Raw genomic sequence first — 114,171 nt, 5'->3', positions numbered from 1 at the left:
GCCACGCGCAGGCCGTCCTCGCGCTGGCCAGACGCCGTCTCAACGTACTCTGGGCCCTCATACGCGACCACCGCACCTTCGAGGCATCCATGCCCAGCGCCAGTGCCGCTGCGGCATGACGCCCTCACGGGGCGTCATGCCGCCGGGCTTGACATTGTCATTGGGAATCCTCCACCTCACGGAAACCGAGCGGGAACCGGAAGCACCACCACACGCAGTAGGAGATGACCTCGGCCGGGTACCGGTGCCCCTGGTACGACGGCGGCGCCCTGTCCACGGACGATCCCTCCCAGCATGACCGATCCGAAGATCATCCCACCCCATCAGCCAACGTGACAGTGCCCGGCGACGACATGCGGTGTGGAAGACGATGGGATCAGGCTGCGGCGGCCGCCGACAGGATGAGCCGGGCGATCTGCTTGGGATGGGTGACGAGGGACAGGTGGCCGGAATCGAGTTCGACGGTGGTGGCCTGCATACGCCGGGCCATGAACCGCTGCAGGTCGGGGTCGATGGTGCGGTCGTCGCGGGAGACGGCGTACCAGCAGGGCTTCTCCCGCCATGCGGCGTTGGTCGTCGTCGGCGCGGCGGTCGACAGCAGGCCCTGTGCGGCGTAGAGGGCGAGGGCCTCCTTCCTGGGCACGCCGTTGGCGAAGTCCCGCAGGAACGCGTCCTGGTCGATCCACTTGAAGCCGCCCGAGCTGACGATGCCGGGCGTGACGGGCGCGGCGGGGAACCTGGCGGAGAGCGCGGCGTAGTCCTCACCGGCCTCGGGGGCGCGGGCGGCGACGAACACAAGCCCGGTGACGTGGTCCGCCAGCCCCACTTCCGAGATCACCGTTCCGGCGTAGGAGTGCGCGACAAGGACCGTCGGTCCGTCCTGCCGGTCCAGCGCGAACGAGACCGTCCTGGCGTCGTCGGCCAGGGACGTGAGCGGGTTCTGCACGGAGGTGACGCACATCCCGGCTTCCTGGAGCAGTGGGATCACCTTCGACCAGGACGAGCCATCGGCATAAGCCCCGTGCACCAGAACAACGTTGCGCGCGCCTTTGCGCGCCGGCATCGGCTTCGCCTCCGCGGCCCGGGCGTCGGGCATCGAGGTGAGGGCGGTACCGGCAACGGCGGCGCCCACGGCGGAGAATTGACGACGACTGATCAAGGTGTTGCCTTCCGCACCCGGGATTCGAGACGGTGACCACGCTAGTGCGGCCGGTGTAAGCACCCGGTGAGGACGGACCAGCGTCCGTTGAGTGGGCCGTTTTCCTCCTTGCACCTGTCCCACGTGGTCAGTTCGACAAAGCGTTTGTAGCAGCAGAGGGCTGCAGCGAGGCCGAGAGGGGCCAGGTAGTTGCAGGGTGACGCTCGTAGCGGGGTGACAGACGTCGGTAGCCGGTCAGCCAGGAGAGTGTGCGCTCGATGACCCACCGCCGGCGGACCAGTCGTTCGCCTGAGTCGATTCCTTCGCGGGCGATACGGACGCCGATGTGCTGACTGTGAAGCCATTGTCGCAGGTCAGGAAGGTCGTAGGCGTTGTCGGCGTGCAGCCGCTGGGGCTTGAAATGGTCGCTGCGGGATTCGTGTCCTACGTGGAAGTGGGCCATCATCGGCTTCACCGAGGCTGTCGTGGGTGTTGGCTGCGGAGAGCCCGACGCGCAGGGGCAATCCGTTCGCGTCGGACACGACGTGCATCCTGGAACCCGGCTTGCCCCGGTCCACGGGCGACAGACCTGTAAGTTCGCCCCTCCTTTTTTGGCGCGGACGTGAGCCAGGGCTGATGCGTTCTCAGGTGGCGAGATAAGGGCCACCGGGTTCGGTGGGGCGGGGTCAGTCTGAGCCCCTGGTTCGAGACGAGCCGGGCTCGTTGTGCCCCCCGGGGTCGCGCCCACCCGGGAGCGGACGGAGAAGTAACCGTGCGCGGCTCGGCATTGAAGAATGGCTGGTACCCCCCGACCCTATCTCCAGCAGTTGCTCGGCGCGCAGCTGCTGGTCCTCCGCCGCCGTATCGAAGCGCTGGTACTGCCGCCGGCCTCTTCCTTCATTCGCTGGTCACGGCTGCGCTCCCGTCGGGCGGTTCGCTGCTGTCGGTATAGATGACCAGTGTCTGTTCCGGCTGTTCGGCCAGGTGAAAAGCGGTGTATGCATAATCGATCGCTCCCCGTTGCGGGTGTCGTAGCCGTTTGCGACCGCTGTGCCGGGCCTGCACCTCGTACTGCGGCCACCAGTCCCGCACCTCTGGGCTGCCCTCGTTCAGGTCCTCGATCAGTCGGGTGTACCGCGGGTCGCCGGAGTGGCGTGCCGCTAGCGTCCGAAGTCGGCCGAGCAGGCCGCGTGCTTCGGGTTCCCAGTCGACCAGGATGTCCCGGGCCATCGGTTCGAGGAACACCCAGCGGGCGAAGTTGGCGGGCCGGTCCGCCTCAGTGATGAGCCCCGGGAACAACTCGTGGGCTGCCTGGCTGTGGCTGAGGACGTCATAGTTGCCGCCGATGATGTACGCCGGGTTCGGCTGGAGCAACAGGGGGACGGCACCCGCCTCGGCCGGGAGCGGCTCGCGTTCCTCGGCTTCGGCCGCAGGTGCGTGACCGGCAAGCTGGAGAAGATGATCGCGCTCGTGGCGGTCCAGCCACAGCGCCGCGGCGAGGGCGTTGAGCACCTGTTCGGAGACGCGGATCTTTCGCCCCTGCTCCAGGTACGTGTACCAGGTGGCGCTCATCCCGGCCAGCAGCGCCAGTTCCTCTCGGCGAAGTCCCGGAGTCCGGCGGCGGCCGGTCTGGGGCAGGCCCACCTCGTCAGGAGTCAGGCACTCTCTTCGGCTGCGCAGGAATTCACTTAGATCTGGTTGAGGTGGGCCCGGCGCTGCTGTTCGCGGGCCGCGATGGGGTAGGGGTCGAGGCCGGCCTCGGCGGCGGCGTCGATCCGCGTGACCTCGGCCTGCAGAGCCGTGATCTGGCTGTCGGTGCGGCTGATGTTCACGCACGCCGACTGGCAGCGGGAGTGATCCGGGGTGCTGCGGCCGCCGCCGTCGCGCGCCCGGTCGCGGTCCGGGTCGCACAGCGCGGTGAACGCATCGTGATTGCAGGTCAGGAAGAACTTCGGGTCTTCGTAAACCTGAAGGCGCGGGTTGTCGACGAGCGCGCGCAGCTCGCGTTTGCCCAGGTAGGTCCCGGCGTAGCGGTCAGTGAACTCCGCGGCCGCGGCGCGGTAGCGGTCGGCGGCCGGGCCGCTGACCTTCTCGCCGGCGGCGAGGCGTTCACCGGCCTCGGTGAGGGTCTCGGCCAGGGCCAGGCCCTTCTCCTGGTCCAGGACCTCGAGCATGTCGGCCTTCGAGCGGCCCGATGGTGGAGTCGGGTATTGGAACTCTCCGAATGCCTCAGTCGAGACGGTGCGAAGCGGGTTGCCGGTACCTGGAGGGCACCCGGACTGGTCGACTGACGCGGTCAAGTAGTGGCACGCCTTCATACCCCGCCGCGACGCCTGGTGCACCACGTACGCCGAGGTGGACCAGGTCCGGCTGACGGGAGCCATGCGCCGCTTAAACTCGACCAACCTGTCGATCACATCGTTGATCAACAGGTGGAACACCCAGTGACCTGCGAGATTCATGTCTATCGGTGCGCAGAAGGAGCCGTACGTGGAGTCGCTGGAGTGCTCGCGGTTCGTGCTCCTCGACGAGTGCCCGGCGAACGCGGAGAGCTGGTTCCTCGCCCGGTGCTTCGACGCGCTCCTCGCCCGGGGCGTGCGCGGGGTCGTCTCGTTCGCCGATCCCGTGCCGCGTACGGACGCCTCGGGGGCGGTCGTCGCCGTGGGGCACGTCGGGACGATCTACCTGGCTTATGCGGGTGCGGACATGTCTGGGGCGCCTGACGAGGCTGTCCACGCTGCTGCGACGAGACGGCGTGCGTCGGTTGGCGGAGGGAGTGCGTTCATCGAGAAGGATCACTCCGGGTAACAGATCCCCCTGCCTCAAAGGGGTAGTGGCTGGCAGTCATGTGCGCGACTGGTAGACCGAGAGCCGGCCCTTCCTGCCTTCCGAGGTCTCGGGAAGGGGGGATGGGCCCCCTGAGTGGAGCTCGACCACCGCACGCGCCCGACGGTCCCATCTATACTGCTTCGACCGATTGCAGTAGCGAGGCGGGGTAGGGCGGTATGGCGCGAGCGAGCGGCAGCGGGGCGTTGGCGGCCCGCCATATCAGTGCAATGCTTGCCCGTAAATTCGGCGATCTCATCAATATGGACGATGTGGAGGCCGTCGGTCATCCGCAGCGCGATCGTGCATTTCAGGCGCGGGCGTTGGCTGCTATGGCGGCCCGGATGCTGACGGGGTGCACCTTCCAGCAAGCCGCCGCATCCGTGATTGACGGGTTCGACGACCTCGGCATCGACGCAGTGGCGACTTCCAGTGCCACGGGTGAGCTGTGGCTGATCCAGGCCAAGTGGAGCGACAGCGCTGCGGCACGAGCTGACAGCGAGTCGGCTACCAAACTCCTGCGCGGGTTTCGGATCCTCGAAGGGCGCGGCTTCGAGCGTTTCAACCAGCAACTCCAGCCACATGTAGCGGCGATTGAAGAGGTCCTCGCCTCGCCGAATGCCGGGGTCCATCTGGTCCTGGCCGTCATGGGGACAGCGGAATCCAGCCACCGGCTCCTCGCCGCGATCAATTCGGAGCTGGCTGAGATCAACCGCTTCGGTCCGATAGCGGACCTGCGGGTGCTCTCCGCAGCGGACTTCCACGCCGCAGCTCTGAGTGATCTGGAGGACCCCGCTGTCGAACTCACGGCCACGTTCTCGCGAGGTTGGTTCCACCAATCTCTCCCGCACTCGGCGTACCACGGGGTGGTCTCTGCTCAGGAGGTCGCGCGCTGGTACCAGGAACAGGGCGCCGCTCTCTTTGCTCGGAACATGCGCCACCCGCTGGGCGACACCGCTGTGAATCTTGGCCTGGACTCTACTCTCCGGAAACAGCCGGAATACTTCTCGTACTTCAACAATGGAATCACCGTCTTGTGTGACTCTGTGCGCACTGAGTTCTTCGATCAACGGCAACACGGCGCCCCGGCCCGTCTGGTTCTAAGCGGTGCTTCCATCGTCAACGGCGCGCAGACGACAGCCGCCGTGTACAGGGCCTTTCGCGAAGATCCTGCGACCGTGAAGGATGCCACGGTCATGGTGCGGATCATTTGCCTTGATGATGCGCCTGAGGGCCTGGCCCGTGAGCTGACACGGGCGGTGAACACGCAGAACGAGGCGCTACGCCGCGACTTCATTGCCCTCGACCCGGTTCAGACGCAGATCCGCGATGACTTCAGACTGTCGCTCGGCAAGGAATATGTCGTGAAGCGCGGGGCGTTGCTTCCCGGGCCGGAGGAGGGCTGTTCGGTCGAGGAGGCTGCTACGGCCCTGGCCTGCTCCTACGCCGATTCGGCATTGGCGGTGCTCGCCGGTCGCGGGGATGCCCTTTGGGAGGATGGCCCGCACGCTCCCTACACGAGGCTGTTTGGCACCCAGCCCTCGGCGCTGCAGATTTGGCGCTCTGTCCAACTGCTACGCACCGTGCAGGAATCCCTCGGCGCACTGCATTCCCGTCTCGTCGGCCGTGGCGCGAGAATCGCTGATGCCGGGCGGCTGCTTATCGCGCACATTGTGTTTCAGCACGCAGACCTCAGCGACATCGACGTCCCTGATGCGGACTGGGCTACGGCACTGTCGCAGGCCCGAGCCGTCGTGCCTGATGTCGTCTCGAGCCTCGTTGCCCACATTGAATGCGAATTCGGTGACCGGACCCTGGTGGCCCCGCTCTTTCACGACGCAGCCGCGGCTGCCCGCTTGGTCACAGATGTTCTGGCTGACCTGGCCGACCCGGCCTGGAGGCCGCCGGCACTGGAACCGCGAGATGTCCTCGTGGGGCGAAGCGAACGGAAACCCAATTCGGTCCGCCTTCTGGTCAGCCATGACCGGCTGCCGGACGGAACTCTCTTGATGTACTCCCCTACCTCACGGGAAGAGCAGAGCATTGGTGATTGGCTGAACGCCGACCCAGACCGGTTCATGGCTGTTTGGTCTAATGATGTCAAGAGGCCGTTGCAGTGGCGTGCTGATGGGCGGCAGTACTCCCCGTCCGGATTGATCATGCACATGTGGCGCGAGAGTGGGTGGAACGAGGCACCCGTGGCCGTGAACGGAGCAGCCCGCTGGACGCTGCCTAGCGGCCAGACGCTGGCGGAGCTGGCTGAGGAAATCTGGCAGCGGGAGTCCAACGGCACGGCTGCGGGTGGTACTCAGGAGGCGGCGCGGCAGGACGGCGCCTCTGGTGTATGAGCGACGGACTATCGGCAAACGGTACGAGCTGCGCTCTACGCTCGGCCGCGGGGGGATGGGGCTGGTCCTCCTCGCACGAGACAGCACGTTGGAACGCGATGTCGCCGTCAAGCTGATCCGTCAGGACCTGTTAGAAGACCGGTCCGATGCCGAGCAGATGGTGGCGCGTTTCCAGCGTGAAGCGCAGATTGGCGCACGGTTCTCGTGCTCCGGACTTGCCCGGGTGTACGACGCTGGCTTTGACGAGACCACCGGGGACGCGTACATCGTCATGGAACTGGTGCAAGGGACGAGCTTGACCAAGGTCATGAAGTTTTCACGTCGGCCGTCAGACCAGTGGATCGCCTGCCTGATGACGCATCTGTGTGTGACGGTCGAGCACCTTCACCAGTTCTCGATCATCCACCGCGATATCAAACCCGACAACATCACGCTGGGCGTCGACGGCAAGGTCATACTTCTCGACCTTGGGCTGGCCCGCGACCTAGGCCCCAACGCTCCCCGCATCACCAGGGGGAATCAGCCTCTAGGAACTCCGGCATACATGTCTCCCGAGCAGGCCCTGGGGACGCCTGGCAGCGTTCGCACCGACGTGTACGGACTCGGTGTGCTGCTTCATGAATTGATCGCTGGCATAACGCCCTTCGTCGGTGAGCCGGTGTATCTGCTGTATGCGCACGTACACGAGGACCCACCCTCGCTTCGCGAGCTCCGGCCGGACGTCGATCCGAGGCTGTGCAGCCTGGCGTCGGCGATGCTGACGAAACACGCTGATGGGCGGCCGAGTGTGGAGGAGGTGCTCAAGCAACTGGCCGAGGTCCTGCCACCCGCCGGCTTCGCCCACCTAGAGGACCCGGGCTTTCCGCCCTTGATTGAGCCGGTACGGTCCTTGCCTCCCGGCCTGCGTGTCGACGCGTTTTCGGCCTCTCCACCACGCGGGGGACACGAGACCGGCGGAGCCAACGGGGGAGTTGGCGAACGAGTCCGCAGAGCTGACGCCCTGTATGATGCAGGGCGGGTTCTTGAGGCCTTCGCGCAGTACGAGAGCGTGGCCCAGGAACTCGGCCGCACGATTGACCAGCCTGCGCTCCACTGCCGCATTCGCGCAGCCCAATGTCTGGCAGCGCGAGGAGAGCAGGAGGCGGCGCTGGAGCGGTTCCAGGACGTTCGGGACGACCTGCAGCCGACACGTGGCGACACCGATCACGTGGTGCTTGAGATACGCCAGCATGTGGCATTGCTGCTTCTGGCGGTTGAGCGCCTGGATGAGGCCGCACGTGCGTTGGCGCAGTTGTACGACGACATGGTGAGGGTCTACGGGCGCGATGCCGAGGCAACAGCTCCAGTCCACAAGGCCCTCGTTGCGCTTCGGCAGCGACTGCGCAATCACCGCTCCAGCTGACTAGGTAATCGCCCGAAACACGTAATCACGCTAGTGAGATGGGGCACTGCTATCTGCGAGTCGGCGAGATCCTCTCCTGAGCGATTGAGAACTGTCAGGCCTGGTTGTATCTCCGGGCCAAGTCTTCCGTGAGAGGGTGCGGCGACGTCAGCGCAGCGAGCTGTGCGGGTTGCCGCTTGGCTGTCGGGGCAGACTCAGAACGGCGGAGTGGATGACGACGGGGCGCGGCGCCTGCTGCGCAACTCCGGTACGGCCTGCCCGTTGACGACATACAAGTTCAAGATGTCGTCCCTATCCATGAAGATCACAGACCTTCGCTGAGAAGCATCAAGCGCGTTGCCGAGCCAGTTTCGCGCGGCCTTAGTAATCTCTCCACCAGCGATGATGTAGGCGTGATCTACTAGTACGCGCTTGCCGATTTCGGGGTCGAAGATCTCGTGACCGATCATCATGGTGACCTGGTTCAAGATCTCGGCCACATTGGCATTTCCACTCCTGCTGACGCCTGACGCGTCGAGCTTTCCCTTCTTCACCTGAATCCCGAAGTATAGGACGTGAGTGGTGGGAAGGATGTATTTCATCCACACGCCCTTGCCGTACTCCAAGGCCTTGTCGCGGTGCCCTGCTGCGGTGATGCGCTGGAACCCTAGTTGTCGAAAGAGCGGCAACAACAGATCCTCGGTGATCTCATCCTCTGATGCAGAGTTCGGCCTCGGGGAACATCGGTACAGCGGTTAACGCTAAGCCGGTGATCTTGGTCAGGCCGGAGTTCCGAGAGTGGTGACGCGGTTCTCGTACTCGCGGCGGGCCTTGCGCTGTGCCGGGACCGCCGGGGTGCCCTGAGCGGCGTCGAGGGGCTGGCAGCGGGCAAGGCCCTCGGGGAGTATCCGAACGGAAATTAGCGGTAGCAGGGCGATCTTGATTCCGGTTCGGTGACAGGCCCGTTTCGCCTGGTCAGCGGGCTCTACGGTCCTCGGCATGCCTGTTGAGTACCTGTCTGCCGAGCAAGAAGCCCGCTATGGGCGGTTCGCCATGGAGCTGTCGCCCGGCGAGCTGGAACAGTTCTTCCGCCTGGACACCAGGGCCCTGGGTCTGGCGCGGGTGAAGCGCCGTCCGGCGACGCGGTTGGGATGGGCGGTGCAGTGGGGCACGGTGCGGATGCTCGGTACCTTCCTGACTGAGGATCCCACAGCGGTCCCGGCCTCTGTGGTGCGGTTCGTCGCCGAGCAGCTCGGTATCGATGACGCGCACTTCGCCGAGTACGGGACGCGCTCGCAGACGGCGTACGAGCACGCGTGGGAGATCCGCGACGAGTACGGGTATCGGGACTTCGCTGCGGGCGAGGAGGAGCTGCGGGAGTTCCTGGCGGCGCGGGTGTGGTCGTCGCTGGAGGGGCCGCGCGCGTTGTTCGACCGGGCGGTGGTGTGGTTGGTCAACAACCGGGTGCTGCTGCCCGGGGTTACGACGCTGGCCCGGATGGTGGCTGCGGTCCGCCAGGAGGAGAACGACCGGCTGCACGCCGCGCTGTACGAGGCGGTGCCGTACGACCTGCGCACCGAGATGGCCAGGTTGCTCGAAGTGCCCGAGAAGAAGCGGGTGTCGGAGCTGGAGCGGTTGCGGCTGGGGCCGATGAAGGTGTCGGGCAAGGCCATGCAGCTGGCCCTGGACCGAGCCCGTGAGGTGCGGGGCTTGGGGGCCGGCGCAGTCGACGCCGGGCGGGTACCGGCCGCTCGGATGACCGGGCTGGCCCGCTACGGGCTGACCTCGAAGGAGCCGACGCTCAAACGCTTGGAGGTCACCCGGCAGACCGCCACTCTGCTGGCGACCGTGCGGCACTTGGAGACCGCGACGGTCGACGACGCGCTCGACCTGCTGCACGCGCTGATGGCCACCAGACTGCTCGCGAAGGCCGAGCGCATGGGAAACGACGCCAAGCTCAGGGCCCTTCCTCAGTTGCGCAAGGCCGCGAAGAAGGTCGCCGCGGCTGTCGACGTGCTGATGACGACACCGCCCGCGACCGACACCGGCGAACTCGTCTCCGTCGTCGATGCGTGGTCGGCGATCGAGCAGGTCGTGCCACGCGAGCAGCTGGCCGACGCGCTCGCCACGATCGCCGCGGTGGTCCCGGACACCGACGGGGACGACGACGCGGAGTGGCGGGCTGAGCTGATTGTCCGCTACGGCACCGTGCGCGGCTTCATCCGCCTCCTGGTCGAGGTCATTGATTTCGGCGCGGTTGAGGCCGGCGCCCCGGTCGTGAAGGCCCTCAAGCAGCTGCCGGGCCTGATCGGCCGCAAGAAGGTGGGCGCTGAGGAGGTCTCCACGGAGCTGGTGACGGGCTCGTGGCGGCGGCTGGTGTTCGCCAATCCCAATCTGCCGCAAGGCGTGGTCGACAAGGCCGCGTACTCGTTCTGTGTCCTGGAGCACCTGCACCGCTCCCTGCGCCGGCGGGACGTGTTCGCCAAGGACGGCGACCGCTGGGGCAACCCCCGCGCCAAGCTGCTGGCCGGGGAGAAGTGGGCGGCCGCCGAGCCCAAGGTGCTTACCGCGCTCGGACTGGAGAGCGAACCGGCCGGACACCTCGCGGAACTCGCCTCCGCCCTGCATGCCGCGTACGTCCAGATCGCCACCGGGCTGCCGGGCAACACCGCGCTGGAAGTCGTTGGCGGGAAGCTGAAGCTGGCCAAGCTCGGCAAGGCCGAGGAGCCCAAGCTCATGCCGCCGTTCCGGCAGCTGGTCAACGGCATGCTGCCGAAGGTCGACTTCCCCGAGCTGCTGCTGGAGGTTGCCGAGCTGACTGGGATGGCGGACGCGTTCACGCACATCTCCGGTGCCGACTCCAGCATGGAAGGCTTCACCACCAGCCTGTGCGCGGTGCTGCTGAGCGAGGCGTGCAACGTCGGGATGACACCGGTCATGAAGCCGGACGTCCCGGCGCTCACACGAGGCCGCCTGGTCCAGGTCGACCAGGGCTACTTCCGGGCGGAGAACATCTCGGCGGCCAACGGCTTGTTCATCGAGGCACAGGTAAAAATTGACGTCGTGAGGGCGTGGGGCGGCGGCCTGGTCGCCTCCGCCGACGGCGTCCGGTTCACCGTCCCCGTGCAGACGCTCTACGCGGGCTCGAATCCCCGCTACTTCGGCCTGCGGCACAAGGGCGCCACCTGGCTGAACGTAGTCAACGACCAGGTGATGGGGCTGGGCGGAGTGGTCGTGCCGGGCACGCTGCGCGACTCGCTGTTCATCCTGGACGCCATCCACGCCCGCGACGGCGGACCGAAGCCGGAGACCGTCATCACCGACACCGCGTCGTACTCCGACATCGTCTTCGGCCTGTTCGCGATCTGCGGCTACCAGTTCTCGCCGAGAATCGCCGACATCTCCGACGCCCGGCTATGGCGGACCAACACCGCCGCCGACTACGGGCCGCTCCAGCCAGCCTCGAACCACATCATCCGCCTGGACCGGATCCGCGCCCACTGGGGCGATATGCTTCGTGTGGCGGGCTCTCTGACCCTGGGCGAGGTCCGGGGCCACGACCTGATCCGCATGCTCTCCCGGGACGGCAAGCCGACTGGCCTGGGCGACGCGTTCGCCCATTACGGACGGATCTTCAAGACCCTGCACCTGCTCCAGTTCGTCTCCGACGAGGGATACCGGCGGATGATCGGCGCCCAGCTCAACGTCACCGAGGCCCGCCACCGCCTCGTCCGCAAGATTTTCTTCGGACAGCGCGGCGAACTGCGCCAGCACTACCGCGAAGGCATGGAGGACCAGCTCGGCGCACTCGGCCTGGCCCTGAACGCGGTGGTGCTGTTCAACAGCCTCTACATCGACGCCGCCGTCAAGCAGCTGGCCGCCGACGGCTTCCCCGTCACCGATGACCTGCTCGCCCGGCTCTCCCCGCTCCAGTTCGACCACATCAACTTCCTGGGCCGTTACGCCTTCACCCGACCGTCAGCACCAGGCCTGCGGCCGCTACGCGACCCGCACAGCGGCGACGAGACCGGAGACAGCGAGGACGAGTAGCGCAAGGCCCGTACAGTCGAAGGGCGGTCCGGAGCCAGTTGCGATGGCTCCGGACCGCCCCTTCGGGAAGCGCATCGAGGGCTTCGCCAATCCGGACCAGCAGTCCGACCTCGTCGACGTGGGGGATCCAGTCTGGTGTGGAACCCGCCCCTGACGAGGGCGGAGCCCTCCGACAAGAGCTGTCCCGGCCCCGGACCGAAGGACAGAACCTAACGACGTGACATGTAGAGATCCAGGGCCTTGTGCAGGACCTTGTTGAGCGGGTAGTCCCACTCGCCGAGGTACTCGATCGCCTCGCCTCCGCTGCCCACCTTGAAGCGGAGCAGTCCCAGCAGGTGGTTGCTCTCCTCCAGGGTGTCCGTGATACCGCGGAAGTCGTAGACGCCGGCACCGAGTTCATGCGCGTCGCACATCATCTGCCACTGGATGGCGTTGTTCGGCTGAACCTCGCGCTTACGGCTGGTGGAGGCGCCGTAGGAGTACCAGACGTGCTCGCCAACAGTGATCATCGTGGCGGCCGCGAGCACCTCGCCCTCGTGGGAGGCGAGGTAGAGACGCATGCGGTCGGGGTGCTCGGCCCTCAGCGCGTTCCACATCCGCTGGAAGTAGCCCAGCGGACGAGGGATGAATCGGTCGCGCTCGGCAGTCTCGGTGTAGATCGCGTGGAAGACGGTCAGGTCCTCGTATCTACCCTGGACAACCTTGACACCGGCCTTCTCCGCCTTCTTGATGTTGCGACGCCACTGCTGGTTGAGGCCCCGCCTGATCTCCTCTAGGGACCGGCCTGCAAAGGGGACCTGAAACGCATACTGGGGCTGGCCCGCGGCGAAGCCGTCCTCGCCGCCGGGCTCGGTCTGCTGCCAGCCCATCCGGCGCAGCCGGTCGGCAAGGTCGAAAGCACGCGGCTCATGCGCGGTGGCCTCCGCGTCCCGCAGCCGCCGGGCTTGCGGGTCCGCGATCGCGGCCTTGACCGCCTCAGCACTCCACCGGCGAGCCACGACAGGCGGCCCCATCTTCACCGAGAAGGCGCCCTGCTCCTTCAAGTGGGCGAGCATAGGCTTCAGCCACTGCTCGATGTCCGGCGCTGCCCACTCGATCACCGGTCCCTCAGGCAAGTAGGCGAGGTACCGCTTCGTCTTCGGCAGCGGCCGCAACAGCACCAGCCCGGCCCCCACGAGGCGGTCCTCCTCGTCGAACCAGCCCAGACTCTCGGCCCGCCAGTCCGGCTTCACCTCCCCCCAAGAGGGCACCTGCGTGTGACTTACCGAAGGCTGGGCCATGACGAAGGCCAGATGCTCTTCACGGGTGATCACCTTGAGGTCATACGTCATTCGCCGCGCTCCTTTGTTCGGCGGCCAAGTCTACGGAGACGACCCACACTGATGATCACGAACTCGACTTCGCACAAACGGTCCTTTGCGCGAGCAAGATCGACAATCGCTCGCCGGGCCCCCGCCGATGCCGGATTCGCTCACAGAACCCGTTCTCACTCAAAAGCGGGACGGGCCCCCTTCTGAGACTTGCATTGTGCGAAAATCCGGGCCCATGACGGACCCTCAGCAGCCCTCCTCGAATGACCGCTCGGACGCGGACGATGTCGAACAGCACGCCTGTCCGAAGTGCGACGCTCAGCCCGGCTCACCGTGCCGCTCGCGCGGCGGCGCGGTCGCCTCCGCTTATCACACCCGCCGCTTCACGAAGGTGCTCCGGCTCAAGAAGGCGCTGCGGGTGCCGACCCCGGCGGACCGCGGGCCGGGTCGGCCGTGGCGGCCGTCTAGCCCGCCGCCAGCGCCGGTCGACCCGGACCTACCGAGCGCGGACATCCGCATCGGGTACGCGCGGTGTTCGACCCTCGGGCAGGAACTCAACTCGCAGTTGGACGCGCTCAGCAAGCACGGCATCCCCCGCGACAAGATCTTCGCCGAGAAGATCAGCGCCCGGGTGCGGGTCCGCCCGAAGTTCGAGGAGGCGCTTCGGACCGCGCGGGAGGTCAAGGCGCACGCCCCGCACTGCCGGGTCATCTTCACCGTGTACGAGATGAAGCGGCTCGGCCGCGACGCCGCCGAGCTCACCGTACTCGCCGACCACCTCACCGCCCACGGCCTGGTGCTGGAGATGCTCGCCGGGCCCCTGCCCGGCATCTACGACCCCACCGGGCCGGGCAAGCTGCTGTTCGCGTTCTTCGCGGCGATGGCGGAGACCGAGCGGGAGAACATCCGGGAGTCGACGCTGGAAGGGCTCGACACCGCGGCCCGCAAGGGCAAGCACGGCGGCCGGCCGCCGGTCATCACCGAGGACATGCTGCACACCGTGCTGCGGCGCCGGGCGGGCGGCGAGTCCGTCGAGCAGATCCAGCTCGACCTGATCATCCCCACCGGCAAGCGCAAGGGACAGAACCCCTCGGTCGCGAGCATCTACCGGGCGCTCGCCGAGCACGCCAAGCGCGAGACATACCCCGAAGCCGTCGAACAAGCCCATGCCGACTTCGCCGCCCTCCAGGCCTGGGAACTCCCCGGCCCGCGCACGGCGGCAGCGGAACCCGCTCAGTGACGCGGCACGGCGTCAGCCGCTACCGCTAATTTCCGTTCGGATACTCCCCGAGGGCCGGACATCGCCGAGCGGAAGTCCGGGGCGATCCGGCTGACCCCGGCCGAGGCCCAGCCCGAGCCGAAGAACCTGCGCAGGATCAAGGGCGAGGTACAGCGCCGGTGGGGCATCGTGCCGCTCATCGGCATGCTCAAGGAGGCCGTCCTGCGCACGGGCTGCCTGGACGCGGTCACCTCGGTCTCCGGCGGCGGCTCTCTCTCGGCGGAGGTGCTGGCCGAGCGCCTGCTGTTGGTGATCTACGCCTACGGAACCAACACCGGGATCAAGGCCGTCGCCTCCGGCGGCCACGGCCATACCGAGGACGAACTGCGCTACGTGCGCCGCCGGTACCTGACCCCGGAGACGGCCCGGCAGATTGCCATCGAGATCGCGAACGCCACCTTCGCCGCCCGCAGCACCGAGTTGTGGGGGCAGGGCTCGACCGCGGTGGCCTCCGACTCCACGCACGTGCGGGCCTACGACCAGAACCTGTTCACCGAGTGGCACTCGCGCTACGGCGGTCGTGGGGTGCTCATCTACTGGCACGTGGAGAAGAAGTCCCTGGCCATCCACTCCCAGCTGATCAACTGCACCGCCTCCGAGGCCGCCGCGATGGTCGAGGGCGCGATGCGGCACGGCACCACCATGGACGTCGAGGCCAACTACACGGATTCGCATGGCCAGTCGGAAATCGGGTTCGGCATCACGAGGCTGCTGAACTTCGATCTGCTGCCGCGCATCAAGCGGATCAACAAGGTGAAGCTGTATCGGCCACTGGCCGGTGAGCCGGACGCCTACCCGGAGCTCACGCCGGCGCTGACCCGCCCGATCCGCTGGGAGCTGATCGGCCAGCAGTACGACCAGATGATCAAGTACGCCACCGCGATCCGCACGCGGACCGCGTCCACCGAGGCGATCCTGCGCCGCTTCACCCGCAACGCCTCCCACCCCACCTACTACTCCAGCAGCGGTTCGTGTCCTGAGCTGGTGGTTGTCGTTGTCCTGGTATGGAGGGGATGAGTGAAGCCGCTTGCTGGGCCGGCGAGTTGGAGTTGGTGTTCGCTCGGGTGGCGGGCAGGTTCACTCGGGCGGATCTGCGGTGGCGGATGCGGGACTACGTCCGTGGTCTGCTGGGGCGGGCGACACGCAAGAACGGCTGGCAGCTTGCGGAATGGGCAGGTCACCGCACTCCGGACGGCTTTCAGCGGCTGCTGAACAGCAGTGTCTGGGACGCGGACGCCCTGCGTGACGACGTCCGTGCCTACGTCGCCGAACGGCTCGGACCGGGCGGTGTGCTGATCATCGACGACACGGGATTCATCAAGAAGGGCACCACCTCAGCCGGGGTCAGTCGGCAGTACACCGGCACCTCAGGAAAGATCGACAACTGTCAGATCGGCGTGTTCGGCGCCTACGCCACCAGCTCAGGCCGGGCCTTGGTGGACCGGGAGCTCTACCTGCCCAAAGCCTGGACGTCCGACCGTGACCGCTGCCGGGCGGCCAAGATCCCCGACGGGCGAGGCTTTGCGACCAAGGGGGAACTGGCCCGGGACATCGTCCGCCGCTGCCTGGCCGCCGGCCTGCCGGCGTCGTGGGTGACCGCGGATGAGGCCTACGGGCAGGACTGGCACTTCCGCCGCCTGCTCGAGCAGACGGGCGTCGGCTACGTGGTGGCGGTGCCCAAGTCCCAGCAGATCAAGTCCCTGGCCGGCATCTGGCGCATCGACCATCTCATCGATGAAGCACCCGATGATGCCTGGCAGCGGCTGTCCTGCGGCGATGGGGCGAAGGGCCCGCGGATCTACGACTGGGCCGGGGCCAAGTTGCCCGCCAACATCATCTTCGATCCGGATCCGCCGACCCATCACCGGTGGGTGATGGCCCGCCGCAGCCTGTCCGACCCCGAAGATGTGGCCTACTACCTGGCCTACGCACCCGTGGGTGTCGAGATCGCCGAGCTGGTCCGCATCGCCGGCTCCCGCTGGGCGATCGAGGAGTGCTTCCAGGCCGCGAAGAACGAGTGCGGCCTGGACGAGTACGAAGTCCGCCGCTATGTCGGCTGGTATCGGCACATCACCCTGGCCATGCTCGCCCACGCCGTCTTGGCCGCACTCGCAGCACAAGCCCAGGCCGGCGGGGAGGCAAAGGGGGCTGCAGAAACGGATCAGCCACCGTCCCGCTCACCGTGGCAGAGATCCGGCGGCTCCTGGACACTCTCCTGCCCCACCCACGAGCCGACCGCGATCCCATCACCCACGCACTGAACTGGTCCGCCTGGAGAAGACACCGCCAGGCCATCGCCCGCCGCTGCCACTACCGAAAACGCACCTCAGGCCACGAACCGCTGCTGGAGTACTAAGGCCCTTGTCCCTGAGGTGCTCGATCACCTGGTCGGCCTCGTCCGGGGACGGTCGAGTTCGGCCGCAAAAAACGCGCTCGCGGCCTTCAAAATCTCGTTCGCCCGCCTCAGCTCCGCTACTTCTCTACGAAGTTGCTTCAGTTCCTCGTGCTCGGCGGTGGTCAGCCGGCCGTCGCGTTCGCCGGCGTCCGCCTCGGCCTGACGGACCCAGCCGCGCAGGGCTTCCTTGTGAATGCCCAGGTCCTTGGCGACGTGCGCGATCGGCCGGCCCGTCGTGCGGACCTCGCGGACGGCCCGCTCACGAAGCTCGTCGGGGTACCTGCGTGGTGCTGGCACAGCTCGTGGTTCTCCTTCGGGCCAGGATCATAAGCCTGGCTTCAGGGACTCCACGAAACCGGGGTCAGCTCAGTACCTGCCCAAGCGCACGAACCTGTCCCTGCACACCGCTGACGACCTCCGTGTCATTGAGCAGAGGCTCAACAACCGACCCCGCAAGACATTGAGTTGGCAGACCCCGGCTCAGGCATTCACCGCCGCTCTGGCACTCCGATCCTGCAACGTTGCGACGATCATGCGAATCCACCGATGCTGGAGCGCGGCATAATCATCTCGTACGAGACCGTCCGGCGCTGGTGCCTGAAGTTCGCTCGGCAGTACGCCAGCGGCCTGCGCCGCCGACAGCCTCAGCCCGGTGACAAGTGGCATCCGGACGAGGTCTTCATCAAGATCGACGGTGAGCGGAAGTACCTGTGGCGGGCTGTAGACCAGGACGGGATGGTGCTGGACATCCTGGTGCACAGCTGCCGGGACACGGCTGCGGCCAGGCGCTTCTTGCGCATGCTGCTGACGAAGACGGGCGGGGTGGCGCGGGTGATCGTCACGGACAGGCTCCGCTCCGACCGAGCGGCCCACCGCGAGGTCATGCCCTGCGTCGAGCACCGTTCATACAAGGGCCTGAACAGCCGGGCCGAGAACAGCCACCAGCCCACCCGGCAACGCGAACGGGCGATGAAAGGCTTGTGCAGCATGGGCGCAGCCCAGCGGTTCCTGGCCGCGTTCAGCGGCATCCCACCCCGCTTCCGGCCCCGCCGCCACCTGATGACCGGCACCCAACACCGCGCCGAGACGACCGTCCGCTTCGCTGTCCGGGAGCAGGTCACCGGCGTCACCAGCCGGCCTGCCGCGGCCCGAGCCCAGGGCCGGCACCCGGCCCCACCACACCTCCACACCCCGTCAGACACCCGCACACCCAACAACGTGACAACGCCCCGCCGACGTCTTACAGGCCCGGCACGGTTGATCATGGTTGGTGAGACAGCCTGGGGTCATCCCCCGGCTAGCATGCACGAGTACGAAGAGGGATCATGAACACAGTCACTGTCGGCACGAACTACACCGTCTCGGTCTTGCAACGGCTCTCGGAGAGAGGCGGTCGTGACGCGATCGTCGCGGGGGCGCGGCGGATCAGCGGCGCCGAGGCCGTCAGCACAGTCCTGCGCTTCGCTGCGGTGCTACGGGGCAGTGGCCTGGCCAAGGGGGATGGAGTGGCACTGTTCGTGGAGAATTCTCCCGAGGCGCTGCTGCTCCAGCTGGCCGTGCATTTCGGGGGCTATCGCATGGTCTTCGTGCCACCGGAGCCTGGCAACAGCGAACTCGAGGCGTTCATCCAGCACGCTGACGTCAAGATGCTCTTGTTCGACCCGGTCTTCGAGGAGCGGGCCGGACAGATTGCTGGAGGAATCGAGCTTCCGCATGTCTTCAGCATCGGCGCATCCTCGATTGCTGCCGACTTCTTGGCGGTAGCCTCCGACAGTGCTGGTCTCTCGCTCCGCGAAGCCGCCGATGGCTGTCACATCGCGACGCTTCTCTACACAGGTGGTACGACGGGAATGCCCAAGCTGGTCGTCCACCGCAGTGGCTACTATGACAACTACGTCGAGGTTTCGAGTGCGTTCGCCGACGGCTCGTCGGCCGCCCCCGCGATACTCATCTGCACGCTCGTGACGCACACCAGCGGACACGCTGCTTTCCTGGTAGGCGTCCTGAGCGGCCACACCATCGTGCTGCTGAGGACGTTCGATGCCGGCACCGCCCTGTCCGTGATGGAGAGCGAGCGCGTCACGAGGATGATGGTGGTGACGCCCATGCTGTACGAACTGCTTGACCATCCGGACTGCCTGCCTGGTCGCTTTCCTGCGTTGACGACCCTCCACTACGGCGCCGCAGCAGCATCCCCGGCACGTCTTAGGCAAGCAATCGAACGTTTCGGTCCGGTACTGGACCAAGCATACGGAGCATCCGAGACCGGACTCGTCACCGAGCTCACGCCACAAGAACACGATCTGCACCGCCCTGAGTCCTTGACCAGCTGCGGGCGCCCGTTGCCCGGAGTCGAAATAGAGCTGCGCGACGACGACGGCAAGCCGGTGCCGGTGGGGCACGTCGGCGAATTGTACGTGCGCAGCCGTATGGTCATGGAGGGCTACTGGAACGACCCGGAACGTACCGCCGAGGTACTCGACGACGAGGGTTGGTTTCGCAGCGGAGACATTGCGCGTGAGGATGAGAACGGCTATCTGTACCTGGTCGACCGGGCACGGGACATCATCGTGACGGGCAACACAGCCGACAACGTCTATTCCCGCCTTCTCGATGACTTCCTCGTCGCACAGCCCTCTATCAAGGAAGCCGCCACCATCGGCCTGCCCGGCGACGACGACAAGGAGACCGTGCACGTCGTCCTGGTCCCCAGAGACCCGGCCGAGGTTCCAAACCTTGCCCGGCTGACGCGTGAGATCGTCGACGCCTTCGGAGACCTCTACACGCCCGCTTCTTACTCGATCACCGAATCCCTCCCCAGGACCACTGTCGGTAAGACCGACAAAAAGGCCCTCCGCGCGGCCGCGCTGGCGTCCCGCGCGTAGGATCCCAGCAGTCCCGCTGTGACCTGCCGGGGGTGCTTCCATGTTCTTCGTCAAGTGTGTGGGCGGCTTCGGTCCGAGGTTCAATCTTCTTTGTGGGGCATGAGAAGCCGTATCTCAACCGATCTTGGAACGTGTGGGTCGAACGGAGTTCCTGGTCGGGTGATCTTCCGGCCGTATGCGCATGAAGGCAGGGCCTCCTGGTAGCTCGGGGGTGCGGTCCCATTCCGAGCGGTTCCCGGAGGCCCTGTTGTCGTTGTTGTACGCGCCCGAGCCCGTTGACTTCAACTCGTCCGCCGTGTCGTGCGATTGCCTCGCGCACGTGTACGGCAACGCGGCCGATCATCCGGACCGGGTTCGCCGGTATCCGTCGGACATGACGGACGCGGAGTGGGCGGCCATCGGGCCGTTGCTGCCGGTGCCGGCCTGGCTCCAGGGGCGGGGTGGACGGCCCGAGGGCTACTGTCACCGGCAGCTGCTGGACGCGATCCGTTACCTGGTCGCGGGCGGGATCTCCTGGCGGGCGATGCCCGCGGACTTCCCCGGCTGGGGCCGGGTTTACGCCTTCTTCCGCCGCTGGCGCGAGCACGGGCTGATCACAGAGTTCCACGACCGGCTGCGTGGGAAGGTCCGTGAGCGCGAAGGCCGTGAGGCCGAGCCCACGGCGGGAATCATCGACGCGCAGTCGGTGCGTGCCGCCGCGACGGTGCCGGCCGCCTCACGCGGCTACGACGGCGGGAAGAAGGTGCCGGGCCGCAAACGGCACATCGTGACCGGCACCCTCGGTCTGCTCTTGGTCGTCTGCGTCACCGCCGCGAACATCGGCGACCGGGACGCCGCCACGGGCCTGCTGGGGCGGCTGCGCCGCCTGCACCGCGACATCACCCTCGTCTGGGCCGACGGTGGCTACACCGGCTCCCTCGTCGACTGGTGCCGGGACAAGCTCGCTCTGACCTTGGAGATCGTCAAGCGCACCGGCGACATGACCGGGTTCGTGGTGCTGCCCAGGCGTTGGGTGGCAGAGCGCACGTTCGCGTGGCTGATGCATTCGCGTCGTCTGGCCCGGGACTACGAGACCCTGCCCGCCAGCAGCGAGGCGATGATCCGGTGGTCGATGGTCACGCGGATGAGCCGGCGCCTGGCACGGCCACGGGTCGCCGGCCGGCACTGAAGGCCCCCGACGCCTCCAGCAGAAGCCAGCCGCGCTCCGCCAGGCGCCGGGCCTTCGACCGCACCGCCTCGACCTTCGCCGGCGTCGCGTCAAGGCCCAGCTCCACCGCGATCTCCTTGGCTCGAAGCGGCCCGTGACCCGTGGATCGCTGCTGCTCCAGGATGCCCAGAATCCGCTGACAGTCCGGCGCCGGAACCGTCACCGGCGGCCCTTCCCGCCAGGGCGGCACCGCCGAGCCCGGCACCCGTGCGAGCGACGGCGCCGCCTCCTCCCCCGCCTCGGCCGTGGTCACGGCGGTGGACTCAGCCGCGGAGACCGCCAGGGCCTCGAGCAGTTCCTCCCGCGCGATCACCCGCCGGTCCAGCTCGATCTCCGCAGCCTCCAGCACCTCAGCCAGCCGCGCGGCTTCCTCCCGCAAACCCTCCACCCGCACCCGGGCAGCCGCCTCCCGCTCCTCCAGCATCCCCAGCACCGACGCCACCGCGCACCCCTCGACCATGAAGCGGACACAAGACGCCGCGATGCCCCCCTCAACCCGAGCAAAACCATGCCTGACCAGCAGAAATCAAGGAAGCATGTTCGGTTGAGATACGGCTTCTCAGTCGACGGCGTCGCCTGGGACCCGTCAGGCTGGGGTGTGCCGCGGTCGGGTGATCCGGGAGGCCGGGGTCACCGTGCCTCGCCGGGGGTCGAGTGGTGGTCGAGGTCCTCCGGGTGGTGCCGGGCGGCGGGGTGGCGGCGGTCAGGATCGGCCAGCCAGTGGTGGACTGCGAGGGCGGTGGTGCGGACGTGTTCCTCCAGTACGGTGAAGTGGTCCCCGGGCACGGTGACTTCGGTGTGCGGCAGGCTCCAGACCGGGGCGGGCTCGGTGCCGGGCAGCGGGTCCCGAGCCCGTACGAAGAGGGTCGGAGAGTCGAGCGGCGAGGGGTGCCAGCTGGCGAACAGCTCGAAGTACCCGGCCATGGCGGTGAGCCGGTCCGGGTCGGCCGAGGGGAACTCCGCGGCCCGGTGCAGCATGTCCGAGGTCATCACGGAGAGCGCCTGTCGACGGTCGTCGCTGCTCGGATAGGTGTCCAGCAGGACGACGGCGAGCGGGGCGGTGCCTTCGGCCTCCAGTCGCTCGGCCACGGCGTGGGCCACCCAGCCGCCGGCCGAGCGGCCCAGCAGGACCACGTCACCCGCGATCGCGCGGACGGTGGCGGCCTGAGCGGTGACGAGGGCGTCCAAAGTGGCCGGCAGCGGCTCCCCGGCCGCGAACCCGGGGTGCCGCACCGCCGATACCGGCCGCAGGCCCTGCAGCCCGGCGCCGAAGCGCGCGTACTCCCGGGGCCCCGAGAGCACGCTGAGGGCGGGGAAGCAGACTAGCCGGGGCCCCGTGCCGCCCGGTGCCAGTGTGATGGGGTCGAGTGCCGCGCCGGGAGCCCCGGCGCTGTCGAAGAGCGGGCGTAGGCGTGCGGCGATGGTGAGCAGCGCCATGCCGTCCCACGTCCGCCCTCGGTCGCAGGCGGTACGGAAGAGTGCACCCAAGGAGGCGTCCGAAGCAGCTGCGGTGTTCGGGCGGCCCGCCACCCGTACCGGAGCTTCCGTCCGGCCGGCCGCCCCGGGACCGCCGGAAACACCGTCGTGCGCCGGAGGGCCGGAGCCGTCCGGTTGGCCGGCGGCAGCCGGCCCTTCGGGGGCGGCGGGAGGGGTCGTCTCCCGGGCGTACCGCTGCGCCAGCTCGGCGGCGACCGCTCGCGGGGTCGGGAAGTCCAGCAGCAGCGTGGCCGGCAGCGCCAGCCCCGTCGACGTCACGAGCAGGTTGCGCAGTTCGACCGCGGCCAGGGAGTCGAGTCCCAGGTCTGCCAGCAGATCGTCGCCGTCGATTGCGCCGGCCTCCTGCGGGTGTCCCAGTACCGAGGCCGCCAGGGCCCGTACCTCTGTGAGCAGCAACCCGTCCCGCTCGTCCGGGGAAGCGGACGCCAGCCGTCGGCCGAGCGGCCGCCCGACCCCGCCGCAGCGGGCGGTGGGGGCGGGCGGCCGGGACCGGTCCCCCGCCGGATCGCCACCGCCGGGGGCGCCCGGATCGAGGCGGGCCGCCACCACCACCGGGTCGTCACCCGCCACGGCGGAGTCGAAGAGGGCCAGGCCCTCGGCCTCTTCCAGCGGGCCGAACCCCGAGCGGGCCATCCGCCGCAGGTCCGCGTCGGTGAGGTGCGCCATCATGCCCGCCTTCTGCCGCCAGGGGCCCCAGACGATCGACGTACCGGGCAGACCGAGCCGCCTGCGGTGCTGTGCCAGCGCGTCCAGCACGCAGTTGGCCGCCGCGTAGTTTGCCTGGCCGGCGGAGCCGAAGGTACCCGCCACCGAGGAGAACAGCGCGAACACGGCCAGGTCGCACCCCCGGGTCAGCTCGTGCAGGGCGAGGGCGGCGTCCGCCTTGGGCCGCAGCACCCGCTCCAGACGGCCGGCAGTGAGCGCCGGGACGATGCCGTCGTCCAGCACCCCCGCGGCGTGCACCACGCCGGTCAGCGGATGGGCCGCCGGCACCGAGTCGAGCAGGGCGGCGAGCGCCGACCGGTCCGCGACGTCGCACGCCCGGACGGTCACCTCGGCGCCCGACTCGCCCAGTTCCTGGACGAGTTCCTTCATCCCCGGTGCGTCCCGTCCGCGTCGGCCGGCGAGCAGCAGATGCCGGACGCCATGGGCGGCGACCAAGTGCCGTGCCAGGAGCATGCCCAGGGAACCGGTGCCGCCGGTGACCAGGACGGTGCCCTGCGGACCGAGCCGCCTGGCGGGCCGTTGTTTCTCCGTCGTCCCGATCACCGGTACCGGTTTGGGTACGTACGCCGTTCCCCGTCGTACGGCGATCTCCGGCGCCGCGGCGGCCAGCAGGGCAGGCAGGGAGCGCCAGGAGTCGGGGTGACCATCCGTGTCGATCAGGGCGAAACGGCCCGGGTTCTCCCGCAGGGCCGAGCGGATCAGCCCCCACACCGGCACGTGGGCCGGTACGGAAGCGCGTCCGTCGGAGGCGGCCCGGTCCGCGGCACTGGTGCCGCCGTCGACCGGGGTGACGGCGCCGGAGGTGACGAGGACGAGACGGGAGCCCGCCGGACGCGGTTCGGCGAGCCACTCCTGTACCAGCTGCAGTGCCCAGCCCGCCGCCCATCGAGCCTGCGCCGCCAAGTCCCCTGTGTCACCGGTCGTCCGCGGTGGTGTCGGGCACGGTGCGACGAGGACGGCCGGGGCCGCGCCGTCCGCCTTGGGGCCGGCGTACACCGGAACGCCGGAGCCGCGGGGCGCGAGCACGTCCACCAGTGGTGTGCCGACCGCTGACAGAACGCCCCACGGGGGCACCGCCGCGGGTGCGGGCGGCTCGGGCAGCGGTACCCAGTCCATCCGGTGGAGCACCCCGGTGACCGCGGCGGCCGTTCCCGGTCCGGTACGCGGAAGGGACCGGAGCGTCAGCGAACGTACCGTCGCCACCGGCGTGCCGGACGCGTCGGTCAGCTCCACCTTGGCCCGCCCGTCCGGCCCGGGCGTGATCCTCACCCGCAGCTGGCGCGCGCCGGCGGTGTGCAGCCGCGCCCCGCTGAAGGCGAACGGCAGGGACACCCCAGCGCCGTCCGTCCCGCCGGGCTCGAAGGCGCGGCCGTCGAACGCCAGGGCGTGCAGCGCCGCGTCCAGCAGGGCGGGATGGAGCGCGAACTTTGGGCCGCCGGCTTGCGGGAGCGTGGCCGCTGCGGCTTCGGGCAGCGCAACCTCGGCGTACAGATCGGCCCCGAGTCTCCAGGCCGCGCGCAGACCGCGGAAGGCGGGGCCGTAGCTCAGCCCGCTCCCGGCCAGCCGCTCGTACGGATTGGCGTCCGGTCGGCCGGCGTGCAGCGGTATCGCGCCCTGCGGTGGCCAGGGTCCGCCGCAGGCCCAGGCAGCCGCTCCGCGGTCCGCCGGTTGGGGCTCCGGCTCCGGCTCCGGCTTGAGCGTCCCGGAGGCGTGCCGCTGCCAAGGCCGGTCACCGGCCGGCGTGTGCGGCCGGGCGTGGAAGACCACGGTCCGCCGTCCCGCGCCGTCCGGCCCGGACACCTTCACCTGCAGTTCGACCGTGTCGTCCGCGGGCAGCGACAGTGGCGCGGTCAGGGCGAGTTCGTCCAGGGCGGGTGTGCCGGCCGACTCACCGGCGTGCAGGGCCATCTCCACGAACGCGGCCGCCGGCAGCAGTACCGTCCCCGCCACCACGTGGTCGGCCAGCCAGGGCTGGTCGTGCACCGAGAGCAGCCCGCTCAGCAGCAGCCCGTCGTCGTCGGCCGTCACGGTGCGGGACGACAGCAGCGGATGGGCCGGGGTGCGGGTGTCCGGCCGGGGGACGGCCGGGTGCCGGGGGGTGGCGTCGAGCCAGTACCGGCGGCGCTGGAAGGCGTAGGTGGGCAGGGTGACGCGCCGCCCGCCGCGTCCGGCGAAGACGGCCCGCCAGTCGATGGGCACGCCATGGGTGTGCAGCGCGGCCACGGTGTCGAGCAGGGCGTCCGCCTCCGGCCGCGCCCCGCGCAGGGTCGGCAGGACCAACGGCGTCGGGGTCCGCTCGCCGGCGGGTGCTCCGTCCGTGCCCGTGCCCGCCGGAGCCGCTCCGGTCGCGTCGAGGCAGCTTTGGACCAGGCCGGTGAGCACGCCGTCCGGCCCCAGCTCGACGTAGTGCGCCGCGCCCCGGTCCTGGAGGTACGCCACCGAATCGGCGAAGCGGACCGGGCGGCGGACGTGGTCCACCCAGAACGTGGGCGAGCTCAGCTCCTCCTCGGTGGCCGCCCGGCCGGATACGGCGCTGATCAGGGGAATCCGCGGCGCGGCGAAGGAAAGGCGCCGCACCACGTCCGCGAAGCCGGCCAGCATGGGTTCCATCCGCGCGGAGTGGAAGGCGTGGCTCACCCGCAGTGGCGTGGTGGACCGGCCCCGCTCCCGGAAGTACGCGACAGTCTCCCTGACCGCGGCCTCGTCCCCGGAGATGACCACTGAGGCGGGCCCGTTGACGGCGGCGATCTCCACCGCACGCCCTGTCCCGGCGAGCCGGGCGGCCGCTTCGGCCGCCTCGTCCGGGTCGGCGGCCACGGCGGCCATCGCACCGCCCGCGGGCAGCGCGTCCATCAGGTGGCCCCGGGCCGTCACCAGGATGCAGGCGTCCGCGAGGGACAGCACCCCGGCGACATGCGCCGCGGTCACCTCGCCCATCGAGTGCCCGGCCACCAGATCCGGGCGCACCCCCCAGGTTTCGAGCAACCGGAACAGGGCCGTCTCCAGGGCGAAGAGCGCCGGCTGCGCGAACCGGGTTGTGTGCAGGAGCTCGCCCGTCTGCGTGCCGGAGCCGGCGAACACGACGTCCCGCAGAGGCACCGGCAGCAGCGGGTCGAGCAGGGAACAACTCTCGTCGAACGACCGGGCGAAGCCCGGATGCAGTTCCCAGGACTCGTACAGCTCACGACCCATGCCCGCGCGCTGGCTGCCCTGGCCGGTGAAGAGCAGGGCCAGCGGGCCCTGGCGGCGGGTCGTGCCCGTCCGCACCCCGGGCCGGCTTCCGCCCTCCGCCACCGCCCGCAGGGAGGTGAGCAGCTCCGCACGGTCCCGGGCTACCACCACGGCCCGGTGTTCGAAGGCCGCGCGGGTGGTGGCGAGCGAGTACCCGATGTCCACCGGGGCCGCGTCCGGGTCGGCGGCCACCCGGTCGTACAGCCGCCGCGCCTGGGCCCGCAGTCCCGGCCCGCTCCTCGCGGACACCGGAACGGCCACGGGTGCCGGCACCGCCCCGCCCTCGGTGCGGCCGCTCCCGGCCCCGTCGCCCGCCGCGGAACCCGGCGGCGGGGTGTCCCGGTCCACCGGGGCTTCCTCCAGCACCACATGGGCGTTGGTGCCGCTGATGCCGAAGGAGGACACCCCCGCCCGGCGCGGGCGGTCCGTCCTCGGCCACTCCGCCTCCCGGGTCAGCAGCGCCAGCCGCCCCGACGACCAGTCGATCCGGGGGTTGGGTTCGTCGGCGTGCAGCGTACGCGGCAGCACGCCGTGGGCCATCGCCTGCACCGTCTTGATCACGCCCGCCATTCCGGCGGCGGCCTGGGTGTGACCGATGTTCGATTTTACCGAGCCCAGCCGGAGCGGACGTTCCCGCGGCTCCCGCCCGTACGTCGCCAGAAACGCCTCCGCCTCGATGACGTCGCCCAGCCGGGTGCCGGTGCCGTGTGCCTCCACCGCGTCGATGTCCCCGGGGGCCAGCCCCGCGTCCGCGAGGGCCTGCCGGATCACCCGTTGCTGCGCCGGGCCGTGCGGTGCTGTCAGCCCGTTGCTCGCCCCGTCCTGGTTCACCGCCGAGCCACGCACCACGGCCAGCGCCGGGAGCCCGGCGCGGCGCGCTTCGGACAACCGGCTCAGCAGCAACATGCCGGCGCCCTCGGCCCATCCCGTGCCGTCGGCGGACGCGCCGAACGCCTTGCAGCGGCCGTCCGGGGCCAGCGCCCGCTGCCGGCTGAATTCCACGAACGACGAGGGCCCCGACATCACCGTTACCCCGCCGGCCAACGCAAAGGAACACTCGCCCCGGCGCAGCGCCTGGGCCGCCAGGTGCAGGGCCACCAGGGACGACGAGCACGCCGTGTCCACCGTGAGGGCCGGGCCCTCAAGGCCGAAGGTGTAGGCGATACGGCCCGAGGCGACGCTTCCGGCGCTGCCGAGGCCGAGGTAGCCCTCGACGTGCTCGGGCACTTCCGTGATGCGGCCGGCATAGTCGCTGTACATCAGCCCGACGTACACCCCGGCTGACGAGCCGCGCAGGGTGCGGGGGACGAGACCGGCGCGCTCGAAAGTCTCCCAGGCCACTTCGAGCAGCAGCCGGTGCTGCGGGTCCATGGCCAGGGCCTCGCGGGGGGAGATGCCGAAGAAGCCGGGGTCGAAGCGGTCCACACCGGTCAGGAAGCCACCCTCACGCACATACGTCCGGCCGGGCCGGGCGGGGTCCGGGTCGTACAGCGTCTCCGTGTCCCAGCCCCGGTCGGTGGGGAACGGGCCGATGGCGTCCGTCCCGTCGACCACCAGCCGCCACAGTTCCTCGGGGGAGGTCACGCCCCCTGGATAGCGGCAGGCCATCCCCACGATCACCACAGGATCGTCGTCCGGTCGGGCCACGCCCCGGTGCGCGGTCCCGGCGCCCGGCGGTGCGGCGGCGCTGCGTGAACGGAGGTAGGCGGCGAGCGCGGCGGCCGTGGGGAAATCGAAGGCGACGGCCTCGGAGAGCGACAGGCCTGTCACCGCCGCCAGCCGCTCCCGCAGCACCGTCGCCGTCAGCGAGTCCATGCCCAGGTCCCGGAGCGCCGTTTCGGGCTCCACCGCCTCCGCCGTACGACCGAGCACGGCCGCCGCCTCGCTGCGCACCAGGGCCAGCAGGTCCGCCGCCGGCTCCCCGGCCGCCCCCGTGCCCAGCGTCCGCGCGGGCCGGTCGGCGAGGGCGTGGCGCCGGACCTTCCCGGAGGCGGTACGGGGGATGTCCTCCACCTCGTACAGTTCGGCGGGCACCTTGAAAGCGGACAGTTCCGCGCGGCAGGCGGCGAGAACCGCTCCCCTGTCCAGTGCAGCGCTGCCCAGCGCGGGGACCAGATAGCCGACCGGTACCTCCCCGAAGACGGGGTGCGGGCGTCCGGCCACGGCGGCGTCCGCCACCCCGGGCAGCCGCCGCAGCACCGCCTCTACCTCCGGGGGGTGGATGTTCGCCCCGCCCCGGATGATCAGCTCACTCGCCCGGCCGGTGATCGCGAGTTCGCCGGATGCCTCGATCCTGGCCAGGTCGCCGGTGCGGAACCAGCCGTCGCGCAGCACCTCGGCGGTGGCCTCCGGCCTACCGTGGTAGCCGACCATGACTCCGGGCCCGCTCACCCACAATTCACCCTCGCCGGTGTCCTGTCCGTCCGCGCCACCGCCGACCCGGACCCGGGTGCCGGGCAGCACCCGGCCGCACGAACCGGCCGCCGATGTGCTGCCCGGTGCCGCCATGGTGACCGGGCCCGCCTCGGTACTGCCGTAGTGCTCCAGGTAGGGGACCCGGCAGATCGCCTCGAAGGAGCTGCGGAACCCGGGCCCCGCCCAAGCGCCCCCGCTTACGCAGCCCCGCAGCGCGGGCGTCCCGAGCCCGCCGCCGTCCCCGTCGTCCTCCTCGCTCCGGACCGCGTCGAGCAGGGCCGAGTACGTCGTCGGCACCCCGCCGAGGAGGGTGTAGGGGGCGTCCGTACGGCGCAGTTCGCCGAGCACCTCCGCCACCGAGAACCGGGGCTGGAGCACGGCGCTCGCCCCGGTCGCGGTCACCCCGAGGACGCAGACCACCTGGCTCATGGCGTGGTGGAGGGGCAGCGGCCACAGCACCCGGTCCCGGTCCGACAGACCGAGGGCGCCCACGAGGCCCGCCGCGACCGGCGCGAGGCGGTTGCGCTGGGTGGACAGCACTCCCTTAGGTGTGCCGGAAGATCCGGAAGTGTAGAGCAGCCACGCCGTCTCGTCCAGTGCGAGATCGTCCCGGGCAGGCGTCCCCGGCTCCGTGGACATCAGTTCCTCGTACCGCAGAACGCCGCCCACCGCGCCGACCCGGTCCGCCGGCGTTCCGAAGCCCCCGGACGGCGGAGCGTCTCCGTTCTCCTCACCGCGCTCGACCACCACCACGATCAGCCCGGGGCGGGACAGCAGTCCTGGCCAGCGCGCCGGCCGCGCCTCGTCGGTGATGAGCACGCGCGCACCGCAGTCGTCCAGCAGGCGGGCCAGCTCCGCCTCCGAGCTCCCGGGATCCAGCGGCACGCCCACTCCGCTCGCCCGGGTAACGGCGAGCAGGCTCTCGACCGCCTCGACGCGGTTGCCGAGCAGAATGGCCACCCGTTCACCCCGCGCCAGACCGGTCCCCGCCAAGTGGCCGGCCAGCCGCTCGGTCCTGAGCCCCAGGTCCCGGTAACTCACCCGCGTACGGCGGTCCTCGAAGGCGACCTTCTCCCCGAGCGACCGGGCATACACCCGAAGCGTCCTGGGCAGCGGCCTGATGACGTCCGCGTCTGCACTCACTCGCTCGAAACCCTCCCGTGGACTCGTAGATGAGGATGGCGGCGTGTTCCGCCCGGTTCCATCGGGTGCGACCTGTCGGTTTCGTGCCAGTCCGCCACCTGTACAGATATCGGCCCGTGACAGCGGTTCGGCGGCGTTCTCTCACACCCATGACAGCGACTCTCCGCTGAAAACAGGTATTGATCAGCATCAATACGGCGAGTCCCACCGTCTCTCACGCCACTGTCACCAAACCGAGAAATCGCAGCCCGCTCGGCACCCGAGATAACCGTCCCGGCCGACCACCGACCGCTGAAGGTGCCCGCCAAGGACTCTGGGGGCGCGTCTGCGGGCTTTGAGCGGGGCTGCGCGACAACTGCCCAGTACCGGCAACGCACGGGCTCTGTGGAACCCGTCAGTCGCACGTACGTTAAGCGGCTTCCTGACGGGAGTGAGATCCGCTCCCGGGCTGGAGTGGGCGGCACGCGTGCAGGCGTAGCGGGCGCGGATGGAGACGGAAGGGCTGATGTGTTATCAGCTGGCGAGATAAGCGTTGTCCCGTAACTCGGGGCAACGGCTGGTGGGTCACCACGGCCGGATCGACTTGTCCGGTTCCACCCCGACTCGCGATCCCAAAGGGATTCCGGCCAAGCGGGTTGAACCGGACACCGGCAAGCCGTCTCCAGAGTTACGGGACAGCCTTTGAGGACTCTATTGAGTCTCTCCAAGCAAGGCAGTAAGGCGGAAGGCGCATTTTCGATCAGAAGCCGGTGGAACAATGACAGAGCCCGGCGGGCCGTACGGTCAGGATGCTTCTTGTAACCGCTGTACCCGCCGGGTTTTCCCGTCCCACTCGCGTGGTCTTTTGAGGGGCGCTCGCTGATGGAGATCAGTTGGGAATGGAATTCCTGTAAGTGGCCGTGAAATACCACAGTTGTTCAGTGGTCGAAAAGTTCCTGACCAGGGCGGCCTCAGTCCACTCCAGTCCGAAGTCGTCCCTGAGCCCCAGCCCGGCCGAACGGTTCAGATACGGGGCGATGTTCACTAAATGGGTGCCTTCTCCTGACCAGTCGGAGCGAAAGCACCACTTCTGTCGGTCCGAGTCGTTGGGCTCTTTGAGCATGGGCTGGCTGGCGGGAGAAATTTTGGGCTCGTCGCTGCCGGCGTCCAGGCGGAAGGTTTTTCCGTCCTGGGAAATTTCAACGTGACAAATCGTCCACTCGTCCACCTCTCCGATTTTTCGCGTCGTCCACCGCTGCGGGTAGTGGTCATAATTTGCGTAGCGGACGCTACAGATGAGTGCTCCGTCGAAGCACTTACCTCCTTGCACGGTGAGACGGCTTCCGTTGAGGCGGTTCACAATCAGCTGCTTCTCGCCCTCGTACGACATAACTACTCCCTGCGTCTCGTCGTTCGCTTACCCTGGGTACGTCTGCGCGGAGCACGGTAGGGGAAAACTTCCACCGACACGGTTTAACCCATACGGGTGAATCTGGCGAGACACGGTTGCATGATGTCCGCTCCCGCTGACCTGCCTGGTCATCGGCGCCCGTGTCGTGCCAAAGCGCTGCAGCCAAGACCCAGAAGCGATCGGCTGGCACTCGCGGCCCCAAAAGCCACATGACAACCTCCAGCCCGGCCGCCACGCAGTGATGTCCGGCAGGGGGGAGGAATCAGTCGTCGCGTCATCCTCCGGCTGCGATGTAACGCCGTCATGACAGTGAGCCACCGGTGGATGTACCGCCCCACGTCAGCCGCCACGGCACAAAGCACCACCTCGTGTCAGCGGCCAGCCACCGCCACAGGCCAGAGACCTACAAGAACACGACCCACCTGACCTACCGTCACTGCCACCAGCTCACCGACATGAAGCCGACGGCGCTGTCACATTATTGGGTGCGTGGGTCTCTGACCGCGTATCGGGGTGTGGGGAGGGCCGGGTTTCGGGCCGGTGCTCAAGTCTTGGCGGGCTGGCCGGCGGCGCCGGTGATCTGATCCCAGATCGCGTAGCGGATGGCCGTCTCGGCTCGGTGGCCGGGGGCGCTCATCAGGTGGCGGCGGGGTCGGAAGTGGGGTGGGATGCCGCTGAACGCGGACAGGAACCGCTGGGCTCCGCCGACGCTGCGGAAGCCTTTCATGGCGCGTTCACGCTGCCGGGTGGGCTGATGACTGTTCTCGGCCCGGTTGTTCAGGCCCTTGTGCGAGCGGTGCTCGACCAAGGGCATGACCTCGTGGTGGGCCGCGTCGTAGGAACGGAGCTTGCCGGTGACCACCACCTGCGGCACCGAGCAGGTCTTCTTTGAGTAGTTTACGGAAGAAGCGCCTGGCCGCAGCGGTGTCCCGCAGGCTCTGGACCAAGATGTCGAGCACGTTGCCGCCGGCGTCGACGGCCCGCCACAGGTACCGCTGCTCGCCGTTGACCCTGACGAAGACCTCGTCCAGGTGCCACTTGTCCCCGGACCGGGGCTGGCGGCGGCGCGGGCCGTTGGCGTAGGACTGCCCGAACGTCGCGCACCAGCGGCGGACCGTCTCGGAGGTCACCATCACGCCGCGCTCCAGCACCAGCTCCTCGACCTCGCGGAAGCCGAGCGGGAAGCGGAAGTACCGCCACACGCAGTGCGCGATCACCTCGACCGGGTACCGGTGCCCCTTGTGCGACGGCGGTGCGCTGCCCACGGACGACCCCTCCCAGCACGACCAACCAGAAAATCATCCCACCCGGTCAGCCAACGTGACAGCGCCGCAGATCGCAGCCGCGGGCCAGCGCGATGAGGTCGTCGCTGCGGCTGGTGTCGCCGGAGAAAACCACGGAGCCGTCCGCGGTGTCGAACCGGTACGCGTACGAGGGGGACATGTTGCCGTGCGGGACCCTGGTCGCCGTCACCTTCATGGTGGCCGTCTCCAGGAGGGTGATCACCGTGCCGGGCCGCGCCGACAGCTCGGCCACGTTGAGCACGGACACCGGGTCGATGCCGAAGCCCTCGGTGACGAAGGCGTTGGTGGAGGCGGCGAACGTGGCGTTCGCGCGCCGGGTGGTCTCGATGATGCCGGGCGCGGGCTCACCAGGGGTGACGGGGCCCTCGGTGACCGTGTCGCTCGGACCCGGCCCCCACACGCGCACGGTACCGCTGAACCCGGGCTGGAGCGGCATCACGCCTGCGCACAACAGTGGGAAGTTGAAGTAGTCCACGATGTGATCGGCGTGCAGGTGGGTGAGGAAGATCCCCTTCAGCGACGGCATGGACAGGCCCGCCCGCAGGTACTGGGTCACCGCGCCCCGCCCGCAGTCCACCAGGTAGGTGTCGCCGCCGACGGTCACGGCGGAGGCGATGCCCATGCGCTCGCCGTACGGCGGGGGGCCGCCCGCCGTGCCCAGCAGGTGCACCACCGTGCCCTTGTCCGTCCGGGACGTGCCCGGCCCGGTGCCGCCGGGTGCCGCGGCGGCCTGCGGGGTGACGGTGAGAGCGGTGGCGGCCGCGCCGCCGACCAGCAGGCCGCGACGGGACAGCCGGGTCGTACGAGGAGGCATGGCAGCGGTTCCTTCGATCATCGTTGATGCGGGAGCCGTGGGGGGGCGAGGGCGGAGCGGGACCGGGGGCGCGGCGGCGGGCGTTAGGGCGGGGCCGTACCGCCGCGCCCCCGGAGCCTGTGGACCGGTCTAGACCGGCGGGGCGATGAAGACGCCGCGGTCGGGGTCGTTGAAGGACTCCTTGGCGACGAGTTCGTTCATCGGGTTGGCGGTGCCCCACTGGTCGGTGACCTCGGGCTGCGAGAAGTCGTAGACGTGCGGGTGCCAGGTGTCCTCGTCCAGGCACTCCAGCTCGGTGGTGTACTCGACGGTGTTGCCGTGCGGGTCGAGGAAGTACGTGAACGTGTTGTCCCCGGCCATGTGCCGGCCCGGTCCCCAGAGCTTCTTGAAGCCCGCCCGGATGACACGCCCCGAGCCGCGCATGTATTCGTCGATGCCGCGCATCTCGAAGGAGACGTGGTGCAGGGAGGTGTGCGGGCCCTTCGCCAGCGCCATGGAGTGGTGCTGGCTGCTGATCCGCATGAAGTGCATGACCTCGCCCATGTGCGGCGAGGACAGAGTGTCGGAGAGCCGGAATCCGAGGTGCCGCTCGTACCACTCCCGCGTGCGGTTCAAGTCGGGGGAGTTGAGGACGACGTGGCTCAGTTTGACCGGGATCGCCTCCTTCTCCTCGATCTTCCGGTGCTGCCTGACCTCCACGTCGGCGGAGACCTCGATGGTGCGGCCGTCGACGTCGAAGAACCGGAAGCCGTAGCCGCCGCCGGGGGTGTCGACCTTGCCGGGTTGGGTGATCAGCTGCACGCCTCCGGCGAGGAACCGCTCGGCGAGGGTGTCGGCGTCGGCGGCGGACGCGGCGCCGTAGGAGACGAGGTCGAGGCGCTTCTCCTCGGCCTTGCGCAGCCGGATCACGTACTGCTCGGGGGAGCCCTCAGCGGCGAGAAAGGAGATGCCGGAGTCCTCGGCAACCCTGGTCAGGCCCCAGACGCCGGCGTAAAAGTCGAGCTGCTTGTCGTAGTCGGGTACGGCGAGGTCGACGTGCCTCAGGTGGGTCAGCAGGCGCATGTTGGTCAGTCCTTCCGGAGGAGGGCGGCGGCGTTGCCGCCTCGTACGGCCTGGAAGTCGGAGTCGGTGAGGCGGGCGGCGCGCAGCGCGCCGACCGGGTCGTCGCTGCCCATGTCGAAGGGGAAGTCGGAGCCGAGCAGGACCCGGTCGGCGCCGGCCGCCCGGACCAGCTCCCGCAGGACGTGCGGGTCGTGCACGAGCGAGTCGAACCACAGCCGCCGCAGATAGCTGCTGGGCAGGTGCGCGCAGCCGCTCCCGGCGTCGGCGCGGGCCGACCAGGCGTGGTCGGAGCGGCCGATGTGGGTGGGTAGGTAGCCACCACCGTGCGCCGCGAGCACTTTCAGGCCGGGGTGCCGGTCCAGGACCCCGGAGAAGATCAGGTGGGAGAGAGCGACGGCGTTCTCGGTGGGCTGCCCGACGGTGTTGGACAGGTACCACCGGTCCAGCCGCTCGTCGAGGGTGCATCCGAAGGGGTGCAAGAAAAGGATTGCCCCGGTCTCCTCGGCCCGCGCCCACAGGGGGGCGTAGTCCGGGTCGGACAGTTCCCGGCCTGGGGCGTGGCTGGAGATCTCCACGCCGAGCAGCCCCTGTGCCAGGGCGTGGTCGAGGGCCCGCGCCGCCAATTCGGGGTGCTGGAGCGGCACGAGGCCCAGGCCGCGCAGCCGGTCCGGGGCGGTCGAACAGTGCGCCGCGGTCGCTTCGTTGGCGAGCCGGTACACCTTCTCGGCGGTCTGCTCGTCCGCCCAGTAGTGGTAGTGCGACGGCGAGGGGCTGACCAGTTGCACGTCCACGCCCTGTGCGTCCATCGCCGCCAGCCGGGCGGTGACGTCGGTGAGCAGCGGGATCCGGTCGCGGACCATCGGCCCGCTCACGGCGAGGGCCTCGGGGCCGTTGCGGCGGGCGTCCAGGGCCCGTGCCTCGACGTGCCCGGGTAGGCCGTCGACGAGTGCGTCGACCTCGGGCAGCAGGACATGGGCGTGGACGTCGACGGTGGGGGTGGTCACGGCAGCTCCCGGAGCATCGTCATGGTGCGGCCCATCAGGCCGGGCACGTCGGCGTCGCGAACGCCGTCCAACTGCCACCGCCCGATCTGCACCGACGCTTCGACCACCGGCCGGACGCGGGCTATCCGCCGCTCGTAGTACGTCTGGAACAGTGCGTCGTCCCAGGCGTCACTACCGGTCAGGAGCTGTGCCAGCACCCAGGCGTCCTCCAGGGACATGGCGGCGCCCTGCGCGAGGGTGGGCGGGCAGCAGTGCGCGGCGTCACCGACGAGCACGACCCGGCCGCGGTGCCATGAGTCCTCGACCAGCATCCGGTCGAACCAGGTGTAGTTGACCTTCGCCGGGTCGGTGATGTGCTCGGTGATCTCCGGCCAGAACCCGCCGTAGTGCCGGGTGAGGCGGCGCATCTCGTCGGCGTACGACTCCGCAGGGATCGACGCCCGGTCACGGTTGGCCTCGACGACGTACGCGTAGATTGTGTCTTCGCTGGTCGGGCAGTAGCCGGCGATGTACGCCGGGCCGCCGTAGGCCAGGTCGGTGCGGGTGACGCCGGCCGGGCGGCGGGCGCTGATCCGCCAGATGGCCATGCCGGTCGGCTCCGGCTTGTCCGTGATGCCGATCACGGCGCGGGTGGCGGAGCCGAGGCCGTCGGCGGCGACCACCAGGTCGTAGCGGCCCTCGGTGCCGTCGCTCAACCGGACGGAGACGCCGTCGGCGTCCTGACTCAGGATATCGGCGGTGGTGCCCAGCCGGACCGAGGCGTCGCCGGCTCGCACCGCCTCAATGAGGATCTGCTGGAGCTGTGGCCGCTGCATGCCCACGGTGGCGGGCAGGCCGTCGCCGCCGGTGCGCAGGTCCTCCTGGACGTGCAGGACGGTGCCGTCGGGGGCGGTGATGCCGACCGAGTCGAAGCCGAACCCGGACGCCTGCACCTGGTCCCAGACACCCACTTCGCGCAGGACGCGCAGGGCGTTGCCCTGGAGGGTGATGCCAGAACCGGCGGTGGCGTTCCAGTCGTCCTTGGCCTCGACCAGGTCCACCGCGTACCCGGCGCGGCGCAGCAGGATCGTCACGGCGTTGCCGGCGGCACCGCCGCCGATGACGAGGATCTTGCGGGGTTGGGGCATGGGGAACTCCCTTGTTCCTCTACTTACTTGACGGCGACCGAGTTGACGGGGGAGCCGACCGCACCGGTGATGGGCAGGGGAGCGGCGGTGAGCCAGAAGGCGTACTCGCCGTCGGCGGCGCAGTCCGCGGCGAGCGCGTCCAAGTCTCACATCTCGCCGATCAGCAGCCCGATGTGCGGGATGGCGACCTGGTGCAGCGGCTGGAAGGCGTGGTCGAACTCGTTCGGGCATACCTCGAAGCCCCAGGTGTCGGTGGCGATCGCGGCGATCTCACTGCCGTGCAGCCAGGCGGTCGTGGTGAATGACAGGCCCGGCGCGGATCCTCCGGCGTAGTCGCCCCAGCCGTCGCGGCGTGCCCGGGTGAGCTGGCCGGTGCGGACGAGGACGATGTCGCCGCGGCCCACGCCGACACCGTGCGCCTCGGCCGTCGCCGTCAGATGCTCCTCGGTGATCGCGAACCCGTCCGGCAGTTCCCCGTCCTCGCCGATCACCCGGCCCACGTCCAGCAGCACACTGCGGCCGGCGATGTGCGGGGCCATGTGCTCGATGCCGGTGACGAGGTCGCCGTCAGAGGTGACGACCTTCTCGGCGTCCCGCCGTTCCACGCCTTGCCGTGGTCGAAGATGTGCCCGAGCCCGTTCCACTGGGTGGAGCACTGGAGCGGCATGGCGATGACGTCGTCGGCGCCGCCGAGGCCGTGCGGCAGGCACTGGTTGCCGAGCGCGGCGTCGGTGCCGGTGTCCAGCATGGTGTGCACCGGGTTGGTGCGCCGCCGCCAGCCCTTCTGCGGGCCGTTGATGTCGAAGCGCTGGGGCAGGGAGAAGCTCACACCGCTGCGGATCAGCGCCGCGCCCTCACGGCGCTTGGCCCCGTCGAGGAAGTTGAGGGTGCCGAGGACGTCGTCCTCACCCCAGCGCCCCCAGTTCGAGTACGCCTTGGCGGCCCGGGCGATCGCGCCCTCGGGGTCGGTGCGATCCAAGGTCACCGGGCCTCCTCCGCCACGCAGCGGGTGCGCTGGGCACCGAGCCCGGTGATCGAGGCGTCCATGACGTCGCCGTCGCGCAGCAGCCGGCCCCAGTGCATGCCGTTGCCGGCCGGCGAGCCGGTGAGCACGAGGTCGCCGGGCAGGAGCCGGGCGGTCTGCGACGCGTAGGAGACCATCCGCGCCACGTCGAAGATCATGTCCTTGGTGGACTCGTCCTGCATGGTCTCGCCGTTCAGCTTCAGGGTGAGACGCAGGTCGTCGGGGCGCGCGATCGATCCGGCGGGCACGATCCAGGGGCCGAGCGGGGTGAACCCGGGCGCGTTCTTGCTGCGCAGCCAGTCGGTGCCGATCTGCGGCATGTCCCGGCGGAAGACCGTGGCCCGGTCGGTCAGGTCGTTGGCGATCGTGTAGCCGGCGACGTGGTCCAGGGCCTCCTCGACGGAGACCCGGTGGGCCGGCCGGCCGATCACCGCAGCCAACTCCAGCTCCCAGTCGGGCTTCTCGGCCCAGGCCGGCAGAACGACGTCGTCGTAGGGACCGGTGATCGCACTCGGCAGGCCGATGAACACGTACGGCAGGTCCTCGGCGGCCCGCCGGTCCATGATCTCGGCGGCCTCCGCGCGCCGCTCTGCCTCTGGCCGGTCATCGCCCGGCGCCCGGTGCGCGACGTGCAGATCGATCACGTGCTGCCGGTAATTGGCCCCGGACTGGAACACCTGGCGCGGCTCCACCGGAGCGTGCGTCCGGAACTCCGCCAATGCCCCGCGTACGGGGCCGGCGGTGGCCAGTGCGGTCAGCTGCGGCAGCACCGTGTCCCAGCCTTCCAGAACCCCCCGCATGGTCAGTGCGGCGTCGTCCAGGGCGGACCGCAGGTCGATCACCTGGGCGTCGGGAGTGACGAGAGCGGGAAAGGCGGGGCTCTCGGGAGCGGAAAGGGTGGCCAGGGCGAAGGGTCCGGCGAAGAGGGCGGACGCGGCTTCAGGTTTCACGGACATGTCCTCCTGATTGCGATGGCACTAATCTGGACTCGCCACCCGTGATCAGGGAAATAGATTCTGTGGATGACGGCCATCCAGGATCCAAATTTCTGCAGGTCATCGCCGGACGCTAGGAAAGTCGTCGTGAATCTCAGTCGCCTGGACCTCAACCTCGTCGTTGCCCTGCGTGCCCTGCTGGAGGAGCGCAACGTGACCCGCGCCGGGCAGCGCGTCGGTCTCAGCCAGCCGGCGATGAGCGCCGCGCTATCGCGCCTGCGCAGGCACTTCGATGACGACCTGTTGGCGCGGGTGGGCGGCCACTACGAGCTCACCGCCCTCGGGCAGGTCCTCCTCGATCGCGCGTCCACCGCATACGACCTGCTGGAACGGCTTTTCGCCAGCCAGGCGGACTTCGACCCGGCCAAGGAAAGCCGTGAGTTCAAACTCGTGGCGTCCGACTACGCGGTCGCCGTCTTCGGCGCCGAACTCGCGCGGGTCGTGCACCGGGAGGCTCCCGGCATCCGACTGCGTTTCGCTCAGACGCCGACCACCGTCGTGGACGCCACGGACACCCTGCTGAGCACCACCGACGGCCTGCTCATGCCGCACGGCGTCATCAGCGACTTCCCCGCGACCGACCTCTACGAGGACCGGTGGGTCTTCCTCGTCGCCGAGGACCACCCGAGCGTCGACGGCCGGCTGACCCGGGAAGACCTGGCCCGACTGCCCTGGGTCACCTACCAGCGCACGTACGACGCACCAGCCGTTCGCCAGCTCGGGATGCTGGGCATCGAGCCCCGCGTCGAGGTCTCCGTCGACAGCTTCCAGATCATGCCGTTGCTCGTCAGCGGAACCCGGCGCATCGCCCTGATCCAGGCCCGCCTCGCCCGGCTCCTCGCCCCGCTCGTCGCCGTACGTGTCGTGGAGCCGCCCTACGAGGCGGTGCCCCTGCATGAGGCGTTGTGGTGGCACCCGGTGCACACCCACGATGCGGCCCACATCTGGCTGCGGGAGACCGCCGCTCGGATCGGCAGGCGGATGGCCGACGAGCTGGGGAGATGAGAGAGGCCGGCCGCACATCACCAGAGGACGTCATCGACGGGACCGATGGAATGCATCCGCAACGTGAATGACGGCAGGGGCGGGCAGGGCACCCGGCAGGACGCATGCTCGGACGGGGCCCGTCGGTACGTTTCCGCTGGACGTCTCCCTCCGACAGCCGGATGCCCCCGTCTCCGGGGCCCCCTTTTCCGTACCGCCAGCCGGAGTACCGTCGTGCCCGTTTCCCTCGCTGTGCCTGTCGTCGGTCCGGCATATGTTCCCCACGGCTCCGAGCGAGCCCGGTCAGCGTGCGGGAGCCGTCATCGTCGACCGGCGCACGACCAGTTCGGGCTGCAGTACGACGTGGCGGTGCGTGTGCGCTGTTCCGTGGGCCGTGGCCTCGATGAGCAGTCGGCCGGGCGCTGTCACGTTGGCTGACCGGGTGGGATGATTTTCTGGTTGGTTGTGCTGGGAGGGGTCGTCCGTGGGCAGCGCACCGCCGTCGTACAAGGGGCACCGGTACCCGGTCGAGGTCATCTCCCACTGCGTGTGGCTGTACCACCGCTTCCCGCTGTCCTTCCGCGAGGTCGAGGAGCTCATGCTCGAGCGCGGCGTGACCGTCTCCTACGAGACGGTGCGCCGCTGGTGCGCCAAGTTCGGGCAGCAGTACGCAGGTGCGCTGCGCCGCCGGCAGACTCGGCCTGGGGACACATGGCACCTGGACGAAGTCTTCATCAAGATCAACGGTGAACAGAAGTACCTGTGGCGGGCCGTCGACCAGGAAGGCAACGTCCTGGACATCCTCGTGCAGGACGGCCGGGACAAGGCCGCGGCCGGGCGCTTCTTGCACCGCCTGCTGAAGAAGAACCGCACGGTGCCGCGGGTGATCGTCACCGACAAGCTCCGCTCCTACGGTGGCGCCCACCGCGAGGTCATGCCCTCGGTCGAGCCCCGTCAGTCGAAGTACCTCAACAACCGGGCCGAAAACAGCCACCAGCCGACCAGGCAGCGTGAACGCGCCATGAAGGGCTTCCGCTCGGTGGGCGGGGCCCAGCGGTTCCTGTCCGCGTTCAACGGTATCCCGCCCCACTTCCGGCCCCGCCGACACCTGATGCCCGCCACCGCCCACCGAACCGAGATGAGTATCCGCTTCGCGATCTGGGACCAGATCACCGGCGCTGCCGACCAGCCCACCACAACCTGACCACAGGCCTGGCTCACAAGCCCACCCTGCCCCGACGCACCGCCAGGCAGCCCACACCCAACAGCGTGACAACGCCTCCTCACGGTCTTGCCGTCGATCGCGATCACCCGCCGGCCCGCGACCAGCGCGGTCCGCGTCGCGGCCCAGGCCCCCCCGGACGGCATCGAGACGGTCCGCGTCCAGTCGCGCGAACGGGCGACGCAGCGTCGACTCGTCCACCGAACCCCGCTCCAGACCCAGCCGCGTCATGGCCACCGCCTCCGCGTCCCGGGTCCACTCCCCGACAGCCGTGAAACCGCGTGCCCCGGCCATGACCACGCACACCGCGACCGCGATCAGAGCGCCCACCGGATGACGGACCCCGCGCCGCCGACGCGGATCGGGTATCCGGCCGAGCAGATCAACAAGGAGCTCGTGATCCGGGACGGACGTGCGAACAGGTGCACAGATGCGGGACGATGGCATGGCACGGGCGTTGTTCCCTGGTCGGACAGAAGGCGTAAAAACCTCCATCCAACCGGACCGGAACACGCCCGCGCACCTCACTCACCCGAAAACCCCACGTCACAGGGCTGCTAGACGACTTTGCCGGAGCCCTGGGTCCCGCCCCTTGGTCACTCCGAGCTCAGCCAGTTTTCACCGAGATGCCGGTTCCATCGTAGACCTGTCCACTCACGGCGTCCACGCGCCATATATCCGCCTCTGAGGATGCCGTCGGATCTGTTGATGACGGGTTTGCGGCACTTGACACGCCCACCAACCACTCGGGCCGCCACACGCCATCTCTATTGACGGCCTTCAGTGTGAATGCCTTGAAACTGAGGTCGCCTTGGTCGCCACTCCCGCTAGCCTTAGACCGGGCTGCCATTGCCTCTTGGACATCCCTTTCAGCTTGCCTGGCATCTAACTTGGCCTTTTCGAGCTTCACGTGAGTGGATCCAAGCGTCACGTCCACCTGCGAAACCTGTCCGGCCCTGTCAACCTGAACGTCCAGCATTCTTGGCATGAGAACGTTACCCTCGAGCCACCGCCAGTTGGTCATCCATCCCAGTTCCGCTTTCTGGCCAACAGGGAAAGTCCGGTGCACCGGCGCGTCTTTGGCCCACGGGTAGCGCTCGCGTATGTACGACTGTGCAATCTGAAACGCATCCTGCCGGTTGGTCGGCTTCCTCGTCCCCGCCACGGGATAGCCCATAACGTACGAGCGATCACTGTCTTCCAAGAGTACGTTCAAGTGCTTCTTGTCCGGCCATGAAAGACTGCCGTTGGCAAAATCCTGCGGGTGCTTCTCATCCCGACTCAGCAGCGTAAAGATGATATTTGTACACGGCACCCCAATACACGGCTGCTCATACACGTGCCCAAGCGCATACCGGTCGCCGAATGCTTCTTGCACGGCCCGCTCGACGGCCTGCCGTTGTGAATCTTTCGCTACCGACAAGCCGGTTCCATCTATATTACTGTATGCCAGCATCGGGCGAGCAACTCCGGTGCCTATCAGGAGAAGCGCCGCCGCAGCGATGAGCGACGCCTTTAGGCCACCCTGCCACTCGACCGACCGCCGGCCTGCCATGGTTACTAGTGCGGCGGTGAGCCCCACAAGACCGCCGACAATGTTCATTTCGGCGTCCGAACTGTCGCATACCCGCCCGAGACCGCCCACTGTCGCCTGGGTGAACTCGATGGCTAACGGCAGTGTCACAACGCCAACCACTACGGGCAGGGGTCGACGGACGGCCAGCAGACCAAACAGCCCAAGCGGCACAGTCATGGCAAGATTCCACAGGCCTTGTGTGGTATGGAAGGGCTCAGCGACGTTATGATTGATGACGCATTGGCCGCTGGCCGGTCCGCCACCCATAAAAGTGACTCCAAGGATTCCGATTACCGTGGCAACAAGCAAACCCCACCACACGCCGTGGAGCTTGCCGAAACGGAGACTCAGGAACCACGCTAAGCCGCCGAACACAAAAGCGATCAGTGCGCATGCGGCTAGATAGACGTAGTGAGCTTGGAAAACTGCGGTAAACATGGGCGTAATCCTTGGCAGTCAGACACGAGAGGCACTCTGGGCCCCGCCCAAACAGACGGGGCCCAGGCGCTAGAGGTTCAGCAGTGCGCGGAAGGTGTCTGGTACGTGCCGCCCGTGTAGTCCAGCAAGCCGGTGCTGGAGGAGCAGTAGTAGTCCCCGTCTTGTTCCAGGTGTGTCCCTCCGTCTCGCCATCGCTGATGGAGAAGTACGAACTGTAGACGGTGCTACCGCCCATGCTGTAACCGACGCGAGCGCTGACGGTGGAGCCGCCAGTCTTGGAGTAGTTGGTGACGATGTTGGTGCTGGTGCCGGACCCATACGACTTCCAGTGGGCAAGGACGCCGTTAGACAGGGAGGTGCAGCGGTGCGTGGGCGTGTTATCGGCCATGTAGCCAGAGGAGTCGCAGTAGTAGGCGGTGGCCGAGGCGGAGGCGGTAGGCGCACCTAACGCCACAGTACCGGCCGCGATGGCGCAGGAGACGGCCACAGCCTTGATCTTGGTACGCATGAAAGCCCCAATCTGTCGCATGCATGACATAAGTGAAGGTAGAAGCGTCCCCCTTCACGCGTTGGCCCCATCACCTAAGCAGTACGTGATCTACTTACTGAAGCTTTTTGAGGTTTTTCTGAGCTACTCCAGGTAGCGGCATGACTACTTTCAGCCAGCTACTCGTCATCGACCCAGGCCAGGAACACACGTCTCGGTTGTCACGTCACAGGCCGGTGTCGGCAGCAGCGGTTTGATCAGTGCCCACCCGTCGTCAAAGGCGTCAAGGGAGCACTGTCACGTTGGCTGCCCGGTGGGATGATCTTGGGGTTGATCAATTTGAGAAGGGTTGTCCGTGGGGAGCGCGTCGCTGTCGTACCAGGGTCACCGGCACCCGGTCGAGGTCATCTCCCACTGCGTGTGGCTGTACCACCGCTTCCCGCTGTCCTTCCGCAAGGTCGAGGAGCTCATGCTCGAGCGCGGAATCGTCCTCTCCTGCGAAACGGTCCGCCGCTGGTGCGCCAAGTTCGGGCAGACCTACGCCAACGCGCTGCGCCGCCGGCAGCCCCAATTGGGGGACAAGTGGCACCTGGACCAGGGCTCCGGCAAAGTTGTCTGGCAGCCCTGTGACGTGGGGTTTTCGGGTGAGTGAGGTGCGCGGGCGTGTTCCGGTCCGGTTGGATGGAGGTTTTTACGCCTTCTGTCCGACCAGGGAACAACGCCCGTGCCATGCCATCGTCCCGCATCTGTGCACCTGTTCGCACGTCCGTCCCGGATCACGAGCTCCTTGTTGATCTGCTCGGCCGGATACCCGATCCGCGTCGGCGGCGCGGGGTCCGTCATCCGGTGGGCGCTCTGATCGCGGTCGCGGTGTGCGTGGTCATGGCCGGGGCACGCGGTTTCACGGCTGTCGGGGAGTGGACCCGGGACGCGGAGGCGGTGGCCATGACGCGGCTGGGTCTGGAGCGGGGTTCGGTGGACGAGTCGACGCTGCGTCGCCCGTTCGCGCGACTGGACGCGGACCGTCTCGATGCCGTCCGGGGGGGCCTGGGCCGCGACGCGGACCGCGCTGGTCGCGGGCCGGCGGGTGATCGCGATCGACGGCAAGACCGTGAGGAGGCGTTGTCACGCTGTTGGGTGTGGGCTGCCTGGCGGTGCGTCGGGGCAGGTCGGTCCGTGACGCCGGTGATCTGCTCCCAGATGGTGAAGCGGACGGTCATTTCGGCTCGGTAGTGAGGTGCGGGCATCAGGTGGCGACGGGGCCGGAAGTGGGGTGAGATACCGTTGAACGCGGACAGGAACCTCTGCGCCCCGCCCACGGAGCGGAAGCCCTTTAGTACTGCAACGACAGTCCGTGACTCGATGCGGCCGTAGTCGTTGGTCGCTTTGTGGTGGACGAGATAGCTGACGGTTGGTCAGGTGTGTTCGGTGACTTCGTGGCGCGGTTCGCGGGACGCTTCGGGCGGGTGGAGCCGAGACGGTGCATGGTGTCCTATCTGCGGGGACTGCTCAGCGAGGCGGAACGGAAGAACGGCTGGACCCTGGCCGAAGCCGCCGGCGATGACGGTCCTCAGGGGATGCAGCGGCTGCTGAACTACTACCTGTGGGATGCCGATGCTCTGCGGGACGACGTCCGCGACGCGGTCGTGGAGCACATCGCAGGTCCCGACCGGGGAATTTTGATCCTCGACGAGACGGGCTTTTTGAAGAAGGGCATCAAGTCGGCGGGGGTGGCCCGGCAGTACTCGGGGACGGCCGGCCGGATCGAGAATTCCCAGATCGGAGTTTTCCTGGCTTACGGATCCGACCGGGGGCGGGCCCTGATCGACCGCGAGCTGTATCTCCCGAAGGACTGGATATCGGACCGCGAGCGGTGCCGGGCCGCAGGCATCGGTGACGATGTCGAGTTCGCCACCCAGCCGGACCTGGGCCTGCGGATGCTCCAGCGTGCTGTGGAGTCGGGGATCCCTTTCGGGTGGGTGACCGCCGACGAGGTCTACGGCCAGAGGAGCCGGATCCGGATGTGGCTGGAAGAACATGACATCCCCCATGTTCTGGCCGTCCCGAAATCCCAGATGGTCATGACCATGGAATTCTTCGGCCAGGCCCGCGCACACCAGCTGGTCAGCGAACTCCCCGACGACGCTTGGGCGCGTCTGAGCTGCGGTGACGGTGCTCACGGGCCACGCGAGTACGACTGGGCGGCGGCCCCGATCCGGCCCTGGCGGCGGGAAGGCTGGGACCACTGGTTACTGGCACGGCGCAGCCTCACCGATCCCACGGACCTCGCCTACCACATCTGCTTCTGCCCGGCCGGGACCCTGTTGGAGGAACTCGCGCGGATCGCAGGGTCCCGGTGGATGGTCGAGGAATGCTTCCAGACCGCGAAGAACGAAACCGGACTCGATCACTATCAAGTCCGCGGCTACACCGCCTGGTACCGGCACATCACCTTGTCCATGGCCGCCCTCGCCTTCCTCGCCATCCTGCGGGCAGAGGCAAAAAAGGGGACCCGGACACCGGCAGTGATCAACCCCTCATACCCCTGACCACGAACGAAGCCCGGCGGCTCTTCACCCGCATCTCCTCTCCCCTCCGCCACCACATCCGACACGTACTCGCATGGTCACTATGACGAAGAAGAAGCCAAGCACGAGCCCGCATCAGCCACCACAAACGCAGAGGAAATCACGGAGTGTCGTTGCAGTACTAAGGAAGTAGCGGGCGGCTGCGGCCGCGAAGTGCCCGGCCAGCAGTACGCCCCTCAGCGACTTCCCTGATGTGCCGGACGGCAGGGTGAAGTGTGTCAGCGAACCGTCAGGCGCTGTCACGTTGGCTGACCGGGTGGGATGGTTTTCTGGTTGGTCGTGTTGGGAGGGGTCGTCCGTGGGCAGTGCACCGCCGTCGTACAAGGGGCACCGGTATCCGGTCGAGGTGATCGCGCACTGCGTGTGGCGGTACTTCCGCTTCCCGCTCGGTTTTCGCGAGGTCGAGGAACTGGTGCTGGAGCGCGGCGTGATGGTGACCTCCGAGACGGTCCGCCGCTGGTGCGCGAAGTTCGGGCAGTCCTACGCCAATGGCCCGTGCCGCCGCCAGCCCCGGTCCGGGGACAAGTGGCACCTGGACGAGGTCTTCGTCAGGGTCAACGGCGAGCAGCGGTACCTGTGGCGGGCCGTCGACGCCGGCGGCAACGTGCTCGACATCTTGGTCCAGAGCCGGCGGGACACCGCTGCGGCCAGGCGCTTCTTCCGTAAACTACTCAAGAAGACTTGCTCGGTGCCGTGGGTGGTGGTCACCGGCAAGCTCCGTTCCTACGACGCGGCCCACCGCGAGGTCATGCCCTTGGTCGAGCACCGCTCGCACAAGGGCCTGAACAACCGGGCCGAGAACAGTCATCAGCCCACCCGGCAGCGTGAACGCGCCATGAAAGGCTTCCGCGGCGTCGGCGGAGCCCAGCGGTTCCTGTCCGCGTTCAGCGGCATCCCACCCCACTTCCGACCCCGCCGCCACCTGATGAGCGCCCCCGGCCACCGAGCCGAGACGGCCATCCGCTACGCGATCTGGGACCAGATCACCGGCGCCGCCGGCCAGCCCGCCAAGACTTGAGCACCGGCCCGAAACCCGGCCCTCCCCACACCCCGATACACGGTCAGAGACCCACGCACCCAATAATGTGACAGCGCCCTTTCAGGGCCTCCCGCTACGCCCCCGCCGCTTCATCGCGTGCTGCGTGGCTCTGAGCTGGGGGCGGTGGGGGATGTGCGGTCACACCTGTGAGGCATCCGTCGAGTTGGTACGGCGGATGAGGTCCAGGACGAGGTCGGGCCGGCTGAGATAGGCAGAGTGGCTGGTCGGCCAGGCCAGGGTTTCGTTGCAGCGGGCGGCGAACTGTTCCTGAATCTCGGGGCGCAGGGCGCGGTCCTGTTCGCACTGCACGTAGGTGCTGCGCGTGACTTCACGGTTGACCCAGGTCGGAGTCCACTGTCCGATGTCGTCCCGCTCCGGACGCAGCAGCTGCGTGGCCGCTTCGGCGACTTCCGCACTGCAGTCGGCGAAAAAGGTTTCCCTAGCGTTTTCCGGAGCGACGTGTGTGTGTCCGTCCGGGCCGGGAGTCATGACTGTGAGCAGGGGATCCGGCGTGCCGGTCTGTTCGATTGCGCGGACGGCGACGTCTACGGCGGTCTCGCCCGGGTCGAGTACGTAGGACGCGAGATAGATGATGTGTCGGACTCCGGTGAGTGACCCGGCCACCAGGCCGCCGAAGGAGTGTGCGAGCACGAGCGGCGGTTCCGGGCATGAGTCAATAGCCTGCTGCGCGGCGGCTATGCGGTCCGGCAGGGAGTCCTTGTCCAGATCGGGGGCAAGGACATCAATTCCGAGGGACGTGAGGCGGCTGGTGAGGTCGGCGAAGTGCGCGGGCTGATGCCACGATCCGTGAAGTGCAATTAACATGGTGAACTCCTGGAAAGTACTGGTGAGAACCGGAATTGCAGCTTACACATAGCCGCGAGCCAAGGGGTTATTGATCAGAAACTCATGGGGTTCTCGTCCAGGACGTAGCGGACGTGCGGGCCGTCGAAGTAGCCGCGGACGATGTGCGGCTGACGCTGGCGTCGGCGGAAGAAGCGGCGGGTCTCGGCGGTGAGTTCGGCCTGATCACGGGCTCGGTGCTGCCGGGGCAGGCTGTGCTTGAGGTCGGCGTTGACCAGTTCGTCGGGGTTCAGCTCTGGTGAGTACGGCGGCAGGAAGTGCAGTTCGACGTCGTCGGGGTGGGCGGCGAGCCAGTCGCGGACCTCCTTGGAGCGGTGGGCGCGGTGCCCGTCGACCACGAGGTGGACCTTGTGGTCGAAGTGGCCGGCGAGCCGGTCCAGGAAGCGGCACATCACCTCGGCGGTGAAGTGCTCGGTGAAGACCATGAAGTGCATCCGGCCCTTGGTGCTGATCGCCGACATCGCGTTGACCGAGAACCGGTTCCCGCTCCGCCGCACCACGGGCGTCTTCCCCTTCTCTCCCCAGGTGCGGCCGGTGACCTGGTCGGATCGGATGCCGACCTGGTCGGCGAGGAGGATCTCACCGCCTTCGGCCTTCGCCTTCGCTCGGATCTGCGGCCAGGTCTCCTAATGCCAGCGCGCCACGGCCTGCGGGTCCTGCTCGACGGCCCGTTTGTCCGGACGCTGGAAGGACAGCCCCCAACGCCTGAGGTACTTGCCCACCCCCACCTCGGTCAGCCGCACCCGGTACAGCTTCGCGATCAGCTCGCCCACCAGCCGCCGCGTCCACAGCTGACCGGGAAGCTTCACGTCACAGGGCCGGTGATCGAAGACCGCCTGCCGCACCGCGTCCTGCCCGGCCTCCCCGAGCACCTGGTGCACCCCGACCGGCTTGCCCCGCGGCCGCATGACCAGCGCCCCGCGGCCACCGGCCTGCCACTTCACCCACCACCCGTCGACCGCCTTCAGCGACACCCCGAAGACCGCCGCCACATCCTCACAGTCCCCGCCCCGCCACCAACGCGGCCACCGCCCGCAACCGCAGGGCCTCCTGCGCCGACGGCGACAGATGCCGCGCGTCCCCCACCAGATCGCTCACACCCCACCAACGACCCAGAACCCAAACCGTTTCGCATCAATAGGTGCCTCGCGGCGAAGTTGCCACCGCCCTCAGGACGCGCCCTGAGCATGCCCGGCCAACCACTCTTGGGATCTGGGGGCTTTCCTCTCTGAGCTGACCCCGGTTTCGTGGAGTACCTGAAGCCAGGCTTATGATCCTGGCCCGAAGGAGAACCACGAGCTGTGCCAGCACCACGCAGGTACCCGGACGAGCTTCGCGAGCGGGCCGTCCGCGAGGTCCGCACGACGGGCCGGCCGATCGCGCACGTCGCCAAGGACCTGGGCATTCACAAGGAAGCCCTGCGCGGCTGGGTCCGTCAGGCCGAGGCGGACGCCGGCGAACGCGACGGCCGGCTGACCACCGCCGAGCACGAGGAACTGAAGCAACTTCGTAGAGAAGTAGCGGAGCTGAGGCGGGCGAACGAGATTCTGAAGGCCGCGAGCGCGTTTTTTGCGGCCGAACTCGACCGTCCCCGGACGAGGCCGACCAGGTGATCGAGCACCTCAGGGACAAGGGCCTCGGGGTCGGGTTCGTCTGCCGGGTGCTGGGACTGTCGGAGTCGGCGTACTACGCGCGCAAGAAGCGGCCGAAGTCTGCTCGTCGGCTGCGTGACGAGCAGCTTATGCCGCTGATCGAACAGGTTCATGCCGAGTCTGGCGGCACCTATGGCGTCCGCCGGATCACCCGCGTACTGCGGCGCGAGGGCGTCCTCGTGGCACGCTGTACCGTCGAGCGGCTGATGGCCGAGCTGGGTCTGGAGGGCGTCATCCGCGGTCAGCGGCACCGCACCACGGTGCCGGAGCCGTCGGCACCCGGGCCGCCGGACCTGGTCGACCGCGACTTCACCGCGAGCCGGCCCGACCAGCTGTGGGTGGCCGACATGACTTATGTCCGCACCTGGACGGGCTGGGTGTATGTGGCGTTCGTCCTGGACGTCTTCTCCCGGATGATCGTCGGCTGGCAGGTCGCGAACCACATGCGGACCGAACTTCCGCTGGATGCGTTGGAGATGGCGCTGTGGAGACGCCGGATCAAGAAGGACTCCGGGCTGGTCCATCACGGCGACAGAGGGTCGCAAGGTGGATTCGCATGATCGTCGCAACGTTGTAGGCGTTGTCACGTTGTTGGTGTGGACTGCCTGGCGGTGCGTCGGGGCAGGGTGGGCTTGTGAGCCAGGCCTGTGGTCAGGCCGTGGTGGGCTGGTCGGCAGCGCCGGTGATCTGGTCCCAGATCGCGAAGCGGATACTCATCTCGGTTCGGTGGGCGGTGGCGGGCATCAGGTGTCGGCGGGGCCGGAAGTGGGGCGGGATACCGTTGAACGCGGACAGGAACCGCTGGGCCCCGCCCACCGAGCGGAAGCCCTTCATGGCGCGTTCACGCTGCCTGGTCGGCTGGTGGCTGTTTTCGGCCCGGTTGTTGAGGTACTTCGACTGACGGGGCTCGACCGAGGGCATGACCTCGCGGTGGGCCGCGCCGTAGGAACGCAGCTTGTCGGTGATTACCACCCGCGGCACCGCGCTGGTCCTCTTCAGCAGCCCGCGGAAGAGCCGCCTGGCCGCGGCCTTGTCCCGGCGGTTCTGCATGAGGGTGTCCAGCACGTTGCCGTCCTGGTCCACGGCCCGCCACAGGTACTTCCGCGCTCCGCTGATCCTGACGAAGACCTCGTCCAGATGCCATTTGTCCCCGGGCCGAGGCCGCCGACGGCGCAGCGCGCTGGCGTAGGCCTGCCCGAACCTGGCGCACCAGCGGCGGACCGTCTCGTAGGAGACGAACACGCCGCGCCCGAGCAGCAGCTCCTCGACCTCCCGGAACGACGGCGGGAAGCGGTGGCAGAGCCACACACAGTGGGAGATGATCTCCACCGGGTACCGGTGCCCCTTGTGCGACGGTGGCGTGCTGTCCACGGACGATCCCTCCCCGGCATGACCAACTAGAAGATCATCCCACCTGGTCAGTCAACGTGACAGTGCCGATGCAACTCCTCCAGCGCGGATCGCACCTGCGGTGCCTGATCCCACTCCGCGCCGTACTCGTCGTCGGGTATACGTCAGTGATGCGCGAGCCCTTCGGCGACATCGTCCGGGCTTGCCAAGACACGGCGCAGCGAGGCGACGGGGGCTTTGAGGAGCACCTGGCCGGTGTTGAGCCGAGCAGGGCGTAGGACCAGCCGGTGTCGTCGTCCCAGGAAGCGCCAGGTGCACAGCTCCGGCAGCTTCCCCCTCCGCCACCGCATCCTCCCGGGCTGACCACACCCTCCGTCACCACCGACCGACGTCAGCGCCGAGGCGCGGTCGGCGCCAAGGCCTCGAAGGTCAGATCCGTCAGAACGTCCAGATCCTCCTGTCCTTCAACTTCCACCCAGCTGTCGAAGGCGACCATCAAGCATCCCAGCGCAGCCATCGCCCGCGTGCGCAGGGCGAGAGGGGACGTGCGGGGGGAGTCGGGGTCGGCCCCGGAACGCTCGGTCAGACGCTCGACCAGCAGGGAACGCCAGCTGGCCTGTTTCTCGTGCAGGCGCGCCCACAACGGCGGGGTGCTCCACACCAGACGCAAAAGGGCCAGGCCCTCATCCGGCTCGCGCACGAGTAGGGCGATGGCCGGATCGATGCAACGCCTCAGGGATGTCCACTCATCCTCATCGGCAGGTCGGGACGCCAACGCTGCGGACATCGCTTCACCCAAGGGGTCGAAAGAGAAGAGGGCGACGTCCTCCTTGCTCCCGAAGTACCTCAGGAAGGTGCTGCGCGAGACGCCGGCCGCGGCTGCGAGGTCGTCAAAGGTGACGTTGTCGAAACCGGCATCAAGGAAGAGGGGACGGGCGATGGCCGCCAGTTCGTCCTTGATCGCAGCACGCCCGATGGCGCGAGTACTTACACCTCTCATGCGCCCAGACTACAGGTCGGATACTCGCTTGCATAGTTGAACTTCAATGGCTACCTTGACACTCAGTATCAGCACAACCTTTGATGTCAGTCGTTCGCTCACCCATCTCACAGAGGAATTGGCATGACCTATGACCTGCCCGCCCTGCACATCACCGTGGCCGACGGCGTCGCCACCGTCACTCTCGACAACCCGCCGCTCAACCTCTCCGACGGCACGCTGCTGTCCTCGCTGCGTCGCTTCGTCGCCCAGGTGCGTGACGACACCGACGTGCGCGTCATCGTCTTCGACAGCGCCGACCCGGACTTCTTCATCGCCCATGGAGACATGCGCTTCGTGACCGACCCCGACGTCATGGCCGCCGCCGGCGCCGCCATCCAGGCCGCCGGCCCCGACGCCGAATTCCCCCCGGGCCTGAACCTCATGCAGGTCGTGCACGAAGAGGTGCGTGCGCTGCCCCAGGTCACCATCGCCAAACTCACCGGCCTTGCCCGAGGCGGCGGCAACGAGTTCCTCATGGCGCTGGACATGCGCTTCGCCGCCATCGGCACCGCGGGTCAGGCCCAGCCCGAAGTACTCCTGGGCATCATGGCCGGCGGGGGCGGCACCCAGTACATGACCTCCCTGATCGGGCGCGCCCGCACCCTGGAACTCCTGTTGGGCGCACAGCTCGTGGATGCCGAACTCGCCGAGCGGTACGGCCTCGTCAACCGTGCTCTGCCCGCCGACGAGATCGACGACTTCGTCACCTCCCTCGCCCGACGCATCGGCGCCCTCAAGCCAGAAATCATCAGCGCGGTCAAGACCGCCGTGAACGCCGCGGCCACCCCCGTCACCCGCGAGGGTCTCGGCACCGAGAACGCTCTGCTCACCCCCCTCTTCAGCGCCGACGCGGCCGCACTCGCACACCGGCTACTCGCCGCCGGCATGCAGACCCGCGAGGGCGAGCGTGACCTGGAAGCTCTCCTTGAGCGGCAGTGAGGGGTACTCGCCTATAACAACCGCTGCCTCCAGGGGCGCACCGCGTTGCCGGCCGCATAGTCCCAGCGGACCGTCGACCACGACGTGACGGTGCGGCGCGGCCAGGGCTACACCCTGCGCGTCACCGCCGCGCGGTGGTTCATCGCCAGCTCCTCAACCTCTGCCGGCCCTTCGACGGTAACCAAGGCGCCCCGACCGTCCCGGCACAGCGCCCACCGCGAGTACGAGAACCGCGTCAACGCTTCACGGCTGCCAGCCCGCGTTGAGCAGACCGAGCATCACCGCCCCCGTCAAGATCAAGTACTGGCGGCTTTTGGGGCTTACCTCGGTGCTACCCCCCTAGTTCAGCAGGTTCGCCACACGTGTGGCGGGCTGTTCGGGTCGGCTGCTACAGCTCGAACTCGAGGTGCTCGATGTCCGTGAACCGGACCTCTTCCAGGGAGCCGGCGCGGCGGCCGTTGTCCTGGAAGTACACCTCCTTGAGCGCTTCGGCGGCGATCTGCTGGAGTCGGGCGTCGCTGGCGCCAGCCTTCTGGGCATCGAAGAGGCGCGCGGCGTAGATCGGGGGCAGGGCGACGGTGAGGTGCCGGATGCGGTCCTGGTCCGTCGTCCCGATCGGCGCGGTGTAGCCGAGGCGGGCGCGGGTGTCGATGACGATGCCGCCGGTGGTGGCCGCCTTCTGCCGGGCCTTGGCTCTGATCTGCGGCTGCCACCGCTTCTTCACCTCGCGCTCCAGGCGCGCGGCAAGGTCAGGGCGGGGCTTTTTGATCTGGTCCTTCACGTACCGCTCGACGGTGCGCTGGGAGATCCGCAGCATCTGGGCGACCGCCTTGGTGCCCTTCATCTGTTTGACCAGGTACCGCATCTGCGCGCCCGCGCTCTTGGGTGCCGGGCGGGTGAACGCCTTCTGCACCGCGGCCTCCAGGCCGTCCCCGAACAAGGCCATGGCCTTCTCCTACTCCCCGTTGTCGGTGTCGATGACGGTGCCGTCCTTGATGTACCGGGCGAGGTTGAGCTCCGGAGCGTCGAACCGCTCGCGGACCTCCTCGCCCCACAGGACGGTCTGGGTGCCCTCGTGCTTGACCAAGCCGGGGTTGATGCCGAGCTTGAACCCGCCGGGCAGCGGCTTGCCGTCCCGGTAGGGCAGGAAGTCCAGCGGCGAGGGCCCGTTCGAGGCGTAGACGACGCAGTCGTGGTTGACGGCGACCGGGTACTGGCCGGTGAACGCCGCATGCTTGACGATCTTCCTGTGGAGGTTGGTGCGGGTGCGGGAGATGACCGCCGCCCGGATATCCGGGCGCCAGGTCGGCCGCTCCAGGGCCCGCCACCGCTCGCCCGACCGCCAACCCTCACCACGGGGCCGCTCGCGCAGCTTGCCGATGCCACCCTTCACCGTCGCCTTGATCGCGGTGGCGACGATCGCCAGCTCGGGATCGCGCTCCTTGTAGCCGTCCATCGCCGCGAGGAAGTCGGCCGGCTCCAGGTCCGCGTGCACGCCGAGGTCGGCCATCGTGGCGAGGTAGGCGTCGCGCAGCCGGGTGTACCAGCCGTCCAGGTAGCGGCCGTTGTCATAGCGCACCCATGCCTCCAGCGGGCGCACCTCGTAGCCGAGCTCCACCGCGTACGCGACGGTCGGCGTCGCATACCAGGCCGGGCCCTCCGGGCGGTCGCCCTTCGGCGTGAACGGGCTCGGCAGCAGGCTGCCGTCCAGCTCCACCCACTCCTTGCCGACCTTCACCCTTGAGAGGTCCACGTGGGACAGGTCGACCAGCCAGGAGCCGGGCAGCTTCGGGTCGAACACCGGGTTCTTCACCTGCGTGGGCTCCCCCAGGCCGACGGTCAGGCCGTTGGCGCCGGCGCCGAAAGCGAGGTTCACATCCAGGCCGACCAGGTAGCGCAGGGTGCACTCGGCATCGGTCATCGGCCGCGCCCAGTCGTAGGACTCCTCGAACAGCTTCTCGCCGGGGCCGCGCACGTGGAAGCGGGGCAGGTCCTTCAGCAGCGGGTGGCCGTCGGGGGCCTCGCACGGCGCGCAGTCCACCGGCTTCACGCCCAGGGACCCGGGAGTCTTGTCGGGGGCCTGCCGTAGCTCACCGGTGGCCTCGTCCCGCACGGCGTGGGTCGGCGGGTGCAGCGCGGTCATCAGCTCCAGGCCGGTGACGGCGGTGGAGCCGCGCGGCGTCATCACCCTCGAGGCGTACACGCCCAGCACGCGAGCGAGTTCCGCCGGCGGAAGCTGCGCGGCGTGGCCCCAGTGACGGGTGTCGAGTGCGTGCCAGGACGGGATGCACAACTGCACGCACTGGCGGTCCGAGCCCTTGGCCGGGCGGTAGATCCGCGCCCACGGCCCGAAGCCGCGCTTCGTGAGCTTCCAGTCGGCGCGGGTCAGCTGCTTGATGACCTTGTGGCCCTCCGGGATGCGCCCGGCGAGCCGCTCCTCCTCGGTGAGGGCGGCCGGGAGGCCGTAGCGCTCGCACGCGGCCTCGGTGAGCACGAGCAGCGGGTCGGCCGGCCTTCCGGGGCCGGACAGCTTCGGCTGCCCGAGCTTCGCCTCCTTGAGGGTCCAGTCCACCAGGGACGGCAGGGACTTGGCGGGCACGTCCAGGACCAGGCCACCGACGCAGTACGCCACCACCTTCCCGTCGGCGTCGGCGTCGACGACCGCCAGCGGACCGTTCTCGAACCGCGGATCGGCGTTGCCCGCCGGAGTACCAGCCGGGGCCGCCTTCTTCACGCCCGGACGGCGCGACGTCGACGAGCTCCTGGTGGTGTTCGCCGGGCGCCGCGACGCCCCGGCAGGCCATACAGGGAACGCCTGGTCAATGGCATCGTCCGGAACCGCTGGCATATCGCCTGCCGGGGCGGGAGCGGGCGGCGTAAGGTTTGCGACCACTTCGTCGATCAAAGCGTCCGGCACCTCTGGCATTGCGCCTGCCGGGTCGGGCGCGCCGGTAAACGTGGCGGGAACCGGCGCGGCCGGCTCCTGCGGCGTTGCCGGTGCGGGGTAGAGCTCCGCGAGCTTCCTCAGCAGCCGTGCGTACGCCTCACGCTCCGGACCGCGCGGCTCGGTCGGCTTCTTCACCGACTCCCAGCCGGACACCGTGGCCCGCCGCACCTTCAGCGCGGCGGCGACCTCGTCCAGCGTCAGGCCGTGCGCTACCCGCAGCCGCTTGCGCTCCTCCGCCGGCGGCAGCGGAGAGCGGGACGCGACCAGCGCGTCGACCGCATCGAACAACTCAGACATGGAACACCTCCTGACCCACATCCTACCCCATAAACCGTACCGATTGCGTACGACTGCCGTACTAACTTCGTTCTTTTCGCGTACGCCTGCTATGTTGACCTTGAAAAGGCAAACAGCTCCGCTCGGTCCCCGGCCGTGTGGGCTCGACCGGCATGGAGGAGTGGTGGGGGAAGGCGACCTTCTGGAGGCGTGGCCCGAGTCGGAGAGCCGCCAGGTGATGGAGCAGGTGATCATTCCGGCGGCCACGAGGGGAGCCGTGCGCCAGTCGCATTCGGTCGTCGTGGTGGTCGCCGGGCAACCGGGTGCAGGGAAGACCGAGATCGCCGATCTCGTTCAGGCGACTCTGGGCCGCCGGGGCGGCGCCGTACGGATCTGCCGCGACCTCTACAAGGCCGCACACCGGCGCTACCGCCGGCACCTGGCTACCGACGTGCGCACCGCCGGGGTCCGAGTCCGCCCGGATACGAGCCGCTTGCAGGCCGCGATCGAGGATCACGTCCGCGTACACGGGGTGCCGGTAAGAACGCTGTCACCAGCCGCAAACGGCGGTGATCTTGCGAGGGTGTCACCCGTGTGGGTGAGTCCGGGGTCGTACAGCTGCGCGGGAGGATGATCGGCAACCGTGGCCCGTACCCCTTTGGACCTGGACGACCTGGTCGAGCACTGGACGCTGTTGAAGGACGAGCAAGGGCTCGTGTCCGGCAAGCGCGGTGCGACGCGACTCGGCTTCGCCGTGTTGCTGAAGTTCTACACGCAGCACGGCCGGTTTCCCCGGGGCCGGTTCGAGTTGCCGGGCGAGGCGGTGGAGTTCGTCGCTCGGCAGGTACAGGTGTCCGCCGCCGAGCTGGACGCGTACGAGTGGAGCGGCCGGACGGTCGAATACCACCGCGCGCAGATCCGCGGGCACCTGGGCTTTCGCGAGTGCAGCGTGGCGGATGCGGACAAGCTGACCGGCTGGCTCGCTGAGCATGTCGCGTGCGAGGAGCGGCGGCCGGAGCAGGTGCGGGTGGAACTGCTGGCCCGCTGCCGGGCGGAGAGCATTGAGCCGCCGACTCCGGGGCGGTGTGACCGGATCGTGGGCGCCGCGCTGCGAGTGGCCGAGGAGACGCTGACGGCGAGGATCTCGGCGCGGCTGACGGTGGAGAGCACGGAGCGGATCGTGGCCCTGGTCGTCGGCGCCGACCAGGAGGGCGACGCCGCACCCGGTGAGGGCGAGGACGGGCCGCCGGTCCTGGGGAAGATCAAGGAGGCTCCGGGCAATGTGAGCCTGGAGACGATGCTCACCGAGATCGACAAGCTGCTCGCGGTGAGGGCGGTCGGGCTGCCGGCGGACCTGTTCGCCGACGTCGCGCCGAAGGTGGTGGCCGGGTGGCGGGCGCGAGCCGCGGTGGAATCCCCCTCTCATCTGCGCACGCACCCGCTGCCGCTGCGGGTGACGCTGCTGGCCGCGCTGCTGCACGAGCGGAAGCGGGAGATCACGGACACGCTGGTGGAGCTGCTGATATCCACGGTGCATCGGATCGGGGCGCGGGCGGAGAAAAAGGTCACCGAGCAGCTGGTCAACGCGTTCAAGAAGGTGTCGGGCAAGGAGAACATCCTCTTCAAGCTCGCCGAGGCGTCGATCGGGAAGCCGGAGGGCACGGTCCGTGAGGTGGTCTACCCGGCGGTGTCCGGCGGTGAGCAGACGCTGCGGGAGCTGGTACACGAGTTCAAGACCCGCGGCCCGGTCTACCGGCGCACGGTGCAGGCGACACTGAAGGCGTCGTACACCAACCACTACCGGCGCGGGCTGATCAAGCTGCTGGACGTGCTGGAGTTCCGCTCGTCCAACCACACCCACCGGCCGGTGATCGAGGCCCTGGCGCTGGTGGCCCGGTACGCGGCGGCGGGCAACACCACCTACTACCCGCTGGGCGAGACCGTGCCCGTGCACAAGGCGATGGGCGGAGACTGGGCCGAGGTCGTCCACCGCACCGACAAGCGCGGCCGGCGCCGAGTGGTGCGCATGGTCTACGAGGTCGTCGCCTTCCAGGCCCTGCGCGACCAGCTCAAGTGCAAGGAGATATGGGTGGTCGGCGCCGACAAGTGGCGCAACCCGGACGAGGATTTGCCCCAGGACTTCGCCGAGCGGCGCGAGGAGAACTACCGCGAACTGCGCAAGCCGCTGGACCCTGCCGTCTTCGTCGACGAGCTGCGCGAGCAGATGACCACCGAACTGGGCTTGCTGAACGACCGGATGCCGAAGTTGGGCTGGCTGGACATCGCTGAGCGGAAGTCCGGGGCGATTCGGCTGACTCCGGCCGAGGCCCAGCCCGAGCCGAAGAACCTGCGTCGGGTCAAGGGCGAGGTACAGCGCCGGTGGGGCATCGTGCCGCTCATCGACATGCTGAAAGAAGCCGTCCTGCGCACCGGCTGCCTGGACGCGGTCACCTCGGTCTCCGGCGGTGGCTCCCTCCCGGCGGAAGTCCTGGCCGAGCGCCTGCTCCTGGTGATCTACGCCTATGGTACGAACACCGGGATCAAGGCCGTTGCCTCCGGCGGGCATGGTCACACCGAGGACGAACTACGCTACGTGCGCCGCCGGTATCTGACCCCGGAGACGGCCCGGCAGATCGCCATCGAGATCGCGAATGCCACCTTCGCCGCCCGCAGTACCGAGTTGTGGGGACAGGGATCGACCGCGGTCGCCTCCGACTCCACCCACGTGCGGGCCTACGACCAGAACCTGTTCACCGAGTGGCACTCGCGCTACGGCGGACGCGGTGTGCTCATCTACTGGCACGTGGAGAAAAAGTCCCTGGCGATCCACTCCCAGCTGATCAACTGCACCGCTTCCGAAGTCGCCGCGATGATCGAGGGCGCGATGCGGCACGGCACCACCATGGACGTCGAAGCCAACTACACAGACAGCCATGGCCAGTCGGAAATCGGGTTCGGCATCACAAGGCTGCTGAACTTCGACCTGCTGCCGCGAATCAAGCGGATCAACAAGGTGAAGCTGTACCGGCCGGTGGCTGGCGAACCGGATGCCTACCCGCAGCTGACCCCGGCGCTGACCCGTCCGATTCGCTGGGAACTCATCGCCCAGCAGTACGACCAGATGATCAAGTATGCGACCGCGATTCGGACCCGCACCGCGTCCACCGAGGCGATCCTGCGCCGCTTTACCCGCAACGCCTCCCACCCCACCTACGTGGCGATGCTGGAGGTCGGCCGCGCTCAGAAGACCATTTTCGTGGCCCGCTATCTGCGGCTGAGGGACCTTCAGCGGGAGATCGAGGAGGGCCTGAACGTGATGGAGTCCTCCAACGGCGCTAACTCCGTGATCGCCTACGGCAAGGGCGGGGAGATCGCCTCGAACCGGCGCGACGAGCAGGAGATGTTCGTGCTGTGCCTGCGGATTCTGCAATCAGCTCTGGTCTACGTGAACACCCTGATGCTCCAGGACATCCTCGGCGAAGAGGAGTGGGCAGACCTCCTCACCCCCGCCGACCGGCGCGGCTTGACTCCTCTGTTCTGGTCCCATGTACGCCCGTACGGTGAGGTGAACCTCGACATGGACACCCGTCTCAGCCTCACCGCGGCAACCGTTCCCGGCCCTCGGACCGTAGACGGTAAGGCCGTACGTTCCACCGTGGGGAGAATATGAACCTGCGCAGGTACAGCGCGTCGATCGGGCCGCGTCAGCGTCTCGCGTGGCGCGGCATCGACACACGGCTGCCCTGGGCTTGCTCGAAACATGCGCGCGGAGCTCCAGAGTGGTGGCAGTTCACCGTCCCGAGGCTACGGCTCCACCCGCGCGACCCCTCCCGTTTCAAGGGCCACCCACAGAGCACCGTCGGGGCCCAGGGTGATGCCGTGCGGCTCGGACGACGGTGACGGCAGGCCGTACTCGGCGATCTCGCCGCCATCGGTGATGTGGCCAATGCGGTTGGCTCCCCATTCGGTGAACCAGCACTCCCCGGTGGAGGCCGCGACAATAGCGTGGGGTTTGGCCGTGCGGTCAGGGAGCGGAAACTCCTTGATCCCGCCATCCACCGAGATCCTGCCGATCTGGCCCGCTGCGATCTCAACGAACCACAAGGCGGCGCCGTCACTGGTGATACCCACGGGTGCAGCGCCGGCCGTAGGGAGTGAGTACATCACGATGTCTCCGTCGACAGTGATGCGGCCGATCGCGTTCGCCTGGTTGAGGGTGAACCACAGGGCCCCATCAGGGCCCGCGGTGATTGCCGAGGGAAAGGCACCCGCTTGAGGAAGGACGAACTCGGTGATCTCTCCCTTGCCGGTGATACGGCCGATACGGTCGGTGTTCATCTCCGTGAACCACATCGCATCGTCTGGACCGGCAGTGATACCGAAGGGCCCGCTGCCGGGCGTCGGTACAGGGAAGGACTCCGTTTCACCGTCGGCGGTGACGCGGCCGATCCGGTGGTCCTGGGACCGGGTGAACCACAGTGCTCCGTCGGGCCCAGGGGTAATGACCGTAGGGCGACACTCGGACGAGTCCAGGGGGGTATTCGCTGAGTTCGCCGTCGAGCGTGAGACGCGCGACGCGACCACTGCGCGCGAAGGTGAGCCACAGCGCACCGTCAGGTCCGGCCGCGATGCCGTAAGAACTCCTAACGAAATGATCTTCGAGGTGGTTGGATCACTACGGCAGCGATGATCTGGGGGTGCGAAGTGGCACGGCCGAAGCCGTGGGAAGTCGATGACGAGCTGTGGGCGGTGATCGAACCGCTGCTGCCCAAGGTCGAGCGTCGGGCCCGGCACCCAGGGCGCAAGCGGCATCCGGACCGGCTGGTGTTCCAGGGCATCCTGTTCGTCCTGCACACCGGGATCTCCTGAGAACACCTGCCGCAGGAACTCGGCTTCGGCTCGGGCATGACCTGCTGGCGACGCCTGGCCGAGTGGACCGGGGCCGGCGTGTGGCCCCGACTGCACGAGGTCCTCCTTGCCAAGCTCCGCAGCGCGAACGCCCTGGACTTCTCCCGAGCGGCCGTCGACGGCTCCCACATCCGCGCGCTAAAGGGGGTCCCAAGACCAGACGAAGCCCTGTTGACCGGGGCAGAACCGGCAGCAAGCACCACCTGATCACCGACGCCACCGGCATCCCGCTCGCCGCCACGCTGACCGGCGGCAACCGCAACGACGTCACCCAGCTGATCCCTCTGCTGGAGGCGATACCGCCGGTGCGGGGCAAGCGAGGCCGGCCCCGACGCCGCCCGGACGTGGTGCTGGGCGACCGCGGCTACGACCACGACAAGTACCGCCGGCTCGTCCGGGACCTGGGCGTGAAGCCACTGATCGCCCGACGCGGCACCGAACACGGCTCCGGACTCGGCACCCAACGCTGGGTCGTGGAACGCGCATTCGCCCACCTGCACTGGTTCCGCCGTCTGCGGATCCGCTGGGAGATCCGCGACGACATCCACGAAGCCTTCCTCACCCTCGGATGCGCGCTCATCTGCTGGAGGCGCCTGACGTCATTGCGATAGGAGTTCTTATTGGGTGCGTGGGTCTCTGACCGCGTATCGGGGTGTGGGGAGGGCCGGGTTTCGGGCCGGTGCTCAAGTCTTGGCGGGCTGGCCGGCGGCGCCGGTGATCTGGTCCCAGATCGCGTAGCGGATGGCCGTCTCGGCTCGGTGGCCGGGGGCGCTCATCAGGTGGCGGGGTCGGAAGTGGGGTGGGATGCCGCTGAACGCGGACAGGAACCGCTGGGCTCCGCCGACGCCGCGGAAGCCTTTCATGGCGCGTTCACGCTGCCGGGTGGGCTGATGACTGTTCTCGGCCCGGTTGTTCAGGCCCTTGTGCGAGCGGTGCTCGACCAAGGGCATGACCTCGCGGTGGGCCGCGTCGTAGGAACGGAGCTTGCCGGTGACCACCACCCACGGCACCGAGCAAGTCTTCTTGAGTAGTTTACGGAAGAAGCGCCTGGCCGCAGCGGTGTCCCGCCGGCTCTGGACCAAGATGTCGAGCACGTTGCCGCCGGCGTCGACGGCCCGCCACAGGTACCGCTGCTCGCCGTTGACCCTGACGAAGACCTCGTCCAGGTGCCACTTGTCCCCGGGCCGGGGCTGGCGGCGGCGCGGGCCGTTGGCGTAGGACTGCCCGAACGTCGCGCACCAGCGGCGGACCGTCTCGGAGGTCACTATCACGCCGCGCTCCAGCACCAGCTCCTCGACCTCGCGGAAGCTGAGCGGGAAGCGAAAGTACCGCCACACGCAGTGCGCGATCACCTCGACCGGGTACCGGTGCCCCTTGTACGACGGCGGTGCACTGCCCACGGACGACCCCTCCCAGCACAACCAACCAGAAAATCATCCCATCCGGTCAGCCAACGTGACAGCGCCTTTCATCTCGCTTCCTGGCATAGTGTGGAATTATGGCTATCCAAACCACGAGCCCGGTAACGGGTGAGGTTCTCAAAAACTTCGACGAGCTCACCCCTGAACAGCTGGAGGAAAAGCTTGCCCGCGCGGCCGCCGCGGCCGAGTCGTACCGGTTGACGACCGTCGAGGAGCGGGCGGGCTGGTTGAGCCGGGCCGCGGACCTGCTCGAGGAGGAGGCGGAGACCGTCAGCCGGATGATCACCACGGAGATGGGCAAGACCCTCCGGGCGGCCCGGGACGAGGTGGCCAAGTGCGTTCACGGGCTGCGGTTCTACGCCGCGCAGGGGCCGGGCTTCCTGCGGGATCTGCCGGGCGACGCGGGGCGGGTCGGAGCGACGAAGACGTTCGTGACGTACCAGCCGATCGGTGTGGTGCTGGCGGTGATGCCGTGGAACCTGCCGATGTGGCAGGCCATGCGCTTCGCGGCGCCGGCACTGCTGGCCGGTAATGTCGGAGTGCTCAAGCACGCCTCCAATGTGCCGCAGTGCGCGCTGTACATGGAGCGGTTGTTCCGGGAGGCGGGCTTTCCCGACGGTGTCTTCCAGACGCTGCTCATCTCCGCCCGGCGGGTGGAGCAGGTGCTGCGTGACGAGCGGGTCAAGGCCGCCACGTTGACCGGCAGTGAGCCTGCGGGGCAGTCGGTGGCCACCATCGCCGGCGAGGAGATCAAGAAGGTCGTTCTCGAACTGGGCGGCTCCGACCCCTTCATCGTGATGCCCTCCACCGATCTGGAGCGGGCCGCGGACGCGGCGGTCCGGGCACGCACGCTGAACAACGGGCAGTCCTGCATCAACGGCAAGCGGTTCTACGTGCACCAGGACATCGCGGAGGCGTTCCTCGGTCTGTTCGCGTCGAAGATGGAAGCGCTGGTGGTGGGGGACCCGATGGACGAGCGTACGGACGTCGGCCCGTTGGCGACGGAGTCCGGACGGGAGGACGTGGAGGCGTATGTCGACGACGCGGTCGGCAAGGGTGCGACCGTGCTGGTGGGCGGGAAGCGGCCGGAGCGGCCTGGGTGGTTCTACCCGCCGACCGTACTGACCGGCGTGACACCGGGGATGAAGATGTACCACGAAGAGGTCTTCGGGCCGGTGGCGCAGGTGTTCGTCGTCTCCTCGCTGGAAGAGGCGCTGCGGGAGGCCAACGGTCACCCCTACGGGCTGGGGTCGAACCTGTGGAGTGAGGACCCGGTGGAGCGGGAGATGTTCATCCGGGATGTCCAGTCGGGCATGGCCTTCATCAACGGCAACACCACGAGCTACCCGGAGATCCCTTTCGGCGGGGTGAAGCGCAGTGGCTACGGCCGGGAGCTGTCCGATCTGGGCATGCGGGAGTTCATGAACGCCAAGACCGTCTGGATCGGCGAGGATGTCTGAACAGCGCGTCGGACGGAGCGGAGATGCACGGATGAGCGCAGCGAACGGCGAGCCGGGTCGCCTTGTGGTGGCGGTCCTCGGGATCGGGACCATGGGGGACGCCATGGCGCGGAACATCGCGAAGGCCGGGCTGGGGCTCCAGGTGTGGAACCGTGACTCCACGGCTGCCGAGCCCCTGGCGGGGGTCGGTGCCGTGGTCTGTGACACGGCGGCCGAAGCATGCCGTGGCGCGGGGGTCGTCCTGACCGTTCTCGCCAACGAGCGGGTCGTGGCCGAGGTGATGGACAAGGCCCGTGACGGCCTGGAGCGGGACGCGGTGTGGCTGCAATGCTGCACGGTCTCACCGGAGGGCAGCGGGCGTCTGGCGGAGCAGGCGGCCGGCTTCGGCGTCGCCTATGTGGAGGCGCCTTTGCTGGGGACGAAGGAACCGGCGGTCGCCGGCACCCTGACCGTGCTGGCCGCCGCTTCCTGGGAAGGCGCGCGTGAGCGTGTGCGGCCGGTCCTGGAGGCGGTGGGCGAGCGCACGATCTGGCTGGAGGGGATCGGCCGGCCCAGTGGCCTCAAACTCGCCTACAACGCCTGGGTGCTGACCACCGTCGAGGGCATCGCTGAGGCCCTCACTCTCGCCGACGCCCTGGGCGTCGATCCGAGCAAGGTGATCGACGCCATCACCGGCAGCGCGCTGGACAGCGCGTACGTCCGGTCCAAGGGACCGAGGATGATCAGCGACGACCTCGACGCTCCCTCCTTCCCGCTGGAGGCGGCGGCCAAGGACGCCGGCCTGATCGTGGAGGCGGCACGCGGCGCGGGGTTGCGGCTGGGCATCGCGGAGGTGGTCCGCGACCGGCTTCAGTCGGCTGCGCGCAACGGTCTGGGCCGGGCCGACGTGGCGGCCACCTACCGCCAGTCACGCCGGGCCGGAACAGCCTGACCGGCATCGTCCGGGCATCCGGCCGACCCATGCCGACCGACCCATGCCGGCCGCCCGTAACGACCGGCCCTGAGAGGAGGGAGAAGACGATGACCCGAGCCGGCCTGGACGCCGCGCGGGCCAGCACCGCCCAACTGGCGGACATCGTGCCGCTGGTGAACGAGGAGGCATGGAACATGCCATCGGCCTGCGCGGGTTGGCGGGTGATCGACGTGAACGCCCACTTGGGGGCCCTTGCCCACGAAGCGGCCGAGCCCCAGGCGCCTGACCGTGGCGCCCGGGGCCGACGGCAACGTCCGGATCCGCAGCACGGCCACCGACTTCATCTCCTGGGCCACGACCCGCACGCCCTGGCGTGAGCATTGCGACAGCACAGGCGACGCCCCCGCCGCCGAACCGTTCCTGGATCTGCTCGACATCGTCTGACCGCCCTGCCCGCAGCGACGAACAGCGGGGGCGGCGGCGATCGCGCAACCCTCGCGCTCGTCCTGCTGCGGCGCCTCGGACGAGTGATACCCACGGAGACCATCATGACGAAGTCCGGCCGGCTGACGCCTGCCATCCCGACGGCTCTGTCCGACCCGCTGCTGAACCGCGGTGTCGCGTTCACACGGAGCGAGCGTAAGAAGCTGGGCCTGACCGGGCGGCTGCCCTCGGGGGTGCTGACCCTGGGGCAGCAGGCCGAGCGGGCGTACCGTCAGCTGGGTTCCCTGCCGAGTGACCTGGCCAGGAACGTGTACCTGGAGCAGTTGCACGACCGCAACGAGACCCTGTACTTCAAGGTGCTCTGCGACCACCTCGTCGAGCTCCTGCCGATCGTCTACAACCCGACGGTCGGTGAAGCGATCGAGCACTACTCCCACGAGTACCGCCGGCCCCGCGGTCTGTTCCTGTCCGTCGACGAGCCGGACGATATGGACGAGGCGTTCGCGACCCTGGAACTGGGACCGGACGACGTCGACCTGATCGTGTGCAGCGACGCCGAGTCGATCCTCGGAATCGGCGACTGGGGCGTGGGCGGTATCCAGATCGCGGTTGGCAAGCTGGCCGTCTACACCGCGGCCGCCGGCGTCGATCCGAGCAGGGTCGTGGCCGTGTCACTGGATGTGGGCACGAACCGCCAGTCGCTGCTGGACGATCCGCTCTACCTGGGCAACCGGCACCCCCGGGTGGGCGGCGCCGCCTACGACGCGTTCATCGAGAAGTACCTGCGCACCGCCGCCGACCGCTTCCCGCACGCTCTGCTGCACTTCGAGGACTTCGGGCCCGGCAACGCCCGGCGCATCCTGGAGACGCACGGCGACACCTACCGGATCTTCAACGACGACATGCAGGGAACCGGCGCGATCACCCTGGCGGCGACCCTGGCGGCGGTCAAGGTGAGCGGTGTGCCGATGCGCGACCAGCGCCTGGTGGTGTTCGGCGCCGGCACCGCCGGGGTCGGGATCGCCGACCAGCTGCGCGACGCCATGGTCCGGGACGGAGCGACCGAGCAGCAGGCCACGGCGCAGGTGTGGCTCATCGACCGGCAGGGGCTGCTGTGCTCCGACATGAGCGACCTGCGGTACTACCAGCGGACCTACGCGCGTGACCGGTCCGATGTGAGGGGCTGGGCCACCGACGGGGACGCCGTGTCGCTGCTGGAGACGGTACGGCAGGTCAAGCCGACCCTTCTGCTGGGCACGTCTGGCCGTCCGGGCGCGTTCGACCGGCAGGTGGTCGAGGCGATGGCCGCAGGAACCGCGCGCCCGGTCATCTTCCCCCTGTCCAACCCCACCTCGCGGATCGAGGCGATGCCCGCCGACGTGCTGGCGTGGTCCAAGGGCACGGCTCTGGTCACGACGGGCATCCCCGTCGAGCCCGTCGTGTACGAAGGGGTGACCCACCGGATAGGGCAGGCCAACAACGCGCTGCTCTTCCCCGGTCTGGGCCTGGGCACCATCGTCGCCGGGGCGTCGAAGGTCACCAAGGGCATGCTGCTGGCCGCCGCCCAGGCGGTGGCCGACCAGGTCGACGTGTCCGCGCCGGGAGCCGCGCTGCTCCCGCCGGTGGAGGACCTGAGGGAATCCTCGGCGATCACCGCCACCGCCGTGGTCCGCGCGGCGCTCCGGGACGGCGTCGCCACCCGGCCGATCGAAGACCCCGAACAGGCCGTCCGCAGCAGCATGTGGGAGCCCGCCTACCCGAACGAGATGCCGTGACGGCCCCGGACGCCTCTGCCGCGGGCTCATCCGCGGCCCGAGGCCTCCCCGTTGGCCGGGCAACGGACGACGGCTGCACCGCTCCGCGGATACGGAACGTTCCCGTCGGTCTGAGCGTCTCGGGCACACGGCGCGAGACCGACTCCGGCGGACGAGTGGCAGGCCGTGGTGAAGATCGGCCGGACGAGCCTGGAGGATGCCGTCCCCCTCACCGTGGGACAGGAGTGGTCCGGCTACGCGCGCCAGATCGAGTCCTACGTCGACCAGTCGCTCATGCTGGTGACCGCGCTGTCACCGGCCGTCGGATACGACCGGGCTTCCGTCATCGCACACACGGCACACGGCGACGGCAGCACGCTGCGCGAGGCCGCCCTGGCGTCCGGGTACGTCACCGCTGAGGAGTTCGACCGTCTCGTCCGCCCCTCCGCCAGGGTCGGGCCCTTCCCCGGCACCGGCAGCGGGGCATAGATCCGCCGTCGCGTGAAAGCCGCAGGTCCGCCGGACCGAAGCCCCCCGTGATCGCCTGCGGTCCCCCCGGACCTCCCCTACCTAGGATCAGATCATGTTGCGTCCTGAAAGCTGGTCCAGGCTCGCGGGTGGAAGTCCCGCCCGGGTAGGCACCGGAGTGCCCGGTAGCAGGTCCCGGTTCGTCGTGGAGACGCGACGGGCTGAGCGGGATGTCAAAAGCCTCTTCGGAGGGGGCAAGTACGCGGGCCGTAGCATCAAGCGAACCTTGCAGCCTCGTCAGATTCAAAGCGGAGAAGCCGAGCCCCTCATGTCAGGGCGAAGGCCACGTCTCGGGGGCCCTGTTCCGGGGTCAGCCCTCGGGGTTCTTCCGGGGTATGGGGGGCGGCACGTGTGCACAGTCTGGGCCGGAACAGGAGAGACCCGTCTGACCACGCCTTTCGTCGGGCAGGAGACCGGACGTATAAGCCGATGGTGAAGTCGTCCGGAGGGCAGCGGGAGTCCGAGGGGGCCGTAGTACCGCTGATCGGCGTGCAACATAACGCGCCGGGAGGGAAGGACCCCCACTTTGATCATGCTCGTGGCGGAGGTAAGCGCGAGGGCATGGCCGGAGAAAGACCGGTCAACTACCCCGGCCGGGATTTCCAGGTCGTAGTGGACGGGCCTGCGTCCGTCTCGAAAGTGCGAAAACTTCAACGTGCGCTACGGACTGCGGCCAAGCAGTCTCCGGAGCGACGTTTCCACGCCCTGTACGACCGTATCCACCGGGGTGACGTCCTGTGGGAGGCGTGGGAACGGGTCCGGGCCAACAGAGGGACTTCCGGGGTGGATCGGGTCACCCTGGAATTCGTGGAGAGCCAGTACGGGGTTCGGCGGTTGCTCGGCGAACTCCAGCAGGCTTTCCGCTCAGGTACGTATCGTCCGGCGCCGGCCAGGCGCGTGGATATCCCGAAACCACAGGGTGGTAAGCGGCCGCTGGGTATTCCCACGGTGCGCGACAGAGTGGCCCAGCAGGCGGCGAAGATCCTCCTGGAGCAGGTGTTCGAGGCGGATTTCCTGCCGTCCTCGTACGGGTACCGGCCCAAGCGGTCGGCGTTGCAGGCGATGGAGCGTCTTCGGACGGGCTTCATCGAGGGCCGCTGTGTCGTTGTGGAGTTCGACACCCGCAACTTCTTCGGCGAGATCGATCACGGTCGGCTGCTTGCTGAAGTGGGACGGCGGGTATCGGACCGAAGGGTGCTCAAGCTGCTGCGGTTGTGGCTCCAGGCGGGTGTGATGGTGGACGGGGAGGTCCGGCGGACGGTCGCCGGGACTCCGCAGGGCGGGGTGATCTCACCCTTGCTGGCCAACATCTACCTGCACGTCCTGGACACCGAGCTCGCTGAGCGCGGTGTCGGCGAACTGGTCCGGTACGCGGACGACGGTGTTGTCCTGTGCCGGTCGGTGGCCAACACCAGGAAGGCTCTGGGGGCGGTCGGGGAGATCCTCGGCTCGCTGGGGCTGGAGCTGCACCCGGACAAGACGAAGCTGGTTGACCTCAGAGAGGGCCGGGAAGGACTCGACTTCCTCGGCTGCCACTTCAGGGCCCGTTTCTCCGGCAGGATGTGGGAGAAGTACCGCAAGGTGCGTTTCTATCTGCATCGCTGGCCGTCGCAAGCGACGATGAAGCGACTCCGGGACAGGGTCCATGAACGGACCGACCGCCGCCGGACGGGAACGGATATCCGCGACGTGATCGCGGAGGTGAATCCGATCCTGCGCGGCTGGGGCAACTACTTCCGAACCGGGAATGCCGCCAAGAAGTTCATCCAGGTCGACGGCTACGTAGTAGGGCGCCTTCGCGGACTCATGGTAAGGAAGCGAGGTCGAAACCTACGAGCAGGCCAGATCAAGGTGTGGACGGAAGAGTGGTTCAACGGGCACGGCCTGTACCGATTGCGTGGCACGATCCGCTATCCGAAGGCTGCGTAACCCTGTCAAGAAGATCATCGGTAAGCCGTGTGCGGGAAAACCGCACACACGGATTGAAAGGGGAAAGGGGAAACGGCTCGAAAGAGTTCCGTGCCCCGGACTACCAATGACTACTGTCGCCGACCTGATGGTCGCCACCCTCCGTGAGTCGGGAGTCCAGCGCGTCTACGGACTGCCCGGCGACTCGCTCAACGGCTTCACCGACGCGCTGCGCCGCGACGGCCGTATCGCCTGGGCCCACACCCGCCACGAGGAGAGCGCGGCGTTCGCCGCGGCCGGTGACGCCGGCACCACCGGGCAGCTCGCGGTGACGGTGGGAAGCTGCGGGCCCGGCAACCTCCACCTGATCAACGGGCTGTTCGACGCCCAGCGCAGCCGTGTCCCGGTGCTGGCCATCGCCGCTCAGATCCCGCGCAGCGAGATCGGCAGTTCCTACTTCCAGGAGACCCACCCGCAGGAGCTGTTCCGCGAGTGCAGCCTGTACTGCGAGTTGGCCTCGTACCCGGAGCAGGTCCCGCGGCTTCTGGAGATGGCCATGCGCGCGGCGGTCGAAGGCCAGGGCGTGTCGGTCCTGGTCGTCCCCGGCGAACTGTTCCTCGCCGAGTTGCCCCGGTCGGTCCGGCCCGTCGCAGTGCACAGGACGCACTCGCTCGTGCGTCCCGACGAGGACTCGCTGGGCCGGGCCGCCGAGGTGCTCAACGGGGCCGAGCGGGTCACCATCCTCGCCGGAGCGGGCTGCGAAGGCGCCCACGACGAGGTGGTGGCGCTCGCCGAGCGGCTGCGGGCACCGGTGGTGCACTCGCTGCGGGGCAAGGAGCACCTCGAGTACGACAACCTCTACGACGTCGGCCTGACCGGGCTGATCGGCTTCAGTTCCGGCTACCGGGCGATGGAGCACTGCGACGCGCTGCTCATGCTCGGCACCGACTTCCCGTACCGGCAGTTCTATCCGCCGGAGGGTGTGGCGGTGGTCCAGGTCGACCTGCGCGGGGAGAACATCGGGCGGCGCACGCGCGTGACGGTGCCGCTCGTCGGCACCGTCAAGGACACCGCACAGGCCCTGAAGCCGCTGCTGCGGGAACGCACCGACTCCTCGTTCGCCGAGAAGATCATCGGCCACTACCGGCAGGTGCGGGCGCGGCTGGACCGGCTGGCCACGTCCAAGGCCTCGGACGCGCCGATTCATCCGCAGACGGTGGCCCGCGCCATCGACCGGCTGGCCACCGAGGACGCCGCCTTCACCGTCGACGTCGGCACGCCCACGGTGTGGGCCGCGCGCTACCTGACCATGAACGGCCGCCGCCGGCTGATCGGTTCCTTCAACCACGGCACGATGGCCAACGCGCTGCCGCATGCCATCGGCATCCAGTCCGCGTACCCGGACCGCCAGGTGGTGGCCCTGTCCGGCGACGGAGGACTGGCCATGCTGATGGGCGAGTTGCTCACCCTGCGCCAGCTCGACCTGCCGGTGAAGATCGTCGTCTTCAACAACGGCGCTCTGTCGTTCGTCGAACTGGAGATGAAGGCCGCCGGAGTGGTCACCTACGGGACGGAGCTGAGCGACACCGACTTCGCCGCGGTGGCCCGCGGAGCCGGCGTGCACGGGGTTCGCGTGGAGCGCGCCGGAGACCTGGACGACGCACTGCGCGAAGCCTTCGCACACCAGGGGCCCGCCGTGATCGACGTCGTCACCGCACGCCAGGAACTCTCCCTCCCGCCCAAGATCACTTACGAGCAGATGAAGGGCTTCACCCTCTTCGCCACCCGCACGATCCTGTCCGGAGGCGCCGATGAGATCGTCGAACTGGCGAAGACCAACCTGCGGATGCTGAGCCCGGAATGAGCGCGGCACGCAGGTCTCGACTGCCGCGTGGCGGCAGGCGGTGATGACGGGTTCTGGTCCTCCTCGCCCGCGAGCGAGGAAGGGGCCTGCGTGAGGGAGAAGACCAGGCGGAAGAAATCGGGGCGCATCCAACTTGTGGTGAGTTCCAGGGGGTGCCCGTGTCGTCGACTGTCGCTGCGGGCACGGAAGCGGAGCAACAGTCGCCGACTGCCGCGACCCAGGTGTTCGGCGACCTCGGAAGGGCAGACTTCCAGCTCTGCTTTGACCCAGGCGCGAGGGGGCGCCAGCCCGTAAATGTCGGTCAGGACCTCGCAAAGGCTGTCGTGTTCGGTCAGGTGCGCGCCCAGTCCGGCGACCAGGTCGGCGGCGAGGTGGGTTTCGGCGTAGGCGGCCGGCTCGTCGTCGACAAAACGACGCCGAAGGAGAGGCGCTGCAAGCCGAGTTGCACCTGCTCAAGGCCCGTCTTCGGGGCGGAGTGCTGTCCAGGGCGAGGCGCGGGGAGCTGATCCAGCCGCTGCCCGTCGGTCTCGTCTACGACCACGCCGAGCGGGTGGTTCTGGATCCGGACGCCTCTGTCCAGCAGGCGATCCGGCATCTGCTGGCCACGTTCGCCGCGACCGGTTCCGCCTATGCCGTCGTGAAGGTGTTCGCCGACGAGGGGCTGAAGTTCCCGCGCCGGATCCGCACCGGCCCGAACAAGGGCGAGCTGACCTGGGGCATCCTGCAGCACCACCGGGTCCTGCACAACCCGCGCTATGCCGGCGTGTTCTTCTTCGGACGCCGGCATCAACGCCGCGGTCCCGGCGGCAAGACGACCAGCCACGTCCTGCCACGCGAGGAACGGACGGTGCTGATCACCGAACCCCATCCGGGCTACCTGACCTGGGCCGAGTTCGAGGCCACCCAGACCCGGCTCGCCGAACTCGCCGCCGCCCACGGCACCGAGTGCAGAGCCTCCCCACCCCGGGAGGGGGCCGCGCTGCTGCAGGGTGTGGTCTCCTGCGGCAAGTGCGGACGCCGGATGACCGTGCGCTACCAGCACTACAAAGGCACCGGAAAACCGATCTACCTCTGCCAGTCCGAGGGGATCCGCAACGCGGCCCCGATCTGCCAGACCATGGTCGGCGACCAGATCGACGCCGCCGTCGGCGAGCTGCTGCTGACCGCCCTCACCCCACTCACCCTGGAGGTCGCCCTGCGGGTCAGCGACGAGCTGAACGCCCGCGCCGAGGAAGCCGACCGGCTCCGCGCCGCCTGCGTCGAACGCGCCCGCTACCGCGCTGACCTCGCCCGCCGCCGCTACCTGGCCGTCGATCCCACCAACCGGCTGGTCGCCGACACCCTGGAGGCCGACTGGAACACCGCCCTGCGTGAACTCGCCGAAGCGACCGAGGAGTACGAGCGCGCGAAGAACACCGCGCCAGGCCCGCTCTCGCCCGAGACCCGCGCCAGGCCCGCTCTCGCCCGAGACCCGCGCCAGGATCACCGCGCTGGCCGCCGACTTCCCCGGCTCTGGAACGATTCGGCCACCCCGATACGGGAACGCAAGCGCATGATCCGCCTCCTGGTCACCGACGTCACCCTCACCAAGACCGACCACATCGCCATCGGTGTCGTCCTGCGCGGCGGTCAGCACACCAGATCACCCTGCCCCGCCCGCAAACCGCCTGGGAACTCCGCCAGACCGACCCCGCCGTCATCACCGCGCTCGATGAACTCCTGGAGGAACACACCGACGCCCAGAGCGCCGGCATCCTCAACGAGCACGGCCTGCCCAGCGGCATGGGCCGCCCCCTCACCCGCGGCATGATCGTCCACCTGCGCAACGCCTACCAGCTACGCAGCCACCCGCCAACGCCTCCTCGACGCCGGGATGCTGACCGTCTCCGAACTTGCCCGCCACCTCGGCATCCACTTCCAGATCGTCAAGCACTGGCGCCGAGACGGCATCATCACCGGCGTCCTGGCCAACGACAAGGGCGAGTACCTCTACCCCGTGCCCGGCCCCGACCTGGTCCGGCCCCTCATCGGCCGACCACGCCGAAGCGTCCTGGATCCCGAACACTCCGCAACGACCCGATGAGGTGCGGTGTGATGACAGAGGTTTCTCGTGAGCTCCTTCGATGCCCGGGCGGCAGTAGAAGCTCTCGATGGTGAAGTGCGAGCGGAAGGCGATCCAACGGTCGGTCTCCACCCGGGCCCTGTTCAGCCCCAGCACCTGGGCGACGGCCGACTTCAAGGTGTCGTAGCGAACCTTGCCCCGAGGGACACCGCCCAGCGTGCGAAGCGCGTGCACGTGCCCTTTGAAGAAAGCTTCCTGGTCGCAGGAGGCAAAGTCGGTGGACGGCCGTGCCCGAGTAGGACAGGCGGAGCGGGAACAGATAGCAGGTCACCAGTTCGCCGGCCAGGCGCACTGTCACGTCGCCGAAGTCGACCTCCGCCTCGTGACCGGGGAGGTGGGTCTGCGGCACGAACGCTTCCACCGGGGCTTTGCCCGAGACAGCGAGGATCTCCGGCTTCCGGTCGGAGAAGTAGCGCCGGACCATGGGACAGGACACGTCGGCGCCGTGCTCCTCGACGAGCCGGTGGAAGATCCGGGTGATCGTATGGCGCTGCTTGCGCGGCGAGTCGGGGTCCGTCCGCAGCATCTCGTCGATCACCGGCTTGTACGGATCCAGCGCAGTGCGGCGCGGCGGCGGCTTCTTCCGGGGCTCCGGCCAGACCGAGTCCACGGCCCCCGTGACCGTCCGCCACGACACGTTGTACTTGCGCTCCAGCTCGCGCATCCTCATGCCGGCACGGTGATCGCACCGGATCGCTGCGTACAGCTCGACCTTGGACATCTGCGGCATGAACCGGGACCTTTCACCAGGAGCATCCCGATGCTGCCCTGGCAAGTACTCCACTGCTGTCAAAAACTCGGGTTCTGGTCCAACTTCTGTGGTGTGCCTACTCATTGTGACCGTGGGTTGCTGGTAGGTCTGGCGAGATCGTCTGGAAACTGCCAGCGCCTACCGCGTTCGGGCTGATGGTTCTGAGCCGTGCACGATGTACTGCTCCGGCTGGAAGAGCTGCTCTTCCTGGCGGATCCGGGGATCAGGGTGGAGTCGGTGCAGGACGGTGGCGAGGCGATCCGAGTCGGTGTCAGATGCCGGACGGCCGGGGCTCGGTGCCCAGGCTGCGCAAGCTGGTCGGGGAGGGTGCACGGCTCTTACCTGCGGTTTCCCGCTGACCTACCCGTGTCGGGACGGCGCGGGTGGTGCTGCGGCTTCGTGTCCGCCGCTTCACGTGCGAAGACGCATCCTGCGGGCGGCGGACGTTCGTAGAGCAGGTCGCGGGCCTGACCCGGCGGCACAGCCAACGCACCGAACGAATGCGGTCGGTGATGGCCGAGGTCGGCCTCGCCCTGGCCGGTCGGGCCGGTGCCCGGCTGGCCGACGTCTTCGGGGTGAGGGTCAGCCGGAATACGGTACTGCGGCTGGTCGACGCTTCCCGGAACCCCCGTCACAAGTCCCGCGTGTGGTCGGCGTCGACGAGTAGGCGATGCGCAAGGGCCGCGGCTACGGGACCGTGCTGGTCGACGTCGAGACCCGCAGGCCGGTGGACCTGCTGCCGGATCGCGAGGCAGGCACTGTCGCGGCCTGGCTGGCCGAGCACCCGGGGATCGAGGTCTTCGCCGAGGGCGCCAGCATCGGGGCACCCACAGCGGTCCAGGTCGCCGACCGGTTTCACCTCTGGCGCAACCTCAGCGAAGCGGCCGAGCGGTACGTCTCCCGCCACCGCTCGTGCCTCCGCGCGACCTTCGCCGAGTCGGTGCCGGAGGAGGCTCCGGCACCGGCCGAGAGCGGGTCGCCATGGCCCGCCGGGCGCCGGTTCGCCGACCGCACCCGCGCCAAGCACGCCACCGTCCACGCGCTGCTGGCCGCCGGCCACAGCCGACGCTCGATCCAGCGACAGCTCGGCATGACCTACCGCACCGTCCAACGGCTGGCCGACGCCACGAGGCCGGAAGACCTGTTCCAGGGACAGTGGCAGAACCGCAGGACCAAGCTCGACGACTTCAAGCCCTACCTGCACGAGCGATGGACCGAAGGCTGCACGAACGCCTGGACCCTCTGGGAAGAGATCAGGACCCACGGTTACACGGGCGGCTACGGAGCCGTCCGCGCCTACCTCCAGCCGTTCCGCACATCCCCGACCGCACCGGCAGCCCGTCCGCCGTCCCCGCGCACGCTCACCGGCTGGATCCTGACTCACCCCGACACCCTGCCTGAGGGCGAGCGGCTGAAACTCAAATCCGTCCTGGCCGACTGCCCCGAACCGAATGCCCTCACCGGGCACGTCCGCGTGTTCGGGAAGATACTCACCCAACTCCAGGGGGACCAGCTCCCGCAATGGATCAAGGCGGTCCGCGTTGACGACCTGCCCAGCCTCCACGCCTTCGTCAACGGCCTCGAACGCGATCTCGCCGCCGTCACCGCGGGCCTAACACTGCCGTGGAGTTCCGGCGTCGTCGAAGGCCACGTCAACCGGATCAAAATGCTCAAGCGCCAGATGTACGGCCGGACCGGCTTCAGCCTCTTGCGGAAACGAGTCCTGCTGGCATCCTGACGGGCTCGTCACGAGCTCTGCTGGAGTCGCAGAGAGATCGCGGAGCAACACCGGAGCGGATGGTGGGCGACGAGTACTCACCCCACGGGGCGCGGCGGCCGTTGTCGGCAAAGGCTCGGTCAACCACATAGACGACTGGTCTACTCATGCTCTATCGTCATCGTCATGGCTACTCAAGAGATCACCACCTCCCGTCGTGGGCACGTCACACTCCACCCGCTCAGCTCCGGTGGCGGGCGGAACCGCGGCGCGCGGCTTCCCGCCACCGGCACCTCGGCCGCGGCGGACGCCACGGAAGCCACCCCGGCGGTGATCACACGGACCGCCTGGACACGGCCCGCGGCCGCCGTCTTCACGGTGGGATGGGGAGCGAACATGTTCGCCTCCGTCCTTCAGGTCTACCGCGGGAATCTGAGCGGCTTCCAGGTGAACGCCCTGTTCGGCGCCTACGCGCTCGGGCTCATTCCGGCCCTGCTGGTCATGGCGAGGGTCTCCGACCGGCTCGGCCGGCGGCGCGTTCTGCTGGCCGCTCTGCTGCTCTCCGCGCTCGGCTCCGCGGTGATCCTCTTCTCCGGCGGGGCGTTCGGGACGATCCTGGCCGGGCGGATCCTGGTCGGAGTAAGTGCCGGGTCGGCGTTCGGGCCGGGCACGGCATGGATCAAGGACCTCTCCGACACCGCGAAGACTGCGGGCGGGGGAGCGGGGGTGGGGGCGCGGCGTTCGGCGGTCGCGCTGACCGCGGGGTTCGCTTTCGGTCCGCTGCTGTCGGGCGTCATCGTCCAGTGGCTGCCCTCGCCGGAGACCACGGCCTACCTGGTGCACATCGCTCTGGTGGCACTGACGCTGCCCATGGTGTGGCGTGCTTCCGAGTCGGCTCTGCCCGCCGCCGGGCGGCGCGGCCACTCCTCGAAGTCCGGTGACGGACCGATGAAGGTACTGACCAGCCGCCTCTTCCTGACCGCGGTGCTTCCGACGGCACCGTGGGTCTTTGGGGCCGCGACCGTGTCCCTGGCGGCGCTGCCCGTCCTGGTGCCGCTGGGAGGGTACGGCGCCGTCGGCGGCGGCCTGGTCGCCGCCGTCACCCTGGGCAGCGGCATCGCGGTACAGCCGTGGGCGCGTCGGCTGACCCGGCACTCGGCGGCGGCGCCGTTCCGGGTGGGCATGGCGGCGGTGGTCAGCGGGCTGCTCGCCGCGGCGGTCACCGTCGCCACCGGTTCACTGCTGCTCCTGCTGGTGACGGCCGTCGTCCTGGGCTCGGCCTACGGTCTGCTGCTGGTGAGCGGTCTGCAGCTCGCGGAGTCCCTGGCGGGCCCGCGGAACATCTCAAGCGTGATCGCCGTGTTCTACAGCCTCACCTACGTCGGATTCGCCTTCCCCGTCCTGGTGCAGGTGCTGGGCAAGCTCTGGGGCCCGGTGCCGGTCCTGGTCGCCGCTTCGGCGCTCGCGGTCGGCGCCCTGGCAACGACGTTGATCGCCTGGCCGGCACGACGGACATCCCGCACCGGTGTCTGACCACCCAGGTGTGGACCCCACAGAGTGATGACCCCACTCCGGCCGGGCACGGCAAACGTGCCCGGCCGGCGCCGTCTCCGGCGGCCGCGACACAATCAGTGAGCCCTTTCAGGGTGAACACGCAGGTCGTCACCGATCCGACGGCGAGGTGCTGTGGATCTCACCTGCCCTGCCGGGCCGCACCCACCACCTGACCGCCGCGCTACCCAGCGCATCGTCCACATCTGCCAACGCCCAGGACGTCCCCGTCCTTGCCGACCGGGCCGCACCGGCGCCGGCCGCTGAGTCACCACCGGACTCAACCGACCACCCGGCGGCGAACTCACCACCGGTCTCAAACGATCACCCGGCGGCGAACTGCGCGGACCGGCTCTCCCCGGCTCTCACCGGGCCGGTGGACGGCGGACGCTCCGCACCAGGGCCGGCCCGCGCCCGGCCCGCTGGCGAGTCACGTGCTGACCGGGCCTGGACCTCTCGTGCCCCTGTCCAGCGCCGCTCATGCTCGGCGGATGTCAGGTGCAAGGTGCAACCGACGGGGGAGGGGCAGGTGGACGGCGACACGGATCTGCTGGTGGTCGGCTTCGACCTGCGCACCGGCCGCGAGGTCCACGTCTCAGAGCAGCCGGCGCAGTACTGGCGCGCCCGCGGATACCCACACGGCGACGCCACCCTCATCTGCTGCTACTGCCATCGCGGCATCGACGCGCCCTAGGGCACCCGGATCCCGCTTGTGGTCCGGGGTCGCCTCGGGGGACAGGTGCGTACGCACTTCGCTCACTCACCAGGCCAGGCCCCCGCCGCGGGGCACCACCCCGAGAGCGTGTGGCACCCCACTTCCAAGCACACCCTGTTCAGCCGGGTGCGTGGCGAACTCGCCAGGGACGGCTGGCTCGAAGAAGTCGAACGGATCTCCAACAGTCCCATCTTCCGCCTGGGCGAGAAGGCCACTGGAGAACGCACCGTCATCCCGTTGCGCTCGGCCTGACCCCCTCCCGCCCCGACCGGACAGGATCAAGCGACCCAAGCGACTGGGATTGTGACACGCCCGTCGTCGGCGCGGCCGCAGCGGGACGACGACGGCCCCAAGGCGCCCGCGCGGCGGGAAGCAGCGTACTCGGCAGCCCGCGCGGCGGGAGGCCGCCGGGTACGCCGCGGTGGGGGCTGGCTGCGTCCAGACGGCAGTAGGCACGGTGGAGACCGAGGCCGCCCGCACGCGATCGGCGCGGGGCAGTATCCCGGAGGAGACCGTCATTCCCGCCATACGCAAGACCCTCACCGCCACAGCCCTGGTCGGCGCCGTCTTGGCCGGTGCCGCAGCCTGCGGGACCGCCAAGAAGCTCTCCGCGGCACAGAAGATCGATCAGGCCGTCGACAAGCTCGGCGAGCAGCGCTCGCTCTCCATGGAACTCGACCTGGACACCGACGCCGCCACGCTCAAGGCCCTGGACAACAAGACGGACCCCGGCAACCCGATGCCCGCCGATGCCGCCCAGCTGCTCGCCGACGCCCGCGTCTCGCTGTCGGTGCAGTCGAAGAAGCCGCTGAAGGATTCGGGGGAGAAGGACCTCACCGGCATGGCCGTGAAGTTCTCCAGCGCCGGTACGGACCTGATCGAGTACCGCATCGCCGGCGACTACGCCTACCTGCGCGCAGACATCAAGGCGATCGCCGCGAATGCCGGCCTCGTGCTTCAGCGCAGGGCCTCGGCCGGCACGGGCGAGACAAAAACGGCGGCCGGTCGGGCGCGGACCGGTGCATCAGCGCATGGCCCGGGCGATTGTCAGCGGGGCGTGGCGGGACGAACGCCGCGCCGGGCTGCGCTGGTTCAGCCGGCCATCGGCAGCTGGGGCGTGCAGATCCGGCACAGGCGGTAGCGGATGCCGCCGCGCGGGCCGATGCGCTCGGCCACCCAGGCCGCCGCCTCGCCGGGCTCCATCATCCGCTTGTGCGTCGCCCACCCGGAGTTGAGGGTGCCTTCGTGGGCGAAACGCGTCAGCGCGCCCTGCATCCAGATGGAATCGTCCCCCTGGACGTGGCCGACGGACTGCGCGATCTCACGGCATGCGGCCCGGTGCAGCGTGTGCTTGCCCGCGGCATAGGGGTACCGGTCGGGCTGGTCGAACCGGCGCCGCTGCTCCACCGACTCCGCACGGACGGCAGCGAACCGTTCGCTGGCTTCCGCGCACACCGGGCACCCGGGAGCACACACCGACACCTGGGCGGGGCCCTCGAGCCGCGCCCAGTCCACCGGCCCCGCAGGCGCCGCAAACCCGGCCGCGGCAGGCTCCGGCTCCGCGCGCCGCGACGCTGGGACCTGCGCGCGACGAACAGCCGCCGCGGCCCGCCGGGCCGCCTCACCCGCAGCGCGCTGCCGCCGGCAAACACGTCCTCGCTTCGCCATGGAAGACCGCTCCCCTTTCTCAAGCCGCTGCTCACCCAGAGCCGTCCATGCGCCCGAGGCTGCTGCCACGGCCACGGCGGCGCCACAGCACACCAGCATGGCAGCCGGCCGAGCAGAACTCACGGCACGACGCGCGATTTCGCCCGGTTTGCCCCGTGGGTGTGCGTGCTTCGCGGAGGCCGTGCCGCGCACGGCCGGTCATGCCAGTGGCGCGTGACGGGATACCGGGATTCAGAGTTTGCCCAGCAGCCAGCCACCGAGGCCGAAGAACAAGGCGGCACCGATCAGGCGGAAGGCAATGGCCTGCAGGCGCTCCACCGTGCGTTTGCCGGCCTCCCGCTGATCCAGTCCCACCTCAGATGCGCGCTTCAGCCCGTGCTCGTCCATGACCTTCCCCCTGATCAATCAGCCCCTGCAGAATGCCAGAACGACGGCTGCCCCACGGCTGCCCCGCGGTTGCGCCCCAGAACACGTCCTGCCCGAGCCTGCGCTCCACCTACCGTGGGCGGACATGAGCACGCAGCCCGTCAACGATGCCTACCTCCTGCCTCTGTACCAGAGGGTGACCGAGTGAACGCCGGTATCGCCTTCTCCCGGATGCCGCTGGAAGTGGATCGCCGAGCTGGATCTGTCAACAGGGCTGTCACCCAATGGGATTGCCGTCATTGCCGGGTGCGGCGCTGCTGAGCGAGGGGCGTACGGTCAGGGTAGGCGTCTTGGCGCAAGGGCCGGATGTGCGAGCCGGAGAAGGACGGTATCGGGGGATGGGTATCGGCGAGGACGACTGGACAGCACGGGCGGTGTGCCGCACTGCTGATCCCGACGAGCTCTTCGTCGAAGGCGCGGCCCAAAACCGGGCGAAGGCGGTCTGCACCGGCTGCCCGGTACGCACCGAGTGCCTTGCTCATGCCCTGGACCGCGGTATCGAGCACGGCATTTGGGGAGGGATGACAGAACGCGACAGACGCAGCCTTCTGCGGCGGCGGCCGACCGTGACATCCTGGCGGGACCTGTTGGAGACCGCACGGGCGGAACACGAGCGGCAGGCCGGGCAGGACCCGGGCGCTGCCGGGCATGGACGTGAGGCCAGCTGAAGGCACTGTCACGTTATTGAGTGGTTTTCTGGCAGCGCGTGAGGTATGGGGCGGGACCGGGTTTCGAAGCGGTGTTCAGGTCCCGGCGGCGCCGGTGGCCTGGTCCCAGATTGCAAAGCGGAGGGTCGTCTCGGCTCGGTAGCCGGGAGCGGTCATCAGGTGGCGGTGGGGCCGGAAGTGCGGTGAGATGCCGCTGAAGGCAGCCAGGAACCGTCGGGCCCCACCGGTACTGCGGAAGCCTTTCATCGCGCGTTCACGCTGCCTTGTCGGCTGATGACTGTTCTCCGCCCGGTTGTTCAGGCCCTTGTGCGAGGGGTGCTCAACGGAGGGCATGACCTCGCGGTGGGCCGCGCTGCAGGAGCGCAGCTTGTCGGTGACGGCCACCCTGGGCACCGTATGGGTCTTCTTCAGCAGCCTGCGGAAGAAGCGCCGGGCCGCAGCGGTGTCCCGTCGGCTCTGCACGAGGATGTCCAAGACGGTGCCGTCGGCGTCCACGGCCCGCCACAGGTACTTCCGCTCTGCGTTGATCTTCATGAAGACCTCATCCAGGTGCCATTTGCCCCCGGGGCGGGGCAGCCGGCGACGCAGGCCGTTGGCGTAGGTCTGCCCGAACTTGGCGCACCAGCGGCGGACCGTCTCATAGGAGACGAGCACGCCGCGCTCCAGCATCAGTTCCCCGACCCCGCGAAAGCTGAGCGGGAAGCGAAAGTACAGCCACACGCAGTGCGCGATGATCTCCACCGGGTATCGGTGCCCCTTGTACGACGGCGGCGCGCTGTCCACGGACGACCCCTCCCGGCATGACCAACCAGAAGATCATCCCACCCGGTCAGTCAACGTGACAGTGCCGCGGATGCGCCACGAGACTGCCCTGGCGCTCGCCGACGAGCGCAACGCCCGCCATCTCGCCGAGGCCGAGGCCCGGCGCCTCCAGGCGCGACTAGATGAACGTGCCGCTCACATCGAGGACCTGCAGCGCGCCCTTGCGGCCCTGACGCCGGCCCCGCAGCGGGCGGCCATTCCCCAGCCCGCACAACCGTTTTCGGCGTCTGTCGTTCACTCTCCGGCACCCGCCTCTATGGAGGCAGGGGAGGCCGCGCACGGCCCCGCCACGGGCAAGCGGCGTCGCTGGTGGCCGCGCCGGGACTGACGTCGACCGGCTTCAACCTCTTGCGTCAACGGTCGCGCCATCTCCTGCGACTTCTCTTGCGCGAGTCGCTCGACCCGCGCCTTGTTCTCGCTGGCCACCAAGCCCTGCAGGGCATGACCAGGGCCGACCTTCCCTGTAGAGCTCCCTCGGCCGCCCACCTGGAGAACGAAGTGGGGTTGAGCAGGAGCCGGCAGCGGTCTGGCGCGTACGGCACCGCTCACACTCAGAGTCTAAGTGCTGTAAGGTTGAATATGGCGGCTCGTGTGCTGCTCAAGGTCGCAGCAGGCCTGCCCATGCAAAAAGGGCCGGTGGAGAGTCGCCCTGGAGCGACCCGGCACACCACCGGCCCTCACTGCCAACAGCCCGGCCGGCGAAAGCGGCTGGGACCTCAACCAGGATACAGGGGGCGCCATGGCATCAACAGGCTCCCTTCGGGGAGTGACGCAGTGATCCCCAAGGGCCGTCCGGTCATCAACGAAGCCGACATCGCCCAACGCGTCGGAGTCCCTCTCGCTACATGGCGCCGGCGCGATGCCCCCGCCTTCCGTCAGCACGTCCCGAGCCTCTTCCCCGGCAGTCGCTTCCTGATTTACGACCTGGAACAGGCCACGGCATACCTCGACGGCAAGCCCGTCCCTGACCTGGTCGCAGATGAAGATCCCGACGACCAGCTGAACGACAAGGAAGCCGCCGGCATCCTCGGGGTCGACCCGAGCACTGTTCGCGCCTACGCAGGACAGGGTTACCTCTCACGTGGCGAGACCGTCTACGGCGCCCGAGTCTGGAGGCGCCACGAGATCGAGCGGCGTCGCGACAATCCCCTCGGGCAGGGCAAGGGAGGTGGACGCCGCGCTGGCGAACGGCAGGGGCCCCGTAAAGCCCACGCGTACGCCGGTGATCCGCGGTTGCGAACAGCCAGCGATGCTCTCGCTGCCGGCGCAGGCGCTCCCATCAGCCGCATCGCTGCCAGCCTCGCGCAAGAGCACGGTGGATCACCCCGGACCTGGGAGCGGCTTCTGAACCAAGCTCGCCAGGGAGGTGTGGGCGGTTGCGGCGGGGCCCTTGTGAAGGCAGCCCCGCCGCATTGCGGCGGGGCTGCCTGGTTTCAGCTTGCCTGTTGGTGCTGCCTGAGTTCGTGAGGGCTGGCGGTGAGGGTGCCGTCTTGTTGTTCGTAGTGGGACAGGGCGATGCCAGGGCCGAAGGAGGTGGGAGCCCGCTCGCCCACGAAGATGCCCCATCGGTCGGCGCGCGCGAGCCCGGTTCCCGGTTTTGCTGTGAGCGAGACCGCCCATGCGGCAACGGTCCGGCCGATGGAGGCGAAGGCGGCCAGGTAGGCGTGCTCGCTGCGGATGCCCCTCTCGTGCATCTTCTTGACCAGCGTGGTGCTCTCCCGCCTCACATGCCGGTGGAGCGGGTGGTGGAGTCCCTGTGGCCCTGGTGGTCGCGGTCGCGCTTCTTGCGCCACGGAATCAGACCGGCCAGACCGAGGAGGCCGAGGAGGCCCCACAGGCCCGCGTCATCGTCGTCCTCGTTCCGGTCCTCCTGGGCCTGAACCGTCGCGGTGGCCGCTGGCGGGCTCGCCTGCTCGGCAGCATTCTGGCTGAACGCCGTTCCCGCCGGCGCAAGAGCAAGCAGAAGGGCGATGAGTGCCGTGCTGGCGATTTTGCGCATGGCGTCTCCTCTTGGATGCTGCCCCCTGACCCATCAGTCGCTGAGGGCTCTCCTGTATGCCTAGTGTCTCCAGTAACACACATATTGCGAAGACATGCCCGTTTAGTTAGGTTTTCTATTCAACTGTCAGCTGTCCCGGGTCGGCAGCGCCTCGTGCCGCGCCTGTCGGCCGCCGGCCTGCCTCGCTGAAGCTTGTCAGGCTCGCCTTCGACCTTGCCGGGCCTCTGGCGGATGGGCGCCGATGCCGCGTACCGCTTGGACGGGCGAGAAACGCCTCATCCGGCAGGCGTCCGTGCGCTCGCGGCGGATGCCGAGCACAGCCTCGGCGGTGAGGATGCAATTGGTTGTCGGCTAAACAGATTCGCCCGCCCATCGCGCTTCTTGCGGCAGACGGCAAACAGGCGGCACATAAGCGACATTACTAGATGAATCAGAATGAACGGGGCGGGTACGCGGCCGTGGAATGCCCGTGCGAAAGGGGGACTGCGATGGGTGGGCCGGAGCGGAACGAGGGGCCGGCGGGCGACGTCGGCTCCTTCTCGCCCGGGGTGCACAGCCCTCAGGATTCCCGGGTGGCCGTGTTCGCTGCGGGCTGGGTGTTGCCACCCACCGCCCCCGGCCGCAGTACTGCCGTCGGCTGCCGGACGGCCCGGCGAATGCGTTCGTCGGCCGGGCCGTCCGGTCGCCCAAAGGCTCGCGGGTCCCTACAAGCGAAGACCACGATGCGGACCTTTGTGCGCATCCTCTTGGCTGTGCTGCTGACGGCAGGCGGTCTCACCCTGGCTACGGCGAACGCCGCTCTGGCCGACGCCCCGGTCGATCTGTCGCGGGAAGGACAGATCACGGACCGGGTCGGGGCACTCGGCGACCGGGAACCCGAGGTCGCCCAGGCGCTGGCCCGGCTGGCCGATGAACACGCACTGCAGCTGTTCGTGGTCTATGTGAGTGATTTCTCCGGCCGCTCCCCCCAGCGGTGGGCGTCCGAGACGGCCGCGAGAAACGGGCTCGGCGCCGACGACGCGCTGCTCGCCGTCGCCACCGGGGCCCGCCAGTACTCCTACTTCGTGGACGCCGGCTCACCGCTGACGCGTCAGGACCTGGCTGAGGTCGATGCAACGGCCGTCGCGCCGACACTGCGGCAGAACGACTGGGCGGGAGCGGCGATCGGCGCGGCGCGGGGGTACGGCGCGGTGCTCTCGGGTGAGCCGGTGCCCTCGGTGGACGTGACGCCCGCAGAGGCGGATCCGGGTCAGGGCGAGCAGGTAGACGTCGGCGCAGGTGGCTGGCTTTTCCTGCTTGTGGTGCTCGTTCCATTGGCTCTGGTCGCGTACGCCCTGATCCGACGCAGGTCGCGCAGGGCCGCCGGGTCGCGCGGCGGCGAAGAGACGTGGGGCGGGCCGTCCCCGGAGTCGCTGGCGGATCTCGACGCGCAGGCGCGCCAGGCTCTGGTGCGAACCGACAACGCGGTGCGCACCAGCCAGGAAGAGCTGGGTTTTGCCGCCGCGCAGTTCGGCGACGAGGCGACCCGGCCCTTCACCGAAGCCGTGGAGACGGCCAAACAGGAGCTGACGGCGGCGTTCCGGCTGCGGCAGCAACTCGACGACGCCTACCCCGAGGACGATTCGACCCGCCTGCAGATGGTCCAGGAGATCCTTGCCCGGTGCGCGCAGGCCAATCGCCTGCTGGACGACAAGGCCGAGGACTTCGACCGGTTGCGTGCCTTCGAACGCAACGCACCTCAAGCCCTGACCGCGGCCCAGGCCGCTTTCGACACCGCGAGCGGTCGGATGGTCAGCGCGCAGGCCACCCTGGCTGCCATGCGCGAGCGGTACGCCTCCTCGGCCATCGCACCCGTCCTCAACGACCTCGAGCAGGCGGGCAGCCGACTGCAGTTCGCGCAGAACAGCCTGCAACAGGCCCGGCAAGCCGTGGAAAGCAATGACAACGGCGCGGCCGCGATCCAGGTCCGGGCCGCAGAGGCGGCCGTCGCACAGGCCAACCGGCTCACCGACGCCGTCGACCGGCGGGCACAGGAACTCGCCGACGCAGCCGGCGCGCTGCCGGGCGCACTGACCGAGACGAACGCGGACCTGGCAGAGGCGCGTGGCCTGCTCCAGGGAGCCAAAGAACTTCCCACGGCCGCCCTGCAGGGGCGCATCGCACGCGCCGAGACCGTGGCGACCGAGGTACGCAGGGCCATGGAGAGGGGCCAGTACGACCCCATCGACGCGCTGCGCCGGGTGGAGGAGGCCGACGCCGGGCTCGACGAGGCACTCATGGGGGCCCAGGAGAACGAGCAGGGCACACGGCGCGCCCGGGCGCTGCTCGAGCGGGCGGTCCTTGGTGCGCAGTCCAGCGTCGGCGCGGCCGTGGACTACATCATCACGCACCGGGGAGCCGTCGGCAGCGAGGCCCGCACGCGGCTCGCGGAGGCGCAGCGCAGGCTGGAGCGGGCCGAGGCATTCTCCGGCCGCGGCGGGGCGGATGCGCACAGTGCCTTGGCAGAGGCGCAGCAGGCCGACGCACTGGCGCAGGATGCCCTGTTGCTCGCCCAAGAGGACGTAGAAGGTTTCGGCGTCGCCATCGAGCCCGGTGTGTACACGGTAGGAAGCGCCGGCAGCGGACTGGCAGGGGCCATGCTCGGCGGGATCCTGCTCGGCGGCGGGTTCGGCGGCGGCTACAGCACCGGGCCGGTCAGTTTCGGAGGCGGCGGAACACGCGGCCGGATGGGCGGCGGCCGTTTCTGACACCACCCCGATTTCCTTGCATCACGTGTCCAAAGGAGAGACGCCATGACCAAGCAGACCATCCTGGGACGGGTCGCACAGTTGGCCCGGGCCAACATCAACGCCCTTATCGACCAAGCGGAAGATCCTCAGCTGATGCTGGACCAGCTGATCCGCGACTACACCGACAACATCAGGGAAGCGGAGCAGGCGGTGGCCACCACCATCGGCAACCTGCGCCTGATGGAACAGGACTACAGGGAGGACAAGGAAGCCGCCACCGAGTGGGGCCGCAAGGCACTCGCAGCCAGCAAGAAGGCAGACGAACTGCGCGCTGCAGGAGACCCCGTGGACGCGGACAGGTTCGACGCCCTGGCCAAGGTCGCCCTGAGCAGGCAACTGCAGTCCGAAAGGGAAGCCACGACAGCCGAGCCGACCATCGCCTCCAGCACGGCCGTCGTGGACAAACTCAAGACCGGCCTCGACCAGATGCAGCTCAAACTCCAAGAACTGCACGGCAAGCGCGACCAGCTCGTGGCACGGGCGAAGTCCGCCGAGGCACAAAACCGCATGCTGGACGCCGTCCAAAGCATCGACGTCCTCGACCCGACAAGCGAACTCAGCCGGTTCGAGGAGACAGTGCGCCGCGAAGAAGCCCGGGCCATGGGCAAGGAGGAACTCGCCTCCTCCTCCGTGGACGCACAGTTCGAACAGCTCGAGGGACTCGGCGACGCAACCGAGATCGAAGCGCGCCTGGCGGCCCTGAAAGCCGCATAGCCACCAGCAGCCCACCACGAAAAACAGCTGTGGCGCCGGGTCTACCCGCCGGCCGGCCGGGAGGGCCTGCCGCCGATGGCGTTCGTGTTCGCGGACACCACGGCCGTGAAGGTCTCCAACACGATCGCCGTGCTGAAGAGCGCAGGCCGCCGCTACTGGGCGCCGCGCCGGTACGAGGCGGTCACGGCGAAGGATTACAGCCAGGCCGTGCCCATGCTCGTCACCACGCTGGAGCAGCTGACAAAGCGCGGCGTGGACGCGGCGGTGTGGCGGAGGCTGGGCCGGATGGGCGAGCAGACACCGACGGCCGCGCTCGACAACCCCGACGGCGCCACCCCCTTTCGCCGCCAGGCCGCACAGGCCGAAGCGGAAGAGAAGCAGCGTCGGGCAGCGGAGCGGCAGGCGCGGCGGCCAGCGCCCACGGAGCGGTCGCCGCCAGGCCGCCAGGTCCCCGGGCCGTGGGACGGTCAGGTGAACCGCCCCGGGTTCGGTAGAGATCTCAGATTGTGGGTGTGACCTGTGGTTTCGTGAGTTCCGTGTAGTAGTTGGTCTCGTACTCAACGGGTGGGACGTGGCCTATCTCACCGTGCAGGCGTCGGTGGCAGTACCAGTCGACCCACTCGGCGGTGGCCAGCTCGACCTGGGAGAGTGTCTTCCAGGGTCGCTGTGGCTTGATCAACTCGGTTTTGAACAGGCCGATCGTGCTCTCCATCAGGGCGTTGTCGTAGGCGTCGCCGACGGAGCCGATCGAGGCCGCGATGCCGGCCGCGTCGAGGTGTTCGGCCAGCTTGAAACTGGTGTATTGGCTGCCCGCATCGCTGTGGTGTATCAACTCGCCCCGAATGTGGGGGCGTTCATCGCGGTCGCGCTGCCACAGCGCCATCTCCAGAGCGTCCAGGACGAGCTGGGTCTCCTTCGACGTCGCGGCGGACCAGCCGACGATACGGCGGGAGAAGGTGTCCACGACGAAGGCGACGTAGACCACCCCGGCCCAGGTCGCCACGTGCGTGAAATCCGCGACCCAGCAGCGGTTCGGTGCCGTGGCGACGAAGTCGCGGTCCACCCGGTCCGGTGCCCGCCCGGCTTGCTGGTCCGGGACCGTAGTGATGACCTTCTTGCCGCGGACGGCGCCGGCGATGCCCAGCTCGCGCATCAGCCGCTCCACGGTGCAGCGGGCCACCTCATGACCCTGCCGGTTCAGTTCCCGCCAGATCTTCCGTGCCCCGTAGACACGGTAGTTGTCGGTGTAGACCTGCCGGATCAGCTCCTTGAGTTCCGTGTCCCGCACGGTACGAGCGGACGGGGCGGCCAGTCGTTTCTTGTAGGCGTAGTAGGTGGAAGGGGCGATCTTGCAGTCGTGCTCGGTGAGCGTCCTGCAGATCGGCTCGACCCCGCCGAAGCGGTCCCGGTGCTCGTCGATGAACGCTACGAGCGCAGGTGTGGCCGGTCGAGCTCGGCCGCGAAGAAACTCGCCGCCGCCTTCAGGATCTCGTTCGCCCGCTTCAGCTCGGCGATCTCCTTCTTCAGCGCCTTGAGCTGGACCGATTCCTCCGTCGTCGTCCCCGGACGCTGCCCCGCGTCGATCTCCTGCTGCTTCAGCCAGTTCCGCAGTGTCTCGCGGGAGCCGATGCCGAGCTTGTCGGTGACCGCCTGCAGGGCGGCCGTCTCGTTCGGGTAGTCGTCGCGCACCTCGGCGACCATGCGCACCGCACGACGGCGGAGCTCAAGCGGGTAACGGGAAGGTCGTGCCATGACTCGATCCTTTCATGAAATCGAGTCTCTATTCGAACCGGGGCGGTTCAGTGAGCTTCGCGGCCTTGGCCGGGGCCGGGGCCAGAGTGAGGATGACGCGGGCGTCAGCCCTGGTCAGGCCGCCTTGCTTGCTCTGGAAGGCCAGCAGAGCAGCGGGGTAGTACTCGCGCAGGAGCGAGCGGACCTGGTTGGCGACCTGCTGCCGAGTCCAGACGGCATCCTGCTGTGCTCGGGCCAGGACCGTGATGGCCTGGGCGAGTTCGGAATCGGCCGGCAGGGGCCGGTGGGCGTGCATGTCGGTGCGCAGGATGTTCGCCAGGACCAGCGCGTCGCCCGGGTCGGACTTCTTCCGGCTGACGCCGTGACGGTCGCGGTAGCGAGCGGCGGCGAGCGGGTTGATCGCGAAGACCCGACGGCTGCCGGTGCGCAGGCTCGCGACCAGGAGGCCGTGGCTGGTCTCGATGGCCACCGGTATTGGGTCGTCTGGGCTGTCGCCGTGCTCGGCCAAGAGGTCCAAGAGCTTGTGGTAGCCGGCCACGTCGTCGGCGATACGGACTTTGGCGAGCAAAGTCCCGGCTTCGTCGACGAGGGCAACGTCGTGGTGTCGCTCCGCCCAGTCGATGCCGCAGAACACGGTCAATCTGTCCTCCCAGGTCAGTCCGTTTACGCAGTCACGAGCACATGCGGGTCACGCGGCGCCCTAATCCAAGGACTCGTTGGTCCGCCATCTCAGTAGCCGTTCGCAACACCAGCGCACTCCAGGGGCTCGATCTTCTGCAGAGCTCGCGGGCTCACGGATGAACAAGAGGTCGACCCTGGAGCGGGCTCGCGCCGTGACAATCAACGTCTGGCAAGCCGCCGCGAGTTTCGCGTTGATCACGGAGGCACCGGGCTGCGCCGCTCTTGACAGAGGCCTCAAGGGCCCGGGGAAACGGAGGCATCAGCCCGGCGCCCGCGTCATCACCGCGAACCCCACAACGGACAGCGATGCCGCTCTTTGAGGAGGCCTTGACAGCCAGGGGGGAGCCAGGCATTCGCTGTCCTGCGCGAGCATCTGCCCGGGTCGTACATGGGCCCGGGCCGTCTGCATACGCACTGGATTAGGGGAAACGTCCTCGGTGGCGGACCTGGTCAAGGGGTAGCGCACGCCACCGGCCGCACCTGGTCAAGGGGCCGGTCGGCGGTGGGCGCACCGGTGCGGTGTGGGACATCGGGTGCGGCGCACCGGGCGTGCGCGAGAGTGCCTGGCATCGTCGGGTGGTGCGGTGGCGGACATCGCGGTGCGCACCACGTAGCGTGCATCGTCATCCGGCGCACCGGAGTGGAGTCCACTCGGTGGATCCCATCGGGTGGAGTCCACTGAGTGGAGTCCACCCGATGTCGTGCATCACCACTGGATGCAGAACATCGTGGGCTCCACTCGGTGGACGATGCCCGGCATCGTCACCACAGCCAGGCGGTGGAGTGCCGCACCCGGGACAGGGCACGGGCATCGCGGCGCGCGGCCGCGTTACCGATCCGGTTCTGCCGGGACCGGGGCCGGCGCGACTGCCCGGCGGCGAGTCGGCGCCGCCCGGCGTCCTGGAGTCGCCGCCGCTGCTTGCGCAGCTCCTGCTTCTTCGCCGCCTTCGACTTCGGCTTCCGGGGGTGCTTCCAGATCGGCTGCCACCCTAGGGGCTCATCGGACTCGGGCTCCTGGTCCTCGTCGAGTGCGGCGGATATGTCCTTGGCGGCTGCGAGGGCGAGGGCGAGGGCGTCATCAAGGCTGGGTCGTTCTTCCGGGATGCTCACGCGACTCCTCCTGTGGTCCGGCTCGGTGTGTGCTGGGTGCCGGGCGCTTGGGTGCCGGGCTGCTGGGTGTGCGGCGGCGGGGCCGTCGCCGGGGCGGGCTGCGGTCGGAGGCCGTGGGCGACGGCGCGCTCCCGGATGCCGTCCTGGAGCTTGGCGGCGGCGGCCTCAAGGGTCCGGCGAGTCTGCTCCACCGTGTCGACACTGGTCTCCTGCTCCCTAACGCGGCCGACCTCCCGGCCGGAGTGGAACGGCCGCCGGTGCGACCTCGAGGCGGCAGGCACGGCGACGGCGTGCCTGGTGCGGGAGCTCAGGCGCTCCGCACGCCGCACGGCATGGACCCGGGTGGCCAGGGCGCCGACGGCGAGGCGGGCCCGCTCGTACGGGGGCGCGGACCGCTTCCGGGTCAGTGGGCGCAGCACGGCCTGGTCCTCGGTGTCGCGCGGGTACAGGGCGCGCAGGTCGGCGGTCATCATCCGTCGGCTGGCCGGGCGGGTGTAGTCGTCGACGGCTGTCTGCACGATCTGTTCGTCCAGGCCCGCCTGGTGGTGCCGGCCGCGCAGGACGTAGGAGAGGTAGCGGCGGGCTTCGGCGAGCAGGTGGTGGCGCTTGAACGCGCCGCGCATCACGTACACCACGACGACGACGTCGACGGCCGCCAGTGCTATGTCGACCACCGGCCGCACCCGCGCCCACACCGCCACGGCCGCCGCCCGCGCCCGCTGTGCCAGCCGGTCGACGACGTCAGCGCCGTAGGCCCGGATCGCTGAGGTACGCCATCGCTTACGCAGCTCGGTCAGCGACAGCAGCTCCGTGCGCTTGGGCGGCCGCGTCTGGTCGGCGGCCTGGCAGGCCAGCGCGTAGGTGGCCCGCTCCCCCGGCGGGTGCCCCTGCCGTTCCTCGTACTTGGCGGTGAGGACGGACATCGCGTCCTCGATCTGCTGGCGGCGGGTCGACTGCCAGCCTATGAGCCGCTGATCGATGCCCGCGATGTCCATGACCGGCCGGCGGCCGAGCGTCACCTCGCGCGGCTCCCACGCCCACCCGAGCCGGGCGGACACCTCCTCCATGAAGTACAGGAGGTAGAGGGTGTCGGCGGCGACGATGTGGGCCATCAGCGAGTCCGCCGACAGGTTGCCCCACGTCCCCTTGTCATCCGGCCGCCGGACGCGGACCGTCACCACCGCATGAACGAACTGCTCCACGGAGACCCCTGCCCACTGTGCGGCCAGCCCCTCACGCTGTGCCCGACCGTCGTCGTCCGCTCGAACGTGCCGTACCCCACCCGGACCGACTACCTGCCCCATTGCACCAGCTGCGCCAACGAGCCAGCCAACGCGCAGAAGTGGAACGACCTGATGAACGACCGCTACGGCAGCTGACCGGGCCGTGCGAATACTGCGCCACGACCACACGAGCCGATGGAGGAGATCACGGACGTCATCATGTAATCAGCGCGCACGACCTTGCGCGGTCGCATCTCGTTGGGCGGGACATGAAGCTGACTACCGGGCCGGGCAGGGTCGAGGCGTTGGCGGAGGAGGCCGTCGTCGCGGCGTGCACGCTGGCCGACGCCGCCGACCCGTTGCACTGGAGCGCAGACGCGGTGGAGGACGTGGCCGCCGCCCTCGAGGTCCTGGCCGGTGCGCTCGCCCAGCTCGATCCGGAGTGCGCAGAGATCCTCTCCGTCGTGCCGATCGCCGCGGCCGCCGTCGTCGAGCGCGCCGAACAGGCCGGAGCCGGGGTGAGCGAGTCCGTCGGCGACAGAGCTGCAGCCGGAACGAGCCCGGCGCTGCGCCAGGCACTCGCTACTCACGGCTTGACCCGGAACCGCGTCCACCAGCTCGGGGCCGCGCTGATCACGGTCACGCTGGACGCATCCGAGGCGCAGGCCCTGGCCGTGCTCCTCAGCCGACGCGACACCCTCCCCCGACAGGCGCAGCAGGGGGACGAGGGCGGTTGGGGGGCCGGGCCGGCGGAGACCGCGGCGGCCGCACTCGCCGACGCTCTCCGCGCCCACAGCACGGGCGCATACGCACGGGTCCTGGCCTCCGGCCAGGTCAGCGCCGGACTCACCCCGCAGACGGCTCAGGCGGTGGTCGCGGCCCTCACCGCACGGCCCGGCGCAGCGTCACGCAGCAAGCGGCGCGGGCTCGGTCCGGGCTTTAAGGGTGTCGCCTCACGCTGACTGCCCGGAGCAGTGCCGCCAAAAATCGGGGGACTTCCCCAATTGGGGAAGTCCCGCTCAACAGCAGGGGTCAGCCCTCAACCAGCTCTGCATCGACGATGCCGTCCTCGTCGACGGCGCCGGCGTCGACGTTGACATCGGGGGTGGCGTCGGCGTCGACCTTTACCTTGCTGAGGATGCGGCCGATGCGGCGGATGGCGTCCTGCTGCCGCTGGGCTTCTTCGCTGCTACGGGCCTTACGTGCGGCCTTGTCCTCCGTGGCGTTCTCGATTGCCTGTCGCGCCACATTCAGCAGCTCTAGCGCGCCGTCTACGGGGTCCGAGCTCCGGCTGGGCGTGCCGCTCTGCTCGCGCTCCGCTTCGACACGTTGCGTGGGCATCACCGCTTCGGGTGCGGTCGTCCAGGCGGCGCTGACGGCCTGGCTGCGCTCTACCGGATCAGAAACGCCCTTGGCGGCTGCCACCGCCTTCTTCACTCGCTGCTGGACCTGGTTGGCGACAAGCCGGACGCCGCCTTTCTGGTGAGCCCAGTACAGCTCGGCGTAGGCGCGCGCGGCTTCTTGGTCGCTGGTGCGCTCCGCGTACGGTTGCAGCTTTCGCAGGTGACTGTCGGGCAGGGGCCGGCCGAGTTCCTTCTGCACGGCCTGCGCTAGGCGCCAAGTCTTCTGGAGGCGATCCGCCTCGCTGGTCGAGAGACCGTCGTGCTCCTGCTGCAGGTACTGCTCCCAGGTGCGGGTGCCGTCGCCGCGGTACAGGCGGCGCCGCCGGACCACTTCCAGGGAGTAGCCGAGCATCCAGCGGGCTGTGCGGGCGTTGTCGACGGCTCGGTGAGCCTCGGCAAGGAGCCGCTGCTCGTGCTCGTCGAGCGGGCCGTTGGCGGTCTCCGGCGTAGCGTCCACGTCGGGCAGGGTCAGTCCCCAGTGCTCCATCGTGAAGGGCTGAGCACGCATCTGCGGAGGATCCGCAGGCTGGTCAGGCACAGCCAGGCTCTCTGACGTGGTGCTCGCGCTGTTGGCGGGAGATTGCTGCGCTCCCTTGTTGGCCGCCGCTCGGAAGTCACGACGCTTAGGCACTCTTGATCAGCCCCCGCTCCTGCAGCTCGGTGACCAGCTCACCGAACGGCCCCCGGGCGGCATGCTCCACCGGGAAGCCCGTAGCTTGCTTGATGTCGTCCAGGACCGGAATCTTCACCGTGAGCACGTTGTAGTCGGCGTCCGCGAGCAGGCCCCGGATCTCCTTCTCACTCCGGACATTGGGGCGCACTCGGTTGAGGAGCACCCACATCGGTGGGGCCGTGCGTGAGGGCCTGTCGAACGCGGAGCGGCCGACCATCGTCTTGACCGGGGTGGAAGTGCGCGGCTGATGGACCCGCTGGTAGTCGGCCATCGACGGTTCCATGTGGATGAGTACCAGGTCGGCCACCTTGAGCACGCTGTCTGCAATGTGCGGGTGGTTCTCGGTGTGACCGACATCGACGATGTCGATCCCGGCCTCTCCCAGCGGCGTGTACTCCTCAGCGAACTTGGCGGAGGCGTTGTGCTTCACAGGGAAGGGGAAGCCGGCGAGTTCGGACCATTGAGTCAGGTGCTCAGACTCGTCCGCGTCCCACAGCTGCACACGGTATCCAGCCTCATGGAATGCGTGTCCCATCATGCCGGTGTCGGTCGTCTTGCCCATACTTCGCGGGCTGATGTTGGCGATGAGCACGGCGCGGCTCTCTCCTCGTGCAGTAGCTACGTTCCGCAAGATGCTGCCACGTCTCCCCGGGCACCGTGGCCGGCACCACGTCACAAAATCGCTGCCCAGCATCACGGTGATCGCCAACTGGTATGAGGGTGACGTGCGTAGCCGTGTCGAGCCTGAAAACACAAAAAGGCCCGTGCCCGCCACGGATGCGTGGTGGGCACGGGCCTTTGCCGTGCGGTGCGCGTCAGGCCGTCCAGGTCGCGGGCGCGCCTTCGTCGGGGTTGGGGATGCTGGTGGCAGTCACCAGGGCGGCCGGGTGGCGCATGGCGGTGATCGGGACCGCGCCGGGTTCGGTGCTGGGTGCCCACACCATCCGCCACGTCTCATCCCACTCGCATCCGCAACCGTGATCCGGGTGCTTGTGATCAGGGTTTGCAGTTGACCGTTGACCACTTCCCCAGGATTCCGCCCCGTGGCCAGGCCGACCGTTGCTTGTACAGCTGCATGGAGTCGCCGGCCTCCGGATAGGCTGGTGTGCCAAGCGGTCTCGGAGGGGGAGTATGGACGGCGCGCGGATCGTCGATGTCGTGCATGGGGTCGTGGCGGAGCGCGCACCCGAGGAACAGGACACAGCAGCGGACCTGCTGAACCGGGACCCTGATGAGATCACGCGGATGCTGTCGTCCCGCAGCGGGGACAGCGAACTCGGCTTCGGCCTGGGCGAGGTGGCCGTGCTGGTGACGCCGCTGGTGTGGATGGTGCTCCAGCAGTTCGCGCAGGAACTGGCTGGCGTGACAGTGCGCGCGGCGACCGGTCGGTTGTCCACAGCATGGCGCAGGCTGCGCGGCAGGCCACCGGAGAGCGTGTCCGCCCTGCCGCGGCTGGACGAGGCGCAGCGTGAGGAACTGCGTGGCATCGTCAGGCAGCGCGCTCAGGAGGCGGGGCTCGCCGAGGACACGGCCGGGCAACTCGCGTTGAGCGTCATCCGCCACATCGAGCGCAACCAGTAGCCGGGCCCCGTACGTGTGGCCACCTTCCGCGGAGACAGAAGCCTATTACCGACGGTTGAGCGCTGGTACGACCCGCAGGTTCGTTCTCCTGCTCCTGCTGTTGACCACCTCAGGCATGTTACTGCTGAATACAGCCGCTCAGACCGCCCTGTGGCGCTCCGCGTACGCGCCCTGCGTACAGGCGTATAACGACCAGTGGCGGCTGGCGGGTGAGACGTTCGACGCCCGAACCCTGCTGACGGACGGGGCGGCGCTGGAGTGGATGGTGTCGGCCCCCTGTCAGCAGCGGCTGGCATCCTGGTCCTCCGCAGTCACCGTGGCGAGCTTCGTGATCGTCGCCTTCGTGACGTTCGCTGTGTTCTGGTTCATGCCGACGTGGCGCTTGCGCCGCCTTGTGCGCGTGCACGCGTCGTCCAAGAGTGAGCTGTACCAGGAACTGGAGGACCTGCGAACCCAGTGTCGTCTTCCCGTACGCCCCAGGTACGTCATCGCCCCCGGCGTACCAACAAAGACGGCATTGGTCTTCGGCCGGCCCGGCCTGCTGGTTCTGTGTCTGAACAACGGTCTGGTGAAAATGTTGCGGGAGGAACCCGTGGCCTTCCGCACCGTGGTCCTGCATGAATTCGCCCACCTCCGTAACAAGGACGTCACCCTCGCCTACGCCACCGTCTCCCTGTGGCGCGTATGGCTGGCCCTGGTCGTCCTGCCGTGCGCGGTGCAATGGGCCTGGGAGAACTGGACGGACAGCCCCTACTGGGCACTCCACTACGGCGGCAGAGGCACAGCGGTCCTGGCCGTCGCCATCGTCGTGGTGGCCCGTTTCACGCGTGCGGAAGTGCTGCGTAACAGGGAATTGTGTGCCGACTTGGACGCCTACCGGTGGGGTGCGGACCTCAGCCTGTGGCAACGGGCCGCCGCCGCCGAGCGCCGAGCACTGGGCCCGGTCCGGCGCTGGTGGCGTCACCTGTGGCGGTTCCACCCGCACTGGCAGCGGCGGTACGAGGTGCTGCACCAGCTGGAAAAGGGCTTCAGGTTCTACCGCTGGTACCCGTCGGTGGCGACTTCCTTCGCCTTCTTGGGCTGCTTCATCCTGATGCCTGCTGTTCTCACAAGCCCGCAGTTCCCGCTGCTGTGGGGCCCCGCCCACCGGATCCTCTTCTACGGCACCATAACGGTGATCCTGGTGACGTTCGGCAGCGCAGTGCCCGAGAAAACAGGCAGCTCCCTACCCAGCCGGCCGGAGAGGCTGCTATGGCGCAGGCGCACTATCGTCCTGCTGTGTGCGGTGGTCGTGGCCCTGTCCTTTCTGGTCTCCTACCCGGACGGCACCTGAGCCTGTACCGCAATGCCGAACGGCACCGGGCACAACATCGGCTGGGTCACGGCCGAGCCGGGCGAGGGCGGCTTGCCACCCGGCGCGCGCCGGGTGAGCGTCACCCGTGCCCCAGGAAGGTGAAAAGCCAACCGCCTTCCAGACCCCTTACACAACTGGTCGCTGACCGCCTATACACAAGGGTGCGGGTGCCGTAAGAAGACGCCGTGCGTGAGGACGGCGCGAGGGATGCGGGGAATGGGCACCGCCGGGTCGTCGCCCGGGTACAGATGCAGGTTCCGCCAGCCGTGGACCCGGGCCATGTACGCGGCGGCGGTCTCGATGATGTCGGCCCACCGGTGGTGTCCGAGGAAGACGAAGCCGACCGGATAGAGGTGATCGTCGGTGGGGTCGTCGATACCGGTGACGTGCATGCCGCGATGGACGATGAAGCCGTTCTCAGGACGATGCGGTCCGCTCCGAACCGGATCTCCACGACGCGGTCGCCGTCGGCGAGCTGCGAGCCGTCGCGCCAGCGCCACATCGGCAGGATCTCGGGGCCGAAGTAGCGGCGCACCGGGAGCAGGTCGCCCAGCCCCTCGCCGCCGTCCCAGCCGAGATCCGCGCGCCGAACGTCGCTGAGCCGCTGAAGCAGAGGCTGAAGGCGGTTGATGTTCTCCGCGACGACGACGTGGTCGAAGCCCTCGCCGGGCAGGCCGGGCCAGGCGTCGGCCATGGCGGCGTGCTGCGCGCGGACGACCGGCTCGGGCACACGCCGGTTCGCGGGCCGGCCTTTCTGGCGTTCGACGTACACGGAGGCCGGGGTGGGCACGACCAGCGCGACCGTGGGCACGCCGTGGCGGCGGGCGGCGGCGATCAGGTTGGCGCGTACCGCCTGCTCGCAATTCGTGGCGTCGACGACCACCATCTTCCGGCGGGCGAGGCGCGCCTCGAGGACGGCTTCGAGCGCGAACACGGCGTCGTCGGTTGCTTCCTGGCAGCCCGCGTTCCCTTCCCTGTTGGATTGGCGTGTTGAAGCGGATCGAGCAGGGGTGGATAAGACGTCGTCTCATTTGGTGAGTCTGCGGTAGCAGATGAGGCTGCAGGCGATGGCGGTGAAGGCCAGGAAGTGCTCGGCCTTGCGTTCGTAGCGGCGGTGTAAGCGACGGCAGCCGCCCAGCCAGGACATCGTGCGCTCGATCGTCCAGCGGTGCCGGCCCAGCCGGGTGGAGGACTCGATGCTTTTGCGGGCGATGCGGTGCCGGATGCCTCGCTTGCGTAGCCAGCGGCGCAGGTGGTCGTAGTCGTATCCCTTGTCCGCGTGCAGTTTGGCGGGCCGTCGCCTGCGCGGGCCGCGGCGGGAGCGGATCGGCGGGATGCCGCGCACGAGCGGCTCGAGTGCCTGGCTGTCGTGCAGGTTCGCGCCGGAGATCCCGATCGAGAGGGGTAAACCGGTCCGCTCGGTGATCAAGTGGATCTTCGAGCCTTTCTTGCCCCGGTCCACAGGATTCGGACCTGTCAGGTCCCCCCTTTCAGGGCCCGCATGTTCACCGAGTCGATCGCACACCGCGACCAGTCCAGATCTCCGCGCGAGCCCAGCTCGTCGAGGATGAGGCGGTGCAGCTTCGCCCAGACCCGGGCGGCACTCCACTCGGTGAAGCGCCGGTGCGCGGTCGGCCCTGAGGGGCCGAAGACCGGCGGCAACTGCCGCCAGGTACAGCCCGTCGTGGCCACGAAGATGATCGCGGCCAGCACCTCGCGATCCCCGTATCGCCGCCGACCGCCGCCCTGCGGCCGCGATGGAGCAGGCGGGACCACCCGCTCGAACAGCTCCCACAATTCATCCGGCACCATGCGCTCGACCATCACCACACCGGCAGACTACCCAGCACCCCAAATGAGACGACGTCTAATACTCCAGCAGCGGTTCGTGGCCTGAGGTGCGTTTTCGGTAGTGGCAGCGGCGGGCGATGGCCTGGCGGTGTCTTCTCCAGGCGGACCAGTTCAGTGCGTGGGTGATGGGATCGCGGTCGGCTCGTGGGTGGGGCAGGAGAGTGTCCAGGAGCCGCCGGATCTCTGCCACGGTGAGCGGGACGGTGGCTGATCCGTTTCTGCAGCCCCCTTTGCCTCCCCGCCGGCCTGGGCTTGTGCTGCGAGTGCGGCCAAGACGGCGTGGGCGAGCATGGCCAGGGTGATGTGCCGATACCAGCCGACATAGCGGCGGACTTCGTACTCGTCCAGGCCGCACTCGTTCTTCGCGGCCTGGAAGCACTCCTCGATCGCCCAGCGGGAGCCGGCGATGCGGACCAGCTCGGCGATCTCGACATCCACGGGTGCGTAGGCCAGGTAGTAGGCCACATCTTCGGGGTCGGACAGGCTGCGGCGGGCCATCACCCACCGGTGATGGGTCGGCGGATCCGGATCGAAGATGATGTTGGCGGGCAACTTGGCCCCGGCCCAGTCGTAGATCCGCGGGCCCTTCGCCCCATCGCCGCAGGACAGCCGCTGCCAGGCATCATCGGGTGCTTCATCGATGAGATGGTCGATGCGCCAGATGCCGGCCAGGGACTTGATCTGCTGGGACTTGGGCACCGCCACCACGTAGCCGACGCCCGTCTGCTCGAGCAGGCGGCGGAAGTGCCAGTCCTGCCCGTAGGCCTCATCCGCGGTCACCCACGACGCCGGCAGGCCGGCGGCCAGGCAGCGGCGGACGATGTCCCGGGCCAGTTCCCCCTTGGTCGCAAAGCCTCGCCCGTCGGGGATCTTGGCCGCCCGGCAGCGGTCACGGTCGGACGTCCAGGCTTTGGGCAGGTAGAGCTCCCGGTCCACCAAGGCCCGGCCTGAGCTGGTGGCGTAGGCGGCGAACACGCCGATCTGACAGTTGTCGATCTTTCCTGAGGTGCCGGTGTACTGCCGACTGACCCCGGCTGAGGTGGTGCCCTTCTTGATGAATCCCGTGTCGTCGATGATCAGCACACCGCCCGGTCCGAGCCGTTCGGCGACGTAGGCACGGACGTCGTCACGCAGGGCGTCCGCGTCCCAGACACTGCTGTTCAGCAGCCGCTGAAAGCCGTCCGGAGTGCGGTGACCTGCCCATTCCGCAAGCTGCCAGCCGTTCTTGCGTGTCGCCCGCCCCAGCAGACCACGGACGTAGTCCCGCATCCGCCACCGCAGATCCGCCCGAGTGAACCTGCCCGCCACCCGAGCGAACACCAACTCCAACTCGCCGGCCCAGCAAGCGGCTTCACTCATCCCCTCCATACCAGGACAACGACAACCACCAGCTCAGGACACGAACCGCTGCTGGAGTACTAAGGACTCCTAGCAAAAAGAGGTCTTCAGGCGACGCCAGCAGATGATGCTGCAGCCGAGGCTGAGGAAGGCTTCGTGGAGGTCGTCGCGGACCTCCCAGCGGATGCGCAGACGGCGGAACCAGTGCAGGAGTGCAAAGGCGGCTTCGACGACCCAGCGGTGCACGCCCAGGCCGGAGCCGTGCCCGGTCCCACGGTGGGCGATGACCGGGCGGATGCCCACCTCACGCACGGCGCGGCGGTAGACGTCGTAGTCGTAGCCGCGGTCGGCGTACAGCACGCCGGGGCGCCGGCGGGGTCGCCCGCGCTTGCCCTGGACCGGGGGCACGGCGTGGACCAGGGGCATCAGCTGGGTGACGTCGTGGCGGTTGCCGCCGGTCAGAATGGCGGCGAGCGGGATGCCGTGCGCCTCCACGATTACGTGGTGCTTGCTGCCCGTCCTGCCCCGGTCCACCGGGGACGGCCCCGTCTTGGCTCCGCCCTTCATCGCCCGCAGATGCGAGCCGTCCACCGCGGCCCGGGAGAAGTCCAGCAGATCGGCCGCACGTAACTCGGCCAGCAGCAGCTCGTGCAGCGCCTGCCACACTCCGGCCTCCTGCCAGTCCCGCAGCCTGCGCCAGCACGTACTTCCCGATCCGTAGCCCAGCTCCTGCGGCAGGAACTCCCATGGGATTCCTGTGTACAGCACGAACAGGATCCCGCTGAGCACCCGCCGGTCATCCAGCCGCCTGCGCCCCGGATACCGCTGCCGGCGTTCGACCACCGGCAACAGCGGAGCGATCCGCTCCCACAGCCCGTCCTCGACCTCCCACGGCCTGCGCTGCCCCACACCCCACCCCGATCCACCAGATGCAAGCACAACACCGATTGACAGGCTGTCGTTCCAAGGCACAGTCGGGAGTGTCTGATTCCTGATACACCCTCCCTGCTGGGGCAATTGATCAGGCGCTGTGCGGTTTGGGGTAATGGGGGCGAAGGTTGGCGGCAAGGATGCGGTCGAGCATCTTGTCGGAGAGGATCCGTGACAGGCGGGTGAGTACGGCCGCGTCGCGCCCGATGGTGTACCGGGTGCGCGGGCGCCGGGCGGTCGCGGCCTTGGCGATGACCAGGGCGGCGGCCTCGGCGGACAGTCCGGAGTCGGTGAACGATGTCGCCTGGTTGATGATCGCCTGTAGCAGCTCGCCGTAGCGGCTGCGCTGGGTCGGCGACAACGTGGCAATGGTGTCGTTCGCCCGCTCGATGCCGTGGCCGGTCATCTCGGTCTTTACCCCGCCGGGCTCGACGACCACGACCTGCACGCCGTGAGGTGCGAGCTCCCGCCGCAGGGAGTCGCTCATCGCTTCCATGGCGAACTTCGCAGCGGCGTAGGCGCCGTAGGTCGGCATCGCGATCCGGCCTCCGATGGAGCTGATGTTCACCACCCGGCCGCCGCTGGCGTGCAGTGCGGGCAGGACGGCTTTGGTCACCGCGATGTGCCCGAAGAAGTTCACGTCGAATTGCCGTTGCCACTGCTCCATCGACAGCACCTCGACCGGCGCGTTGATGGCGATGCCGGCGTTGTTGATCACTGCGCGAAGCGGTCGCCCTGCCGGGTCGTCGGCGATACGTTTGGAAACTGAGGCGATCTGTTCGGGATCGGTGATGTCCAGGAGCACCGGCTCCAGTCCCGCGCTCCGCAGTGTGTCGGCGTCGGATTGGCGCCGGACGCTTGCCAGAACATGAAAGCCGCGGCGGGCAAGCTCGCGGGCGGTCGCGGCACCCATGCCCGTCGACGCGCCAGTAATCAGGATCATCCCGGAGTGCTCATGTGACGTTGTCATATGAGTGACGATAGCGGCTCACGTGACATTGTCAAACGAGTCGTGTGACAGCGTCACGTAACATTGGGGGCATGGTCAGCCGATTGGAAAGTGCCGCAGCCACCCGGCGAGCGCTGGTCGAAGCTGCCGCCGATCTGCTGGACGAGGGTGGTCCCGGCGCGGTGACCCTGCGCGCCGTGGGGACCAGGGCGGACGTGTCTCGCGGGGCGCCGTACGGACATTTTCCGGACAAGGAGCACCTGCTCGCCGCGGTCGCAGCCAGGAGCTGGGGGCATGTTAGCGAAGGTCTCGATGCACTCATTGCGGCGGAACATCTGACGCCGGCCGAGCGCCTGGCACGCGCACTGGCCGACCTGATGGACGTCGGTCGGCGGCGCCCACACACCTATGCGTTGATGTTTGGCGTGTCATCGACTGCGTCCAGCGAAGCGATCGCTGCGGTGTCACGCACGCACGACAAGTTCCTTTCGATCGTCGCGGGTGCCCTCGCGGATCCACAGCGCGCCCGGCCGGTCGGTGCGATGTTGCTGACCAGCGTGCACGGCATCATCAGCTTCGAGAACGGCGGTCTCCTGGAAACCCAGAAGTGGCACGTTACCGGCGATCAGCTTGTCGAAATGATCATACGAACCGCAACCGCGCCTCAATGAGCGGTGTGCAACCTGAAGTTGCTGGTCACAGGTCTGATCTGAATGGCGAGTTGGGTACTCGTGCCGGTCAGCGGCCGATGACCATGGCGTGGATCATCGGACAGATCCCGCTCCGGCGGGATGCCCGGTTCGGCTACGCCCACGACCGGCCCCCGCCTACGATCCGTCAGCAGGTCGGCACGGCGTGAGAACGACCGGGTTCCCGTGGCAGGAACCTCCATGGGATTCCTGTGTACAGCACAAACAGGATCCCGCTGAGCACCCGCCGGTCATCCAGCCGCCTGCGCCCCGGATACCGCTGCCGGCGTTCGACCACCGGCAACAGCGGAGCGATCCGCTCCCACAGCCCGTCCTCGACCTCCCACGGCCTGCGCTGCCCCACACCCCACCCCGATCCACCAGATGCAAGCGCAACACCGACTGACAGGCTGTCATTCCAAGGCACAGTCGGTCATTTTGCTAGGAGCGCTTACATAGGGATTAGGATCATCTCGTCCGTGCGCTCGTCCGTCGGGGAGACGGTGAGGCGAAACCGTGCCGTGCTGCCGTGCAGATCGCCGGGCACAGTCTCTTCGTCCAGAAAGCCGTCCAGGGCTATAGCGTCGTCGGCCATGAGTCAGCCGACCTTCCGGACCGGCGCCTGATGGGCGGCGTCGTACGCCTCCAGGACCGCCTTGCGGACCATGCCCGCGTCGGCGACCTGGTGGCCGTTGGCGCGCGCCCACGTCCTGATGGCGGCGAGCTCCTCCCGGGTGCGGCCGCTGCCCAGGCCCGAGCGGATCGGGGTGGGCGCGGTGGCGGCCGCCGGGGTAGTGCGGGTGCCGGCCTTCGCGGCGCGCAGTTCCTCCTGCGCCTTCTCCAGTTCGGCCTTGGCCTTGGCGACCTTCTCTTCGGCCTCGCGCTGTGCGGCCTCGCTCTCGCGGCGCTCGGTCAGCTCGGACAGGTCGGCGGTGATGCGGGCAGCGCGACTGCGGACCGAGGCGGCCGGGTGCGCGGCCGCCCAGTCGAGCAGCTGCTGCACCTCGTTGGAGACGGCCAGCGGGACGACCGGGACGTTGATGGCCGGGGCGTCGGCGGCCACGCCGGGCAATCCGAGGACCTGGTCGGCGATGAGGTCGCTGAGTTCGGTCTCGCTCAGGCCGGTGGCCTCGCGGATGGCCTGCTCGCTGTCGCCGTTGTTGTGCATGGAGATCGCCATGGCCTCGTGCGCGGACAGGGCCGGGGCGGCGGGGGCGTTCGTCATGGTGGGTGCGTCTCCGGTTTCCGGGATGAGGGGGAGCAGAGCGGTGAGGGTGGATTCGTCGGTGGGCAGCCCGAGGACGTCCAGGAGCAGCGCCATGTCGTCCTTGTCGCGGGAGCTGCGGGCGGTGACCCGGGCGGCGGCGAGCTGCTGCGCCAGGTTCGGGTCCAGGGGCAGCGCTTCGGCCTCAAGGGCCTCGGTCCAGTCGGTGAACACGGCTACGTCGCCTTGGCGCTGGCGACCAGCTCCAGCACGTGCCGGTTGGACGCCGCCTGCGCCGGGGTGATCGGTTCCTTCCAGCGGTTGTACGGCTTGGGCCGGGTGGGGATGAGCTCCAGCTCCAGCCGGGTGAGGGCCTGTTCGCGGGCAGTCGGCGGGACGACGCGCGCCGCGCGCTGCCGCTCACGGCGGCGGCGGTCCTGTTCGGCGACGACGCCGACCCAGTCGTCACCGAGGCGGGCTACGAGCTGCTTGCGCAGCTGCTTGCGGTCCCGGGCGGTGGTCGCCGCCCACACCCCGGTCTTCGTCAGGGCGAGGTTGGCGAGCGCCCACTTCAGGCAGCCCTCGACGATCGGGCAGCCGGAGCAGGCGTGCTTGGCCTTGACGAGCGCCTTCTCCCGGGCGCGGGGGTCTTCGTCGGTGTTGTGGATGTCCTCGATGGCGAACAGGCCGGGTTCCGTGCGGCAGCGCAGGGCCTGGTCGGTGTGGGGGAAGGGGATCCGGTCGTCGGCGGGGACGATGTCCGGCAGTTTGGCGACGCCGGTGTGATTGCCGCTCATGAGGTGCCCTCCGGGGCGAGGTGGGGGAGCTGGAGGAGGACCTGGTCCACGAGGTCCTGCGACGGGCGCCACGGTCCGAGCTGGCCGTGCAGCCACGGGATGGGGAGCGCGAGCTCGTGGACGTCGGTGAGGACGAGGTGGAACGCGTCGGGCTGCGCCCACTTCGAGCACGGGGCGGTGCCGGCGGCGTCCTGGTGGCAGTCGGTGAGGCGGGCGACACCGACGACGGCCCGGGTGTGCAGGGCGCGGCCGCGGATCGCGGTGGCGACCAGCGGGTCGCGCATCGGGGCCCGTTCGGTGACCTGCCCGGCGTGCAGCAGCAGCCAGCCGCGCCAGGACCAGGGGGCCGGCCTGTTCTCCACGTCTTTCCCGGCGAGGATGCAGGTCGTCCAGGGCTGGCGGATCGTGATGCCCCGGATCCAGGTGCCCGGGTCGACGGTGGTGGTCTCGCTCATGCCGCCCGCCCCAGCGTGTGGGTGCCCGGCCGTCCGGCACGGCGGCCGTTGATGGACGGCACAGTGGCGTGGGAGCGGTCGGCGAAGACGGCGCGGCCGGTGTGCTTGCCCGCGTACATCGCGGCGTTGGCGGCCCGCTGAAGCAGGGACAGGTCCCGAGTGCCGGGGACGTCGGGGCAGGCGGCGCCGACCGACGCGGCGACGTCGACCAGGACACCGTCGTCGACCTGAACCGGCTGCGCGAGCAGCTGCGTGAGCTGGGCGAGACGGAGCTCGCGGCGGGCGGGTCCGATCCGCACCGCGAAGGCGAACTCGTCCCCTCCGAGCCTGCCGACCGCCCCGCGGCTGCCCGCCCAGGCGGTGAGCCGCTGCGCGGTGGCGGCCAGGACGCGGTCGCCGGCGGCGTGCCCGCCGGGTCCGTCATTGATCTGCTTGAAGTGGTTTTCCCGGACTAACTCAGGTGGCCTGTGGGCCGTCATGATGGAGACCTCCATGCGAGTGGAGGCGGGGTGCGGCGTGCTGTGGTAAGTGAGCCGCACCCCGCTTGTGGACAGGGTTTTCTGAGAGTTGTGGAGACGGGGAGAGCAGATGGACGTCACTGAGCGCGAGCTGACCGATCCTTGGGAAGGTGTTCTGGTCTCTCCCACTCGCGGCAGTGAGGTCGGCGTTCTGGTCCTGGCTGGATCCAGCGGGCGTATCGAACGTGAGAGAGCGCGCATCCTGGCTCAGCAAGGCATTGCCGCCTTGGCGATCCGCTGGTTCGGCGGGCCCGGGCAGTCCCCGGGAATCTGTGAAGTCCCCTTGGAGACCTTCACCGCCGCCGTCGACTTCCTCCGGCTTGGCGGAGCACGACGCATTGGGATTCTCGGCGTCTCCAAGGGGGCTGAAGCAGCCTTGCTCACGGCGGTGCACGACCCGCGCGTGGACGTGGCTATCGCTCTGTCGCCCACCTCGCGGGTCTGGTGCAACGTCGGCCCAGGCCGCGACGGAGCGCACTACCCTTATCGCTCGTCCTGGACCTGGCAGGAGCGGCCGCTACCTTTTGTCCCGATGGACGATTCCTGGACTCCCACGGAACCGGACAGCGGCCCCGTCGCCATCCGCGGATGGTACGAACTCAGCGAGAGGTCCTTCTCTCACCTGCTTTCGCCTGCGGAGATCCCCGTGGACATGGCCCGAGCCGACCTATTGCTGGTCGCAGGCGGCGACGACGCGATGTGGCCGTCGCTCCCCTTCGCCGAGCAACTGGCGCAACGTCGGCTCTCAGCCGGGGCAGCCGTGCGTCTGATCGCCCGCGACGACGCCGGCCACCGACCACGCCTTCCTGGCGAGAACCCCGCATCGGCGTCCCCACGCTTCCAGTACGGGGGCACACCTGAAGCTGACGCGCTCCTTGGCAAGGCTGCCTGGCCCCACGTCCTCGACGCGCTTGGCAGCGGAAGCTCACCCACTCCTTCTACTTGATCGCGAACCAGGCTGAGAGACAGATTCGTAGTAGTGATCAAGAGGTTCCCTCTCGGTTTCTGATCTGCGGAATCCCGAGATCAGCGATGCGGGCTGTGCTGCGCGTGACAGCCCGGTCCAGGGAGGTCAGCTTCTTGCGTGCGGCTTCGAAGCTAACCTGGAGGCCTTCGGCTTCGCCGAGCCAGCCGTTGAGTTTGGCCTCGGTGATGCGCTCGGCCAGGCTGCGGATGATCTCGATGAGCCGCTGCCGTTGCACCGGGTCGACCCGCAGCATCGGGCAGCACACGCAGGCGTGTTCGTGTTTGCAGGGGGTGCCGTAGGGGCGACCGCAGGTGCCGAGTTCGACCTTCCGCAGCGCGAAGTGCTGCTGGAACTCGCGCCATTCCTCTTCGGACGGCTCGCGGTATTCGGTCTCGGGCCGCAAGGCACGTCGCTGGTCGAGGAAGGACCGGTAGGAGCGGATGAGGTCGTCCTGGAAGACGGCCAGGTATGCCTGGGTGGTGGACAGATCCTCGTGGCCCAGGAGCCGGGCGGCGATGTGCACGGGCAGGCCGCCGGTGACGGCCTCGGTCGCGAACATCCTGCGGAAGTCGTGCGGGGTGAACTTCAACGGCTCGCCAGCGGCGTCCCGCAGGCCAGCGCGTGCAAGGGCCCGGTCGAGGATGTCCTGCACTGCTCCGTGGCTGATGACCTCGCTGTGGTGGCCCCGGGCTCTGCGCTGGAACAGGTGCGGGAGCATCGGGCCGAAGACGCGCTCGTGGCTGTCGTACTGGCTAACGAGAGGAATCGTCTCGCCGTTGGCCTTGCGGAGACGGGTGATGACGGTGGCCAGGACACTGGCCAGTTCGGGACTGACCAGCAGCAGCCGTTCCTGGTTGTTCTTCGACGGCAGGATCTGTAGGAGCGGGACGAGTTCGTTGGTGTCGGCGAGCCGGTAGGAGACCAGCGCCAGGTGCGTGATCTCCAGCAGTTCCTCCCGCCGGATGCCGGTGTGCCGCAGCGTCTCGATGATCGCCCAGGCCCAGAACGCGTCGTCCTCGGTCCGGGCGACGTCGAAAATCTCGCCGGTAGCGAGGTTTTCGACCATCACTGCCTCGGACCGTGCGCGCTTTGCTTCTTTGAGATGTGTCTTGAGGACTGTGCGCCGGTAGCCGACTCCGTCCTGCTCAAACACATCGCCCACGGGCGCCTTCCGGGCCGCGACCAACAGTGCTTCCTGCTCCCGGCGATGGCGTTCAGCGGTCTCGACGAGGACGGGCAGTTACGGCAGCCGCTCACGGACGCGCTGGTGCATCTTCGCGGTGGTGCTGCGGCGGTGCTTGTTCATCCCATCGGTGTCACCCCGGCGTACGGGGCTGGGAACGGCGTGTGGCGCCCAGGTGGGGTCCTCCAGAGCCCATTCCTGGATGTCGAGGTAGAAGGCCCGGACCTGCACCAGCATCAGCACGTAGCTCTTGCGCGGCCGCGGCGTTTGGTGACGTACTTCAGCCGTTCCTTCCAGGCCGCGGCGACCTCCTCGGGCAGTCGGAGGCTGTCGACTTCGGGGTGGTGCTGTTCAATGTCCGCCCAGAAACCGCCGACCAACTGGCTGACCAGGCCTGTGAACGAGCCGTAGTCCAGACCGGGGCGGCGCTCTTCGAGGTAGCGCACCAGCACATCCCGCACCAGTCGGCAGCGCAGCTCGTATCGGTCGACAAGCTCCGCGGTGGGCCGCTGGCCTTGATGGAGGAAGGCCCGGTAGGTGAGGTTGCGGGGCACGATGTCAACGCCGCGCAGCAGATCCCAGGCTGGAAAGACACCGTCCGGGATACGCCCATCGCGCCGCACTGCCCACTGTCGGAAGCCCTCGAAATCCTCACCGGTCAGCTGGGCGGGCCCCCTGCCACCGCGAAGGACGAGCTTGGCCAGCACGTTCAGGCCCTTGGTTACTCGCCGCTCCAGCATCGATGTCTCGGACGCCTGGCGGATCATACGGTCGAAGACCTCCGGCTGCACCGACTTGCGTACTTCCCGGAACAGAGAGGCCGAGTTGTAGGCCGTCAGAAAGTCGTAGCTGGGGAGCACGACCTGAGTCAGCAGCAGGCTCGCCACGCCCACAAGGGTCCTCTCCCTGCGCCGCCTCATCGTGGGCTGTGGCCCCGGAGGAACGGCGTTGAGCCAGTCCAGGTCCGTATCGGCGCCGGCTGCGAGCCACCGCTGCTGCCACCCGTCCCCGGGATGTGTGAGCAACCACTCCAGGATGGCGGCCGTGCCCAGGACGAGGTCACGTCGGCGTTTGTCGGCGTAGCCCATCCGGTCCGCGTGCTCGCGAACCAGCGTCATGACTTCGTCGGCGGACAGGTGGTCGACCGGCCCGACGCAGACCGGAGCCTAGGGCAGAGCGTTGTCCTCGGCGGCCGGTCGTGGCTCGGGAAGAGACGTGGTGATTTCGGTTGTCACTGTGGGATCCCTCCCAGCAGGACCGCCAGGTCGTCCGCGTCGTAGCCGACTGCCACTGGGGCCGGCGCCGGGGCGGTCTCCTCCTGATCGGCGAGGTAGCGGCGGATCCGGCTCAGGACCTCGTGGTCGTCCTCAACGAGGTAGATCTGGGTGGTCAAGTGAGCGTGGCCGAGGATGACCTGCACGTCCCGCAGTGACAGCTTCTTCGAGCGGATCATGCGAAGGGCGCTTGTGTGCCGTAGATCGTGCATGGTCCAGTTCGTGCCGAGCGCGTCATTGGCCCGGCGCAGCACCGCCCGCAGTGCGTCGTAGGTCAGCGGCCGACGATGCAGCTCGGAGCCATGACGTTCCCGGCGCCGAAGCGTCCACCACACCGGATCGTCGGGCCCAAGGTCGGCGAGTTCGTCCAGGTAGAGCCGCAGCCAGACGAAGGATTCCGCACTGGCGGGCAGCCACTGCTGGGCGCCGGTTCCCTTGCGGCGAACCTGGACGAGCTGGTCACCCCAGTCCAGGTCGGCGCCCCGGATCCCGAGCAGCTCGTTGGCCCGGGCTGCGGTGCTGACCGCCAGGGCCAGAATCGCCCGGTCCCGGTTCGAGCGCATCGCGGCGAACAACTCGTTCCACCGCTCATCGGGCATCGCCCGCGGCCGCTGTCTGGGCAGCTTCGGGTTGTAGCGCAGGCGTCCCTCCGCTCGGAACGGCTCCAGCGGATTGTGGTGCGCATTCGCCCGACGTCCCCGGCTTCGATCCCGGCGTATCGGGTTGACCAGCGGCCCGTCCCCGACGTCGATGACGAACTCGTAGAAGCAGCGAAGCACCGCGTTGCTGTGCCGGATCGTCCGTGCGCTGTAGCGGTCGCCCGGGTACTGCTTTCGCGTGATCCCATTGACCTGACCTGCTGTTGCCGCCGACTTCGTCCGCGGGTTCCTCTGCTGCTTCTTCGCTTGACCCATCCACAGCACGAAGTCGCGCACCTCGGCCGACGTGGCCTTCTCCCACGGGACCTCGATGGCGTGCAGGAAACGCCACCAGCGATGCAGATCGAAGGCGTAGCTGCGAACGCTGCCCACAGAGTGGCCGCGTGCCAGGAAGTCCCGCAAAAAGCGCCGGATCGGCTCTACCGGGCGGCCTTGGGGATCCACGACCACGTACGGGATCACGTCGTCGGAAGGCACGACGCGCCCCCAGAGTGCGAGACGAATCGATCGGAGATCCCTGTGGATCTCACCGGATGAAGACATGCAGCTCCTCCCTCAGATAGCTGCATGTCTCGTACCGGACCAATCACCAACTCGACTCTCGACACGCTGAGTTGCTTACCGGTAGTCCGGTCAACATGGTCCAGGTCCACGATCCCGACCAGGGCGTGGTCGCCGTGCCGGTCGGTGATCTGCCGGGCCTTGGCAGTGAAGCTGTCGCGTCCGAGCAGGCCCGTGAGCAGGTCGCGGCGGGCGGCGGACAGCTTCCTGTGCAGGCTGACCGCGTGCACGGTCCAGCCGGTCAGCGGCACGGCGAGCGTGGTGATGAACAGGGCGCGTTGCCCGATCGGGGCCTGTACGCGCACGGTGGAGGCCATACTGGTCTCTCCCTCTCGTCATGTACGGGATGGGTGGCCCGGGGCGGCCGACTGGTTTTCCGGCCTTTGGCGGCCGTCCCGGGGGCGGACCTACAGCTCTAAGACGTCGTCTCATTTGGGGTGCTGGGTAGTCTGCCGGTGTGGTGATGGTCGAGCGCATGGTGCCGGATGAATTGTGGGAGCTGTTCGAGCGGGTGGTCCCGCCTGCTCCATCGCGGCCGCAGGGCGGCGGTCGGCGGCGATACGGGGATCGCGAGGTGCTGGCCGCGATCATCTTCGTGGCCACGACGGGCTGTACCTGGCGGCAGTTGCCGCCGGTCTTCGGCCCCTCAGGGCCGACCGCGCACCGGCGCTTCACCGAGTGGAGTGCCGCCCGGGTCTGGGCGAAGCTGCACCGCCTCATCCTCGACGAGCTGGGCTCGCGCGGAGATCTGGACTGGTCGCGGTGTGCGATCGACTCGGTGAACATGCGGGCCCTGAAAGGGGGGACCTGACAGGTCCGAATCCTGTGGACCGGGGCAAGAAAGGCTCGAAGATCCACTTGATCACCGAGCGGACCGGTTTACCCCTCTCGATCGGGATCTCCGGCGCGAACCTGCACGACAGCCAGGCACTCGAGCCGCTCGTGCGCGGCATCCCGCCGATCCGCTCCCGCCGCGGCCCGCGCAGGCGACGGCCCGCCAAACTGCACGCGGACAAGGGATACGACTACGACCACCTGCGCCGCTGGCTACGCAAGCGGGGCATCCGGCACCGCATCGCCCGCAAGGGCATCGAGTCCTCCACCCGGCTGGGCCGGCACCGCTGGACGATCGAGCGCACGATGTCCTGGCTGGGCGGCTGCCGTCGCTTACACCGCCGCTACGAACGCAAGGCCGAGCACTTCCTGGCCTTCACCGCCATCGCCTGCAGCCTCATCTGCTACCGCAGACTCACCAAATGAGACGACGTCTAAGGGGTCGTGGCTGAGCCAGCTGTAGGGGTCGTGCCAGGGGCTGGCCTTCGCGGCCTGCCAGTCGAGCGCCCAGTCGGGCCGAAGCCCTTGCGCTCCCCAGCCCCGGCCTGCTTGCCGGGAACCTCGAGGCCGGCCTGCTGCGCGGCGAGCGCCGCGTCGTACACCTCGTGTGCGATGCGCAGGGCCTCGCTCTTGGACGACGCCTCGCCGGTGAAGACGTGTACGCCCTTCAGCTGGCGGTTGGTGGTGTGGTGTATCGGGACGTCAACCTCGAAGTAGCGAAGCGGCATGACGTCCCATCTTCCTCCATCGCTGGTCGTGACCCGGTGCTCAGTGGCCGGGCAGCGTGTGGGCGGCGGTGATGCGGACGGTGTCCGCGAGCAGCACGGTCAGCTCGTGGCCGTGGCCGACGGCGTCCTCCAGGCGCTCGATGAGCTCCGGGGGCAGGCCGCGGTTGCGGGCGCCGGTCAGGACGCCCTCCAGGTAGAGGACGTCGGCCAGGACGCGGCCGCGGACGTCCAGGACGCAGGGCTGCACGGTGAGGACGTCGGTGTTCTTGGCGGTCGCCAGGGCCGCGTGGTGGGCGGCTGCGGTGTAGGCGGTCTCGGTCTGCTCGGTGAGCAGCGCGTCGACCTGTGTGGTGTCGCCGTAGGCGCGGCGCCAGCCGAAGCGGGCGGCGGCGGCTTCCATGAGGGAGCGGCGGGCGAGGGGCACGGTGACCTCCGGGGAGGGCCGGTCGTCCGGTCTCGGCTGACCGGACGGACACCGCATGGCCCCGCCGTCGCCCGCCCGGGGGCGGTGCGGCGGGGCCGTACGGAGAGCGTCCGGTCAGCGCTGGGGGCGGCGCAGGATCGTGAACTCGGTGCCGGTGCCGTAGGTGCGCGGCTTGGCGGTCAGGAACTCCGGCTGCTCGTCCGCGAGGCGCTGCAGCTCCTCCTCGGTCCACTCGGTGGAGCGCTGGAGGGCGAGGCGGTCCAGGTGGAAGGCGGTGAGGTAGACCGTGGAGTCGTAGTCGGAGCGGCGTTCCGCGTTCAGCCGCCGGAGCACGATCTCGCGGGCGGTGTCGTCGTCGGGGCGGGCGGGCAGGTCGCGGGGCAGCGCCCGGCACTGGGCGGCGTGGGCGTTGGCGATCTCCCCGCCCGGCTGCTCGGAGGCGATGCTGTAGTCCCGGTCCTTGGTGCGGGTGCGGTACGAGCAGCCCAGGCAGGCGACGGCGTAGGTGGTGCCGTTGACGCTGGCGTCGGCGGTGTAGACGAGGACGACGGCACCGGCCAGCCCGAGGAAGCGCTGGGTGACGATCACACCCTCGGGCTTCCAGGTCTCGCCGATCTCCGGCCGCGGCTGCGAGGTGTGCTCCGGCTCGGTGGCGGTGCGGGTACGGGAGAAAAGGGTGAGTGGCATGGGATCACTGCTCCTTCTGGTCGGCCTGGGCGTGGATGCGGGCGATGGTTCGGCGGGCGGCGGAGATCACGAACGGGGTGATGAGCGCGCCGGCGAGGCTGGCGTAGGTGGCGAAGAAGATGGCGGGGGTGCTCACCGGCTGTCGCCTCCCGTCGCCTGCCGGTCGGCGAGGGCCAAGAACTCCACGGCGAGGTCCGGCGCGGACAGGATGGTGCGCAGGATCGAGGCGAAGCCGTCGCGCTCGATGGGGGTGAGCCGGTCCTACACGGCGTGGGCGTCCTGGTGGGCACCGACGGCCTTGAGGTAGTCGTCCTCGGTGGTGGCGGTGTGCTCGATGCCGCACCGTCCGCACCGGAAGACGGCCTGGTCCCAGCCGCACGCGGGCGTCACCGGTGGTCGCCCTTGCGCAGGGTGATCCAGGTGGTGACCAGGGCGGCGGCCACGCCGATCGCGCGGTGCGCCGCCTGGTCAGTTGACTGCACTAGCTCAGGCCACGGCTCGACTCCGTGACCTTGGTTCAAGAGCATGCGGGGGTGCATGAAGCTCCTTCGATTCATCGAGATCTGATTGACGGCCGGGTACGGCTGCCCCGGATGGGGGCGGTGGTAGAAGGCGAGTCGCCTTCGTTGCCGTGGCGGGTGATAGATGCTGCTGGTCGGGAGATCGAGCCGGTCAGCAGTTACCTTCGGGACCGGATGCTGGGCGATGTCAGCCCGCTGACATGTCGCAGCTACGGCTTTGACCTGCTGCGCTGGTACCGAGTGCTCTGGGCACTGGATGTGGGCTGGGAGCAGGCCACCGAGGCGGAGACCGCCGCGTTGGTGGGCTGGCTCCGTTCGGCTCGCAACCCGCAGCGCCAGCGGCGGGCAGGTGGCCACCGGGCCGGGACGGTGAATCCGAAGACGGGCAAGCCGACGCTTCGGGCCGGGTACGCGCCGGCGACCATCGCGCACAACCTTTCGGCAGTTCATGGGTTCTACGCCTTTCACCTGCACTTCGGCCGGGGTCCGGTGGTGAACCCGGTGCCTGAGAACAGGGCACGCCGTGCTGCGCTCGCGCACCTGTCGCTGATCGAGGCTCGGGCCGCGTACCGGCGCGGTCGGCTGCGGCCGAAGGTGCCTGCCCGGCAACCGCGGACACTGCCCGATCACCAGTGGGACGAACTGTTCACGCAGATGAAGTGCGCACGGGACCGGGCATTGCTGTCCTGCTATGTCTCGTCTGGCGCCCGAGCCTCCGAACTGCTCGG

95 protein-coding genes and 22 pseudogenes (2 of these 117 only partly in view) are annotated in these 114,171 nt (G+C 68.7%); 54 read left to right on the top strand and 63 right to left on the bottom strand.

Annotated elements, in window-relative coordinates:
• Positions 1–119: pseudogene (locus QQY24_RS33070) on the top strand (IS110 family transposase) (it extends 1,102 nt beyond the left edge of the window).
• A 47-nt stretch (positions 120–166) separates the two neighbouring features.
• Here QQY24_RS33070 and QQY24_RS33065 read toward each other — a convergent pair.
• From QQY24_RS33065 to QQY24_RS33045, 5 genes and pseudogenes are all read right to left on the bottom strand, one after another.
• Positions 167–277 (bottom strand): annotated as a pseudogene (locus tag QQY24_RS33065) (IS6 family transposase); the annotation flags it as partial.
• A 99-nt stretch (positions 278–376) separates the two neighbouring features.
• Positions 377–1,132: an alpha/beta fold hydrolase gene (locus QQY24_RS33060; protein ID WP_301976638.1), complete on the bottom strand. Its 756-nt coding sequence runs from the start codon at positions 1,130–1,132 to the stop codon at positions 377–379.
• A 149-nt stretch (positions 1,133–1,281) separates the two neighbouring features.
• Positions 1,282–1,766: pseudogene (locus tag QQY24_RS33055) on the bottom strand (IS5 family transposase); the annotation flags it as partial.
• Positions 1,767–2,035: 269 nt separating this feature from the next.
• Positions 2,036–2,782, bottom strand: coding sequence for a helix-turn-helix transcriptional regulator (locus tag QQY24_RS33050; protein ID WP_301976636.1), 747 nt, complete (start codon positions 2,780–2,782; stop codon positions 2,036–2,038).
• Positions 2,783–2,826: 44 nt separating this feature from the next.
• Positions 2,827–3,312 (bottom strand): hypothetical protein, encoded by a 486-nt coding sequence (locus QQY24_RS33045; protein WP_301976635.1) that lies wholly within the window; start codon positions 3,310–3,312, stop codon positions 2,827–2,829.
• 316 nt (positions 3,313–3,628) lie between these two features.
• Between QQY24_RS33045 and QQY24_RS33040 the strand changes: the two genes are divergently transcribed.
• From QQY24_RS33040 to QQY24_RS33030, 3 genes are all read left to right on the top strand, one after another.
• Positions 3,629–3,946 carry a hypothetical protein gene (locus QQY24_RS33040; protein WP_301976634.1) on the top strand — a complete coding sequence of 106 codons (318 nt, stop codon included), beginning with the start codon at positions 3,629–3,631 and terminating at the stop codon, positions 3,944–3,946.
• Between the two features lie 197 nt (positions 3,947–4,143).
• Positions 4,144–6,312 carry an AIPR family protein gene (locus tag QQY24_RS33035; protein ID WP_301976633.1) on the top strand — a complete coding sequence of 723 codons (2,169 nt, stop codon included), beginning with the start codon at positions 4,144–4,146 and terminating at the stop codon, positions 6,310–6,312.
• On the top strand, positions 6,266–7,714 hold the full coding sequence (locus QQY24_RS33030; RefSeq protein ID WP_367658070.1) for a protein kinase: 1,449 nt from the start codon (positions 6,266–6,268) through the stop codon (positions 7,712–7,714). The genes QQY24_RS33035 and QQY24_RS33030 overlap by 47 nt, the downstream gene beginning before the upstream one ends.
• Positions 7,715–7,908: 194 nt before the next feature.
• Here QQY24_RS33030 and QQY24_RS33025 read toward each other — a convergent pair whose 3' ends face one another.
• Complete coding sequence (locus QQY24_RS33025; protein ID WP_301976631.1) at positions 7,909–8,382, bottom strand: hypothetical protein; 474 nt, start codon at positions 8,380–8,382, stop codon at positions 7,909–7,911.
• A gap of 310 nt (positions 8,383–8,692) precedes the next feature.
• On the opposite strand from QQY24_RS33025, the gene QQY24_RS33020 reads away from it, so the two are divergent.
• Positions 8,693–11,743 carry a Tn3 family transposase gene (locus QQY24_RS33020; protein ID WP_301976630.1) on the top strand — a complete coding sequence of 1,017 codons (3,051 nt, stop codon included), beginning with the start codon at positions 8,693–8,695 and terminating at the stop codon, positions 11,741–11,743.
• A gap of 209 nt (positions 11,744–11,952) precedes the next feature.
• On the opposite strand, the gene QQY24_RS33015 is transcribed toward QQY24_RS33020, so the two are convergent.
• Positions 11,953–13,074: a peptidoglycan bridge formation glycyltransferase FemA/FemB family protein gene (locus QQY24_RS33015; protein ID WP_301976629.1), complete on the bottom strand. Its 1,122-nt coding sequence runs from the start codon at positions 13,072–13,074 to the stop codon at positions 11,953–11,955.
• A gap of 214 nt (positions 13,075–13,288) precedes the next feature.
• Between QQY24_RS33015 and QQY24_RS33010 the strand changes: the two genes are divergently transcribed.
• From QQY24_RS33010 to QQY24_RS33000, 3 genes are all read left to right on the top strand, one after another.
• Entirely contained in the window at positions 13,289–14,293 is a 1,005-nt protein-coding gene (locus QQY24_RS33010; RefSeq protein WP_301976628.1) for a recombinase family protein, read from the top strand.
• Between the two features lie 168 nt (positions 14,294–14,461).
• A complete protein-coding gene (locus QQY24_RS33005; RefSeq protein ID WP_301976627.1) occupies positions 14,462–15,349 on the top strand; it encodes a Tn3 family transposase in 888 nt (295 codons plus the stop codon).
• A complete protein-coding gene (locus tag QQY24_RS33000) occupies positions 15,337–16,593 on the top strand; it encodes an IS701 family transposase (RefSeq protein WP_301970740.1) in 1,257 nt (418 codons plus the stop codon). Before QQY24_RS33005 ends, QQY24_RS33000 begins: the two co-directional genes overlap by 13 nt.
• Positions 16,594–16,733: 140 nt before the next feature.
• On the opposite strand, the pseudogene QQY24_RS32995 reads toward QQY24_RS33000, so the two are convergent.
• Positions 16,734–17,024, bottom strand: a pseudogene (locus QQY24_RS32995) (transposase); the annotation flags it as partial.
• A 70-nt stretch (positions 17,025–17,094) separates the two neighbouring features.
• Between QQY24_RS32995 and QQY24_RS32990 the strand changes: the two are divergent.
• From QQY24_RS32990 to QQY24_RS32975, 4 genes and pseudogenes are all read left to right on the top strand, one after another.
• Positions 17,095–17,292 (top strand): annotated as a pseudogene (locus QQY24_RS32990) (hypothetical protein); the annotation flags it as partial.
• A pseudogene (locus QQY24_RS32985) lies at positions 17,274–17,873 on the top strand (IS6 family transposase); the annotation flags it as partial. The pseudogenes QQY24_RS32990 and QQY24_RS32985, both read left to right, overlap by 19 nt.
• A 179-nt stretch (positions 17,874–18,052) precedes the next feature.
• The gene (locus QQY24_RS32980; protein ID WP_301976626.1) at positions 18,053–19,612 is read left to right on the top strand and encodes an AMP-binding protein; all 1,560 of its coding nucleotides are present in this window, start codon (positions 18,053–18,055) and stop codon (positions 19,610–19,612) included.
• Between the two features lie 373 nt (positions 19,613–19,985).
• Positions 19,986–20,780 (top strand): IS5 family transposase, encoded by a 795-nt coding sequence (locus QQY24_RS32975; protein WP_301976625.1) that lies wholly within the window; start codon positions 19,986–19,988, stop codon positions 20,778–20,780.
• Here the strand turns inward: QQY24_RS32975 and QQY24_RS32970 are convergent.
• The 10 genes and pseudogenes from QQY24_RS32970 to QQY24_RS32925 all read right to left on the bottom strand — a co-directional run bounded on the left by QQY24_RS32970 (position 20,728) and on the right by QQY24_RS32925 (position 38,512).
• On the bottom strand, positions 20,728–21,279 hold the full coding sequence (locus QQY24_RS32970) for a hypothetical protein (RefSeq protein ID WP_301976624.1): 552 nt from the start codon (positions 21,277–21,279) through the stop codon (positions 20,728–20,730). The two genes, QQY24_RS32975 and QQY24_RS32970, sit on opposite strands and share 53 nt — an antisense overlap.
• Positions 21,280–21,449: 170 nt before the next feature.
• Positions 21,450–29,831, bottom strand: coding sequence for a type I polyketide synthase (locus tag QQY24_RS32965; protein ID WP_301976623.1), 8,382 nt, complete (start codon positions 29,829–29,831; stop codon positions 21,450–21,452).
• A gap of 868 nt (positions 29,832–30,699) precedes the next feature.
• Positions 30,700–31,200, bottom strand: coding sequence for a hypothetical protein (locus tag QQY24_RS32960; RefSeq protein WP_301976622.1), 501 nt, complete (start codon positions 31,198–31,200; stop codon positions 30,700–30,702).
• Positions 31,201–31,765: 565 nt separating this feature from the next.
• Positions 31,766–32,486 (bottom strand): annotated as a pseudogene (locus QQY24_RS32955) (IS6 family transposase).
• Between the two features lie 46 nt (positions 32,487–32,532).
• Positions 32,533–33,339, bottom strand: a complete 807-nt coding sequence (locus tag QQY24_RS32950; protein ID WP_301976621.1) for an MBL fold metallo-hydrolase — start codon at positions 33,337–33,339, stop codon at positions 32,533–32,535.
• A gap of 129 nt (positions 33,340–33,468) precedes the next feature.
• The gene (locus QQY24_RS32945) at positions 33,469–34,401 is read right to left on the bottom strand and encodes a VOC family protein (protein WP_301976620.1); all 933 of its coding nucleotides are present in this window, start codon (positions 34,399–34,401) and stop codon (positions 33,469–33,471) included.
• 5 nt (positions 34,402–34,406) lie between these two features.
• The gene (locus tag QQY24_RS32940; RefSeq protein ID WP_301976619.1) at positions 34,407–35,405 is read right to left on the bottom strand and encodes an amidohydrolase family protein; all 999 of its coding nucleotides are present in this window, start codon (positions 35,403–35,405) and stop codon (positions 34,407–34,409) included.
• The gene (locus QQY24_RS32935) at positions 35,402–36,532 is read right to left on the bottom strand and encodes an FAD-dependent oxidoreductase (protein ID WP_301976618.1); all 1,131 of its coding nucleotides are present in this window, start codon (positions 36,530–36,532) and stop codon (positions 35,402–35,404) included. Before QQY24_RS32935 ends, QQY24_RS32940 begins: the two co-directional genes overlap by 4 nt.
• Before the next feature lie 23 nt (positions 36,533–36,555).
• Positions 36,556–37,517 (bottom strand): annotated as a pseudogene (locus QQY24_RS32930) (cyclase family protein).
• Positions 37,514–38,512, bottom strand: coding sequence for a fumarylacetoacetate hydrolase family protein (locus tag QQY24_RS32925; protein WP_301976616.1), 999 nt, complete (start codon positions 38,510–38,512; stop codon positions 37,514–37,516). The pseudogene QQY24_RS32930 and the gene QQY24_RS32925 overlap by 4 nt, the downstream one beginning before the upstream one ends.
• Positions 38,513–38,638: 126 nt before the next feature.
• Here QQY24_RS32925 and QQY24_RS32920 point away from each other — a divergent pair, with 126 nt between their 5' ends.
• Positions 38,639–39,556 (top strand): LysR family transcriptional regulator, encoded by a 918-nt coding sequence (locus tag QQY24_RS32920; RefSeq protein ID WP_301976615.1) that lies wholly within the window; start codon positions 38,639–38,641, stop codon positions 39,554–39,556.
• Positions 39,557–39,838: 282 nt separating this feature from the next.
• Here the strand turns inward: QQY24_RS32920 and QQY24_RS32915 are convergent, their stop codons facing one another.
• The gene (locus QQY24_RS32915) at positions 39,839–39,964 is read right to left on the bottom strand and encodes a hypothetical protein (RefSeq protein WP_301976614.1); all 126 of its coding nucleotides are present in this window, start codon (positions 39,962–39,964) and stop codon (positions 39,839–39,841) included.
• A 55-nt stretch (positions 39,965–40,019) separates the two neighbouring features.
• Here QQY24_RS32915 and QQY24_RS32910 point away from each other — a divergent pair, with 55 nt between their 5' ends.
• Complete coding sequence (locus tag QQY24_RS32910; protein ID WP_301976613.1) at positions 40,020–40,739, top strand: IS6 family transposase; 720 nt, start codon at positions 40,020–40,022, stop codon at positions 40,737–40,739.
• A 216-nt stretch (positions 40,740–40,955) separates the two neighbouring features.
• On the opposite strand, the pseudogene QQY24_RS32905 reads toward QQY24_RS32910, so the two are convergent.
• Positions 40,956–41,204 (bottom strand): annotated as a pseudogene (locus tag QQY24_RS32905) (transposase family protein); the annotation flags it as partial.
• Between the two features lie 160 nt (positions 41,205–41,364).
• Positions 41,365–42,771, bottom strand: a complete 1,407-nt coding sequence (locus QQY24_RS32900) for a VanZ family protein (RefSeq protein ID WP_301976612.1) — start codon at positions 42,769–42,771, stop codon at positions 41,365–41,367.
• Between the two features lie 842 nt (positions 42,772–43,613).
• Between QQY24_RS32900 and QQY24_RS32895 the strand changes: the two are divergent.
• Positions 43,614–43,856: pseudogene (locus QQY24_RS32895) on the top strand (IS6 family transposase); the annotation flags it as partial.
• A gap of 83 nt (positions 43,857–43,939) precedes the next feature.
• Complete coding sequence (locus QQY24_RS32890) at positions 43,940–44,491, top strand: transposase family protein (protein ID WP_367658069.1); 552 nt, start codon at positions 43,940–43,942, stop codon at positions 44,489–44,491.
• On the opposite strand, the pseudogene QQY24_RS32885 reads toward QQY24_RS32890, so the two are convergent.
• Positions 44,422–44,595: pseudogene (locus QQY24_RS32885) on the bottom strand (IS6 family transposase); the annotation flags it as partial. The gene QQY24_RS32890 and the pseudogene QQY24_RS32885 sit on opposite strands and share 70 nt — an antisense overlap.
• 51 nt (positions 44,596–44,646) lie before the next feature.
• Here QQY24_RS32885 and QQY24_RS32880 point away from each other — a divergent pair.
• Together QQY24_RS32880 and QQY24_RS32875 are read left to right on the top strand one after the other, a co-directional pair.
• The gene (locus QQY24_RS32880) at positions 44,647–45,807 is read left to right on the top strand and encodes an IS701 family transposase (RefSeq protein WP_301976610.1); all 1,161 of its coding nucleotides are present in this window, start codon (positions 44,647–44,649) and stop codon (positions 45,805–45,807) included.
• A 337-nt stretch (positions 45,808–46,144) separates the two neighbouring features.
• Entirely contained in the window at positions 46,145–46,864 is a 720-nt protein-coding gene (locus QQY24_RS32875; RefSeq protein WP_301976609.1) for an IS6 family transposase, read from the top strand.
• A gap of 159 nt (positions 46,865–47,023) precedes the next feature.
• On the opposite strand, the gene QQY24_RS32870 is transcribed toward QQY24_RS32875, so the two are convergent.
• The 3 genes from QQY24_RS32870 to QQY24_RS32860 all read right to left on the bottom strand — a co-directional run bounded on the left by QQY24_RS32870 (position 47,024) and on the right by QQY24_RS32860 (position 48,741).
• Positions 47,024–47,710 carry an alpha/beta hydrolase gene (locus QQY24_RS32870; protein ID WP_301976608.1) on the bottom strand — a complete coding sequence of 229 codons (687 nt, stop codon included), beginning with the start codon at positions 47,708–47,710 and terminating at the stop codon, positions 47,024–47,026.
• 74 nt (positions 47,711–47,784) lie between these two features.
• Positions 47,785–48,303 (bottom strand): IS630 family transposase, encoded by a 519-nt coding sequence (locus tag QQY24_RS32865; protein WP_301976863.1) that lies wholly within the window; start codon positions 48,301–48,303, stop codon positions 47,785–47,787.
• A gap of 72 nt (positions 48,304–48,375) precedes the next feature.
• The gene (locus QQY24_RS32860) at positions 48,376–48,741 is read right to left on the bottom strand and encodes a winged helix-turn-helix domain-containing protein (protein ID WP_301976607.1); all 366 of its coding nucleotides are present in this window, start codon (positions 48,739–48,741) and stop codon (positions 48,376–48,378) included.
• Positions 48,742–49,050: 309 nt separating this feature from the next.
• On the opposite strand from QQY24_RS32860, the gene QQY24_RS32855 reads away from it, so the two are divergent.
• Positions 49,051–49,362, top strand: coding sequence for a transposase (locus tag QQY24_RS32855; protein WP_301976606.1), 312 nt, complete (start codon positions 49,051–49,053; stop codon positions 49,360–49,362).
• Positions 49,359–49,961 carry an IS3 family transposase gene (locus QQY24_RS32850; RefSeq protein WP_301976605.1) on the top strand — a complete coding sequence of 201 codons (603 nt, stop codon included), beginning with the start codon at positions 49,359–49,361 and terminating at the stop codon, positions 49,959–49,961. The genes QQY24_RS32855 and QQY24_RS32850 overlap by 4 nt, the downstream gene beginning before the upstream one ends.
• Before the next feature lie 91 nt (positions 49,962–50,052).
• On the opposite strand, the gene QQY24_RS32845 is transcribed toward QQY24_RS32850, so the two are convergent.
• Positions 50,053–50,772 (bottom strand): IS6 family transposase, encoded by a 720-nt coding sequence (locus QQY24_RS32845; protein WP_301976604.1) that lies wholly within the window; start codon positions 50,770–50,772, stop codon positions 50,053–50,055.
• A gap of 370 nt (positions 50,773–51,142) precedes the next feature.
• Positions 51,143–51,751 (bottom strand): TetR family transcriptional regulator, encoded by a 609-nt coding sequence (locus QQY24_RS32840; RefSeq protein ID WP_301976603.1) that lies wholly within the window; start codon positions 51,749–51,751, stop codon positions 51,143–51,145.
• A gap of 123 nt (positions 51,752–51,874) precedes the next feature.
• Here QQY24_RS32840 and QQY24_RS32835 point away from each other — a divergent pair, with 123 nt between their 5' ends.
• Positions 51,875–52,732 (top strand): enoyl-CoA hydratase/isomerase family protein, encoded by an 858-nt coding sequence (locus QQY24_RS32835; RefSeq protein ID WP_301976602.1) that lies wholly within the window; start codon positions 51,875–51,877, stop codon positions 52,730–52,732.
• A gap of 388 nt (positions 52,733–53,120) precedes the next feature.
• Here the strand turns inward: QQY24_RS32835 and QQY24_RS32830 are convergent, their stop codons facing one another.
• Positions 53,121–53,678 (bottom strand): XRE family transcriptional regulator, encoded by a 558-nt coding sequence (locus QQY24_RS32830; RefSeq protein WP_301976601.1) that lies wholly within the window; start codon positions 53,676–53,678, stop codon positions 53,121–53,123.
• Between the two features lie 9 nt (positions 53,679–53,687).
• Entirely contained in the window at positions 53,688–55,976 is a 2,289-nt protein-coding gene (locus QQY24_RS32825) for a helix-turn-helix domain-containing protein (RefSeq protein WP_301976600.1), read from the bottom strand.
• Positions 55,977–56,139: 163 nt separating this feature from the next.
• Between QQY24_RS32825 and QQY24_RS32820 the strand changes: the two genes are divergently transcribed.
• Both QQY24_RS32820 and QQY24_RS32815 read left to right on the top strand, forming a co-directional pair.
• Complete coding sequence (locus QQY24_RS32820; protein WP_301976599.1) at positions 56,140–56,589, top strand: zeta toxin family protein; 450 nt, start codon at positions 56,140–56,142, stop codon at positions 56,587–56,589.
• Positions 56,590–56,598: 9 nt separating this feature from the next.
• On the top strand, positions 56,599–59,625 hold the full coding sequence (locus QQY24_RS32815) for a Tn3 family transposase (protein ID WP_301976598.1): 3,027 nt from the start codon (positions 56,599–56,601) through the stop codon (positions 59,623–59,625).
• 134 nt (positions 59,626–59,759) lie between these two features.
• On the opposite strand, the pseudogene QQY24_RS32810 reads toward QQY24_RS32815, so the two are convergent.
• Positions 59,760–60,585, bottom strand: a pseudogene (locus QQY24_RS32810) (virginiamycin B lyase).
• Between the two features lie 56 nt (positions 60,586–60,641).
• Here QQY24_RS32810 and QQY24_RS32805 point away from each other — a divergent pair.
• Positions 60,642–61,474 (top strand): annotated as a pseudogene (locus QQY24_RS32805) (IS5 family transposase).
• Between the two features lie 72 nt (positions 61,475–61,546).
• Here the strand turns inward: QQY24_RS32805 and QQY24_RS32800 are convergent.
• Positions 61,547–62,263, bottom strand: a complete 717-nt coding sequence (locus QQY24_RS32800; RefSeq protein WP_301976597.1) for an IS6 family transposase — start codon at positions 62,261–62,263, stop codon at positions 61,547–61,549.
• A gap of 98 nt (positions 62,264–62,361) precedes the next feature.
• On the opposite strand from QQY24_RS32800, the gene QQY24_RS32795 reads away from it, so the two are divergent.
• The 8 genes and pseudogenes from QQY24_RS32795 (at position 62,362) to poxB (ending at position 71,155) form a co-directional block, all read left to right on the top strand.
• Positions 62,362–63,744, top strand: a complete 1,383-nt coding sequence (locus QQY24_RS32795; RefSeq protein ID WP_301976596.1) for an NADP-dependent succinic semialdehyde dehydrogenase — start codon at positions 62,362–62,364, stop codon at positions 63,742–63,744.
• Between the two features lie 31 nt (positions 63,745–63,775).
• Positions 63,776–64,675, top strand: coding sequence for an NAD(P)-dependent oxidoreductase (locus tag QQY24_RS32790; protein WP_301976595.1), 900 nt, complete (start codon positions 63,776–63,778; stop codon positions 64,673–64,675).
• A gap of 29 nt (positions 64,676–64,704) precedes the next feature.
• Positions 64,705–65,034 carry a maleylpyruvate isomerase N-terminal domain-containing protein gene (locus QQY24_RS34930; protein ID WP_367658068.1) on the top strand — a complete coding sequence of 110 codons (330 nt, stop codon included), beginning with the start codon at positions 64,705–64,707 and terminating at the stop codon, positions 65,032–65,034.
• 171 nt (positions 65,035–65,205) lie between these two features.
• Positions 65,206–66,876 (top strand): NAD-dependent malic enzyme, encoded by a 1,671-nt coding sequence (locus QQY24_RS32780; RefSeq protein WP_301976593.1) that lies wholly within the window; start codon positions 65,206–65,208, stop codon positions 66,874–66,876.
• Positions 66,877–67,035: 159 nt separating this feature from the next.
• Positions 67,036–67,128 (top strand): annotated as a pseudogene (locus tag QQY24_RS32775) (lyase family protein); the annotation flags it as partial.
• Positions 67,129–67,149: 21 nt separating this feature from the next.
• Complete coding sequence (locus tag QQY24_RS32770) at positions 67,150–67,344, top strand: hypothetical protein (protein WP_301976861.1); 195 nt, start codon at positions 67,150–67,152, stop codon at positions 67,342–67,344.
• Positions 67,345–67,812: 468 nt separating this feature from the next.
• A complete protein-coding gene (ltrA, locus tag QQY24_RS32765) occupies positions 67,813–69,312 on the top strand; it encodes a group II intron reverse transcriptase/maturase (RefSeq protein ID WP_367658067.1) in 1,500 nt (499 codons plus the stop codon).
• A gap of 106 nt (positions 69,313–69,418) precedes the next feature.
• Entirely contained in the window at positions 69,419–71,155 is a 1,737-nt protein-coding gene (gene poxB, locus QQY24_RS32760; RefSeq protein ID WP_301976591.1) for a ubiquinone-dependent pyruvate dehydrogenase, read from the top strand.
• Here the strand turns inward: poxB and QQY24_RS34925 are convergent.
• Positions 71,041–71,568 (bottom strand): annotated as a pseudogene (locus QQY24_RS34925) (UTRA domain-containing protein); the annotation flags it as partial. The gene poxB and the pseudogene QQY24_RS34925 sit on opposite strands and share 115 nt — an antisense overlap.
• Before the next feature lie 29 nt (positions 71,569–71,597).
• Here QQY24_RS34925 and QQY24_RS32755 point away from each other — a divergent pair.
• From QQY24_RS32755 to QQY24_RS32720, 8 genes and pseudogenes are all read left to right on the top strand, one after another.
• The gene (locus QQY24_RS32755) at positions 71,598–72,965 is read left to right on the top strand and encodes a recombinase family protein (protein WP_301976590.1); all 1,368 of its coding nucleotides are present in this window, start codon (positions 71,598–71,600) and stop codon (positions 72,963–72,965) included.
• A gap of 63 nt (positions 72,966–73,028) precedes the next feature.
• Entirely contained in the window at positions 73,029–73,238 is a 210-nt protein-coding gene (locus tag QQY24_RS32750; RefSeq protein ID WP_301976589.1) for a hypothetical protein, read from the top strand.
• 1,460 nt (positions 73,239–74,698) lie between these two features.
• Positions 74,699–75,766 carry an ISL3 family transposase gene (locus QQY24_RS32745; RefSeq protein WP_301976588.1) on the top strand — a complete coding sequence of 356 codons (1,068 nt, stop codon included), beginning with the start codon at positions 74,699–74,701 and terminating at the stop codon, positions 75,764–75,766.
• 165 nt (positions 75,767–75,931) lie between these two features.
• Complete coding sequence (locus QQY24_RS32740; protein WP_301976587.1) at positions 75,932–77,278, top strand: MFS transporter; 1,347 nt, start codon at positions 75,932–75,934, stop codon at positions 77,276–77,278.
• A gap of 113 nt (positions 77,279–77,391) precedes the next feature.
• A pseudogene (locus QQY24_RS32735) lies at positions 77,392–77,560 on the top strand (IS5/IS1182 family transposase); the annotation flags it as partial.
• A gap of 241 nt (positions 77,561–77,801) precedes the next feature.
• The gene (locus tag QQY24_RS32730; protein WP_301976586.1) at positions 77,802–77,990 is read left to right on the top strand and encodes a hypothetical protein; all 189 of its coding nucleotides are present in this window, start codon (positions 77,802–77,804) and stop codon (positions 77,988–77,990) included.
• Between the two features lie 108 nt (positions 77,991–78,098).
• A complete protein-coding gene (locus tag QQY24_RS32725) occupies positions 78,099–78,263 on the top strand; it encodes a hypothetical protein (protein ID WP_301976585.1) in 165 nt (54 codons plus the stop codon).
• Between the two features lie 205 nt (positions 78,264–78,468).
• Positions 78,469–79,152 carry a hypothetical protein gene (locus QQY24_RS32720; RefSeq protein ID WP_301976584.1) on the top strand — a complete coding sequence of 228 codons (684 nt, stop codon included), beginning with the start codon at positions 78,469–78,471 and terminating at the stop codon, positions 79,150–79,152.
• Here QQY24_RS32720 and QQY24_RS32715 read toward each other — a convergent pair.
• On the bottom strand, positions 79,104–79,418 hold the full coding sequence (locus QQY24_RS32715) for a hypothetical protein (RefSeq protein WP_301976583.1): 315 nt from the start codon (positions 79,416–79,418) through the stop codon (positions 79,104–79,106). The two genes, QQY24_RS32720 and QQY24_RS32715, sit on opposite strands and share 49 nt — an antisense overlap.
• Positions 79,419–79,910: 492 nt before the next feature.
• Positions 79,911–80,066 (bottom strand): hypothetical protein, encoded by a 156-nt coding sequence (locus QQY24_RS32710; protein WP_301976582.1) that lies wholly within the window; start codon positions 80,064–80,066, stop codon positions 79,911–79,913.
• Between the two features lie 377 nt (positions 80,067–80,443).
• Here QQY24_RS32710 and QQY24_RS32705 point away from each other — a divergent pair, with 377 nt between their 5' ends.
• On the top strand, positions 80,444–80,773 hold the full coding sequence (locus QQY24_RS32705; RefSeq protein ID WP_301976581.1) for a WhiB family transcriptional regulator: 330 nt from the start codon (positions 80,444–80,446) through the stop codon (positions 80,771–80,773).
• A 75-nt stretch (positions 80,774–80,848) separates the two neighbouring features.
• Here QQY24_RS32705 and QQY24_RS32700 read toward each other — a convergent pair whose 3' ends face one another.
• Positions 80,849–81,556, bottom strand: coding sequence for an IS6 family transposase (locus QQY24_RS32700; protein WP_301976580.1), 708 nt, complete (start codon positions 81,554–81,556; stop codon positions 80,849–80,851).
• A 70-nt stretch (positions 81,557–81,626) separates the two neighbouring features.
• On the opposite strand from QQY24_RS32700, the gene QQY24_RS32695 reads away from it, so the two are divergent.
• Complete coding sequence (locus tag QQY24_RS32695) at positions 81,627–81,923, top strand: hypothetical protein (RefSeq protein WP_301976579.1); 297 nt, start codon at positions 81,627–81,629, stop codon at positions 81,921–81,923.
• A 446-nt stretch (positions 81,924–82,369) separates the two neighbouring features.
• On the top strand, positions 82,370–83,062 hold the full coding sequence (locus tag QQY24_RS32690) for a DNA-binding protein (protein WP_301976578.1): 693 nt from the start codon (positions 82,370–82,372) through the stop codon (positions 83,060–83,062).
• On the opposite strand, the gene QQY24_RS32685 is transcribed toward QQY24_RS32690, so the two are convergent.
• Together QQY24_RS32685 and QQY24_RS32680 are read right to left on the bottom strand one after the other, a co-directional pair.
• Positions 83,029–83,289, bottom strand: a complete 261-nt coding sequence (locus QQY24_RS32685; protein ID WP_301976860.1) for a hypothetical protein — start codon at positions 83,287–83,289, stop codon at positions 83,029–83,031. The genes QQY24_RS32690 and QQY24_RS32685 overlap by 34 nt on opposite strands.
• Before the next feature lie 29 nt (positions 83,290–83,318).
• A complete protein-coding gene (locus tag QQY24_RS32680) occupies positions 83,319–83,594 on the bottom strand; it encodes a WGxxGxxG family protein (RefSeq protein WP_301976577.1) in 276 nt (91 codons plus the stop codon).
• 722 nt (positions 83,595–84,316) lie between these two features.
• On the opposite strand from QQY24_RS32680, the gene QQY24_RS32675 reads away from it, so the two are divergent.
• The 3 genes from QQY24_RS32675 to QQY24_RS32665 all read left to right on the top strand — a co-directional run bounded on the left by QQY24_RS32675 (position 84,317) and on the right by QQY24_RS32665 (position 87,613).
• The gene (locus QQY24_RS32675; RefSeq protein ID WP_301976576.1) at positions 84,317–86,341 is read left to right on the top strand and encodes a TPM domain-containing protein; all 2,025 of its coding nucleotides are present in this window, start codon (positions 84,317–84,319) and stop codon (positions 86,339–86,341) included.
• Between the two features lie 45 nt (positions 86,342–86,386).
• Positions 86,387–87,097: a PspA/IM30 family protein gene (locus tag QQY24_RS32670; protein ID WP_301976575.1), complete on the top strand. Its 711-nt coding sequence runs from the start codon at positions 86,387–86,389 to the stop codon at positions 87,095–87,097.
• A gap of 75 nt (positions 87,098–87,172) precedes the next feature.
• Positions 87,173–87,613: a hypothetical protein gene (locus tag QQY24_RS32665; RefSeq protein ID WP_301976574.1), complete on the top strand. Its 441-nt coding sequence runs from the start codon at positions 87,173–87,175 to the stop codon at positions 87,611–87,613.
• Here QQY24_RS32665 and QQY24_RS32660 read toward each other — a convergent pair.
• The 4 genes and pseudogenes from QQY24_RS32660 to QQY24_RS32645 all read right to left on the bottom strand — a co-directional run.
• A protein-coding gene (locus QQY24_RS32660) for an IS3 family transposase (RefSeq protein WP_301970629.1) occupies positions 87,597–88,849 on the bottom strand; the annotation gives its coding sequence in 2 pieces (ribosomal slippage) (positions 87,597–88,567 and positions 88,567–88,849; 1,254 coding nt in all). The genes QQY24_RS32665 and QQY24_RS32660 overlap by 17 nt on opposite strands.
• A gap of 49 nt (positions 88,850–88,898) precedes the next feature.
• Positions 88,899–89,507: pseudogene (locus tag QQY24_RS32655) on the bottom strand (IS110 family transposase); the annotation flags it as partial.
• A 785-nt stretch (positions 89,508–90,292) separates the two neighbouring features.
• A complete protein-coding gene (locus tag QQY24_RS32650) occupies positions 90,293–90,640 on the bottom strand; it encodes a hypothetical protein (RefSeq protein ID WP_301976573.1) in 348 nt (115 codons plus the stop codon).
• Positions 90,637–91,827: pseudogene (locus QQY24_RS32645) on the bottom strand (relaxase domain-containing protein); the annotation flags it as partial. The gene QQY24_RS32650 and the pseudogene QQY24_RS32645, both read right to left, overlap by 4 nt.
• Between QQY24_RS32645 and QQY24_RS32640 the strand changes: the two are divergent.
• Both QQY24_RS32640 and QQY24_RS32635 read left to right on the top strand, forming a co-directional pair.
• Positions 91,825–92,019 (top strand): hypothetical protein, encoded by a 195-nt coding sequence (locus tag QQY24_RS32640; protein ID WP_301976572.1) that lies wholly within the window; start codon positions 91,825–91,827, stop codon positions 92,017–92,019. The pseudogene QQY24_RS32645 and the gene QQY24_RS32640 overlap by 3 nt on opposite strands.
• Positions 92,020–92,132: 113 nt before the next feature.
• Complete coding sequence (locus QQY24_RS32635) at positions 92,133–92,825, top strand: hypothetical protein (protein WP_301976571.1); 693 nt, start codon at positions 92,133–92,135, stop codon at positions 92,823–92,825.
• Positions 92,826–92,895: 70 nt separating this feature from the next.
• On the opposite strand, the gene QQY24_RS32630 is transcribed toward QQY24_RS32635, so the two are convergent.
• The 3 genes from QQY24_RS32630 to QQY24_RS32620 all read right to left on the bottom strand — a co-directional run bounded on the left by QQY24_RS32630 (position 92,896) and on the right by QQY24_RS32620 (position 94,883).
• Positions 92,896–93,774 carry a hypothetical protein gene (locus QQY24_RS32630; protein ID WP_301976570.1) on the bottom strand — a complete coding sequence of 293 codons (879 nt, stop codon included), beginning with the start codon at positions 93,772–93,774 and terminating at the stop codon, positions 92,896–92,898.
• A gap of 115 nt (positions 93,775–93,889) precedes the next feature.
• Complete coding sequence (locus QQY24_RS32625; RefSeq protein WP_301976569.1) at positions 93,890–94,531, bottom strand: plasmid partition protein; 642 nt, start codon at positions 94,529–94,531, stop codon at positions 93,890–93,892.
• 223 nt (positions 94,532–94,754) lie between these two features.
• Positions 94,755–94,883, bottom strand: coding sequence for a hypothetical protein (locus tag QQY24_RS32620; protein WP_301976568.1), 129 nt, complete (start codon positions 94,881–94,883; stop codon positions 94,755–94,757).
• 226 nt (positions 94,884–95,109) lie between these two features.
• On the opposite strand from QQY24_RS32620, the gene QQY24_RS32615 reads away from it, so the two are divergent.
• Entirely contained in the window at positions 95,110–95,520 is a 411-nt protein-coding gene (locus QQY24_RS32615; protein ID WP_301976567.1) for a hypothetical protein, read from the top strand.
• A gap of 115 nt (positions 95,521–95,635) precedes the next feature.
• Positions 95,636–96,853 carry a M48 family metalloprotease gene (locus QQY24_RS32610; RefSeq protein ID WP_301976566.1) on the top strand — a complete coding sequence of 406 codons (1,218 nt, stop codon included), beginning with the start codon at positions 95,636–95,638 and terminating at the stop codon, positions 96,851–96,853.
• Positions 96,854–96,953: 100 nt separating this feature from the next.
• On the opposite strand, the pseudogene QQY24_RS32605 reads toward QQY24_RS32610, so the two are convergent.
• From QQY24_RS32605 to QQY24_RS32585, 5 genes and pseudogenes are all read right to left on the bottom strand, one after another.
• Positions 96,954–97,883, bottom strand: a pseudogene (locus QQY24_RS32605) (AAA family ATPase); the annotation flags it as partial.
• A gap of 18 nt (positions 97,884–97,901) precedes the next feature.
• Positions 97,902–98,698, bottom strand: a protein-coding gene (locus QQY24_RS32600; RefSeq protein WP_301976859.1) for an IS5 family transposase whose coding sequence is annotated in 2 segments (ribosomal slippage) — positions 97,902–98,360 and positions 98,363–98,698 — 795 coding nt in all. Because the reading frame shifts where the segments join, the coding sequence is not laid out codon by codon here.
• 138 nt (positions 98,699–98,836) lie between these two features.
• Entirely contained in the window at positions 98,837–100,093 is a 1,257-nt protein-coding gene (locus tag QQY24_RS32595; protein ID WP_301976565.1) for an IS701 family transposase, read from the bottom strand.
• 60 nt (positions 100,094–100,153) lie between these two features.
• Positions 100,154–100,972, bottom strand: coding sequence for an IS5 family transposase (locus tag QQY24_RS32590; RefSeq protein ID WP_301976564.1), 819 nt, complete (start codon positions 100,970–100,972; stop codon positions 100,154–100,156).
• A 112-nt stretch (positions 100,973–101,084) separates the two neighbouring features.
• Complete coding sequence (locus QQY24_RS32585) at positions 101,085–101,936, bottom strand: SDR family oxidoreductase (RefSeq protein ID WP_301976563.1); 852 nt, start codon at positions 101,934–101,936, stop codon at positions 101,085–101,087.
• 98 nt (positions 101,937–102,034) lie between these two features.
• Here QQY24_RS32585 and QQY24_RS32580 point away from each other — a divergent pair, with 98 nt between their 5' ends.
• The gene (locus QQY24_RS32580; protein WP_301976562.1) at positions 102,035–102,613 is read left to right on the top strand and encodes a TetR/AcrR family transcriptional regulator; all 579 of its coding nucleotides are present in this window, start codon (positions 102,035–102,037) and stop codon (positions 102,611–102,613) included.
• Between the two features lie 193 nt (positions 102,614–102,806).
• Here the strand turns inward: QQY24_RS32580 and QQY24_RS32575 are convergent.
• From QQY24_RS32575 to QQY24_RS32555, 5 genes and pseudogenes are all read right to left on the bottom strand, one after another.
• Positions 102,807–102,995 (bottom strand): annotated as a pseudogene (locus QQY24_RS32575) (transposase); the annotation flags it as partial.
• Between the two features lie 234 nt (positions 102,996–103,229).
• A complete protein-coding gene (locus QQY24_RS32570; protein ID WP_301976560.1) occupies positions 103,230–104,069 on the bottom strand; it encodes a histone-like nucleoid-structuring protein Lsr2 in 840 nt (279 codons plus the stop codon).
• A gap of 2 nt (positions 104,070–104,071) precedes the next feature.
• Entirely contained in the window at positions 104,072–104,632 is a 561-nt protein-coding gene (locus tag QQY24_RS32565; RefSeq protein ID WP_301976559.1) for a WhiB family transcriptional regulator, read from the bottom strand.
• Positions 104,629–105,087, bottom strand: coding sequence for a hypothetical protein (locus tag QQY24_RS32560; RefSeq protein ID WP_301976558.1), 459 nt, complete (start codon positions 105,085–105,087; stop codon positions 104,629–104,631). The genes QQY24_RS32565 and QQY24_RS32560 overlap by 4 nt, the downstream gene beginning before the upstream one ends.
• Positions 105,084–105,530, bottom strand: a pseudogene (locus QQY24_RS32555) (GGDEF domain-containing protein); the annotation flags it as partial. The gene QQY24_RS32560 and the pseudogene QQY24_RS32555, both read right to left, overlap by 4 nt.
• A 145-nt stretch (positions 105,531–105,675) precedes the next feature.
• Here QQY24_RS32555 and QQY24_RS32550 point away from each other — a divergent pair.
• Positions 105,676–106,551 carry an acyl-CoA thioester hydrolase/BAAT C-terminal domain-containing protein gene (locus QQY24_RS32550; RefSeq protein WP_301976557.1) on the top strand — a complete coding sequence of 292 codons (876 nt, stop codon included), beginning with the start codon at positions 105,676–105,678 and terminating at the stop codon, positions 106,549–106,551.
• 37 nt (positions 106,552–106,588) lie between these two features.
• Here QQY24_RS32550 and QQY24_RS32545 read toward each other — a convergent pair whose 3' ends face one another.
• The 5 genes from QQY24_RS32545 to QQY24_RS32525 form a co-directional block, all read right to left on the bottom strand.
• Entirely contained in the window at positions 106,589–107,638 is a 1,050-nt protein-coding gene (locus tag QQY24_RS32545) for a tyrosine-type recombinase/integrase (protein WP_301976556.1), read from the bottom strand.
• Positions 107,639–107,812: 174 nt separating this feature from the next.
• Complete coding sequence (locus QQY24_RS32540) at positions 107,813–107,992, bottom strand: hypothetical protein (protein WP_301976555.1); 180 nt, start codon at positions 107,990–107,992, stop codon at positions 107,813–107,815.
• Positions 107,992–108,873, bottom strand: a complete 882-nt coding sequence (locus QQY24_RS32535) for a hypothetical protein (protein ID WP_301976554.1) — start codon at positions 108,871–108,873, stop codon at positions 107,992–107,994. Before QQY24_RS32535 ends, QQY24_RS32540 begins: the two co-directional genes overlap by 1 nt.
• 113 nt (positions 108,874–108,986) lie before the next feature.
• Positions 108,987–110,165, bottom strand: a complete 1,179-nt coding sequence (locus QQY24_RS32530; protein WP_301976553.1) for a site-specific integrase — start codon at positions 110,163–110,165, stop codon at positions 108,987–108,989.
• Positions 110,147–110,566, bottom strand: a complete 420-nt coding sequence (locus QQY24_RS32525; protein ID WP_301976552.1) for a hypothetical protein — start codon at positions 110,564–110,566, stop codon at positions 110,147–110,149. The genes QQY24_RS32530 and QQY24_RS32525 overlap by 19 nt, the downstream gene beginning before the upstream one ends.
• A gap of 146 nt (positions 110,567–110,712) precedes the next feature.
• Here QQY24_RS32525 and QQY24_RS32520 point away from each other — a divergent pair.
• Positions 110,713–111,509, top strand: a protein-coding gene (locus QQY24_RS32520; protein WP_301976858.1) for an IS5 family transposase whose coding sequence is annotated in 2 segments (ribosomal slippage) — positions 110,713–111,048 and positions 111,051–111,509 — 795 coding nt in all. Because the reading frame shifts where the segments join, the coding sequence is not laid out codon by codon here.
• Positions 111,510–111,851: 342 nt separating this feature from the next.
• On the opposite strand, the gene QQY24_RS32510 is transcribed toward QQY24_RS32520, so the two are convergent.
• The 4 genes and pseudogenes from QQY24_RS32510 to QQY24_RS32495 all read right to left on the bottom strand — a co-directional run bounded on the left by QQY24_RS32510 (position 111,852) and on the right by QQY24_RS32495 (position 113,312).
• The gene (locus tag QQY24_RS32510; protein WP_301976551.1) at positions 111,852–112,235 is read right to left on the bottom strand and encodes a hypothetical protein; all 384 of its coding nucleotides are present in this window, start codon (positions 112,233–112,235) and stop codon (positions 111,852–111,854) included.
• Between the two features lie 114 nt (positions 112,236–112,349).
• A complete protein-coding gene (locus tag QQY24_RS32505) occupies positions 112,350–112,922 on the bottom strand; it encodes a hypothetical protein (protein WP_301976550.1) in 573 nt (190 codons plus the stop codon).
• A 4-nt stretch (positions 112,923–112,926) separates the two neighbouring features.
• Complete coding sequence (locus QQY24_RS32500) at positions 112,927–113,058, bottom strand: hypothetical protein (protein ID WP_301976549.1); 132 nt, start codon at positions 113,056–113,058, stop codon at positions 112,927–112,929.
• Positions 113,055–113,312, bottom strand: a pseudogene (locus tag QQY24_RS32495) (hypothetical protein). Before QQY24_RS32495 ends, QQY24_RS32500 begins: the two are co-directional and overlap by 4 nt.
• Before the next feature lie 305 nt (positions 113,313–113,617).
• On the opposite strand from QQY24_RS32495, the gene QQY24_RS32490 reads away from it, so the two are divergent.
• Positions 113,618–114,171, top strand: the 5' portion of a protein-coding gene (locus QQY24_RS32490) for a tyrosine-type recombinase/integrase (RefSeq protein ID WP_301976857.1). Its footprint extends 496 nt past the window's final position; the window shows 554 of its 1,050 coding nt (coding positions 1–554); the start codon lies at positions 113,618–113,620; its stop codon lies beyond the right edge, outside the window.

This window comes from Streptomyces sp. TG1A-8 (assembly GCF_030499535.1).
Lineage (GTDB): Bacteria > Actinomycetota > Actinomycetes > Streptomycetales > Streptomycetaceae > Streptomyces.
This window is presented reverse-complemented; position numbering and strand designations above follow the sequence as displayed.

What these genes read in the sequence shown, in the direction of transcription:
- QQY24_RS33045 (WP_301976635.1), bottom strand. Translation starts at nt 3,312, where the DNA reads ATGCTCGAGGTCCTGGACCAGGAGAAGGGCCTGGCCCTGGCCGAGACC.
- QQY24_RS33035 (WP_301976633.1), top strand. Translation starts at nt 4,144, where the DNA reads ATGGCGCGAGCGAGCGGCAGCGGGGCGTTGGCGGCCCGCCATATCAGT.
- QQY24_RS33020 (WP_301976630.1), top strand. Translation starts at nt 8,693, where the DNA reads ATGCCTGTTGAGTACCTGTCTGCCGAGCAAGAAGCCCGCTATGGGCGG.
- QQY24_RS33015 (WP_301976629.1), bottom strand. Translation starts at nt 13,074, where the DNA reads ATGACGTATGACCTCAAGGTGATCACCCGTGAAGAGCATCTGGCCTTC.
- QQY24_RS33010 (WP_301976628.1), top strand. Translation starts at nt 13,289, where the DNA reads ATGACGGACCCTCAGCAGCCCTCCTCGAATGACCGCTCGGACGCGGAC.
- QQY24_RS33000 (WP_301970740.1), top strand. Translation starts at nt 15,337, where the DNA reads ATGGAGGGGATGAGTGAAGCCGCTTGCTGGGCCGGCGAGTTGGAGTTG.
- QQY24_RS32980 (WP_301976626.1), top strand. Translation starts at nt 18,053, where the DNA reads ATGAACACAGTCACTGTCGGCACGAACTACACCGTCTCGGTCTTGCAA.
- QQY24_RS32975 (WP_301976625.1), top strand. Translation starts at nt 19,986, where the DNA reads ATGACGGACGCGGAGTGGGCGGCCATCGGGCCGTTGCTGCCGGTGCCG.
- QQY24_RS32970 (WP_301976624.1), bottom strand. Translation starts at nt 21,279, where the DNA reads ATGGTCGAGGGGTGCGCGGTGGCGTCGGTGCTGGGGATGCTGGAGGAG.
- QQY24_RS32960 (WP_301976622.1), bottom strand. Translation starts at nt 31,200, where the DNA reads ATGTCGTACGAGGGCGAGAAGCAGCTGATTGTGAACCGCCTCAACGGA.
- QQY24_RS32950 (WP_301976621.1), bottom strand. Translation starts at nt 33,339, where the DNA reads ATGCCTCCTCGTACGACCCGGCTGTCCCGTCGCGGCCTGCTGGTCGGC.
- QQY24_RS32945 (WP_301976620.1), bottom strand. Translation starts at nt 34,401, where the DNA reads ATGCGCCTGCTGACCCACCTGAGGCACGTCGACCTCGCCGTACCCGAC.
- QQY24_RS32935 (WP_301976618.1), bottom strand. Translation starts at nt 36,532, where the DNA reads ATGCCCCAACCCCGCAAGATCCTCGTCATCGGCGGCGGTGCCGCCGGC.
- QQY24_RS32925 (WP_301976616.1), bottom strand. Translation starts at nt 38,512, where the DNA reads ATGTCCGTGAAACCTGAAGCCGCGTCCGCCCTCTTCGCCGGACCCTTC.
- QQY24_RS32900 (WP_301976612.1), bottom strand. Translation starts at nt 42,771, where the DNA reads ATGTTTACCGCAGTTTTCCAAGCTCACTACGTCTATCTAGCCGCATGC.
- QQY24_RS32890 (WP_367658069.1), top strand. Translation starts at nt 43,940, where the DNA reads ATGGAGGTTTTTACGCCTTCTGTCCGACCAGGGAACAACGCCCGTGCC.
- QQY24_RS32870 (WP_301976608.1), bottom strand. Translation starts at nt 47,710, where the DNA reads ATGTTAATTGCACTTCACGGATCGTGGCATCAGCCCGCGCACTTCGCC.
- QQY24_RS32840 (WP_301976603.1), bottom strand. Translation starts at nt 51,751, where the DNA reads ATGAGAGGTGTAAGTACTCGCGCCATCGGGCGTGCTGCGATCAAGGAC.
- QQY24_RS32835 (WP_301976602.1), top strand. Translation starts at nt 51,875, where the DNA reads ATGACCTATGACCTGCCCGCCCTGCACATCACCGTGGCCGACGGCGTC.
- QQY24_RS32830 (WP_301976601.1), bottom strand. Translation starts at nt 53,678, where the DNA reads ATGGCCTTGTTCGGGGACGGCCTGGAGGCCGCGGTGCAGAAGGCGTTC.
- QQY24_RS32825 (WP_301976600.1), bottom strand. Translation starts at nt 55,976, where the DNA reads ATGTCTGAGTTGTTCGATGCGGTCGACGCGCTGGTCGCGTCCCGCTCT.
- QQY24_RS32795 (WP_301976596.1), top strand. Translation starts at nt 62,362, where the DNA reads ATGGCTATCCAAACCACGAGCCCGGTAACGGGTGAGGTTCTCAAAAAC.
- QQY24_RS32790 (WP_301976595.1), top strand. Translation starts at nt 63,776, where the DNA reads ATGAGCGCAGCGAACGGCGAGCCGGGTCGCCTTGTGGTGGCGGTCCTC.
- QQY24_RS34930 (WP_367658068.1), top strand. Translation starts at nt 64,705, where the DNA reads ATGCCGACCGACCCATGCCGGCCGCCCGTAACGACCGGCCCTGAGAGG.
- QQY24_RS32780 (WP_301976593.1), top strand. Translation starts at nt 65,206, where the DNA reads ATGACGAAGTCCGGCCGGCTGACGCCTGCCATCCCGACGGCTCTGTCC.
- QQY24_RS32770 (WP_301976861.1), top strand. Translation starts at nt 67,150, where the DNA reads ATGCTGGTGACCGCGCTGTCACCGGCCGTCGGATACGACCGGGCTTCC.
- ltrA (WP_367658067.1), top strand. Translation starts at nt 67,813, where the DNA reads ATGGTGAAGTCGTCCGGAGGGCAGCGGGAGTCCGAGGGGGCCGTAGTA.
- poxB (WP_301976591.1), top strand. Translation starts at nt 69,419, where the DNA reads ATGACTACTGTCGCCGACCTGATGGTCGCCACCCTCCGTGAGTCGGGA.
- QQY24_RS32750 (WP_301976589.1), top strand. Translation starts at nt 73,029, where the DNA reads ATGCTGACCGTCTCCGAACTTGCCCGCCACCTCGGCATCCACTTCCAG.
- QQY24_RS32745 (WP_301976588.1), top strand. Translation starts at nt 74,699, where the DNA reads ATGCGCAAGGGCCGCGGCTACGGGACCGTGCTGGTCGACGTCGAGACC.
- QQY24_RS32740 (WP_301976587.1), top strand. Translation starts at nt 75,932, where the DNA reads ATGGCTACTCAAGAGATCACCACCTCCCGTCGTGGGCACGTCACACTC.
- QQY24_RS32710 (WP_301976582.1), bottom strand. Translation starts at nt 80,066, where the DNA reads ATGGACGAGCACGGGCTGAAGCGCGCATCTGAGGTGGGACTGGATCAG.
- QQY24_RS32705 (WP_301976581.1), top strand. Translation starts at nt 80,444, where the DNA reads ATGGGTATCGGCGAGGACGACTGGACAGCACGGGCGGTGTGCCGCACT.
- QQY24_RS32695 (WP_301976579.1), top strand. Translation starts at nt 81,627, where the DNA reads ATGCGCCACGAGACTGCCCTGGCGCTCGCCGACGAGCGCAACGCCCGC.
- QQY24_RS32685 (WP_301976860.1), bottom strand. Translation starts at nt 83,289, where the DNA reads ATGCACGAGAGGGGCATCCGCAGCGAGCACGCCTACCTGGCCGCCTTC.
- QQY24_RS32680 (WP_301976577.1), bottom strand. Translation starts at nt 83,594, where the DNA reads ATGCGCAAAATCGCCAGCACGGCACTCATCGCCCTTCTGCTTGCTCTT.
- QQY24_RS32675 (WP_301976576.1), top strand. Translation starts at nt 84,317, where the DNA reads ATGCGGACCTTTGTGCGCATCCTCTTGGCTGTGCTGCTGACGGCAGGC.
- QQY24_RS32670 (WP_301976575.1), top strand. Translation starts at nt 86,387, where the DNA reads ATGACCAAGCAGACCATCCTGGGACGGGTCGCACAGTTGGCCCGGGCC.
- QQY24_RS32665 (WP_301976574.1), top strand. Translation starts at nt 87,173, where the DNA reads ATGGCGTTCGTGTTCGCGGACACCACGGCCGTGAAGGTCTCCAACACG.
- QQY24_RS32640 (WP_301976572.1), top strand. Translation starts at nt 91,825, where the DNA reads ATGAACGAACTGCTCCACGGAGACCCCTGCCCACTGTGCGGCCAGCCC.
- QQY24_RS32635 (WP_301976571.1), top strand. Translation starts at nt 92,133, where the DNA reads ATGAAGCTGACTACCGGGCCGGGCAGGGTCGAGGCGTTGGCGGAGGAG.
- QQY24_RS32630 (WP_301976570.1), bottom strand. Translation starts at nt 93,774, where the DNA reads ATGCGTGCTCAGCCCTTCACGATGGAGCACTGGGGACTGACCCTGCCC.
- QQY24_RS32620 (WP_301976568.1), bottom strand. Translation starts at nt 94,883, where the DNA reads ATGGTGTGGGCACCCAGCACCGAACCCGGCGCGGTCCCGATCACCGCC.
- QQY24_RS32610 (WP_301976566.1), top strand. Translation starts at nt 95,636, where the DNA reads ATGTTACTGCTGAATACAGCCGCTCAGACCGCCCTGTGGCGCTCCGCG.
- QQY24_RS32595 (WP_301976565.1), bottom strand. Translation starts at nt 100,093, where the DNA reads ATGGAGGGGATGAGTGAAGCCGCTTGCTGGGCCGGCGAGTTGGAGTTG.
- QQY24_RS32585 (WP_301976563.1), bottom strand. Translation starts at nt 101,936, where the DNA reads ATGATCCTGATTACTGGCGCGTCGACGGGCATGGGTGCCGCGACCGCC.
- QQY24_RS32580 (WP_301976562.1), top strand. Translation starts at nt 102,035, where the DNA reads ATGGTCAGCCGATTGGAAAGTGCCGCAGCCACCCGGCGAGCGCTGGTC.
- QQY24_RS32565 (WP_301976559.1), bottom strand. Translation starts at nt 104,632, where the DNA reads ATGAGCGGCAATCACACCGGCGTCGCCAAACTGCCGGACATCGTCCCC.
- QQY24_RS32560 (WP_301976558.1), bottom strand. Translation starts at nt 105,087, where the DNA reads ATGAGCGAGACCACCACCGTCGACCCGGGCACCTGGATCCGGGGCATC.
- QQY24_RS32550 (WP_301976557.1), top strand. Translation starts at nt 105,676, where the DNA reads ATGGACGTCACTGAGCGCGAGCTGACCGATCCTTGGGAAGGTGTTCTG.
- QQY24_RS32545 (WP_301976556.1), bottom strand. Translation starts at nt 107,638, where the DNA reads ATGGTCGAAAACCTCGCTACCGGCGAGATTTTCGACGTCGCCCGGACC.
- QQY24_RS32540 (WP_301976555.1), bottom strand. Translation starts at nt 107,992, where the DNA reads ATGCTGGTGCAGGTCCGGGCCTTCTACCTCGACATCCAGGAATGGGCT.
- QQY24_RS32535 (WP_301976554.1), bottom strand. Translation starts at nt 108,873, where the DNA reads ATGACGCTGGTTCGCGAGCACGCGGACCGGATGGGCTACGCCGACAAA.
- QQY24_RS32525 (WP_301976552.1), bottom strand. Translation starts at nt 110,566, where the DNA reads ATGGCCTCCACCGTGCGCGTACAGGCCCCGATCGGGCAACGCGCCCTG.
- QQY24_RS32505 (WP_301976550.1), bottom strand. Translation starts at nt 112,922, where the DNA reads ATGCCACTCACCCTTTTCTCCCGTACCCGCACCGCCACCGAGCCGGAG.